99 protein-coding genes and 1 tRNA gene are annotated in these 107,270 nt (G+C 60.1%); 59 read left to right on the top strand and 41 right to left on the bottom strand.

The window, feature by feature from the left end; translation table 11 throughout:
- Positions 1–136 precede the first annotated feature (136 nt).
- The 4 genes from QLG10_RS19805 to QLG10_RS19790 form a co-directional block, all read right to left on the bottom strand.
- The gene (locus QLG10_RS19805) at positions 137–2,983 is read right to left on the bottom strand and encodes a valine--tRNA ligase (protein WP_110752770.1); all 2,847 of its coding nucleotides are present in this window, start codon (positions 2,981–2,983) and stop codon (positions 137–139) included.
- 223 nt (positions 2,984–3,206) lie between these two features.
- A complete protein-coding gene (locus QLG10_RS19800) occupies positions 3,207–3,596 on the bottom strand; it encodes a DNA polymerase III subunit chi (protein ID WP_110752772.1) in 390 nt (129 codons plus the stop codon).
- Between the two features lie 8 nt (positions 3,597–3,604).
- The gene (locus QLG10_RS19795; protein WP_188264098.1) at positions 3,605–4,033 is read right to left on the bottom strand and encodes a DNA polymerase III subunit chi; all 429 of its coding nucleotides are present in this window, start codon (positions 4,031–4,033) and stop codon (positions 3,605–3,607) included.
- Between the two features lie 60 nt (positions 4,034–4,093).
- Positions 4,094–5,584 (bottom strand): leucyl aminopeptidase, encoded by a 1,491-nt coding sequence (locus QLG10_RS19790; RefSeq protein WP_033039432.1) that lies wholly within the window; start codon positions 5,582–5,584, stop codon positions 4,094–4,096.
- Positions 5,585–5,990: 406 nt separating this feature from the next.
- Here QLG10_RS19790 and lptF point away from each other — a divergent pair, with 406 nt between their 5' ends.
- The 8 genes from lptF to pdxJ all read left to right on the top strand — a co-directional run bounded on the left by lptF (position 5,991) and on the right by pdxJ (position 14,397).
- Positions 5,991–7,109 carry an LPS export ABC transporter permease LptF gene (gene lptF / locus QLG10_RS19785; protein ID WP_188264097.1) on the top strand — a complete coding sequence of 373 codons (1,119 nt, stop codon included), beginning with the start codon at positions 5,991–5,993 and terminating at the stop codon, positions 7,107–7,109.
- Positions 7,102–8,163, top strand: a complete 1,062-nt coding sequence (lptG, locus tag QLG10_RS19780; RefSeq protein ID WP_110752780.1) for an LPS export ABC transporter permease LptG — start codon at positions 7,102–7,104, stop codon at positions 8,161–8,163. The genes lptF and lptG overlap by 8 nt, the downstream gene beginning before the upstream one ends.
- 171 nt (positions 8,164–8,334) lie before the next feature.
- Complete coding sequence (gene lepA, locus QLG10_RS19775) at positions 8,335–10,134, top strand: translation elongation factor 4 (RefSeq protein WP_020799456.1); 1,800 nt, start codon at positions 8,335–8,337, stop codon at positions 10,132–10,134.
- Positions 10,135–10,139: 5 nt separating this feature from the next.
- On the top strand, positions 10,140–10,994 hold the full coding sequence (gene lepB, locus QLG10_RS19770; RefSeq protein ID WP_110752782.1) for a signal peptidase I: 855 nt from the start codon (positions 10,140–10,142) through the stop codon (positions 10,992–10,994).
- 184 nt (positions 10,995–11,178) lie between these two features.
- On the top strand, positions 11,179–11,868 hold the full coding sequence (gene rnc, locus QLG10_RS19765) for a ribonuclease III (RefSeq protein WP_018927089.1): 690 nt from the start codon (positions 11,179–11,181) through the stop codon (positions 11,866–11,868).
- A complete protein-coding gene (gene era / locus QLG10_RS19760; protein WP_020799458.1) occupies positions 11,861–12,763 on the top strand; it encodes a GTPase Era in 903 nt (300 codons plus the stop codon). The genes rnc and era overlap by 8 nt, the downstream gene beginning before the upstream one ends.
- A gap of 154 nt (positions 12,764–12,917) precedes the next feature.
- Positions 12,918–13,601, top strand: a complete 684-nt coding sequence (gene recO, locus QLG10_RS19755; protein WP_020799459.1) for a DNA repair protein RecO — start codon at positions 12,918–12,920, stop codon at positions 13,599–13,601.
- Between the two features lie 49 nt (positions 13,602–13,650).
- Entirely contained in the window at positions 13,651–14,397 is a 747-nt protein-coding gene (gene pdxJ / locus QLG10_RS19750; RefSeq protein ID WP_110752786.1) for a pyridoxine 5'-phosphate synthase, read from the top strand.
- 124 nt (positions 14,398–14,521) lie between these two features.
- On the opposite strand, the gene mltF is transcribed toward pdxJ, so the two are convergent.
- Complete coding sequence (gene mltF / locus QLG10_RS19745) at positions 14,522–15,982, bottom strand: membrane-bound lytic murein transglycosylase MltF (RefSeq protein WP_188264095.1); 1,461 nt, start codon at positions 15,980–15,982, stop codon at positions 14,522–14,524.
- Between the two features lie 285 nt (positions 15,983–16,267).
- Here mltF and purL point away from each other — a divergent pair, with 285 nt between their 5' ends.
- Positions 16,268–20,164: a phosphoribosylformylglycinamidine synthase gene (purL, locus tag QLG10_RS19740; protein WP_110752790.1), complete on the top strand. Its 3,897-nt coding sequence runs from the start codon at positions 16,268–16,270 to the stop codon at positions 20,162–20,164.
- A 5-nt stretch (positions 20,165–20,169) separates the two neighbouring features.
- Positions 20,170–20,481, top strand: a complete 312-nt coding sequence (locus QLG10_RS19735; protein WP_110752792.1) for a YqfO family protein — start codon at positions 20,170–20,172, stop codon at positions 20,479–20,481.
- Between the two features lie 119 nt (positions 20,482–20,600).
- On the opposite strand, the gene QLG10_RS19730 is transcribed toward QLG10_RS19735, so the two are convergent.
- The 3 genes from QLG10_RS19730 to QLG10_RS19720 all read right to left on the bottom strand — a co-directional run bounded on the left by QLG10_RS19730 (position 20,601) and on the right by QLG10_RS19720 (position 22,383).
- A complete protein-coding gene (locus QLG10_RS19730; RefSeq protein ID WP_020799465.1) occupies positions 20,601–21,197 on the bottom strand; it encodes a Fe-Mn family superoxide dismutase in 597 nt (198 codons plus the stop codon).
- Positions 21,198–21,373: 176 nt separating this feature from the next.
- Entirely contained in the window at positions 21,374–21,976 is a 603-nt protein-coding gene (locus tag QLG10_RS19725) for a LysE/ArgO family amino acid transporter (RefSeq protein WP_110752794.1), read from the bottom strand.
- A 5-nt stretch (positions 21,977–21,981) separates the two neighbouring features.
- A complete protein-coding gene (locus QLG10_RS19720) occupies positions 21,982–22,383 on the bottom strand; it encodes an ACT domain-containing protein (protein WP_110752796.1) in 402 nt (133 codons plus the stop codon).
- Between the two features lie 94 nt (positions 22,384–22,477).
- On the opposite strand from QLG10_RS19720, the gene QLG10_RS19715 reads away from it, so the two are divergent.
- The 4 genes from QLG10_RS19715 (at position 22,478) to QLG10_RS19700 (ending at position 26,360) form a co-directional block, all read left to right on the top strand.
- Positions 22,478–23,371, top strand: a complete 894-nt coding sequence (locus QLG10_RS19715; protein WP_110752798.1) for a LysR family transcriptional regulator ArgP — start codon at positions 22,478–22,480, stop codon at positions 23,369–23,371.
- 56 nt (positions 23,372–23,427) lie between these two features.
- Positions 23,428–24,420: an NAD(P)-dependent oxidoreductase gene (locus QLG10_RS19710; protein WP_110752801.1), complete on the top strand. Its 993-nt coding sequence runs from the start codon at positions 23,428–23,430 to the stop codon at positions 24,418–24,420.
- Between the two features lie 108 nt (positions 24,421–24,528).
- Positions 24,529–25,401, top strand: a complete 873-nt coding sequence (locus tag QLG10_RS19705) for an ATPase (RefSeq protein ID WP_282487876.1) — start codon at positions 24,529–24,531, stop codon at positions 25,399–25,401.
- Between the two features lie 110 nt (positions 25,402–25,511).
- Positions 25,512–26,360, top strand: a complete 849-nt coding sequence (locus QLG10_RS19700) for a cache domain-containing protein (protein WP_033043449.1) — start codon at positions 25,512–25,514, stop codon at positions 26,358–26,360.
- A gap of 134 nt (positions 26,361–26,494) precedes the next feature.
- Here the strand turns inward: QLG10_RS19700 and QLG10_RS19695 are convergent, their stop codons facing one another.
- Positions 26,495–28,012 (bottom strand): MDR family MFS transporter, encoded by a 1,518-nt coding sequence (locus QLG10_RS19695; RefSeq protein WP_110752807.1) that lies wholly within the window; start codon positions 28,010–28,012, stop codon positions 26,495–26,497.
- 372 nt (positions 28,013–28,384) lie between these two features.
- On the opposite strand from QLG10_RS19695, the gene QLG10_RS19690 reads away from it, so the two are divergent.
- Positions 28,385–29,281 (top strand): helix-turn-helix domain-containing protein, encoded by an 897-nt coding sequence (locus QLG10_RS19690; RefSeq protein WP_248679027.1) that lies wholly within the window; start codon positions 28,385–28,387, stop codon positions 29,279–29,281.
- Between the two features lie 8 nt (positions 29,282–29,289).
- Here the strand turns inward: QLG10_RS19690 and QLG10_RS19685 are convergent, their stop codons facing one another.
- Both QLG10_RS19685 and QLG10_RS19680 read right to left on the bottom strand, forming a co-directional pair.
- Positions 29,290–29,466 carry a hypothetical protein gene (locus QLG10_RS19685; protein WP_020799474.1) on the bottom strand — a complete coding sequence of 59 codons (177 nt, stop codon included), beginning with the start codon at positions 29,464–29,466 and terminating at the stop codon, positions 29,290–29,292.
- A gap of 147 nt (positions 29,467–29,613) precedes the next feature.
- Positions 29,614–30,519, bottom strand: coding sequence for a LysR family transcriptional regulator (locus QLG10_RS19680; RefSeq protein WP_218278487.1), 906 nt, complete (start codon positions 30,517–30,519; stop codon positions 29,614–29,616).
- A gap of 118 nt (positions 30,520–30,637) precedes the next feature.
- Here QLG10_RS19680 and QLG10_RS19675 point away from each other — a divergent pair, with 118 nt between their 5' ends.
- On the top strand, positions 30,638–31,516 hold the full coding sequence (locus QLG10_RS19675) for an MBL fold metallo-hydrolase (protein ID WP_110752816.1): 879 nt from the start codon (positions 30,638–30,640) through the stop codon (positions 31,514–31,516).
- A 112-nt stretch (positions 31,517–31,628) separates the two neighbouring features.
- Here QLG10_RS19675 and QLG10_RS19670 read toward each other — a convergent pair whose 3' ends face one another.
- A complete protein-coding gene (locus QLG10_RS19670) occupies positions 31,629–32,510 on the bottom strand; it encodes a LysR substrate-binding domain-containing protein (RefSeq protein WP_020799477.1) in 882 nt (293 codons plus the stop codon).
- Between the two features lie 159 nt (positions 32,511–32,669).
- Here QLG10_RS19670 and QLG10_RS19665 point away from each other — a divergent pair, with 159 nt between their 5' ends.
- The 6 genes from QLG10_RS19665 (at position 32,670) to QLG10_RS19640 (ending at position 40,093) form a co-directional block, all read left to right on the top strand.
- Positions 32,670–34,307: a 5-guanidino-2-oxopentanoate decarboxylase gene (locus tag QLG10_RS19665; RefSeq protein WP_110752818.1), complete on the top strand. Its 1,638-nt coding sequence runs from the start codon at positions 32,670–32,672 to the stop codon at positions 34,305–34,307.
- On the top strand, positions 34,304–35,764 hold the full coding sequence (locus QLG10_RS19660; protein ID WP_282487875.1) for an aldehyde dehydrogenase family protein: 1,461 nt from the start codon (positions 34,304–34,306) through the stop codon (positions 35,762–35,764). Before QLG10_RS19665 ends, QLG10_RS19660 begins: the two co-directional genes overlap by 4 nt.
- A gap of 225 nt (positions 35,765–35,989) precedes the next feature.
- Positions 35,990–37,093: an extracellular solute-binding protein gene (locus tag QLG10_RS19655; protein ID WP_020799480.1), complete on the top strand. Its 1,104-nt coding sequence runs from the start codon at positions 35,990–35,992 to the stop codon at positions 37,091–37,093.
- 172 nt (positions 37,094–37,265) lie between these two features.
- On the top strand, positions 37,266–38,174 hold the full coding sequence (locus QLG10_RS19650; protein ID WP_033041993.1) for an ABC transporter permease: 909 nt from the start codon (positions 37,266–37,268) through the stop codon (positions 38,172–38,174).
- A complete protein-coding gene (locus QLG10_RS19645) occupies positions 38,171–39,019 on the top strand; it encodes an ABC transporter permease (RefSeq protein ID WP_282487874.1) in 849 nt (282 codons plus the stop codon). Before QLG10_RS19650 ends, QLG10_RS19645 begins: the two co-directional genes overlap by 4 nt.
- An 18-nt stretch (positions 39,020–39,037) precedes the next feature.
- Positions 39,038–40,093, top strand: coding sequence for an ABC transporter ATP-binding protein (locus QLG10_RS19640; protein WP_110752824.1), 1,056 nt, complete (start codon positions 39,038–39,040; stop codon positions 40,091–40,093).
- A gap of 135 nt (positions 40,094–40,228) precedes the next feature.
- Here QLG10_RS19640 and QLG10_RS19635 read toward each other — a convergent pair whose 3' ends face one another.
- Entirely contained in the window at positions 40,229–41,170 is a 942-nt protein-coding gene (locus QLG10_RS19635) for an AraC family transcriptional regulator (protein WP_110752826.1), read from the bottom strand.
- A gap of 406 nt (positions 41,171–41,576) precedes the next feature.
- Here QLG10_RS19635 and QLG10_RS19630 point away from each other — a divergent pair, with 406 nt between their 5' ends.
- Both QLG10_RS19630 and QLG10_RS19625 read left to right on the top strand, forming a co-directional pair.
- Positions 41,577–41,930, top strand: coding sequence for a putative quinol monooxygenase (locus QLG10_RS19630; protein ID WP_110752828.1), 354 nt, complete (start codon positions 41,577–41,579; stop codon positions 41,928–41,930).
- 41 nt (positions 41,931–41,971) lie between these two features.
- Positions 41,972–42,202 carry a hypothetical protein gene (locus QLG10_RS19625; RefSeq protein ID WP_282487873.1) on the top strand — a complete coding sequence of 77 codons (231 nt, stop codon included), beginning with the start codon at positions 41,972–41,974 and terminating at the stop codon, positions 42,200–42,202.
- Here the strand turns inward: QLG10_RS19625 and QLG10_RS19620 are convergent, their stop codons facing one another.
- The 6 genes from QLG10_RS19620 to QLG10_RS19595 all read right to left on the bottom strand — a co-directional run bounded on the left by QLG10_RS19620 (position 42,203) and on the right by QLG10_RS19595 (position 50,016).
- On the bottom strand, positions 42,203–42,832 hold the full coding sequence (locus tag QLG10_RS19620; RefSeq protein ID WP_282487872.1) for a flavin reductase family protein: 630 nt from the start codon (positions 42,830–42,832) through the stop codon (positions 42,203–42,205). It abuts the gene before it with no gap.
- A gap of 158 nt (positions 42,833–42,990) precedes the next feature.
- On the bottom strand, positions 42,991–43,284 hold the full coding sequence (locus QLG10_RS19615) for a hypothetical protein (protein WP_282487871.1): 294 nt from the start codon (positions 43,282–43,284) through the stop codon (positions 42,991–42,993).
- A 324-nt stretch (positions 43,285–43,608) separates the two neighbouring features.
- Entirely contained in the window at positions 43,609–44,928 is a 1,320-nt protein-coding gene (locus QLG10_RS19610; protein WP_179055223.1) for an MFS transporter, read from the bottom strand.
- A 282-nt stretch (positions 44,929–45,210) separates the two neighbouring features.
- Positions 45,211–46,542, bottom strand: a complete 1,332-nt coding sequence (locus QLG10_RS19605; RefSeq protein WP_188265302.1) for a sigma-54 dependent transcriptional regulator — start codon at positions 46,540–46,542, stop codon at positions 45,211–45,213.
- Entirely contained in the window at positions 46,527–48,302 is a 1,776-nt protein-coding gene (locus QLG10_RS19600) for an ATP-binding protein (RefSeq protein WP_248679036.1), read from the bottom strand. Before QLG10_RS19600 ends, QLG10_RS19605 begins: the two co-directional genes overlap by 16 nt.
- 190 nt (positions 48,303–48,492) lie before the next feature.
- Positions 48,493–50,016 (bottom strand): fumarate hydratase, encoded by a 1,524-nt coding sequence (locus QLG10_RS19595; protein ID WP_008061943.1) that lies wholly within the window; start codon positions 50,014–50,016, stop codon positions 48,493–48,495.
- 396 nt (positions 50,017–50,412) lie between these two features.
- Between QLG10_RS19595 and QLG10_RS19590 the strand changes: the two genes are divergently transcribed.
- Positions 50,413–51,519 (top strand): GGDEF domain-containing protein, encoded by a 1,107-nt coding sequence (locus QLG10_RS19590; RefSeq protein WP_282487870.1) that lies wholly within the window; start codon positions 50,413–50,415, stop codon positions 51,517–51,519.
- The gene (locus tag QLG10_RS19585) at positions 51,512–52,447 is read left to right on the top strand and encodes an iron-sulfur-binding ferredoxin reductase (protein WP_248679037.1); all 936 of its coding nucleotides are present in this window, start codon (positions 51,512–51,514) and stop codon (positions 52,445–52,447) included. Before QLG10_RS19590 ends, QLG10_RS19585 begins: the two co-directional genes overlap by 8 nt.
- A 179-nt stretch (positions 52,448–52,626) precedes the next feature.
- Here the strand turns inward: QLG10_RS19585 and pyk are convergent, their stop codons facing one another.
- Positions 52,627–54,078: a pyruvate kinase gene (gene pyk / locus QLG10_RS19580; protein ID WP_020797866.1), complete on the bottom strand. Its 1,452-nt coding sequence runs from the start codon at positions 54,076–54,078 to the stop codon at positions 52,627–52,629.
- Between the two features lie 172 nt (positions 54,079–54,250).
- Between pyk and QLG10_RS19575 the strand changes: the two genes are divergently transcribed.
- Entirely contained in the window at positions 54,251–54,625 is a 375-nt protein-coding gene (locus QLG10_RS19575; protein ID WP_282487869.1) for a tetratricopeptide repeat protein, read from the top strand.
- Between the two features lie 238 nt (positions 54,626–54,863).
- Entirely contained in the window at positions 54,864–55,223 is a 360-nt protein-coding gene (locus QLG10_RS19570; protein ID WP_110752848.1) for a PilZ domain-containing protein, read from the top strand.
- Between the two features lie 28 nt (positions 55,224–55,251).
- On the opposite strand, the gene QLG10_RS19565 is transcribed toward QLG10_RS19570, so the two are convergent.
- From QLG10_RS19565 to QLG10_RS19540, 6 genes are read right to left on the bottom strand one after another with little or no spacing between them, the layout of a single operon-like run.
- Entirely contained in the window at positions 55,252–56,583 is a 1,332-nt protein-coding gene (locus QLG10_RS19565) for a DUF58 domain-containing protein (RefSeq protein ID WP_282487868.1), read from the bottom strand.
- The gene (locus QLG10_RS19560) at positions 56,580–57,581 is read right to left on the bottom strand and encodes a MoxR family ATPase (protein WP_110752852.1); all 1,002 of its coding nucleotides are present in this window, start codon (positions 57,579–57,581) and stop codon (positions 56,580–56,582) included. The genes QLG10_RS19565 and QLG10_RS19560 overlap by 4 nt, the downstream gene beginning before the upstream one ends.
- The gene (locus tag QLG10_RS19555; RefSeq protein ID WP_110752914.1) at positions 57,578–58,708 is read right to left on the bottom strand and encodes a DUF4350 domain-containing protein; all 1,131 of its coding nucleotides are present in this window, start codon (positions 58,706–58,708) and stop codon (positions 57,578–57,580) included. The genes QLG10_RS19560 and QLG10_RS19555 overlap by 4 nt, the downstream gene beginning before the upstream one ends.
- Positions 58,709–58,737: 29 nt before the next feature.
- Positions 58,738–60,285 carry a DUF4129 domain-containing protein gene (locus QLG10_RS19550; RefSeq protein ID WP_110752854.1) on the bottom strand — a complete coding sequence of 516 codons (1,548 nt, stop codon included), beginning with the start codon at positions 60,283–60,285 and terminating at the stop codon, positions 58,738–58,740.
- Positions 60,272–61,249 carry a stage II sporulation protein M gene (locus QLG10_RS19545; protein ID WP_110752856.1) on the bottom strand — a complete coding sequence of 326 codons (978 nt, stop codon included), beginning with the start codon at positions 61,247–61,249 and terminating at the stop codon, positions 60,272–60,274. The genes QLG10_RS19550 and QLG10_RS19545 overlap by 14 nt, the downstream gene beginning before the upstream one ends.
- Positions 61,246–61,971, bottom strand: a complete 726-nt coding sequence (locus tag QLG10_RS19540) for an RDD family protein (RefSeq protein WP_110752858.1) — start codon at positions 61,969–61,971, stop codon at positions 61,246–61,248. The genes QLG10_RS19545 and QLG10_RS19540 overlap by 4 nt, the downstream gene beginning before the upstream one ends.
- A 184-nt stretch (positions 61,972–62,155) precedes the next feature.
- On the opposite strand from QLG10_RS19540, the gene sbcB reads away from it, so the two are divergent.
- Positions 62,156–63,586 (top strand): exodeoxyribonuclease I, encoded by a 1,431-nt coding sequence (gene sbcB / locus QLG10_RS19535; RefSeq protein WP_188265297.1) that lies wholly within the window; start codon positions 62,156–62,158, stop codon positions 63,584–63,586.
- Between the two features lie 97 nt (positions 63,587–63,683).
- On the opposite strand, the gene mvaT is transcribed toward sbcB, so the two are convergent.
- Positions 63,684–64,061, bottom strand: a complete 378-nt coding sequence (mvaT, locus tag QLG10_RS19530; protein WP_008058684.1) for a histone-like nucleoid-structuring protein MvaT — start codon at positions 64,059–64,061, stop codon at positions 63,684–63,686.
- A 328-nt stretch (positions 64,062–64,389) separates the two neighbouring features.
- On the opposite strand from mvaT, the gene purU reads away from it, so the two are divergent.
- On the top strand, positions 64,390–65,238 hold the full coding sequence (purU, locus tag QLG10_RS19525) for a formyltetrahydrofolate deformylase (RefSeq protein WP_020797876.1): 849 nt from the start codon (positions 64,390–64,392) through the stop codon (positions 65,236–65,238).
- Between the two features lie 85 nt (positions 65,239–65,323).
- Positions 65,324–65,503 (top strand): hypothetical protein, encoded by a 180-nt coding sequence (locus QLG10_RS19520; protein WP_110752861.1) that lies wholly within the window; start codon positions 65,324–65,326, stop codon positions 65,501–65,503.
- Here the strand turns inward: QLG10_RS19520 and QLG10_RS19515 are convergent.
- The 4 genes from QLG10_RS19515 to QLG10_RS19500 form a co-directional block, all read right to left on the bottom strand.
- Positions 65,481–66,476 carry a lysylphosphatidylglycerol synthase transmembrane domain-containing protein gene (locus QLG10_RS19515; RefSeq protein ID WP_110752863.1) on the bottom strand — a complete coding sequence of 332 codons (996 nt, stop codon included), beginning with the start codon at positions 66,474–66,476 and terminating at the stop codon, positions 65,481–65,483. The genes QLG10_RS19520 and QLG10_RS19515 overlap by 23 nt on opposite strands.
- Positions 66,473–67,249, bottom strand: coding sequence for a polysaccharide deacetylase family protein (locus QLG10_RS19510; protein WP_110752865.1), 777 nt, complete (start codon positions 67,247–67,249; stop codon positions 66,473–66,475). Before QLG10_RS19510 ends, QLG10_RS19515 begins: the two co-directional genes overlap by 4 nt.
- Complete coding sequence (locus QLG10_RS19505) at positions 67,242–68,363, bottom strand: glycosyltransferase family 1 protein (protein ID WP_248679187.1); 1,122 nt, start codon at positions 68,361–68,363, stop codon at positions 67,242–67,244. Before QLG10_RS19505 ends, QLG10_RS19510 begins: the two co-directional genes overlap by 8 nt.
- Positions 68,364–68,526: 163 nt before the next feature.
- Positions 68,527–70,416, bottom strand: coding sequence for a methyl-accepting chemotaxis protein (locus tag QLG10_RS19500; RefSeq protein WP_282487867.1), 1,890 nt, complete (start codon positions 70,414–70,416; stop codon positions 68,527–68,529).
- Positions 70,417–70,605: 189 nt separating this feature from the next.
- On the opposite strand from QLG10_RS19500, the gene QLG10_RS19495 reads away from it, so the two are divergent.
- Positions 70,606–72,093, top strand: coding sequence for a helicase HerA-like domain-containing protein (locus QLG10_RS19495; protein WP_110752915.1), 1,488 nt, complete (start codon positions 70,606–70,608; stop codon positions 72,091–72,093).
- Between the two features lie 102 nt (positions 72,094–72,195).
- Here the strand turns inward: QLG10_RS19495 and QLG10_RS19490 are convergent, their stop codons facing one another.
- Positions 72,196–72,651, bottom strand: a complete 456-nt coding sequence (locus tag QLG10_RS19490; RefSeq protein WP_110752871.1) for a DciA family protein — start codon at positions 72,649–72,651, stop codon at positions 72,196–72,198.
- Between the two features lie 307 nt (positions 72,652–72,958).
- On the opposite strand from QLG10_RS19490, the gene secA reads away from it, so the two are divergent.
- The 4 genes from secA (at position 72,959) to QLG10_RS19470 (ending at position 78,739) form a co-directional block, all read left to right on the top strand.
- Positions 72,959–75,694, top strand: a complete 2,736-nt coding sequence (secA, locus tag QLG10_RS19485; RefSeq protein WP_282487866.1) for a preprotein translocase subunit SecA — start codon at positions 72,959–72,961, stop codon at positions 75,692–75,694.
- A gap of 121 nt (positions 75,695–75,815) precedes the next feature.
- On the top strand, positions 75,816–77,033 hold the full coding sequence (gene argJ, locus QLG10_RS19480) for a bifunctional glutamate N-acetyltransferase/amino-acid acetyltransferase ArgJ (protein WP_020797885.1): 1,218 nt from the start codon (positions 75,816–75,818) through the stop codon (positions 77,031–77,033).
- 132 nt (positions 77,034–77,165) lie between these two features.
- Positions 77,166–77,798 carry a glutathione S-transferase family protein gene (locus tag QLG10_RS19475; protein WP_282487865.1) on the top strand — a complete coding sequence of 211 codons (633 nt, stop codon included), beginning with the start codon at positions 77,166–77,168 and terminating at the stop codon, positions 77,796–77,798.
- A complete protein-coding gene (locus QLG10_RS19470) occupies positions 77,795–78,739 on the top strand; it encodes a Nudix family hydrolase (protein WP_110752916.1) in 945 nt (314 codons plus the stop codon). Before QLG10_RS19475 ends, QLG10_RS19470 begins: the two co-directional genes overlap by 4 nt.
- A 114-nt stretch (positions 78,740–78,853) precedes the next feature.
- On the opposite strand, the gene QLG10_RS19465 is transcribed toward QLG10_RS19470, so the two are convergent.
- The 3 genes from QLG10_RS19465 to QLG10_RS19455 are packed head-to-tail and all read right to left on the bottom strand — an operon-like array spanning position 78,854 to position 82,437.
- Positions 78,854–79,435 (bottom strand): cob(I)yrinic acid a,c-diamide adenosyltransferase, encoded by a 582-nt coding sequence (locus QLG10_RS19465; RefSeq protein ID WP_110752875.1) that lies wholly within the window; start codon positions 79,433–79,435, stop codon positions 78,854–78,856.
- Positions 79,436–79,437: 2 nt separating this feature from the next.
- Positions 79,438–81,474, bottom strand: a complete 2,037-nt coding sequence (locus QLG10_RS19460) for a HAMP domain-containing sensor histidine kinase (protein ID WP_110752877.1) — start codon at positions 81,472–81,474, stop codon at positions 79,438–79,440.
- A gap of 45 nt (positions 81,475–81,519) precedes the next feature.
- On the bottom strand, positions 81,520–82,437 hold the full coding sequence (locus tag QLG10_RS19455; protein WP_282487864.1) for a putative 2-dehydropantoate 2-reductase: 918 nt from the start codon (positions 82,435–82,437) through the stop codon (positions 81,520–81,522).
- 142 nt (positions 82,438–82,579) lie between these two features.
- Between QLG10_RS19455 and QLG10_RS19450 the strand changes: the two genes are divergently transcribed.
- Complete coding sequence (locus QLG10_RS19450; RefSeq protein WP_007977344.1) at positions 82,580–83,065, top strand: YajQ family cyclic di-GMP-binding protein; 486 nt, start codon at positions 82,580–82,582, stop codon at positions 83,063–83,065.
- Between the two features lie 141 nt (positions 83,066–83,206).
- On the top strand, positions 83,207–84,049 hold the full coding sequence (locus QLG10_RS19445; RefSeq protein WP_110752881.1) for a mechanosensitive ion channel family protein: 843 nt from the start codon (positions 83,207–83,209) through the stop codon (positions 84,047–84,049).
- Between the two features lie 208 nt (positions 84,050–84,257).
- On the opposite strand, the gene QLG10_RS19440 is transcribed toward QLG10_RS19445, so the two are convergent.
- Entirely contained in the window at positions 84,258–85,586 is a 1,329-nt protein-coding gene (locus QLG10_RS19440) for an OprD family porin (protein ID WP_110752883.1), read from the bottom strand.
- A gap of 906 nt (positions 85,587–86,492) precedes the next feature.
- Between QLG10_RS19440 and QLG10_RS19435 the strand changes: the two genes are divergently transcribed.
- Together QLG10_RS19435 and QLG10_RS19430 are read left to right on the top strand one after the other, a co-directional pair.
- A complete protein-coding gene (locus tag QLG10_RS19435) occupies positions 86,493–86,918 on the top strand; it encodes an HIT domain-containing protein (protein ID WP_020798466.1) in 426 nt (141 codons plus the stop codon).
- Positions 86,919–86,921: 3 nt separating this feature from the next.
- Entirely contained in the window at positions 86,922–87,128 is a 207-nt protein-coding gene (locus QLG10_RS19430; protein WP_110752885.1) for a SlyX family protein, read from the top strand.
- 71 nt (positions 87,129–87,199) lie between these two features.
- Here the strand turns inward: QLG10_RS19430 and QLG10_RS19425 are convergent, their stop codons facing one another.
- Positions 87,200–87,802 (bottom strand): cold-shock protein, encoded by a 603-nt coding sequence (locus QLG10_RS19425; protein WP_020798465.1) that lies wholly within the window; start codon positions 87,800–87,802, stop codon positions 87,200–87,202.
- 306 nt (positions 87,803–88,108) lie between these two features.
- Between QLG10_RS19425 and QLG10_RS19420 the strand changes: the two genes are divergently transcribed.
- From QLG10_RS19420 to nadA, 19 genes are all read left to right on the top strand, one after another.
- Positions 88,109–88,579, top strand: coding sequence for a Dps family protein (locus tag QLG10_RS19420; protein WP_020798464.1), 471 nt, complete (start codon positions 88,109–88,111; stop codon positions 88,577–88,579).
- A gap of 248 nt (positions 88,580–88,827) precedes the next feature.
- The gene (locus tag QLG10_RS19415) at positions 88,828–89,166 is read left to right on the top strand and encodes a ribbon-helix-helix domain-containing protein (protein WP_110752887.1); all 339 of its coding nucleotides are present in this window, start codon (positions 88,828–88,830) and stop codon (positions 89,164–89,166) included.
- Positions 89,167–89,302: 136 nt separating this feature from the next.
- Positions 89,303–89,524, top strand: a complete 222-nt coding sequence (locus QLG10_RS19410) for a zinc ribbon domain-containing protein (protein ID WP_007977333.1) — start codon at positions 89,303–89,305, stop codon at positions 89,522–89,524.
- 109 nt (positions 89,525–89,633) lie between these two features.
- Entirely contained in the window at positions 89,634–91,409 is a 1,776-nt protein-coding gene (aspS, locus tag QLG10_RS19405) for an aspartate--tRNA ligase (RefSeq protein WP_020798462.1), read from the top strand.
- Between the two features lie 128 nt (positions 91,410–91,537).
- Positions 91,538–92,284 (top strand): YebC/PmpR family DNA-binding transcriptional regulator, encoded by a 747-nt coding sequence (locus tag QLG10_RS19400; RefSeq protein ID WP_110752889.1) that lies wholly within the window; start codon positions 91,538–91,540, stop codon positions 92,282–92,284.
- A gap of 158 nt (positions 92,285–92,442) precedes the next feature.
- Positions 92,443–92,967 (top strand): crossover junction endodeoxyribonuclease RuvC, encoded by a 525-nt coding sequence (ruvC, locus tag QLG10_RS19395; RefSeq protein ID WP_110752891.1) that lies wholly within the window; start codon positions 92,443–92,445, stop codon positions 92,965–92,967.
- A 114-nt stretch (positions 92,968–93,081) separates the two neighbouring features.
- Entirely contained in the window at positions 93,082–93,690 is a 609-nt protein-coding gene (ruvA, locus tag QLG10_RS19390) for a Holliday junction branch migration protein RuvA (protein WP_110752893.1), read from the top strand.
- Entirely contained in the window at positions 93,691–94,752 is a 1,062-nt protein-coding gene (gene ruvB, locus QLG10_RS19385) for a Holliday junction branch migration DNA helicase RuvB (RefSeq protein WP_110752895.1), read from the top strand.
- Positions 94,753–94,879: 127 nt separating this feature from the next.
- Positions 94,880–95,347, top strand: a complete 468-nt coding sequence (ybgC, locus tag QLG10_RS19380) for a tol-pal system-associated acyl-CoA thioesterase (protein ID WP_110752897.1) — start codon at positions 94,880–94,882, stop codon at positions 95,345–95,347.
- On the top strand, positions 95,337–96,032 hold the full coding sequence (gene tolQ, locus QLG10_RS19375; protein WP_007995636.1) for a protein TolQ: 696 nt from the start codon (positions 95,337–95,339) through the stop codon (positions 96,030–96,032). Before ybgC ends, tolQ begins: the two co-directional genes overlap by 11 nt.
- A gap of 23 nt (positions 96,033–96,055) precedes the next feature.
- Positions 96,056–96,508 carry a protein TolR gene (gene tolR / locus QLG10_RS19370; RefSeq protein ID WP_162276380.1) on the top strand — a complete coding sequence of 151 codons (453 nt, stop codon included), beginning with the start codon at positions 96,056–96,058 and terminating at the stop codon, positions 96,506–96,508.
- Positions 96,508–97,605, top strand: a complete 1,098-nt coding sequence (gene tolA, locus QLG10_RS19365; RefSeq protein ID WP_188265291.1) for a cell envelope integrity protein TolA — start codon at positions 96,508–96,510, stop codon at positions 97,603–97,605. The genes tolR and tolA overlap by 1 nt, the downstream gene beginning before the upstream one ends.
- A gap of 17 nt (positions 97,606–97,622) precedes the next feature.
- The gene (gene tolB, locus QLG10_RS19360; RefSeq protein ID WP_173667181.1) at positions 97,623–98,903 is read left to right on the top strand and encodes a Tol-Pal system beta propeller repeat protein TolB; all 1,281 of its coding nucleotides are present in this window, start codon (positions 97,623–97,625) and stop codon (positions 98,901–98,903) included.
- A gap of 52 nt (positions 98,904–98,955) precedes the next feature.
- Entirely contained in the window at positions 98,956–99,453 is a 498-nt protein-coding gene (gene pal / locus QLG10_RS19355; protein WP_003178634.1) for a peptidoglycan-associated lipoprotein Pal, read from the top strand.
- 6 nt (positions 99,454–99,459) lie between these two features.
- The gene (ybgF, locus tag QLG10_RS19350) at positions 99,460–100,305 is read left to right on the top strand and encodes a tol-pal system protein YbgF (protein ID WP_110752901.1); all 846 of its coding nucleotides are present in this window, start codon (positions 99,460–99,462) and stop codon (positions 100,303–100,305) included.
- Between the two features lie 167 nt (positions 100,306–100,472).
- Positions 100,473–101,120, top strand: a complete 648-nt coding sequence (queE, locus tag QLG10_RS19345) for a 7-carboxy-7-deazaguanine synthase QueE (RefSeq protein ID WP_007995628.1) — start codon at positions 100,473–100,475, stop codon at positions 101,118–101,120.
- Between the two features lies 1 nt (position 101,121).
- A complete protein-coding gene (queC, locus tag QLG10_RS19340) occupies positions 101,122–101,814 on the top strand; it encodes a 7-cyano-7-deazaguanine synthase QueC (RefSeq protein ID WP_110752903.1) in 693 nt (230 codons plus the stop codon).
- A gap of 63 nt (positions 101,815–101,877) precedes the next feature.
- A tRNA-Lys gene (locus tag QLG10_RS19335) sits at positions 101,878–101,953 on the top strand.
- Positions 101,954–102,222: 269 nt separating this feature from the next.
- The gene (nadA, locus tag QLG10_RS19330) at positions 102,223–103,281 is read left to right on the top strand and encodes a quinolinate synthase NadA (RefSeq protein ID WP_188265289.1); all 1,059 of its coding nucleotides are present in this window, start codon (positions 102,223–102,225) and stop codon (positions 103,279–103,281) included.
- A gap of 135 nt (positions 103,282–103,416) precedes the next feature.
- Here nadA and QLG10_RS19325 read toward each other — a convergent pair whose 3' ends face one another.
- From QLG10_RS19325 to QLG10_RS19310, 4 genes are all read right to left on the bottom strand, one after another.
- Complete coding sequence (locus QLG10_RS19325) at positions 103,417–103,905, bottom strand: RDD family protein (RefSeq protein ID WP_188265288.1); 489 nt, start codon at positions 103,903–103,905, stop codon at positions 103,417–103,419.
- Between the two features lie 94 nt (positions 103,906–103,999).
- On the bottom strand, positions 104,000–104,212 hold the full coding sequence (locus QLG10_RS19320) for a cold-shock protein (RefSeq protein WP_007977299.1): 213 nt from the start codon (positions 104,210–104,212) through the stop codon (positions 104,000–104,002).
- Positions 104,213–104,615: 403 nt separating this feature from the next.
- Positions 104,616–105,740: a glycine cleavage system aminomethyltransferase GcvT gene (gene gcvT, locus QLG10_RS19315; protein WP_110752908.1), complete on the bottom strand. Its 1,125-nt coding sequence runs from the start codon at positions 105,738–105,740 to the stop codon at positions 104,616–104,618.
- A 35-nt stretch (positions 105,741–105,775) separates the two neighbouring features.
- Positions 105,776–107,152: an L-serine ammonia-lyase gene (locus QLG10_RS19310; protein WP_110752910.1), complete on the bottom strand. Its 1,377-nt coding sequence runs from the start codon at positions 107,150–107,152 to the stop codon at positions 105,776–105,778.
- Between the last annotated feature and the right edge of the window lie 118 nt (positions 107,153–107,270).

The raw sequence follows: 107,270 nt of genomic DNA, 5'->3' as shown, positions 1-107,270 counted from the left end.
GGCTGCGATCTTTTGATCTTGTTTTTTAAAAGCAAGATCAAAAGATCGCAGCCTGCGGCAGCTCCTACAGGGGGATTTGCGGTGGACATAAAAAAGGGAGGCCACTTGGGCCTCCCTTTTTTATTGCGATTTGCCGTTACAGACTGGCAATCCGCGCATGCTGCTCGGCCAGCTTGCCCAGAGCCTGTTCGGCTTCGGCCAGTTTGGCGCGTTCCTTGTCGATGACTTCGGCCGGAGCCTTGTCAACGAACCCGGCGTTGGACAGCTTGCCGCCGACGCGCTGCACTTCGCCTTGCAGACGCTGGATTTCCTTGTCCAGGCGCGCAAGCTCGGCACCTTTGTCGATCAGGCCAGCCATTGGCACCAGCACTTCCATCTCGCCGACCAGGGCGGTGGCGGACAGCGGTGCCTCTTCGCCAGCAGCCAGCACGGTGATCGATTCCAGACGTGCCAGCTTCTTCAGCAGGGCTTCATTCTCGGTCAGGCGACGCTGGTCTTGTGCACTGACGTTCTTCAGGAACAGCGGCAGCGGTTTGCCCGGGCCGATGTTCATCTCGCCACGGATATTACGCGTGCCGAGCATCAGGCCCTTGAGCCATTCGATGTCGTCTTCGGCGGCCTGGTCGATGCGCGCTTCATTGGCCACTGGCCAAGGTTGCAGCATGATCGTCTTGCCTTCGATGCCGGCCAGCGGTGCGACGCGCTGCCAGATTTCTTCGGTGATGAACGGCATGAACGGGTGCGCCAGGCGCAAGGCAACTTCGAGCACGCGAACCAGGGTGCGACGGGTGCCGCGCTGGCGTTCGACCGGGGCGTTTTCGTCCCACAGCACAGGCTTGGACAGTTCCAGGTACCAGTCGCAGTACTGGTTCCAGATGAACTCGTACAAGGCTTGCGCGGCCAGGTCGAAACGGAACTGGTCGAGCTGGCGGGTGACTTCGGCTTCGGTGCGTTGCAGCTGCGAAATGATCCAGCGATCAGCCAGCGAGAGCTCGTAGGCTTCGCCGTTCTGGCCGCAGTCTTCGCCCTTGTCCAGCACGTAGCGCGCTGCGTTCCAGATCTTGTTGCAGAAGTTGCGATAGCCTTCGACGCGACCCATGTCGAACTTGATGTCGCGACCGGTGGACGCCAGCGAGCAGAAGGTGAAGCGCAGGGCGTCGGTGCCGTAGCTGGCGATACCCTCGGCGAACTCTTCACGGGTCTGCTTCTCGATCTTCTTCGCCAGTTTCGGCTGCATCATGCCGGAGGTGCGTTTCTGCACCAGCTCTTCCAGCTCGATACCGTCGATGATGTCCAGTGGGTCCAGGACGTTGCCCTTGGACTTGGACATCTTCTGGCCTTGGCCATCACGCACCAGGCCGTGCACGTACACGGTCTTGAACGGCACCTGCGGCGTGCCGTCTTCGTTCTTCACCAAATGCATGGTGAGCATGATCATCCGGGCAACCCAGAAGAAAATGATGTCGAAGCCGGTGACCAGGACGTCGGTGGAGTGGAATTTCTTCAGGAATTCGGTCTGTTCCGGCCAGCCGAGCGTGGAGAAGGTCCACAGGCCCGAGCTGAACCAGGTGTCGAGTACGTCGTTGTCCTGTTGCAGCGCGACGTCAGGGCCGAGGTTGTGCTTGGCGCGTACTTCGGCTTCGTCGCGACCGACGTAGACTTTGCCCGACTCGTCGTACCAGGCGGGAATCCGGTGGCCCCACCACAGCTGACGGCTGATGCACCAGTCCTGGATGTCACGCATCCACGAGAAGTACATGTTTTCGTACTGTTTCGGCACGAACTGGATGCGACCGTCCTCGACGGCGGCAATCGCAGGTTCGGCCAACGGCTTGGTGGACACATACCACTGGTCGGTCAGCCACGGCTCGATGATGGTGCCGGAACGGTCGCCTTTCGGTACTTTCAGGGCGTGATCGTCAACGCTGACCAGCAGGCCCGCGGCCTCGAACGCCGCAACGATCTGTTTACGCGCTTCGAAACGGTCCAGGCCGGCATACTCAGCCGGGATCTTGCCGTCGATCGTTTCGTTCAAGGTGCCATCGAGGTTGAACGCCTGGACGGCTGGCAAGACATGAGCGTTCTTGTCGAAGATGTTCAGCAGCGGCAGGTTGTGGCGCTTGCCGACTTCGTAGTCATTGAAATCGTGGGCCGGGGTGATTTTCACGCAGCCGGTGCCGAATTCAGGGTCGCAGTAATCGTCGGCGATGATCGGGATGCGGCGGCCGACCAGCGGCAGCTCGACAAATTTACCAATCAGGGCTTTGTAGCGCTCATCGTTCGGGTTAACCGCGACGGCGGAGTCGCCGAGCATGGTTTCCGGGCGGGTGGTCGCGACGATCAGGAACGGGTTGCCTTCAGCGGTCTTGGCGCCATCGGCCAACGGGTACTTCAGGTTCCACAGGAAACCTTTTTCGTCGTGGTTTTCCACTTCAAGGTCGGAAATCGCCGTGTGCAGCTTGGTGTCCCAGTTGACCAGGCGCTTACCGCGATAGATCAGGCCGTCTTCGTGCAAGCGCACGAACGCTTCCTTCACGGCTTCCGAGAGACCGTCGTCCATGGTGAAGCGCTCGCGGCTCCAGTCCACGGACGAACCTAGACGACGGATCTGACGGCTGATATTGCCGCCGGACTGATCCTTCCATTCCCAGACTTTCTCGAGGAATTTGTCGCGGCCCAGGTCGTGGCGATTCTGGCCCTGGGCTTCGAGTTGACGCTCCACCAGCATTTGCGTGGCGATACCGGCGTGGTCGGTACCCGGTTGCCACAGGGTGTTGCGACCCTGCATGCGGCGGAAACGGATCAGGGCGTCCATGATCGCGTTGTTGAAGCCGTGTCCCATGTGCAGGCTGCCGGTGACGTTCGGCGGCGGGATCATGATGGTGTAGGACTCGCCCGCGCCTTGCGGGGCGAAGTAATTCTCTGACTCCCAGGTGTTGTACCAGGAAGTTTCAATGGCGTGCGGCTGGTAGGTCTTATCCATGCGCGGCGGGACCCTATTGGCATTTGTTCAGGAAAAGCCGGCAAGTATAGCGGGGCATGGGGCGCAGGGCGAGCAGGGGCGGACGGCACGCAGCATCAAATACGGCGCAAATCCATTGTGGGAGCGGGCTTGCTCGCGAAGGCGTCGTATCAGTCAGCATAAATGTTGAATGTCAGACCGCTTTCGCGAGCAAGCCCGCTCCCACAGGGGGGCAGTGTATGGCTCAGTCGTTGTACTGGCTCAGCAACCGATCCATGCGCGCGCTGAGGCGGCGTTTGATTTCGGTTTCGATGTGCGGCGCGAAGTCGTCGATCACGTCTTGCATGATCAATTGCGCAGCGGCGCGCAGTTCGCTGTCGAGGTAGAGCAGGGCGTCGGCGTTCTGATTGGCGCTCGGCGCGGGTTCGGCAGCAGGTTTGGGGGGTGTTGGTGCGACGGCCGGCGCGGGTTCGCGGACGGTGTCGAACAACATCGGGATCTGTTCCTGGTCACCTTCCTCGACCGTGTCAGTCAGCAGCGGTGGTTGCAGGTTGTCATCGCCGAGCAGTTGGCGGATCGACTCGAGGTCGTCCAGCAGGTGCGCGGATTGTTGCAGCGGTTTTGGAGTGTCCATCGGAATGCTCAGAGTCGCTGTAAACGGTGATCTTGCAGAGGATAGCCCTGTTCGCGGTAGAAACGGAAACTCTCCCGCGCAGCCGTGCGTATGACCGGATCTTCGACCACCACTTCCGCCACGCGGGCGAAACGCTGGGCAAAGGCCGGTACTTTCAGGTCGAGATTGACCAGCAGGTCCTGATGCGAACCGCAGTCATCGCCAACGCCCAGCACGATCAGGCTGTCCGGTTCATTTTCGGCGGGGCCGTGGGGCACGAAGCTTTCACCCTTGAATGTCCACAGGCGCGCATCGAGATCGTCACGCTGGGCCGCATCGCTGCAATGCAGGTAGACGCGATGGCCCATGCGCCAGGCTTTTTCCGTGAGCTTGCAGGCGAAGTCCAGCCGCGCCGAAGGATCGGCGCTGGGCAGGATGTAAAAGTCGACTTTGGTCATTGCGGTTCCTGAGCCCGGGTCGACGTCGCCCAGAAGTGACGTCGCCCCGGGTCATTGGTTTCAGGCTTTGGCGCGGTCCAGCAGGTATTGGGTCAGCAGCGGAACCGGACGGCCGGTGGCGCCCTTGTCCTTGCCGCCGCTGGTCCAGGCGGTGCCGGCGATGTCCAGGTGCGCCCAGTTCAGGTTCTTGGTGAAGCGCGACAGGAAGCAAGCCGCGGTGATGGTGCCGGCTTTCGGGCCGCCGATGTTGGCGATGTCGGCGAACGGGCTGTCCAGCTGCTCCTGGTACTCATCGAACAGCGGCAGTTGCCAGGCGCGGTCGTCCGCAGCCTTGCCGGCGCTGAGCAGTTGGTCGATCAATTGCTCGTTGTTGCCCAGCAGGCCCGAGGTGTGAGAGCCCAGTGCAACCACGCAGGCGCCGGTCAGGGTGGCGATGTCGATCACCGCTTGCGGCTTGAATCGCTCGGAGTAGGTCAGGGCGTCGCACAGCACCAGACGGCCTTCGGCGTCGGTATTGAGGATTTCCACGGTCTGGCCACTCATGGTGGTAACGATGTCGCCCGGGCGCGAAGCGTTGCCGCTGGGCATGTTCTCGGCGCAAGCCAGGATGCACACCAGGTTGATCGGCAGTTTCAGTTCGAGCACGGCACGCACGGTGCCGAACACGCTGGCGGCGCCGCCCATGTCGTACTTCATTTCATCCATGCCGGCACCCGGCTTGAGGCTGATGCCGCCGGTGTCGAACGTGATGCCCTTACCGACCAGGGCGTAGGGCTTCTCGGACTTCTTGCCACCGTTATATTGCATGACGATCAGGCGTGGCGGTTGGGCGCTGCCCTGGCCGACGGCGTAGAACGAGCCCATGCCCAGGGCCTTGATCTTTTTCTCGTCGAGGACTTCGACTTTCAGGTCCTTGAATTGCTTGCCGAGGTTTTTCGCTTGCTCGCCGAGGAAGGTCGGGTGGCAGATGTTCGGCGGCAGGTTGCCCAGGTCACGGGTAAACGCCATGCCGTTGGCGATGGCGGTGGCGTGGGTCACGGCGCGTTGCACTTCAGCCTCGGCGGCCTTGATGGTCACCAGGGTGATTTTCTTCAGCGCGCGCGGCTCGGCTTTCTGGCTCTTGAACTGGTCGAACTGGTATTCGCCGTCCACCAGGGTTTCGGCCAGCAGGCGGGTCTTGCCATAGCTGTCGCGGCCCTTGACCACGATTTCGTCCAGGGCCAGCACGGCGTCGCTGCCACCCAGGCCTTTGAGCGTGTTGAGGATGCCGGCAACGATTTTGCGGAACGGGCGGTCACCCAGTTCTTCGTCCTTGCCCACGCCGACCAGCAAAACGCGTTCGGCTTTCAGGTTCGGCAAGCTGTGCAGCAACAGGCTCTGGCCAACCTTGCCGGCCAGGTCGCCGCGCTTGAGTACGGCACTGATGGCGCCAGCGCTGAGTTCGTCGAGCTGTTTGGCAACGGCGCCGAGCTTGCGGCCCTCGCCGACGGCAACCACCAGCGTGGCGGTTTTCAACGTTTGCGGGTTGACGCTTTTTACAACCAGTTCCATGTCCGGATCCCTGAATTGATGGTCAATAGCAAGCGCTGGACAAGGTATGGGCAGCGCTTGCTTATAAATAGAAAGGCGCCAGGATCGACCGGCGACGAAGGCGGCAGTTTGAACCTCGCCAGCGGCGCCTGACAACCCTCGGTTGTAGATTGTGGGAGCAGCCGGTCGACGCTCGACTGCTCGCGAAGAACCTGAGGCCGTCGCGGGGTGTCAGACTCCCCGCGTTATCGTTGACGACCATCGCGAGCGAGGTCGCTCCTACATTCCTGCTCGAGCATTGCGCAGTGACAGGCGCACCCAATCACAGGATAATGCGCAATCTTTTTTTCGGCGGCCCTGCCTTGCGGGCTGTCTGACGTGTTTGCTTGTTTGGCCGCCATAGCCTGACAACCCTGGAGTGTCTGGTTTGATCGTCTTTCGTTATCTATCCCGCGAAGTCCTGTTGACCTTGAGTGCCGTCAGTGCGGTGCTGCTGGTCATCATCATGAGTGGACGCTTCATCAAGTACCTCGCGCAGGCCGCTTCGGGTCAACTGGACCCGGGCTCACTGTTCCTCATCATGGGTTTTCGCCTGCCGGGATTCCTGCAATTGATCCTGCCGCTGGGCCTGTTTCTCGGGATACTGCTGGCCTATGGCCGCCTGTACCTTGAGAGCGAGATGACCGTGCTGTCGGCCACGGGCATGAGCCAGCAACGCCTGTTTCGCATGACCCTGTTTCCGGCCACCCTGGTTGCGCTGGTCGTTGCCTGGTTGAGCCTGAGCCTGGCGCCACAAGGCGCCAATCAGTTCCAGCTGCTGCTGAACAAGCAGGACGCCCTGACCGAGTTCGACACCCTGGAGCCTGGCCGTTTCCAGGCCCTGCGCGATGGCACGCGGGTGACCTATACCGAGCAGTTGTCTGATGACCGCATCCATCTGGCGGGGGTCTTCATCTCGCAAAAGAACCTCGGTTCCGACAACAAGGATCGCGGGATCTCCGTGCTGGTGGCGGAAAAAGGCCGTCAGGAAATTCGCCCCGACGGCAACCGCTACCTGATCCTCGATAATGGCTACCGCTATGACGGCAGTCCGGGGCAGGCCGATTACCGGGCGATCAAGTACGACGAATACGGCGTGCTGCTGCCCAAGCCGGACGTCAGCGACGAAGTGACCGACCGTGACGCGATGCCCACGAGCTCCTTGCTGGGTAGCGAAGACCTGCGTTCGCGTACCGAGCTGCAATGGCGCCTGTCCCTGCCGTTGCTGGTGTTCATCGTCACCTTGATGGCGGTGCCATTGTCGCGGGTCAACCCGCGCCAGGGACGTTTCCTCAAGTTGTTGCCGGCAATCCTTCTTTATATGGCCTACCTGACTATCCTGATTGCCGCTCGCGGTGCGCTTGAAAAGGGCAAGATCCCACCGGCGCTGGGCTTGTGGTGGGTGCATGGGATATTCCTGGCCATTGGCCTGGGTCTGCTCTACTGGGAGCCTTTGCGCTTGAAGATGGCGAGTCGTCGCAGCGCGCTGGAGGTGGCCCGTGGTTAAGCTCGACCGTTACATCGGTAGCAGTGTGTTCATGGCGATCCTGGCGGTATTGGGGATTATTCTCGGCCTGGCCACGTTGTTTGCGTTCATCGACGAGATGGGCGATGCCAGTGATACCTATACATTGCTCGACGTCCTGAGCTACGTGCTGCTGACGGCACCACGCCGGCTCTACGACATGCTGCCGATGGCCGCCTTGATCGGTTGCCTGATCGGTCTCGGCAGCCTGGCCAGCAACAGTGAACTGACCATCATGCGTGCGGCTGGCGTGTCCATCGGGCGGATCGTCTGGGCGGTCATGAAGCCGATGCTGGTGCTGATGGTGGTGGGAGTGCTGATTGGCGAATACGTCGCGCCGGCGACTGAAAGCACCGCCCAGGCCAACCGCTCGCTGGCCCAGGGCAGTGGCGATGCGCAAAGCGCCAAACACGGTTTGTGGCATCGCCAGGGTGACGAATTCATCCACGTCAACTCCGTGCAACCCAATGGCCTGCTGTACGGCGTGACCCGCTACCACTTCGACAAGGAGCGGCACATGCTGTCGGCGAGCTTCGCCAAGCGCGCCGAGTTCGACAAGGATCACTGGCAGTTGTCCGACGTCACCACCACGGTGTTCCACGAAAGGAGCACCGAAGTGGTGAACGCCCCGGTCGAACGCTGGGATGTGGCATTGAGCCCACAGTTGCTGAGTACCGTGGTCATGGCGCCGGAATCGCTGTCGATCTCGGGGCTGTGGGGCTATATCCACTATCTGGCTGACCAGGGGCTGAACAATGGCCGTTACTGGCTGGCATTTTGGGTCAAGGTGTTGCAGCCGCTGGTTACCGCTGCCCTGGTGCTGATGGCGATCTCCTTCATCTTTGGTCCGCTGCGCTCGGTGACCCTCGGTCAGCGGGTATTTACCGGTGTGCTGGTCGGTTTCACCTTCCGCATTGCCCAGGATTTGCTGGGGCCTTCAAGCCTGGTCTTCGGTTTTTCGCCACTGTTTGCGGTGCTCGTGCCAGCCGGTGTCTGTGCCCTGGCGGGGCTGTGGTTGTTGCGTCGCGCCGGTTGATGGCGACTTGTTCATCGCTTCGCAGCTGATAAAAAACGCCCCTGTCACGAGACCGGGGCGTTTTTGTACGGGCCGTCTGGCCTGCAAACGTGACGCTTGCGCCGTGGATCAGGTACAATTCCCGGCTATTTTTCGGCGGGCTATGCCTGCAGCCTTTTTGAGTGTTGATCCGTGAGTGATTTGAGTCATATCCGCAATTTCTCCATCATCGCCCACATTGACCATGGCAAGTCGACGCTGGCCGATCGCTTCATCCAGATGTGCGGCGGCCTGGCCGAGCGTGAAATGGAAGCCCAGGTACTGGATTCCATGGATCTTGAGCGCGAGCGCGGGATCACCATCAAGGCGCACAGCGTCACCCTGTACTACAAGGCTCGTGATGGCGTCACTTACCAACTGAACTTCATCGATACCCCAGGTCACGTTGACTTCACCTATGAGGTGAGCCGTTCGCTGGCCGCCTGTGAAGGCGCGCTGCTGGTGGTCGATGCCGGTCAAGGCGTTGAAGCGCAGTCGGTTGCCAACTGCTACACGGCGATCGAACAGGGCCTGGAAGTGATGCCGGTGCTGAACAAGATCGACCTGCCACAGGCCGATCCGGACCGCGTAAAAGAAGAAATCGAAAAAATCATCGGCATCGATGCCACCGACGCGGTTACTTGCTCTGCCAAGACCGGCCTGGGCGTCGATGAGGTGTTGGAGCGTCTGGTTACTACCATTCCTGCACCCACCGGCAACATAGAAGATCCGCTGCAAGCGTTGATCATCGACTCCTGGTTCGACAACTACCTGGGCGTCGTGTCCCTGGTGCGCGTGCGTCACGGCCGCGTGAAGAAGGGTGACAAGATCCTGGTCAAGTCCACCGGCAAGATCCACCTGGTGGACAGCGTCGGTGTATTCAACCCGAAACACACCCCTACCGCTGACCTGAAGGCCGGTGAAGTGGGCTTCATCATCGCCAGCATCAAGGACATTCACGGAGCCCCCGTGGGCGACACCCTGACCTTGAGTTCGACGCCGGACGTCGATGTGCTGCCAGGTTTCAAGCGCATCCAGCCGCAGGTCTACGCCGGCCTGTTCCCGGTCAGCTCCGACGACTTTGAAGACTTCCGTGAGGCCCTGCAAAAGCTCACCCTGAACGATTCGTCGCTGCAGTACACCCCGGAAAGCTCCGACGCCCTGGGCTTCGGCTTCCGTTGCGGGTTCCTCGGCATGCTGCACATGGAAATCATCCAGGAGCGCCTGGAGCGCGAGTATGACCTGGACCTGATCACCACGGCGCCGACGGTAATCTTCGAGCTGCTGCTCAAGACCGGCGAGACGATCTACGTCGATAACCCGTCGAAGTTGCCGGACCTGTCTTCCATCGAGGACATGCGCGAGCCGATCGTGCGTGCCAATATCCTTGTGCCGCAAGAGCACTTGGGTAACGTCATTACGTTGTGCATCGAAAAGCGTGGTGTGCAGGTCGACATGCTGTTCCTGGGCTCCCAGGTACAAGTGACCTACGACTTGCCCATGAACGAAGTGGTCCTGGACTTCTTCGATCGCCTGAAATCCACCAGTCGCGGCTATGCTTCGCTGGATTACCATTTCGATCGTTACCAATCGGCTAGTCTGGTGAAACTGGACGTGCTGATCAACGGCGACAAGGTCGACGCGCTGGCGTTGATCGTGCACCGTGACAATGCGCACTACAAAGGTCGCCAGTTGACCGAGAAGATGAAAGAACTGATTCCGCGGCAGATGTTCGACGTGGCAATCCAGGCCGCCATTGGCGGGCAGATTGTGGCGCGTACAACCGTCAAGGCGCTCAGAAAGAACGTATTGGCCAAATGCTACGGCGGTGACGTCAGCCGTAAGAAAAAGCTGCTGGAAAAGCAAAAGGCCGGTAAAAAACGCATGAAGCAGGTCGGCAACGTGGAAATTCCGCAAGAAGCCTTCCTTGCCGTGCTCAGGTTGGATAGTTAGGTCCTATGTCACTAAATTTCCCGCTGTTGCTGGTCATCGCCGTATTCGTCTGCGGCCTGTTGGCGTTGCTTGATCTGTTGATCCTGGCGCCGCGTCGGCGTGCCGCCATCGCCTCCTATCAGGGCAGCGTCAGCCAGCCTGATGGGGTGGTGATCGAGAAACTGGGCAAGGAACCGTTGCTGGTCGAATACGGCAAGTCGTTCTTCCCGGTGCTGTTCATCGTGCTGGTGCTGCGTTCGTTCCTGGTGGAACCGTTCCAGATCCCGTCGGGCTCGATGAAACCGACCCTGGACGTCGGCGACTTCATTCTGGTGAGCAAGTTTTCCTACGGGATTCGCTTGCCGGTGATCGACAAGAAAGTCATCGAAGTCGGTGAGCCACAGCGTGGCGATGTGATGGTGTTCCGCTATCCGAGCGATCCGAACGTCAACTACATCAAGCGTGTAGTGGGGTTGCCGGGCGATACGGTGCGGTACACCGCTGACAAGCGTCTGTTCGTCAACGGTGAGTCGATTGCCGAAAAGCTGGTCGGCTCCGAGCCGGGCACGCTGGGCAGTGCCGAGCTCTACAAGGAAAAACTCGGTGTCGCCGAGCACCTGATCCGCAAGGAAATGAGTCGCTATCGCGCAACACCGGACCGTACATGGACAGTGCCTGCCGGGCACTACTTCATGATGGGCGACAACCGCGACAACTCCAACGACAGTCGCTACTGGGATGATCCAGCCATTCCCAAGGATCTGCTGGGCATGGTTCCCGACAAGAATATCGTCGGCAAGGCCTTCGCGGTCTGGATGAGCTGGCCGGAACCCAAACTCAGTCACCTGCCGAATTTCTCGCGGGTTGGCCTGATCCAGTAATCAAGCACGGCGCTGTTGAACACAGCGCCGAATGCATTTCTGGAGTCGGTACAATCGGCGACAGAGGCATGAAAACAACGATATTCAGGACGTTATTTTTGAACACAGCGTTAATTGTCCCAGGCCTGCGCCGACTCCCGGCGATGGCGGTGGAATCCAACCACGAACTCAGCGTGGGTAAACCGTGAGCGTCTCCTTAAGCCGTCTCGAGCGTCAGCTCGGCTATACCTTCAAGGATCAGGAACTGATGGTCCTGGCCCTGACCCACCGCAGTTTTGCCGGGCGTAACAACGAACGCCTGGAATTCCTCGGTGATGCCATCCTCAACTTCGTTGCTGGCGAGGCGCTGTTCGATCGCTTCCCGCTGGCCCGCGAGGGCCAGTTGTCGCGTTTGCGCGCACGCCTGGTCAAGGGTGAGACCCTGGCCGTACTGGCCCGTGGTTTCGATCTGGGCGAGTACCTGCGCCTGGGCTCCGGCGAACTGAAAAGCGGCGGTTTTCGTCGCGAGTCGATTCTGGCCGATGCCCTGGAAGCGCTGATTGGCGCGATCTACCTGGACGCCGGCATGGAAGTGGCGCGCGAGCGCGTGCTGGCCTGGCTGGCTGGGGAGTTCGAAGGCCTGACGCTGGTCGACACCAACAAAGATCCAAAAACCCGCCTGCAGGAATTCCTGCAGTCCCGTGGTTGCGAGCTGCCGCGTTACGAAGTGGTGGATATCCAGGGTGAACCCCATTGCCGGACGTTCTTCGTCGAATGTGAAATCATCCTATTGAATGAAAAAAGCCGAGGTCAGGGTGTGAGCCGTCGCATTGCCGAACAGGTAGCGGCCGCTGCAGCACTGATTGCCCTGGGTGTGGAGAATGGCAATGACTGATACAAACGCAACGCGCTGTGGCTATGTTGCCATCGTCGGCCGTCCGAACGTGGGCAAGTCCACGCTGCTCAACCACATCCTCGGCCAAAAGCTGGCGATCACCTCGCGCAAGCCGCAAACCACCCGTCACAACATGCTCGGCATCAAGACCGAGGGTGATGTGCAGGCGATCTACGTCGATACGCCCGGTATGCACAAGGGCGGCGAAAAGGCCTTGAACCGCTACATGAACAAGACTGCCTCGGCGGCATTGAAAGACGTCGACGTGGTGATCTTCGTGGTGGATCGCACCAAGTGGACCGACGAAGACCAGATGGTCCTCGAGCGCGTGCAATATGTCACCGGCCCGCTGATCGTTGCGCTGAACAAGACCGATCGCATCGAAGACAAGGCCGAGCTGATGCCGCACCTGAGCTGGTTGCAGGAGCAGTTGCCGAACGCACAGATCATCCCGATTTCGGCGCAGCACGGACACAACCTCGACGCGCTGGAAAAAGTCATCGCTGATCATCTGCCGGAGAACGATCACTTCTTCCCGGAAGACCAGATTACCGACCGCAGCAGCCGTTTCCTCGCCGCCGAGCTGGTACGCGAAAAAATCATGCGCCAGTTGGGCGCCGAGCTGCCGTACCAGATCACCGTCGAAATCGAAGAGTTCAAGCAGCAGGGCAAGACCCTGCATATCCATGCCTTGATCCTCGTGGAGCGTGATGGCCAGAAGAAAATCATCATTGGCGACAAGGGCGAGCGCATCAAGCGCATCGGCACTGAGGCGCGCAAGGACATGGAGCTGTTGTTCGACTCCAAGATCATGCTCAACCTGTGGGTCAAGGTGAAGGGCGGCTGGTCCGACGACGAGCGTGCCCTGCGTTCGCTGGGCTACGGCGACCTGTAAGACTGCATAACGATCCACTGTGGGAGCGAGCCTGCTCGCGAAGAGGATGTAACATTCAGCATTGATGTTGACTGTTCCACCGCTTTCGCGAGCAGGCTCGCTCCCACATTGGTTTTGGGTTGTCAGCAAATCGCGATCCATCATTGAGAGCTCCATGTCCCAACCCATCCCCCAACCCGCCTACGTCCTCCATTCCCGTGCCTACCGCGAAAACAGCGCCCTGGTGGACTTCCTCACGCCGCAAGGTCGGCTGCGGGCGGTATTGCGCAGTGCACGGGGCAAGGCCGGGACGCTGGCGCGGCCGTTCGTGCCGCTGGAGGTCGAGTTTCGCGGGCGTGGAGAGCTGAAGAATGTCGGGCGCATGGAGAGCGCCGGCATCGCCACCTGGCTCAACGGTGAGGCACTGTTCAGCGGTCTTTATCTCAATGAGCTGTTAATTCGCCTGCTACCCGCCGAAGACCCTTTCCCTTCGGTGTTCGATCACTATGCCGCGACCTTGCTCGCCCTGGCCGAAGGTCGGGCCCTTGAGCCGTTACTGCGGTCGTTCGAATGGCGCTTGCTGGATGATCTGGGCTACGGCTTTTCATTGACTACCGATATCCACGACGAACCCGTTGCGCCAGACGGTCTCTACCGTTTGCAGGTGGATGCGGGGCTGGAGCGGGTCTATCTGCTGCAGCCCGGTTTGTTCAACGGCGCCGAATTGCTGGCCATGGCTGAGGCCGACTGGAGTGCGCCGGGTGCATTGTCAGCGGCCAAGCGTTTGATGCGCCAGGCACTGGCTGTTCACTTGGGCGGTCGTCCACTGGTCAGTCGCGAGCTGTTTCGCAAGCCGTAGTCTCCCCGTATGCTGTGCACCGAACTTTTTCTCTTTCTGGAGCGCTTCCGTGACCACCAGCACCCGCATTCTTCTTGGCGTGAATATCGACCACGTTGCCACCCTGCGTCAGGCCCGGGGCACGCGCTACCCGGATCCGGTAAAGGCGGCACTGGATGCGGAAGAGGCGGGCGCGGATGGCATCACCGTGCACCTGCGCGAAGACCGCCGGCACATCCAGGAGCGCGACGTGCTGGTGCTCAAGGACGTGCTGCAAACCCGCATGAACTTCGAAATGGGCGTCACTGAAGAAATGATGCAGTTCGCCGAGCGCATCCGTCCGGCGCATATCTGCCTGGTGCCGGAAACCCGCCAGGAGCTGACCACCGAAGGTGGGCTGGACGTGGCGGGGCAGGAGGCGCGGATCAAGGCTGCTGTGGAGCGCCTGTCGAGGATTGGCTCTGAAGTGTCGCTGTTCATCGATGCCGACGAACGGCAAATCGAAGCATCGCGTCGCGTCGGTGCGCCAGCCATCGAACTGCACACCGGTCGTTATGCCGATGCCGAGACGCCGACCGAAGTGGCTGAAGAGCTCAAGCGCGTCGCCGACGGCGTAGCGTTCGGCCTGGCGCAGGGCCTGATCGTCAATGCCGGCCACGGTCTGCACTATCACAACGTCGAGGCGGTGGCCGCGATCAAGGGCATCAACGAACTGAACATCGGCCATGCGCTGGTGGCCCATGCGCTGTTCGTGGGCTTCAAGTCGGCTGTGTCCGAGATGAAGGCGTTGATCCTGGCGGCTGCCGCCAAGTCTTAAAAACAACACAAAACCAATGTGGGAGCGGGCTTGCTCGCGAATGCGGTTCAACATTCAACATCTTGGTTGACTGTCACACCGCGTTCGCGAGCAAGCCCGCTCCCACATTTGATTGAGATGGCTGTTAGAGGGGGGCAGGCTCCTGGGCCGGCTTGGTCTTGTCGATCCCCGGCACATGCAGGTTGCCCTCGGCGACCTGATCGCCTTCAAGCTGCGGCTGCGTTACCCAGGTCAGGATGTCGTAGTAGCGACGGATGTTCGCCACGAAATGCACCGGCTCGCCGCCACGGGCGTAGCCGTAACGGGTTTTGCTGTACCACTTCTTCTCGGACAGGCGCGGCAGGATTTTTTTCACGTCCAGCCATTTGTCTGGATTCAACCCTTCCTTGGCCGCCAGCTTGCGGGCGTCATCAAGGTGACCACTGCCGACGTTGTAGGCGGCCAGGGCAAACCAGGTGCGATCCGGTTCCTGGATCGACTCGTCGAGCTGGTCCTTCATGTAGGCCAGGTACTTGGCGCCGCCCATGATGCTCTGCTTGGGATCGAGGCGGTTGGACACGCCCATGGCTTGCGCAGTGTTCTGGGTCAGCATCATCAGGCCGCGCACACCGGTCTTGGACGTCACGGCCGGTTGCCACAGGGATTCCTGATAACCGATCGCCGCCAGCAGGCGCCAGTCGACCTGTTCTTTCTTGGCGTAAGCCTTGAAGTGCGGTTCGTACTTGGGCAGACGCTGCTGCAAGTGCTGGGCGAACGTGGTCGCGCCCATGTAGCCGAGTACATCGACATGCCCGTAATAACGGTCCTTGAGGCGTTGCAGGGTGCCGTTTTTCTTGACCTTGTCCAGATACTCGTTGATCTCGTTGAGCAGGCTGTTGTCGTCGCCCGGCGCCACGGCCCAGCTCTGGTTGCTGGCGTCACCCAGGTCGAAGGCAACGCGGATGTTGGTGAAATACACCTGGTTCATCGCGACTTCGTTGGAGTCGACCAGCGTCAGATCGATCTGACCTTCGTCGACCATGCGCAGGAGATCCACGACCTCGACCGCGTCGGATTCTTCGTATTCGATACCGGGAAATTTCTGTTTCAGCTGTGCGAGCTGCTCGGCATGGGTGCTGCCCTTGAGCACCATGATCTTCTTGCCGACCAGGTCCTTCGCGTCGGTAGGGCGCGACTTGCCGTTGCGGTAGATGACCTGTGGGGTGACTTCCAGGTAGGGGTGGGAGAACCGCACCTGTTTTTTGCGTGCTTCGCTGCTGACCAGGCCGGCCGCCGCCAGGACCGGGCCATTGGGCTTGCCCACCTGATTGAACAGGTCGTCGAGGTTGTCGGCCGTCTCGATCTTGAGATCGACCCCCAGATCGTCGGCGAAGCGCTTCACCAGCTCGTATTCGAAGCCGGTTTCACCGTTGCGATCCTGAAAGTAGGTGGCGGGGCTGTTACGGGTAACCACCCGCAGCACACCATCCTCCTTTACGCGCTCCAGCGTGTTGGGTTTATCAACACAGCCACTGAGCATCAGGAAGAGTCCGGTTGCGATCAGCCATTTGGCGTACCGCGGACGCAAAGCCGTTGGGGAAAACATTTGCGCAGTATACGCAAAGGACCACGAGCGCCATATCTCGACAGCAACGGGGTAGTCTGCTAGAGATCGCAAAAGCGGGCAAAACCCCGCTGGAACGGGCCTTTTCAGCATTTTGATACAGTTAAAATAAGCTGTCGTTACCCGCCTGGTTAACCTGACTTTCGGGGCAGAAACACAGATCGGCACTCGAGTGCAACCGTGCGTAGCGTTTCGGGTGCTGTCGCTGGCTGTTTAGGCTAGAATGCACGGCCTCAAAGCACACCCCTTCCCGAGGCTGTCCCGAAGATGTTGATCCTGCGCGGCGCTCCTGCCCTTTCTGCCTTTCGCCACAGCAAGCTCCTTGAGCAACTGAGCCAGAAGGTTCCGGCTGTCAGTGGCCTGTATGCTGAATTCGCTCACTTCGCCGAAGTTACCGGCGACCTGACCGGCGACGAACAGCAGGTGCTTGCGCGCCTTCTGAAGTACGGTCCAAGCGTTCCGGTCCAGGAGCCGACCGGTCGTCTGTTCCTGGTGTTGCCACGTTTCGGCACCATCTCGCCCTGGTCGAGCAAGGCCAGCGACATCGCTCGCAACTGCGGCCTGACCAAGATCCAGCGTATCGAGCGCGGCATTGCCTTCTATGTGGCTGGCCAGTTCAGCGACGCTGAAGCCCAGTTGATCGCCGACGCACTGCACGACCGCATGACCCAGATCGTCCTGGGCAATCTCGAACAGGCTGCCGGTCTGTTCAGCCACGCCGAACCCAAGCCCCTGACCGCGATCGACGTGTTGGGTGGCGGCCGCGCCGCGCTGGAAAAAGCCAACACCGAACTGGGCCTGGCCCTGGCGGAAGACGAAATCGACTACCTGGTCAACGCCTTCGTCGGCTTGAAGCGCAACCCGCACGACATCGAACTGATGATGTTCGCCCAGGCGAACTCCGAGCACTGCCGTCACAAGATCTTCAACGCCAGTTGGGACATCGACGGCGAAAGCCAGGAAAAAAGCCTCTTCGGCATGATCAAGAACACCTACGTGATGCACAGCGAGGGCGTTCTGTCGGCTTACAAGGACAACGCTTCGGTGATCGTCGGCTCCGTGGCCGGGCGTTTCTTCCCGGACCCCGAAACCCGCCAGTACGGCGCGGTGCAGGAGCCGGTGCACATCCTGATGAAGGTTGAAACCCATAACCACCCGACCGCCATTGCCCCGTTCCCGGGCGCATCGACCGGTTCCGGTGGCGAGATTCGTGACGAAGGCGCGACCGGTCGTGGCGCCAAGCCAAAAGCGGGCCTGACCGGTTTCACCGTGTCCAACCTGCAGATCCCGGGCTTCGAACAGCCTTGGGAAGTGCCGTACGGCAAGCCCGAGCGCATCGTTACCGCGCTGGACATCATGATCGAAGGCCCGCTGGGCGGCGCTGCGTTCAACAACGAGTTCGGTCGTCCGGCACTGACCGGCTACTTCCGTACCTTCGAACAGTCGATCAGCACCCCGCACGGTGATGAAGTGCGCGGTTACCATAAGCCGATCATGCTGGCTGGCGGCATGGGCAACATCCGTGAAGAACACGTCAAGAAAGGCGAGATCGTGGTCGGCTCCAAGCTGATCGTGCTCGGCGGCCCGGCGATGTTGATCGGCCTGGGCGGCGGCGCGGCTTCTTCCATGGCCACCGGCACCAGCTCGGCAGACCTGGACTTCGCCTCCGTGCAGCGTGAAAACCCTGAGATGGAGCGTCGCTGCCAGGAAGTCATCGACCGTTGCTGGCAACTGGGCGACAAGAACCCGATCAGCTTCATCCACGACGTGGGTGCGGGCGGCCTGTCCAACGCCTTCCCGGAACTGGTCAACGACGGCGACCGTGGTGGCCGTTTCGAACTGCGCAACATTCCCAACGACGAACCGGGCATGGCCCCGCACGAAATCTGGAGTAACGAATCCCAGGAACGCTACGTGCTGGCAGTCGGCCCGGCCGACTTCGATCGCTTCAAGGCGATCTGCGAACGTGAGCGTTGCCCGTTTGCCGTCGTCGGCGAAGCCACGGCCGAGCCGCAGCTGACCGTCACCGACAGCCACTTCGGCAACAGCCCGGTGGACATGCCGCTCGAAGTGCTGTTGGGCAAAGCCCCGCGCATGCACCGTTCGGTAGTGCGTGAAAACGAGCTGGGCGACGATTTCGATCCGTCGACCCTGGACATCGGCAACTGCGTCGAGCGCGTCTTGCATCACCCGGCCGTCGCGAGCAAGAGCTTCCTGATCACCATCGGCGACCGCACCATCACCGGGCTCGTGGCCCGTGACCAGATGGTCGGCCCATGGCAGGTGCCGGTGGCCGACGTTGCCGTCACCGCCACCAGCTTCGACGTCTACACCGGTGAAGCCATGGCCATGGGCGAGCGCACTCCGCTGGCACTGCTGGACGCTCCGGCGTCGGGCCGCATGGCCATCGGCGAAACCCTGACCAACATCGCCGCTTCGCGCATCGCCAAGATCTCCGACATCAAGCTGTCGGCGAACTGGATGTCCGCCGCCGGTCACCCGGGTGAAGACGCACGCCTGTACGACACCGTGAAAGCGGTCGGCATGGAATTGTGCCCTGAGCTGGGCATCACCATTCCAGTGGGCAAGGACTCGATGTCCATGGCCACTCGCTGGAACGATGAAGGCGTGGACAAGGCCGTGACCTCGCCAATGTCCCTGATCGTGACCGGTTTCGCGCCAGTGACTGACATCCGTCAGACCCTGACCCCGCAACTGCGCATGGACAAGGGCACCACCGACCTGATCCTGATCGACCTGGGCCGTGGCCAGAACCGCATGGGGGCCTCGATCCTCGCCCAGGTGCATGGCAAGCTCGGCAAGCAGGCTCCGGACGTCGATGACGCCGAAGACCTGAAAGCCTTCTTCGCAGTGATCCAGGGCCTCAACGCCGACGGTCACCTGCTGGCTTACCACGACCGTTCCGACGGTGGTCTGCTGACCAGCGTGGTGGAAATGGCCTTCGCCGGCCATTGCGGCCTGAGCCTGAACCTCGACGGCCTGGCAGAAACGTCCGCTGACATCGCCGCGATCCTGTTCAACGAAGAACTGGGCGCCGTGATCCAGGTTCGCCAGGACGCTACTGCCGACATCCTTGCGCAATTCAGCGCTGCCGGCCTTGGCGAGTGCGTGTCGGTGATCGGCCAGCCGATCAACAATGGCCAGATCAACATCACCTTCAACGGTGACACCGTGTTCGAAGGCCAGCGTCGTCTGCTGCAACGCCAGTGGGCCGAGACCAGCTACCAGATCCAGCGTCTGCGTGACAACGCCGACTGCGCCGATCAAGAGTTCGACGTGCTGCTGGAAGAAGACAACCCGGGCCTGAGCGTCAAGCTCAGCTACGACGTCAACCAGGACATCGCCGCGCCTTACATCAAGAAAGGCATCCGCCCACAGGTTGCCGTGCTGCGTGAGCAGGGCGTCAACGGTCAGGTGGAAATGGCCGCCGCGTTCGATCGCGCCGGTTTCAACGCGATCGACGTGCACATGAGCGACATCCTGGCCGGTCGTGTCGACCTGAACGAGTTCAAGGGCCTGGTTGCCTGCGGCGGCTTCTCCTACGGTGACGTACTCGGCGCCGGTGAAGGCTGGGCCAAGTCGGCGCTGTTCAACAGCCGCGCCCGCGATGCGTTCCAGGGTTTCTTCGAGCGTAACGACAGCTTCACCCTCGGTGTGTGCAACGGTTGCCAGATGATGTCCAACCTGCACGAGCTGATCCCGGGCAGTGAGTTCTGGCCGCACTTCGTGCGTAACCGTTCCGAGCAGTTCGAAGCGCGCGTGGCGATGGTGCAGATCCAGGAGTCGAACTCGATCTTCCTGCAGGGCATGGCCGGTTCGCGCATGCCGATCGCCATCGCCCACGGTGAAGGCCATGCCGAGTTCGCCAGCGAAGAAGCGTTGCTGGAAGCTGATCTGTCCGGTTGCGTGGCGATGCGTTTCGTCGACAACCATGGCAAGGTCACCGAAACCTACCCGGCCAACCCGAACGGCTCGCCGCGCGGGATCACCGGTTTGACCAGTCGCGACGGGCGCGTGACCATCATGATGCCGCACCCGGAGCGTGTGTTCCGTGCCGTGCAGAACTCGTGGCGTTCGGAAGACTGGAACGAAGACGCGCCTTGGATGCGTATGTTCCGTAATGCGCGTGTGTGGGTGAACTGATAGCTGTGTACAAGCTCGCTTTCTTCGTTCCCGACAGCCATGTCGACGTGGTCAAAAGTGCCGTATTCGCCGCCGGTGGCGGGCGGATCGGCACTTACGATCACTGTGCCTGGCAGGTGTTGGGCCAGGGCCAGTTTCGTCCACTGGACGGCAGTCAGCCGTTCATTGGCGAGGCGGGGCAGGTCCAGCGGGTCGAGGAATGGAAGGTCGAGCTGGTGGTGGCCGATGAGTTGATTGGCTCGGTGGTGGCGGCTCTTAAACAGAGTCACCCCTACGAGACGCCGGCGTACGAAGTGTGGCGGTTGGAGGATTTCTGATCCTTTGGTCGCTGCCATAAAAAACCCGCTGATTCGTCAGCGGGTTTTTTATGGCTCGCATTTTTCTTCGGGCGTAAAAAAACCCGGCATGAAAGCCGGGTTTCTCAGGAGCGTCGAGCTTAAGCGGTGAAGGTTTTGCCTTCGAACTGCTCAGCCACGAACTTCCAGTTAACCAGGTTCCAGAACGCCTCAACGTACTTCGGACGCAGGTTGCGGTAGTCGATGTAGTAAGCGTGTTCCCAAACGTCGCAGGTCAGCAGCGGGGTGTCGCCGTTGGTCAGCGGGTTGCCGGCACCGATGGTGCTGGCCAGGCCCAGGGAGCCGTCAGCCTTTTTCACCAGCCAGCCCCAACCGGAACCGAACGTGCCGATGGAAGTCTTGCTGAACTCTTCCTTGAACTTGTCGAACGAACCGAAGGCTGCGTTGATGGCGTCAGCCAGCGCGCCGGTTGGTTGACCGCCAGCGTTTGGCGCCAGGCAGTTCCAGTAGAAAGTGTGGTTCCACACTTGAGCGGCGTTGTTGAAGATGCCGCCCGAGGAAGTCTTGACGATTTCTTCCAGGGTCTTGCCTTCGAACTCGGTGCCTGGCACCAGGTTGTTCAGGTTCACGACATAGGTGTTGTGGTGCTTGTCGTGGTGATATTCCAAGGTTTCCTTGGAGATGTGCGGCTGCAGGGCATCGTGTGCGTACGGCAGAGGCGGCAATTCGAAAGCCATGATAATTCTCCTAATCAGGTCTGTTGCGGTGAGCGCAAGGCCGATCACGGGCGGCCAAACAAGCGCCGGGGAGTTTGTACTCTTTGCGGCGCAGGGATCGGATCATAGCACCGGGGGTGCGGCATAACCACGCAACAACTGTGTGGAATAGAGGTTCCAGAGCCATTTGGAATAAATCAGCCGGCAGTGATCAACTGCAGTGCTACGGCAAACATCATCACCGCCACCAACAGGTCAAGGATACGCCAGGTGCCTGGCCGTGCCAGCCACGGCGCCAGCCATGCGGCGCCGAGCGCCAGGGTGAAGAACCACAACAATGAGGCGCTCGCCGCACCCACCACGTACGCGCCGGGTTCGGTCTGTTGAGCGCCGAGGGAGCCGATCAGCAAGACAGTGTCCAGATAGACATGCGGATTAAGCAGCGTCACCGCCAGTGCACTGAGCATCACTGCGCGCAACGAGCGAACGGTCTGGTTTTCGCCCTGCTGCAGGCTCTGCCGGGAACAGGCCCGGCGCAACGCCTGACTGCCATACCACAACAGAAACGCCGCGCCGCCCCAACGGGCAATGGCCAACAGGGTCGGGTTCTGTGCCAGCACCGTCGCCAGGCCAAATACACCGGCGGCCACCAACAAGGCATCGCAGGCCACGCAGAGTGCCGCCACCGGCAGGTGGTGTTCGCGGCGCAGGCTTTGCGCCAGTACAAACGCATTTTGCGTGCCGATCGCCATGATCAGGCCGAAGGCCACCAGCAGGCCGTTGATATAGCTTTGCCACATGTTCCTTACTCCGCGTTGGCTGCCAGGTCGCGCAATACCTGCAAGGCGCGCTCGGCGTCGGCCTGGCCGACAAACAAATGGTCGTGGTAGTAACCGGCGATCACATTGCAGCTGATCCCGGCCTGGCCCAGGGCCGTGGCGAACGCCGCGGTGAGGCCGACGGCTTCAAGGGCCGAATGCACGTTCAGGGTGATCCACGCGGCGACATAGTCGAAGCTCAAGCCCGCCTGCTCGGCGCGGCAGCGTTCGACAATCACGGTCAGGCCTTCCTGCTCGCGAAAACTGCCGATGATTTCCAGGCCCGCGGGCAATTGGCCGTTGGCCAGGGTGCAGAACACGTACTCGCCAGCATTGAGGTGCGGGCTCATGCTGCGCAGTAGCGTTGCCAGTGAAGTTTCGCCAGCCATGTGGAGGATCCTTGTGCGAGTTCGTGCTGGCTATTTTCCAGCAGTCACCTGTATAAGAAAAACCAATATTGCTGATCGCTCATTAGGAAAACTGATGTTCGACTATAAATTGCTTTCTGCCCTGGCTGCGGTGGTCGAGCAGGCCGGTTTTGAACGGGCAGCCCAGGTGTTGGGTTTGTCGCAATCGGCTATCTCCCAGCGCATCAAATTGCTTGAGGCGCGGGTCGGCCAGCCGGTACTGGTGAGGGGCACGCCGCCGTCGCCGACCGAGATCGGCCGGCGTTTACTCAACCATGTGCAGCAGGTACGTCTGCTTGAGCGGGATTTGCAAACGCTGGTGCCGACGCTTGACGACGAGGGCCTGCCGGAACGCCTGCGGATCGCCCTGAATGCCGACAGTCTCGCGACCTGGTGGGCCCAGGCGGTGGGGGAATTTTGCGCGCAACACCACCTGTTGATGGATCTGGTGGTCGAGGACCAGACCGTCGGCCTCAAGCGCATGCGCGCAGGCGAGGTCGCAGCGTGCCTGTGTGCCAGTGAGCGCCCGGTAGCCGGTGCGCGCAGCGTATTGCTCGGGGCGATGCGTTACCGTGCATTGGCCAGCCCGGCCTTCATTGCGCGGCACTTTCCCCAAGGCGTGCGCGCCAATCAGTTGGCCCGGACTCCTGCGCTGGTGTTCGGCCCGGACGACTTCCTGCAGCATCGCTACCTGGCATCCCTGGGCGTCGATGGCGGTTTCGAACACCATCTCTGCCCATCGTCTGAAGGCTTTATCCGCCTCACCGAGGCCGGGCTTGGCTGGGGCCTGGTGCCGGAACTTCAGGTGCGCGAACAACTGGAGCGCGGCATTTTGCTGGAGCTTTTGCCAGATAAACCGATCGACGTGCCGCTGTACTGGCATCATTGGCGTAATGGCGGTCAGTTGCTGGGGCTGCTGACCGAGCAATTGGTGCAGGTGTCCAGGCAGTGGTTGGTGCCGTTGGGCTGACAGGCAGCGTCAAGACCTCACGCAATACGCAAAAAACGAAATATTCGGAGCACTACATGAAGATTCTGGTCACCGGCGCAAGCGGCTTCATTGGCGGGCGCTTTGCGCGTTTCGCCCTGGAGCAGGGACTGGACGTGCGGGTCACCGGTCGCCGGGCCGAAAGCGTCGAACATCTGGTGCGCCGTGGCGCCGAGTTTATCCAGGGCGACTTGTGCGACCCGCTGCTGGCACGCGACCTGTGCTCCGGGGTCGAGGCCGTGGTGCATTGCGCCGGCGCCGTTGGCCTGTGGGGGCGTTATCAGGATTTTCACCTGGGCAACGTCCAGGTCACCGAAAACGTGGTTGAGGCCTGCCTGAAGCAGCGGGTTCGGCGCCTGGTGCACTTGTCGTCGCCATCGATCTATTTCGATGGTCGCGATCATCTGGGATTGACCGAAGAGCAGGTGCCTAAACGCTTCAAGCACCCGTACGCCGCAACCAAGTACCTGGCCGAGCAAAAAGTTTTCGGCGCCCAGGAGTTTGGCCTCGAAACCCTGGCGCTGCGCCCGCGTTTCGTGACCGGGGCCGGTGACATGAGCATCTTCCCGCGGTTGCTCAAGATGCAGCGCAAGGGGCGCCTGGCGATCATTGGCAACGGTTTGAACAAGGTCGACTTCACCAGCGTGCACAACCTCAATGAAGCGTTGCTCAGCAGTTTGCTGGCCACTGGTTCAGCCCTGGGCAAGGTGTACAACATCAGCAACGGCGCGCCGATCCCGTTGTGGGACGTGGTCAATTACGTCATGCGTAAAATGGAAGTCCCACAAGTCACGCGCTACCGTTCCTACAGCCTGGGCTACAGCGTCGCGGCGCTCAATGAGGGGTTCTGCAAGTTGTGGCCGGGACGTCCCGAACCCACCCTGTCGCGACTGGGCATGCAGGTCATGAAGAAAAATTTCACCCTGGATATCAGCCGAGCCCGGCATTATCTGGACTACGACCCCAAGGTCAGTCTCTGGACCGCGCTCGATGAATTCTGCGCCTGGTGGAAAGCCCAGGAGATCCGCTGAAATCGGCATCACTGAACCGAGGTCGGGGTTCAGGGTCAATCGTTGCGGCCGTGGGGGGTTATACTGCGCCGCATCCAGCCAACACCCTGTTTCACAAAGGTTGACTCAATGTCCATGCGTAACGATGCCAACGATGACTTCGACGATGTACCGAGCCTGCGTGCAGACATCCTCGATGACGATGATTTCCCGAAGAGCGCCCGCACCACCGTGCATTCGCGCACGCCGCCAGTGGTCAAGGTCAAGGCGGCGAGCACCGGCCCGTTGTGGGCACTGGTCGGCGCCCTGTTCTTTGCCTTCGCGGGCCTTGCCTGGTGGAGCTTCCAGCAGATATCGCTGATGGAGCAACAGTTGGTGGCGACCCAGGAAAGCTTTGCGCGAATCAGTGAAGAAGCGGCGGGGCGCCTGCAGGATATTTCCGGCAAGGTGGTCGCCAGCCAGACTAACGTCAGTACCGACAGCGAAGCGCTGAAGCTGCAAATCCGGCAGTTGCAAAATCAGCTGCAGGATCAGGGCAAGCAACAACAGGGCGTCGCCGGCCAAGCCTCGGACCTGGACAAGCGCCTGGCGCAGATGACCGCGCAGACCAGCGACCTGGACAAACGGCTGACCCAGATGGCCGCCCAGGACACCGAGCAGCAAAAGGCCAATGCGCAAGTGCAGGAGCAGGTCAAAGCCTTGGGTAGTGAACTGGCCACGCTGAAAAATACCCCGGCGGATACCGAAAAATTCGACGCGCAACTGAAGAGCCTGGGCGCCGACATCACAGCGCTGAAGAAACAGGGCAATCCGAACGCCGCCATCGACCGCCTGGAACAGGACATCGTGGTCCTCAAAAGCCAGCAGGATAACCGTCCGAGTGCCCCTCAAGGCGCAAGCACTGCTGAGTTCGATGCCTTCCGCAGCCAGGTCACCCGGACCATCAACAGCCTGCAAGCGCAGATCCAGAACCTGCAACAGCAGGTGCGCGCTCGCCAGTAAGCCCTGCCTCATTCCCGGTTCGCCGGGAATGATCCCACCTTCGCTGAATGTCCCTGCATGCGCCATTGCCGTCTACGCTCTTGAAACATCAAGAGAATGGGGGACGTGCCATGGGAGTTGTGCAAAAGTTGGCCTGTTTGGGAGGCATGCTGTTGATGTGCCTGGGCCAGGTTCAAGCTGCCGAAACGGAAAAGGCCGACAGTCAGGCCGCCATCGCTTTGCTGGAAAAAGCCTTGGCCTACTACCACGACAATGGCGACAAGGCATTCGCCGCCTTCAGCCGTCAGGGCGAGTTTGTCGACCAGGACCGGTATGTCTTCGTGGTCGATACCAAGGGGGTGATGCTCGCCAGCGGCGGGCCCTCGGCGGCGCTGATTGGGCGGGATGTATCGGATGTGCTCGGGCCGGATCTGCAGAAGGCCTTCAAGGATGCGCTCAAAGTGCCCGAGGGCAATGGCATCCAGCAAGCGGAGTACCGTTGGCAAAACTGGTCCGACGGCAAGGTCGAGCGCAAGCATGTCTACTATCAGCGAGTCGGCCAGCGAATCCTCGCGGTCGGTTACTACCTGCCACGGGCTTCGGCGGAGCAAGCCATGGCCTTGCTGAACAAGGCGGCGGCCGACCTGGCCAAGGACGAGAAGGGCACCCTGAAAGCTATCAACTCGCTGAAGGGCGGTTACCTGCAGGATGACCTGTATGTCTTCGTCGTCGACCTCGATACCCGGCGCTACGTCGCCCATGGCACCAACTTGCGATTGATCAACACCGATTTCAGCAAGATCAATGATCCGGATGGCAAGCCGGTGGGGGAGCCGATGCTGGCGCTGATCGCGAAACAGGATTACGGCGAGTATGAATACCGCTGGAAAAACCCGGTGACCGGTAAGGTCGAGAACAAGCATGCCTATCTGAAAAAGGTCGGGCATTTCCTGGTGGCGGTGGGGTATTACAGCCCTTGAATGGTATTGCCTGAGGCACCGCATTCGCGAGCAGGCTCGCTCCCACATTGAATCTCCAGTGATCACACATTTTGTGTAGTCTGGAAAACATTGTGGGAGCGAGCCTGCTCGCGAATGCGGGCGACTCGGTCTCTCTACCGGACCTTGTCCTCGCGCCCGCGGAGCACCCTGTTCGGCATGGCGATCGCCGCCGCCAGCCCCAGCAGCGACACCGCAGCACTCACCATCAGCAAATGCCGGAACGTCAGCAGCAGTTCAGCGCGCAGGGCATCCTGCGCGTCACCCTGCGCGGCGTTCAGGCCATCCAGCAAGACATTCCCCGAGTGACCCTCGGCCAACAGCGAAGAGCCGGCCAGGTGGGCGAAGCTCGAATCCTGCAACAACGCCAGCAACAGTGCCGACATCAGTGCCACGCCCACCGCTCCGCCCAATGAACGGAACAGGTTGGTGGTGCTCGTGGCAACGCCGATGTCTCGCTGTTGCACCGAGTTCTGCGTGCCGACCAGGGAGGTCGGAAACTGCATGCCCGAGGCGATCCCGCAGAACAGCATGAACAGGCTACTGAGCAAAAAGGCCTGGGGCGGGCTGAACGCCATGCCGAGAATCGACCACGGCATGAGCAGGGCGCCGGTCAGGATCATCGGTTTGTAACGCCCGGTCACGGAAGTCCGGCGGCCGGCGAAATACGCACCGATCGGCAATCCCATGGCCAGCGGCAGCAGGTGCAGGGCAGCGCTGTCGGCACCGGCACCGGTGACACTCTGGAAGCGCAGGGGCATCAGCACGATCAACGAGATGGCCTGGAAACTGGTGAAGAAAATCGTGCACCAGCACAGGATCGCATTGCGGTTGGTGAACAGGTGCATCGGCAGCAATGGCTCCGATGCCCGTCGTTCATGCAGCACGAACAGGCCCAGCACCGCTGCCGCACAAGCCAGCAATCCCAATACTTCGGTACTGCGCCAGGAGTGCCCCTGGCCGAATTGGGTGATGCCCAGCAGCAACGCCGTCAGCCCGATGATCATCAACAGGGTACCGAGGTAATCGATCACCGGTTTGCGTTGCGGAATCGGCAAGCCGACCAGCGTGCGATTGGCCACCAGCCATGCTCCCACGCCCAGCGGCAAATTGATCAGGAAGACCCAACGCCAGGACAGGTATTCGGTCATGTACCCGCCCAGCACCGGGCCGGCGACGCTGGCCACCGCATACATGCTGCTGAAATAGCCCTGATAACGGCCGCGCTCACGGGGCGGCACGATATCGCCGATGATTGCCTGGCTGACGGAGATCATTCCACCCGCTCCGATCCCCTGGAGAATTCGCGCCAGCACCAGTTGCTCCATGCTCTGGGCCATGCCACAGAACAGCGACGCCAGGGTGAACAACCCCATGCCAAACAGCATCAATTTGCGCCTGCCGTACAGATCGCCCAGCTTGCCGTAGATCGGCACTGCCACTGTCATTGCCACCATGTAGCCGGAAATCACCCAGGCCAGCAAACTGACGTCCTTGAACTGCGCGGAAATGGCCGGCATCGACACGGCAACGATGGTCTGGTCCAGCGCACCGAGGAAAATCGCCAGCATCAGCGCGATCAGCACGCTGCGGATGGCCGGTTTGGGCAATTCAGGCTGGTGGAGTGTGGTCACGAATAAACCTGCGGCAGTGAATGACCCGCCAGTCAAGGCGAGCGGGATGCTCGCCAGTGTAAGTCGATAGGAGGCTATTCGATAGCCTCATATGGAAGGCCTGGCCGATCAATTTGCAAACCGTCGAACTGACGAGCGGCTATCAGGTCGCGGATGACTCCTGTCTGGCCGTAGACCATCACCGTTTTGCAACAGGTCAGCCCTTGCAGATCCCACGCGGCGGGGGGCGGTGATTGATTTTTATGGATCGAGTGCTTGCAATTTCCCCTTGCGGGTCGGTCAATTGAAGGTGAAAACTGAGCGGGTAGCTGTACATTCTGCCAATCGGTGCGATTATCGCCCGTCGTCCATTCCGAAACCTGGATTGAAGTGATGAACAAGCCTGACCTGCCTTCGATTCCGGTGTTCAAGCTCTACGGTGAAAGCCTGGATTGGCCGACCCCGGACTTGCTGCACTGTGAAACCATTTCCAAACGCAGTCGCGAACACCAATGGGAAATCAAACCCCACCGCCACGCCGATTTATGTCAGTTGCTCTTCGTGTTCAAAGGTCAGGCAGAGCTTGAAATCGAAGGCAAACGTTCGCAACTGACTGAGCCGGCGATCCAGATCCTGCCGCCGTTGTCGGTGCATGGTTTTCGGTTCAGCGAAGACGTCGAGGGGTTCGTGGTCACCCTCGCGGCACCACTTATCGCGCATCTTCAGGCGCAATTGGGGCATTCGGTAAATGCCCTGGCCCAGGCCGAGAGCTACCCGGCAGGCCCCGACGCCGCGTACCTCAACAGTCTGTTCGGCGCGTTGCAGACCGAATACACCGGCCACCAACCGGCGCGGGAAATGCTCATGCATTCGCTGGTCAGCGTGATCATGGTGTGGGTCAGCCGCCAGGTGATCCAGCGCCGGTCAGCGGGTCAACGACCGCAGCGGGCGCGGGAATACCTCAATGGCTACATCCAGTTGGTGGAAGAAACCTACCGCCAGCACGTCAAGGTTGAAGACCTGGCCCATCGGCTGGGGATTTCGGTCTCTCACCTCAATGGCACCTGCCGCGAGCTGGCGGGGCAACCGGCGTTGCAGATCATGCACGAACGGCAGTTGTTGGAGGCCAAGCGCCTGCTGACCTACACCAGCATGACCATCTATGAAATGTCCGACGTGTTGGGGTTCTCTGATCCGACCAATTTCACGCGCCTGTTCCGACGACGCGTGGGCATCTCGCCAAAGGCGTTCCGCGACCGCTTGAAGGCCGATCAGGACAAAGAAGGCTGATCCGCTCCTTAGCGCAGTGCGTTAAGGGTGGCGTTGTGTGGGATGCAGCGCTCGAAGTTGCAACTGGCAGCCTCCCGGGGCAAGTTGCGTAGCTGCTCGACACGCCACGCAGCAGCGCCATACAACCCGAGCGTGACCGCGCAGGTGATGAAGATGGCGAGGTACCTTCTTGTTTTGATGTTCATGGCGTAGACCTCTGAACGAATACCCTTCGGTATTAACTTGAGCATAGGTCAGATGCGTAGGAGCTGCCGGAGGCTGCGATCTTTTGATCTTGATTTTCAGCGGCGTCGAGAAGATCCATATCAAAAGATCGCAGCCTACGGCAGCTCCTACAGGCCAGTATCCCACTCCGGATCTTCGGGGAACCTCTCCACCAGAAAATCCACCAGGCAACGCAGCGCCGACGGCATGTGCTTGCGTGAGGCATACACGGCGTACACGTTCATCTGCCTTGGCTCGGCCCGGGGCAGCAGGCGCACCAGCTCACCGCTGTGGATGTGTACGCCGGCCTGATAAGTGGGAAGCATGGCCACGCCGGCCCCGGCCAGGGTGGCGCGAAGCAGTGTGCTGGCTTCGTTGGCGCTGATGTTGCCTTGCACGGGCACCGCCACCTGTTCGCCACCCTGTTCAAAGTGCCACAGGTTTTTGCCGAAGTACGAGTGGGTCAGGCAATTGTGCAGGCTCAAGTCCTCGATCCGCCGGGGTGCAGGGTGTTCACGCAGATAGGCGGGGGCGGCGCAGATCACTGATCGGCAGACGGTAAGTCGACGGGCGATCAGGTTCGGGTCCAGGTCATTGCTGGTGCGAATGGCCAGGTCGATGCGCTCGTCCACCAGGTTCACCGTGCGGTCAAGCATCTGCATGTCGATGCTGACACCCGGGTAGCGCTTGACGAATGCTGCCATGGCATCGGCCAATTGCGCCTGGCCGAACGAGGTGCTGACGCTGATTCGCAGCAGGCCGCGGGGTGTATCGTCCGGCACGCTGACGGCAGCTTGCATGTCCGTGGACAGGTCGAGCATCTGCCGGCAGCGGGGCAGTATTTCGCTACCGGCGGCGGTCAGGCTCAACTTGCGCGTGGTGCGGTGCATCAGGCGTGCGCCAACCCAGTTTTCCAGTTCCGCCAGATAACGCGAAACCACCGGCCGTGACAGCTCCAGATGATCGGCGGCGGCCGACTGGCTGCCAAGATCGATCACCGTGACGAACACCCTCATTGCTTGTAGACGATCCATGATTTGCCCGGTTTCAGAAACAAACTATGTTAAAGCATCGCATTTTTTGTACTGAAGCAGGCAACTAAGCTCTGCTCCCATATCGGCCTTCCCTGGCCTGCAAGCAACGGAGCAACAGATGATCGGTTTCACCACACTTAAACGCGTTTTGCTGGCGACCGCTGTCCTCGGCTTCGCCGCCCACGCAGCCGCGTCGACATTGACACTGGATGTCTATAACCCCGGCGGTAAAGCGATATTCCCGGTGACCTCGGTACTGGTCAGCGGCGAGAAAGAGGCCATCCTGGTGGACGCCCAGTTCGGCAAGTCCCAGGCCGCGCAAGTGGTGGAAAAAATCCGCGCCAGTGGCAAGCAACTGACCACTATCTACATCAGCCACGGCGACCCGGATTACTACTTCGGCCTCGATACCCTGACGGCTGCATTCCCCAATGCAAAAGTGCTCGCTTCGCCGCCGACCGTTGATCACATCAAGCAAACCATCGACGGCAAACTGGCGTTCTGGGGGCCGAAATTGGGAGCTGACGCGCCCGCCAAAACGATCGTGCCGGATGTGCTCAAGGGCGACAGCCTGATGCTCGAAGGGCAGAAACTGCAGGTGATCGGCCTTGAGGGCAAGCAACCGGATCGCAGCTTCGTGTGGATTCCGTCGATCAAGGCCGTGGTCGGTGGTGTGGTCGTGGCAGAAAACATCCACGTCTGGATGGCCGATACCCAGACCGCGCAGTCCCATGCCGATTGGCTGGCTACCCTGCATTCGATCGAAAACCTGAAGCCGAACACCGTCGTGCCGGGCCATTACCTCGGCGATAGCGCCCGCTCCCTGGCCGCCGTGCAGTTCACCGCCGAATACATCAAGGCCTTCGACGAAGAAACCGCCAAGGCCAAGGATTCGGCGGCACTGATCGCAGCAATGAAAAAACGCTTCCCGGCACTGGGGGAGGAAAGCTCGTTGGAGCTGAGCGCCAAGGTCGCCAAGGGCGAGATGAAGTGGTAAATCCGCCAATGGGACGCAGAGCGTCCCGGGCTGCATTCCCACGCAGAGCGTGGGAACGATCATACGAGTACACACCTGCAGGAGCGAGCATGTTCGCTCCTGCAGGTTTCGATTACCGCGATTGCGCCTGTTCCACCAGCCAACCCATCAACTCGCGCAACTTCGGAGAAGGTGCGGGTTTTTCCGGGAAAACCAGGTAATACGCCAGCCCGGTTTTCACCTTCAATTCAAAGGGCATGACCAGCCTCCCGGCACTCAGGTCATCGCCAATCAACGACCAGTCACCGATCGCCACCCCCGTGCCTTGGGACGCCATCGACATGGCCAGGTCCAGCGTTTCGAAATGCTGGCCCTTGCTCACGTTGCTCAAGCGAATATCCGCCGTGGCCAGCCAGGCCTTCCAGTCCCGTTCATCCCGGGTCGGGTGGAGCAACATGTGTTGCTCCAGGTCCTTCGGCGATTGGAGCGGCACCGAACCTTCGAGCAATGGCTGGGAACACACCGGCGTCAGTTGCTCATCGAAGAGTTTTTGCGACAGCAGTGAGCTGTCCGGCGGCGCGCCATACATCACCGCGGCATCGAACTGCTCGCGATGAAAATCCACGCCGTGCTTGACCGTGGTGGTGAGCTCCACCGGCACGTCCGGGCGTTCCCTTTGCCATTGCAACAGGCGTGGCAGCAACCAGCGCATGACGCAGGTCGGAGCCTTTAGCTGCAGGGTTTCGCGCTTCTCGCCGATCTGTTCGACCGCTTCGTCGATCAAGCCGAAAATCTGCTGGACCCGTGGCAGCCATTCCCGTCCTTCGGCGGTCAGGTCCAGGCCTCGAGCCTGACGTATAAATAATTCGTAACCCAGGAAATCTTCCAGCCCGGCGATCTGCCGACTCACCGCGCCCTGGGTGATAAATAGCTGTTCAGCAGCACGGGTGAAATTGCAGCACTGCGCGGTAATCAGGAATGTGTGCAGCGCCGGCAGGGGAGGCAGTCGTTTCATCGGGATCCAAGGTATGACGTGAGGACATGGCTAGTATGACTTTTTATCCATTGTTGCGGCTATGTGTCGCCCGTTCCAATGAGGCCATCCCTGGACCTGCGAACCCATCATAAACATTGCGCAGGCCCGGCGTCTCAAACGAACAAGAAGGGCAATGACATGGCGACGTGTGGCGAAGTATTGGTCAAGTTACTCGAAGGTTACGGAGTCGAGCAGGTGTTCGGCATTCCCGGGGTTCATACCGTGGAGCTGTATCGCGGGCTGGCCCGTTCGAGCATCAACCACGTCACCCCGCGTCACGAGCAGGGCGCCGGCTTCATGGCTGACGGCTATGCCCGCACCAGCGGCAAGCCGGGTGTGTGCTTCATCATCACCGGTCCGGGCATGACCAACATCACCACGGCAATGGGCCAGGCTTATGCCGACTCGATCCCGATGCTGGTGATCTCCAGCGTACAGACCCGCAACCAACTGGGCGGCGGTCGCGGCAAGCTCCACGAACTGCCGAACCAGAGCGCACTGGTCGGCGGCGTGGCGGCGTTCTCCCATACCCTGATGTCGGCGTCCGAATTGCCGGACGTGCTGGCCCGTGCCTTCGCGCTGTTCCAGGCCGGTCGCCCGCGCCCGGTGCACATCGAAATTCCATTGGACGTACTGGTTGAAGAAGCCGATGACCTGCTCGCCAGCATCCCGGTAAACATCGACCGCGCCGGTGCCGCACCGTCCGCCGTGAGCCGCATGACCGAGCTGCTGGCCGGTGCCAGGCGTCCGTTGATCCTCGCCGGTGGTGGCGCCATCGATGCCGCCGCCGAATTGACCGAGCTGGCCGAATTGCTGGACGCGCCCGTGGCGCTGACCATCAATGCCAAGGGCATGCTGCGCTCCGCTCACCCGTTGCTGATCGGCTCGACCCAGAGCCTGGTTGCCACGCGCGCACTGGTCGCCGAGGCCGACGTGGTGCTGGCCATCGGTACCGAGCTGGCCGAGACCGACTACGACGTGACCTTCGCCGGTGGTTTCGAGATTCCTGGCAAGCTGCTGCGCGTCGACATCGATCCGGACCAGACCGTACGCAACTACCCGCCACACGTGGCCTTGGTCGCCGACTCGCGCAACGCCGCCCAGGCCTTGCTCAGCGCGCTGTCACACAAGCCACTGGCCGAGCGCCGCAACGATTGGGGCCAGGTGCGCGCCGCCCGTTTGCGCGAAGAGCTGGCCGCCACCTGGGACGCGCCGACCCTGGCCCAGAGCCGCTTCCTGGAAACCGTTCTGCACGAACTGCCGAACGCGGTATTCGTCGGTGATTCGACCCAACCGGTGTACACCGGCAACCTGACCTTCAACCCGGAACGCCCGCGTCGCTGGTTCAACTCCTCCACCGGTTACGGCACCCTCGGTTACGCCTTACCGGCGGCGATTGGCGCCTGGTTGGGCGGCACCGTCGAAGGCGGCGCACGTCCTCCAGTGGTGTGCCTGATCGGCGACGGCGGCCTGCAGTTTACCCTGCCGGAACTGGCCAGCGCCGTTGAAGCGCGCACCCCGGTGATCGTGCTGCTGTGGAATAACCAGGGTTACGAAGAGATCAAGAAGTACATGGTCAACCGTGCCATCGAGCCGGTGGGCGTGGACATCTACACCCCGGACTTCATCGGTGTAGCCAAGGCATTGGGTTGTGCCGCCGAGGCAGTCAATGCTGTTGAACAATTGCGTACGGCATTGCGTGTTGCCACCGATCGCCAGGGCCCGACCCTGATTGAAATCGATCAGGCCGCGTGGACGAAGGCGGTGTCGAAATGAGTGTTTCCACGACTTTTCCGACGACTTTGGATGGCCTTTTCATCGACGGTAAATGGTCGGCGGGCAAGGAACACTTGCGCGTGATCAACCCGGCGACCGAAGCGTTGTTGACCACGGTGAATGGCGGCGATGAGCGCGCCGTCGATCAGGCGGTCAGCGCAGCGACCAAAGCCTTTGCCGACTGGTCGAAGACCACCGGCGCCGAACGTGGCGCGATCCTGCGCAAAATCGCCGCGGGTGTGCAGGCCGGTCGCGACCAGTTGATGCACTTGCAGTCGAGCAACAACGGCAAGCCATTGTTCGAAGCTGCCATCGACGTTGATGACGTGATCGCCACGTTCGAATATTACGCCGGCCTGGCTGAAGGTCTGGACGCGAAACAGGACAGCCCGGTAGAGCTGCCGACCGACGATTTCAGTGCGCGCCTGCGCCGTGAACCTTGCGGTGTGGTCGGCCTGATCGTGCCGTGGAACTTCCCGATGGTCACCACTGCGTGGAAACTCGCCCCGGCCCTGGCCGCCGGTTGCTGCGTGGTGCTCAAGCCCTCGGAAGTGACGCCGCTGCCGGAGCTGGAACTGGCGAGGATCATTGCCCAGGCCGGCCTGCCTGCCGGTGTGTTCAACCTGGTGTGCGGCACTGGCCTGGCCGTTGGCGCACCGTTGTCGGCAGACCCGCGCATCGCCAAGGTGTCGTTCACCGGCAGCAATGCGGTCGGTGTGCAGGTCATGCAGCGGGCAGCGGAAACCGTCAAGGGCGTGAGCCTGGAACTGGGCGGCAAATCTTCCTTGCTGGTGCTGGCCGATGCCGATCTCGACCTGGCGGTGAAAGTGGCCTGCGGTGGCGGTTTCTTCAACGCCGGTCAGATGTGCTCCGCGACCAGCCGCGTGCTGGTTGCCGATGAGCTGGCCGATGAATTCCTCGGTCGTGTGAAGGTCCGCGCCGAAGCCATTCGTGTGGCCGACCCGTTCGACCCGAACGTGGAGATGGGCACGTTGGTCAATCAGGCGCAGTACCAGCGCGTGCTCGGCCATATCGATCGCGGTTTGAGCGCTGGCGCCAAACTGGTTTGCGGCGGCAATCGTCCTGCAGACCTGCCGCGCGGATATTTTTTGCAGCCGACCGTTTTCACTGACGTGCCCCTGGACAGTGCGCTGTGGTGCGAAGAGATTTTCGGCCCGGTGATTTGCGTGCGTCGTTTCGCCTCTGAGGCTGAGGCGATTGCCCTGGCCAACGACAGCCAGTTTGGTCTGGTCGCCAGCGTGGTTACGCGTAACGCAGAAACGGCGGATCGCGTCGCCAATGCTTTGCAGGCGGGGCTCGTGTGGATAAATGCGCCGCAAGTGATATTCCCGCAGACCGCCTGGGGCGGCTACAAGCAAAGCAGTATCGGCCGCGAATTGGGGCCGTGGGGCTTGCAGGCTTTCCAGGAAATCAAGCACGTGATTCGCGCCGTCTGATGCCTCTCCTGTAGGAGCGAGCATGCTCGCTCCTACAGGAGAGGCATGCGCCGGCGTCATGGCTTCAATGAATTTTTATCGATAGTCAGGTGTTTTACACGACCTCAGGATGAACCCGCTGGCTCAGTAAAGCCCCCGAACATACGAGGGGTAAACGCTGAACCGGCCGCGCGGATGCAACAGTTTCGACCTGCCTTATACCTACAAAAACAAAGGGAGTCCGTAATGGGCGAGCATGATCTGAACAGACGTCAATTCATCAAGACCGTGGGCGTAGCCTCGGTTGCCGCGGCGGCCATGAGCCTGCCGTTCGTCAAGGCCAACGCCAGCGACACCCGCTTTCAAGGCAAGACCCTGCGTTTGCTGACCTGGTCCGACGACACCGGCCTGGCCGCACTGCGCAACATCGCCGCGACCTTCGAAGACAAGTACGGCTGCAAGGTCATCGCCGACCGCACCGGCAGTACCTCGGAAATGGTCGCCAAACTCAAGGCCGGCGGTGATCGTCCGCAGTACGACATCATCACCCTGGCCGGCGTCGGTGCCGAAGGCCTGGCCGCCGCCAACCTGCTGGAAAAGCCGGACCTCAACCGTATCCCCAACCTGGTCGACGTACCGGAGAAATACCGCACCGGCGCCAATGGCCACGGTATCGGCTACCTGCTCTGGTGCAACAGCCTGGTCTACAGCACGCGCACCATCAAGCAGGCGCCGGACAGCTACGCCGCCCTGTGGGACGCCGACCTGTCGCCGAACATCTTCCTGCCGCCGCCGAACTGGACCGAGGCCATGGACCTGATCATCATCGCGGCCAAACTGGCCGGTGGTGACGAGCACAACATCGAGCCGGGCTTCAAGAAACTCGCCGAGCTCAAGGACCGTGTGGTGACCCTGGGCGAGAACCCGAACCAGATTGCCGAGCTGTTCCGCACCGGCTCCCTGGATATGGGCGGCCTGTACGCCCCGGCGTTTTTCCCGAAACAGATCCGCGATCCGAACTACGGTCTGGGCGCCACCTTCGGCATGAAGGAAGGTTTCTACACCGACCTGATGCTCTCGGTGATGCCGAAGAATCGTCCGGGCGATACCGACCTGACCTACGCCTTCATCAACCACTCCCTGGACCCACTGGTGCAAGGCAAGATGGCTGAAGACATCTACAACGGCCCGGTCAACGCCAAGGCGATCATCTCCGCCGAAGCGCGCAAGAGCCCGTACATTCTCACGCCGGAGCAAATTGCCGAGAAGGCGATCATGCATGACAACGCCTTCCTGGCCACCGTGCATGACCAATGGATTCGTCGTTACACGGAAATCTTTTCTTCCTGATCCGGAACACCACAAATCCAATGTGGGAGCGGGCTTGCTCGCGAATGCGTCGGCACATCCAACATCAATGTGACTGACACACCGCTTTCGCGAGCAAGCCCGCTCCCACAGGGTTCCCGGTGGTTTCGAGACATGTGTTTGACAGCTGCTTTCCATTGACGAGACTTTTGCTATGGAACACCAACCTTTGACCCATTCGGTCAGTGTCGCTGAGCCGCGCCCGAACCGGGGTGTTTCGCCGACGGCCCGTGCCTGGTTTTTCCTCACGCCGTCGATGCTGTTTCTTGGCGTACTGATTGCCGCCAGCCTGCTGGTGCTGCGCATGAGCGTGGGCACCAAAGGCGCGGAATGGTCCGGGTTCAGCCTGGCCAGCTACGCCCAATTGCTCGAACCCTACTACCTCAAATCGCTGATGCTGACCCTGCGCCTGGCGCTGATCAGCGCGGTGATCGCGGTGATACTGGCGATCCCGGTGGCCTACACCATGTCACGCCTGACTTCGCCCTTTGTGCGCCGGATCTTCCTCGCCGCGGTGCTGTTGCCGTTGCTCGTCAACCTGCTGCTGCAAAGCTACGGCTGGCTGGTGATTCTCGGTCCCGGTGGCATGCTCAACCAGGCGCTGATGGGCCTGGGCCTGATCAAACGCCCGATCATGCTGTTGTACAACCAGAACGGGGTACTGATGGGCCTGGTGCAAACCGCCTTCCCGCTGGCCGTGCTGCCGATTGCCAGCGCGATGCGCGGCGTTGCCCGCAGCTACGAAGAAGCGGCTGCCACCCTTGGCGCCAGTCGTTTCCAGGTGTTCCGCCAGGTGGTCCTGCCAATGAGCCTGCCCGGGATCATCACCGGTGCGACCCTGGTGTTCGCCTACAACGCCAGCAGCTTTGTGGTGCCGTTGCTGTTGGGTGGCCGGCGCGTGCCGATGCTGGCGGTGATGGTGCATGACCAGATCGCCCCGCTGATGAACTGGCCCGCCGCGTCCGCTGCCGGTGTGGTGCTGATCGTCACCACCCTGGCGATCATGACCTTGTCCGAATTCATCACTGGCCGTCGTCGGCGCATGCTGGAGGCTTCCCAATGAGCACCCTGACCAAGAAGCGTTATGGGCTGTTGCCCGGCGAGACCGGCAAGTTTGCCGGCGTCCTTTCGGGCTTCATCCTGCTGCTGGCGGTATTGCCGATCCTGACCATGATCGTGATGTCGTTCAGCGGCGCGTCGAACCTCGACTTCCCGCCCAGCAGCTATAGCCTGCAATGGTACAAGGCGGCCTGGCACACCTTCGTGTCGCCGGACGCCAGCGATGTGCTGAGCCTGGGCAAGGCCATGACCACCAGCCTGATGGTGTCCTGCCTGACCATGGTCTTCGCGACTCTCATCGCGGTGCCGGCGGCCTATGCCCTGACCCGTTGCGAGTTCCGTGGCAAGGCCGTGGCGCTGCAATTGATGTCGCTGCCCCTGGTGTTCCCGATGGTGGTGTTGGGCCTGGCGTTGCTGCTGGTGTTCGACAGCCTGCCGTTCCAGATGACCACCTCGCGGCTGGTGATTGCCCACGTGATCCTGGCTCTGCCGTTCGTGGTGAAGAACTGCACGGCAGCCATGCTCTCGATCGGCAGCGAAGTCGAGGAGGCCGCGCAAATGCTTGGCGCTTCACCGCTGCGGGCGATCGTCGACGTGGTGGTGCCGTTGATGAAGTCGGGGATCCTGGCGGGCATGCTGCTGGCATTCATCGTCTCGTTCAACGAGTTCACCGTGACCTATTTCCTCTACACCATCGATGTGATGACCGTGCCGATCTGGATGTACAGCCGCACCGTGTCGTCGCTCGATCCAACCGTATTTTCGTTTGCCGTGCTGATCGTGCTGATCGACTTCGTCCTGATCTGGGCGCTGGAGAAGCTGGTCGGTGAAGGTGGCGTTTCGTTCTGATTTCTTGAGGTGATTCTTATGTCTGGTCTGATTCTGGAAAACGTCGAGAAACATTACGGCTCGGCCTGCGCGGTAAAAGATGTGAACCTGCATTTACCCGAGGGCAAGCTGGTGTGTTTCCTGGGCCCGTCCGGTTGCGGCAAAACCACCTTGCTGCGCATGATCGCCGGCCTGGAAACCCTGAGCGGCGGCGAGATTCGCCTGGACGGCGAGGACATCGGCCATACTCCGGCACACTTGCGTAATTTCGGCATGGTGTTCCAGTCCCTCGCGCTGTTCCCGCACATGACCGTGGGGGAAAACATCGCCTATCCACTGAAACTGCGCGGGGTCAGCAAGGCTGATCAGCAGGCGCGGGTAGTGGAGTTGCTGGAGTTGATTCAGCTGCAAGCGATGATCGATCGCCCGGTAGCGAAACTCTCCGGCGGCCAACGGCAACGCGTGGCGATTGCCCGGGCGATTGCCAACCACCCGAAAATCCTGTTGCTCGACGAGCCGCTGTCGGCGCTGGACGCCAAGCTGCGTGAGTCGATGCAGGTGGAGATCCGTCAGTTACAACAGCGTCTGAACATCACCACCATCATGGTCACCCACGATCAGCGCGAAGCCATGACCATGGCTGATATCGTCGTCGTGTTGGGCGAGCATCGGGTGCAGCAGGTGGGTACGCCGATCGAGATCTATCGTCACCCGGCCAACGAATTCGTCGCGGACTTCATCGGCTCGGGCAACATCTTCCCGGCCACGGCGCTGGGCGACGGCAAGGTCAGCCTGCCAGGCGGCGATGCGTTGCAGGTGCCCATCTGCAGCAGCATTGTGGTGGGTGAAAAGGTGAAAATGCTGATTCGCCCGGAAGACTTGCAACTGTCGGCGCCGCAAGCCACGGCGGGTAACCGCTTGCTGGGCAAGGTGACTTTCGTGCGGGATATCGGCGCGACCATCGAGACCACGGTCGAGTGTTCGGGGGTGTCGTTTACCGCACTGAGCACGCCGTGCCAGGGGTTTGGCTTGAGCGTTGGGCATCCGGTGTCGGTGACCTTGCCGGCGGAGGCTTGCCGCGTACTCGGCGCCTGACTGTACTGGCCTCTTCGCGAGCAGGCTCGCTCCCACAGTGGATCTTCTGTGAACACAGCATTTGTAAACTGCAAAGATCAAATGTGGGAGCGAGCCCGCTCGCGAAAGGGCCGGCACACCCCACACAAATCTCAGCTAGACACTCAAGCGCAACCGCGCCAGGTCCCGCAATGGCGGCGCGCCGAACAACCGGCTGTACTCCCGGCTGAATTGCGAAGGGCTTTCATAGCCGACCCGATAACCCGCCGCCGAAGCCTCCAGCCCTTCGGCCAGCATCAAGCGCCGGGCCTCCTGCAGGCGTAGCTGCTTTTGATACTGCAACGGACTCATTGCCGTCATCGCCTTGAAGCGGTGATGCAACGTCGACACGCTCAAGTTCACTTCTTTGGCCAGGTCATCGATACGCAGCGGCTGCTCATAGTTGCTGTTGAGCCACTTGATTGCCTGGCTGATTCGATGACTCTGACTGTTGGCAATGGCAATTTCATACAGCCGATGCCCCTGCTTGCTGCGTAACAACCGGTAGAGAATTTCCCGACGAATCAGCGGCGCGAGCATGGTGATGTCTTTCGGCGTGTCGAGCAATCGCGCCAGGCGTAGCACGGCGTCGAGCATTGCACTGTCGAGCTGTTCGACATACAACCCGCGCCCGGTTGGCCTGGCGGGTACGCCAAGGGGACCGGCATCGGCGATCAGCGCGGTGATTTCCGCGGGGTCTATGTCCAGGCGCAAGGCCAGGATCGGCTCCTCGCTCGAGACATTGACCACCCGCCCGCTCAGCGGCATCGAGACCGAGACCACCAGGTAGTTCAGTGGGTCGTAATTGAAGTACTCGTTCGCCAGCTGAACTTCTTTGCGCCCCTGGGCCATGATGCACAGCGCCGGTTGCGCCAGCACCGGGGCAAATTCGTGGGACTGGCTGTGGCGCGACATGAACAGCGAGCCGATGGCGGTGGCATAACTGCCATCTTCGGCGGTGTTGCGCCGGATGATCGCCGCTAGTTCAGCGCGCTGCTTTTCCATATCGGTGTCCAACGGGGCTTGCGGCGGGTGTGAAGAGTGATCGAGAGACGACATGCAAGGCATCCTCGGCAAGGCATGGGTGATGGGGCAGAGCATATGTTTGTGCAAGCAACAGCGGTAGACACATCCTGCCAGATGCTTGCCTGATTCTGCACGGGGTGGCTTCTGTTTGTGCACATACTCAGCGCTGGGCAGTTTGCCGAACCCCTGTGGGAGCGAGCCTGCTCGCGATAAACCCGAGAGCGCCGTGGGGTATCAGGTTTCCAGCGTTATCGTTGACGACCATCGCGAGCAAGCTTGCTCCTACACAGGCCATTACCGGCTTGCCCGCTCAGTTTCGCAGGATTGTGCAACGCGCCGGCAGGAATCGACTAACGACACAGGCACATCGCCCTTTAACCTTGGATCCTGTCGCAGCCCGTCCCGCTGGCTGCCTCGCGACTCCCCGGGAGGGTTGAACATGTCAAAGCAGATCCCCGTCAGTCATATGGCCTTTGTCCGGGCACGCCCGGGACGTTCTCAAGAGCTGGGTCTGCGCCTGAGCGCGCTGATCGAGCCGTCGCGCGCCGCACCAGGCTGCCTGAGCTTCGCCTTGCAGCACTCTCAATGCGATCCGCAGTTATGGCTGGTGTCCGGTTTTTGGGCCAACCAGCAAGCCATGACCGCGTACTTCAGCACGCCGGCCATGGAGGTTTTTGCCGAGCTGGTGCAGGAACTGGTGGTCGACAGCCTGGATTTTCACACCTTCAAGGACGTGTCGGCGGCGCAGGCGTTGCGACAGTCCGGGGCAGCGGTACACAAACTGGCCGGTTGAGGGTTTAATGGCAGCATTCTCAACTAGCCAGGATGCGCGACATGGCACGCAAAGCCTTTGAAACCTTCGAAGCTGTATCGGCCGTAGTCCCCCGCGAAGGCGGGTATTACGCGGCAATCGCCACCAAAGCCATCGGCGGCTCCGGTGCGCCTCGTTTCAACAAACTGCTGGAAGAACAGACTTTCAAGACCGCCAAGGAAGCGGACGAAGCTGCAGCCCTGCAACTGACCCACCTCAAGGGGGTCAGTGAAGACGGCGGGCTGGTCTGGTAATTACCTCACCGCCCCCGGGCGATACATCTTGAACAATGCCTCAGGCCCCAGCTGGAAATAATCCGCCGGCCCGCCGCCGCGCAGAATCGGTTCTGCCGCGGCGGTGTCGTACACCCCATCCTTCAATAGCCACTTGGCGATATGCACGGCGACGACTTCGCCGAGAATCAGCCAGCTCGGCACCACATTTCCGTCCGCCCGCTGCAACTGAATAATCTGGGTGACCTTGCATTCGAAAGACACCGGGCTTTCGGCGACCCGTGGCACCCGAATGACTTTCGAGGCGACGGTTGTCAGGCCTGCCAGCTCGAACTCGTTGACTTGCGGCCCGACCATGGCGCTGCTCTGGTTCATCTGTTCCGCCAACGGCCGGGTGGCCAGGTTCCAGGCGAATTCACCGGTCTGCTCGATGTTGTTCAGGCTGTCTTTGCGCCCGACGCTGGAAAAACCAATGATCGGCGGGATGTAGTTGAAGGCGTTGAAAAAGCTGTAAGGCGCCAGGTTCAAGCGGCCTTCGCCATCCTGTGAAGAAATCCAGCCAATGGGCCGCGGGCCGACGATGGCGTTGAACGGATCGTGGGGCAGACCGTGGCCGTTGGCGGGTTCGTAATAGTGGATGTCGTCGGGCATGGAGCACGTACCTTGGCTGCTATCGATGTGCGGCAATAGTGCAAGGCCGAGCCACTGATTGCCAGTCAGATGAAGAACCCTGTGCAAGCCCGGGGATTATTGCTGCTCCAGAAATGACAAGCCCGGCCGAAGCCGGGCTGTACTGCCGCTTGCATGAATCAGCTGATGGAAGCGCCGCCAGTACGGTCATAACCATCTTCGGCGACCGTGGCGCCGCCAGTGCGGTCGTAGCCATCTTCGGCGACAGTGGCACCGCCAGTACGGTCGTAGCCATCTTCAGCGACGGTGGCTGAGCCTGTGCGGTCATAACCATCGGCGGCGACGGTGGCGGATCCAGTGCGGTCATAGCCATCGGCGGCAACTGCGGAGCCCGTGCGGTCATAACCATCGGCAGCAAAGGTGTTGGCGGCCAGTACGGACAAGGCGATGGCGAGGAACAGTTGGGTTTTCATCTTCATTTCTCCAGGTTCTTTGGCGTTTTCTGTCTTGGGCATGGGTTTCATGCTACGCCGATTAAATTGATTGAAAAGCGCAAATAAATGCTAAAAAGGATCGATTAATTGGATGTTAGCGCCGTCACGCATTCCTACTTCAAGGACTTGAATGGGCGAATCGCCGTCAATCGATCAGGCACGATCAGGATGGAAGCTGGGCATTAACTCGTGATTAATCTCACGGACCCAGCGCATGACGGAATTTTCATGGGGCACGCAGTGCCCACAAAAAAGGGGGCAGACCCCGACGGTCTGCCCCCTTTGGTTATCACGCGTGCGGCGTTAGTCGGTGACGATCCGCGAGTGCTTGCGGGTGTCCTTCATGGTGACGTACACCAGCAACGACACGGCAATGCACGCGGTGACATACCAGTAGTAACCGGTTTCCATGCCGATGCTCTTGAACCACAGCGCGATGTATTCAGCGGTGCCGCCGAAGATCGACACGGTCAGGGCATACGGCAGGCCCACGCCCAGGGCGCGGATTTCGGTCGGGAACAGTTCGGCTTTGACCACCGCGTTGATCGAGGTGTAGCCGCTGACGATGATCAGTGCCGCCATGATCAGGAAGAACGCGCCCCACCAGGTCGTGATGGTGTGCAGGGTGGTGAGGATCGGCACGGTGAAAATCGTGCCCAGTACGCCAAAGGCGATCAGGATCGGACGTCGGCCGATCTTGTCCGACAGGCCACCGATGATTGGCTGCAGGCACATGAACAGGAACAGCGTGGCGGCAGAGATGGTGGTGGAGTCGGAAATGCTCATGCCGACGGTATTCACCAGGTATTTCTGCATGTAGGTGGTGTAGGTGTAGAACGCCAGGGTACCGCCCATGGTCAGGCCAACCACGGTCATCAGCTCTTTCGGATGGCGCATCAAGGTGCGCATCGCGCTTTCCTTGGCCTTTTCTTTCTTGGTGAACGACTCGGTTTCTTCCATGCCACGGCGCAGGTACAGCGCGACCACGGCACACAGCGCGCCGATGGCGAACGGGATGCGCCAGCCCCAGGCGTACAGCTCTTCGGTGGTCAGTACATTTTGCAGGATGATCAGTACGCCCAGTGCTATGAGCTGACCGGAGATCAGGGTCACGTACTGGAAGCTGGAGTAGAAACCGCGACGTTCCTTGGTCGCCATCTCGCTCAGGTAAGTGGCGGAGGTGCCGTACTCGCCACCGACCGACAGGCCTTGAAGCAAGCGGGCGAACACCAGCAGGATTGGCGCACCGATACCGATGATTTCATAGCCCGGGCTCAGCGCAATCAGCAGTGAACCGAAGCACATCAGGTACACCGAGGCCATCAGGGCTTTCTTGCGTCCGACTTTGTCGGCGTACAGGCCCATCAGCCACCCGCCGATCGGACGCATCAGGAAGCCCACGGCGAAAATCGCAGCGGTGTTCAGCAGTTGTGCGGTGGTGTCGCCTTTGGGGAAAAAGGTCTTGGCGAAATACAGGGAGAAAGCCGCGTAGACATACCAGTCATACCACTCGACCATGTTGCCGACAGAACCGCTGAAGATCGATTTGATACGGCTGGAGGTGGTTCGTTCTTTTGCCGGCACGGCGGCCGACCCACGGGGCAGGGTATTGGAGTTATCCATTGAAGGATCCTTCGTTTAATTATTTTTTGTGGAGCGCGCGTAAACGCAGCCTGCGGGGGCTATAGCAGGAGCTGTGCCAACGGGGAGGGGGCCGGTTTAGAGGGGGATTGAGGTTTGAGTGAGCGGAAATCCGCTTATTCTGGAGAGGGTGTGAGCGAAAAACCGCTTAACGCTTTGATCGTTCCCATGCTCCGCGTGGGAATGCAGCCAGGGACGCTCTGCGTCCCAAAAGCCGAACGCGGAGCGTCCGCTGAGGCATTCCCACGCAGAGCGTGGGAACGATCATTCACCGAGAAACATCTCCCGGTTCAACCCATGCCGCTGCATCTTTTCATTGAACGTGCGGCGCGGCAGCTGCAGTTCTTCAAGCACCGCCTTCACATCACCCTTGTGCCGGGTCAATGCTGCGCGCAGGCACTGCGCTTCAAACGCTTCCTGCTGCGCTGCCAGTGACTGCCCCGGCTCGATGCCCGCTGGCGCAGGCTCGCCAAGCCCCAACACCTGGCGCTCGGCGACGTTTGCCAGTTCGCGCACATTGCCTGGCCAGTCGTGGCTCAACAGATGGCTCAACTGCGGCCCGCTCAACGGCGCAAAGGTTCGCCCCAGTCGCTCTGCAGCACTTTGGGCAAACGCCTCGTACAACAACGGAATGTCTTCGCGACGGTCACGCAGCGGTGGCAGGCGCAATTCGGCGACGTTCAAACGGTAAGCCAGGTCCTCGCGAAAACGTCCGGCCCGTGCTTCGTCGAGCAAGTCCGGCTTGGTCGCGGCGATGATGCGCAAATCCACGCGAATACTCTGGTTCGAGCCCAAGCGCTCAAGCTTCTGCTCCTGTAGCACCCGCAGCAATTTCACTTGCTGCGCCAGGGGCATGCTTTCGATTTCATCGAGAAACAACGTGCCGCCATCGGCGTATTCGAGTTTGCCGATGCGCTTGCCCTGGGCACCGGTGAACGCGCCGCTTTCGTGACCGAACAGCTCGGCCTCGAACAGTTGTTCGGGAATGGCTGCACAATTCAAGGCGACGAAGGGTTTATCGGCGCGCGGCCCGAAATCGTGCAGGCAGCGAGCAACCAGTTCTTTGCCGCTACCGGTTTCACCGCGGATCAATACGTTGACCGGCAACGCCGCCAAATCCAGAACCTGGCGACGTAGCGTCTGCAAGCCACGGGACACACCCAGCAGCGTCGCGTCGAGTTTGGCGCGGTTGTCGGCCTGCTCGTGCAAGGCGCGGTTTTCCAGCACCAGCCGGCGCTTGTCCAGCGCGCGGTGCAGACTGCCAAGCAGGGTTTGCGGGCTGAAGGGCTTTTCCAGGAAGTCGTAAGCGCCATCGCGCATCGCATCGACAGCCATCGGCACGTCGCCATGGCCGGTCAGCAAAATCACTGGCAAGTCGGCATCGCGGCGCTGAACTTCAGCCAGCAGTTCCAGCCCGGACATGCCGGGCATGCGCACGTCGCTGAGGATCACTCCGGGGTAATGCGCGGGCAGTTGCGCCAGGCATTCGTCGGCGCGACTGAACAGTTGCACCTGGAAACCCGACAGGCCCAACCACTGCTCGACGGCGCTGCGGATGCTGCTTTCGTCGTCGACCACCATCACTGAATTGAGCATGTGCCAGGAGCCTCCGGATCGATGGGCAAGGTGAGTGTGAACACCGCGCCGTTGTCGTGATTATCGGCGCTCAGGCGTCCGCCCGATTCGTGAACGATGGCAAAGGATACGGCCAGACCGATACCCAAGCCATCACCCACCGGTTTGGTGGTGAAAAAGGGATCGAAGACTTTCGACAGGTTTTCTTCGGCGATGCCGCCGCCGTTGTCGATGACGCTCAGGCGCCACAGTTGTTCGTCGGCTTCCAGGCGGATTTCCAGGCGTTTGCAGGGTTTGTCCTGCATCGCATCCAGGGCGTTTCGTAGCAGATTGATCAACACTTGCTCCAGGCGAATTGCGTCGCCGCGCACCCATGCCGGGCGCGTCAGGTGCAGTACGGTGCTGACCTGTTCGTCGCGCAGACGAGTGTCGAGCAGCTCAAGCGATTGGTCCACCACCGCCGCCAGGTCCAGGCGTTCGCGCAAACCGCTGGGGCTTTTGCGGGCAAAGGTTTTCAGGTGGCCGGTGAGGGCGGCCATGCGCGTCAGCATGTCATCCACCGGCTTGAGAGCCTTGTAGGCGTCGTCGACCCGGCCGTGGTCGAGCAACAGTCGCAGCGTTGCCAGCTGCATGCGCTGGGCGGTCAGTGGTTGATTGATTTCATGGGCCAGCGCTGCCGACATCTGGCCGAGGGCCGCGAGCTTGGCCGATTGCACCAGACCCTCCTGGGCGGTGCGCAGGTCGCGGGTGCGTTCTTCCACCAGCTGTTCGAGCTCTTCGCGACTACGCTGGCGCATTTTTGCCAGGCGCCAGCGCTGATTGAGGAACAGCAGCAGAAACACCAGTGTCAGCCACAGGCCGGCTGCGGCGAGGGCGGCGTTGCGACTGTCTTCGAACGCCACTTGCGGACGACGCAGCAGGTGCAGCGTCCAGCCCTCGGCGGCCAGCGGCAGGGATTCCCACAGGTAATCCGTCTTGCCGTCCGGACCGTCGACCCGCGCCAGTTCGCTGTTGTCGTCGAAGTGGCGCAACGATTGATAGTCGAGCAGCGTCAGCGGTTGCTTGTCGTATTGGCGGGTGGCCTTGAGCTCGGCCAGGTCGCTGTCACTCAACGGTTTCAATTGGCGATAGCGCCAACCCGGCTGATTGGCGATGAAGATGATGCCGCGTGCATCGCTGACCAGCAGCGTGTCGCTGCCCTGGCGCCATTCGCGTTCCAGCTCGGGAAATTCGAGCTTCACCACCATGGCCCCGAGAAACTGCCCGTCGTCGTTGGTCACGGCACTGGAGAGGAAGTAGCCCGGTATCCCGCTGGTCACCCCCACGGCATAAAAACGCCCGGTGCCCTGGGTTCGGGTCTGGTTGAAGTAAGGGCGAAAGCCATAATTGTGGCCGACGTAACTGCTGGGCAAGCGCCAGTTGCTTGCTGCCACGGCGAGTCCGGTGCGATCGAGCAGTTCCAGGGTCGAGGACTCGGCGGCGCCATTGATCTTTTCCAGCTTGCGGTTCAGCACGTCCTGTTGATCAGGGCTGACCGGGCCTTTGAGCGCGTCACGCAGCTGCGGGTCCAGCGCCAGCACCGAGGGCAGGGCGCGGTAGCGTTCGATCAGGGTGTGCAGGGACGTGGCATACAGCGCCAATTGCTGATTGGCACGGGCGGCGTCTTCAACCAGGGACTGGCGCACGGTGTGGCGCATGGCCAGGGTGGCAGCGATGGCGGCACCGGCGATGATCAGCACGGTGTACAGCGCCAGGCGCAGGGATCGGGAAGTCGGCAGCATGCAGTGGACAACAGGAAAAAATGAGGGGGAGCACCATACCATGTGGAGGGCAGTCATCTCTCGCCGGTACCGATGCGCTGGCGCTGGTTTTACCGTGATGGTCGATCCCAGGAGTTTCAGTTTGTTACCAGCCAAAAAAAAACCGGCGGGTCGTTGCCGACCGGCCGGTTTTTTTGGGTTTCAGTGCAGCTTACTGCACTTCCACCGCCAGGCTTTCACTGATCTTTTGCTGCCAGATGGCAGGACCGGTGATGTGTACCGACTCGCCCTTGCTGTCGACTGCGACAGTCACTGGCATGTCTTTCACGTCGAACTCGTAGATCGCTTCCATACCCAGCTCGGCGAATGCCACCACGCGGGATTTCTTGATCGCTTGCGCCACCAGGTAAGCCGCGCCGCCCACTGCCATCAGGTAAACGGCTTTGTGGTCCTTGATCGCGTCGATTGCGGTCGGGCCGCGCTCGGATTTGCCGATCATGCCCAGCAGGCCGGTTTGTTCGAGGATCTGACGGGTGAACTTGTCCATGCGCGTGGCGGTGGTCGGGCCAGCCGGGCCTACCACTTCTTCGCGCACCGGGTCGACCGGGCCGACGTAATAGATGAAGCGACCCTTCAGGTCCACCGGCAGGGTTTCACCCTTGTTCAGCATCTCGACCATGCGCTTGTGCGCAGCGTCGCGACCGGTGAGCATCTTGCCGTTGAGCAGGACGGTTTCGCCCGGCTTCCAGCTCTGCACTTCTTCCGGGGTCAGGGTGTCGAGGTTGACGCGACGGGCCGACGGACCCGCTTCCCAGACGATTTCCGGGTAGGCGTCCAAAGGTGGCGCTTCCAGGGATGCCGGGCCGGAACCGTCGAGCACGAAGTGCGCGTGACGGGTAGCGGCGCAGTTCGGGATCATGCACACCGGCAACGAGGCGGCGTGGGTCGGGTAATCCATGATCTTCACGTCGAGCACGGTGGTCAGGCCACCGAGGCCCTGGGCGCCGATGCCCAACTGGTTGACCTTCTCGAACAGCTCCAGGCGCATTTCTTCGATGCGGTTCTGCGGGCCGCGGGCCTTCAGTTCGTGAATGTCGATGGATTCCATCAACACTTCCTTGGCCATCACCGCGGCTTTCTCGGCGGTGCCGCCGATGCCGATGCCGAGCATGCCCGGTGGGCACCAGCCGGCACCCATGGTCGGAACGGTCTTGAGCACCCAGTCGACGATCGAGTCGGACGGGTTGAGCATGGCCATTTTCGACTTGTTCTCGGAACCGCCGCCCTTGGCTGCCACGTCCACTTCCACGGTGTTACCCGGAACGATGGAGTAGTGGATGACGGCCGGGGTGTTGTCCTTGGTGTTTTTACGAGCGCCCGCCGGGTCGGCGAGGATCGAGGCACGCAGGACGTTTTCCGGCAGGTTGTAAGCCCGGCGCACGCCTTCGTTGATCATGTCGTCCAGGCCCATGGTGGCGCCATCCCAACGTACGTCCATGCCTACGCGAACGAAAACAGTGACGATGCCGGTGTCCTGGCAGATCGGGCGGTGGCCGGTGGCGCACATCCGCGAGTTGATCAGGATCTGCGCCATGGAGTCACGGGCCGCTGGCGATTCTTCGCGCAGGTAGGCTTCGTGCATCGCCTGGATGAAATCCACGGGGTGGTAATAGGAAATGAACTGCAGGGCGTCGGCAACGCTCTGAATCAGGTCGTCTTGCTTGATCACGGTCATGAGTCGCGCTCCTCTAAAAGACGGGAACATTCAATAAGGTGCTTGCAGCTTGGGTACTTCGGTCGGTTGCAAGCACCTTTCAAGGCACGCCGGGCATGCTGGCGCGACGCTAAAAAGGCGCGGCAGTATACCGCGCATCAAAGGCAGGTACACGCGCCGGCGGTCAAACCTTGGTCTGATTGTCGTGCCCGATCCCCGTAGGAGCTGCCGAAGGCTGCGATCTTTTGATTTTGTTTTTAAGATCAAGATCAAAAGATCGCAGCCTGCGGCAGCTCCTACAGTGAAATTGTGTCACCCGAAAATTGAATGGTTATTTATCGGCCGCACCACTAAAGTGACATTCGGTCTGTAGAGTAGGACGCTCTGTCAGTCTCCTTTAATAGGGTGAGTCAACGATTGACCCATAACGCCATCCAGCGCCTGTTGCTCAAACGTTTTGCCCTCGCAGCCGGCACCTACGCCCTGGCCCTGCTACTGCTGTGGCTGGCGTTTTTTACCGGCCACTACGATGAGTCGCTAGCCAACGTTGCCGTCGGCAGTGGGCTGGTGGTCATCAGCCAGGCAGCGTTGTTCGTGGTGTTTTACAGCGGCTGCAACCTGCGGTTTTCCGACCCCAGCCTGACCGAGACGCAGGTGCTGCTGGGGCTGGGTTGGCAAACCTGGCTGATTGCCAATCTGGATGAGGCTCGTGGCGCGTTTCTGGTGTTCTACGTGCTGATTCTGTTGTTCGGGCTGTTTCATCTGTCGCGCCGTGCATTTGCGCGCTGTGCGTTGCTGGTCTTTTTCAGTTTCAGCGCGATCACGCTGTGGGAGGGTTACCACTTTCAGCTGGCCGACCCGGCGCTGGCCGTATTGCAGGTATGCGTACTGTTCATCGTGCTGGTCTGGCTTGAGCTGTACGCCCGATACGTCCAGGCCTCCCGCCTGCGCATGCGTCAACGCCGCTTCGCCTTGCAGGCGCACCAGGACACGCTGCGCGGGATGATGCGCCAGCTCGAGGACCTGGTCGCCACCGACGAGTTGACCGGACTGTTCAATCGCCGGCATTTCCTGCGCCTGGCTTCACGCGAACTCAAGGCCATGGACGCCAGCGTCGTGCATGGCCTGGCGCTGATCGACCTCGATCACTTCAAGCGCATCAACGATATTCACGGCCATGCGGCTGGCGATCAGGTATTGCAGGCATTTGCCGGCGTGGCGTCGGCCTGCCTGCGCGACGGTGATGTCCTGGCGCGCTACGGCGGAGAAGAGTTTGTGGTGTTGCTGCCTGATTGCGATGCCGGGCGATTGACCGCTTGTTGCGAGCGGCTGCGCCTCGCCTTTATCGATGTCGAGCTGATCGGCTTGAAGGTCGGCAGTCTCAGCCTGTCCGCCGGCATGACCCTGCTGTTACCGGGTGATGATCTTGACGAGGCTTTGCAGCGGGCTGACCAGGCGCTTTATCGGGCCAAACGTGACGGCCGCAACCGTTGCGCGGCGGCATGGGAAAACGTCGATGCCTGAGTTGCGCGTTGGTAACCGCCAATGGTCGGTGGCAGCTGGCAGTAATCTGCTTGATGCCCTGAATCAGAACGGCGTGTCGGTGCCTTACAGCTGTCGTGCCGGCAGTTGCCATGCGTGCCTGGTGCAATGCGTGCAAGGGCTGCCGAGCGACAGCCGGCCCGATGCCTTGAGTGCGCTGCAGCGCCAGCAAGGCTGGCGGCTGGCATGCCAGTGCCAGGTGGTCGAGGATCTGCAAGTGCACACCTTCGACCCGCAGCAGGATGGCAGCCCGGCCGAAGTCGCGGCCGTCGATTGGTTGAGTGCCAGCGTGTTGCGCTTGCGCCTCAACCCGCAGCGTCCATTGCGCTATAGCGCAGGTCAGCATCTGGTGTTGTGGGCCGGTAATGTGGCGCGACCGTATTCCCTCGCCAGCCTGCCGGAGGAAGACCGCTTCCTGGAGTTCCACCTCGATTGTCGCCTGCCAGGTGAATTCAGTGACGCGGCGCGTCAGCTGAGCATTGGTGATCCAGTCCGCCTCGGCGAGTTGCGCGGCGGGGCATTGCATTACGACCCGGATTGGCATGCCCGGCCGTTGTGGCTAATGGCCGCTGGCACCGGCCTGGGGCCGTTGTTTGGCGTGTTGCGCGAAGCGTTGCGTCAGAATCATCAGGGCGCCATCCGTGTCATTCACCTGGCCCATGATGCCAATGAGCATTACCTGGCCAAACCCCTGCAAGCCATGGCCGCCAGTCGTCCGAACCTCAGTGTCGAGTTCTGGACCCCAGCCGGGTTGCCAGCGGCATTGGCGCAAATGCGCCTTGTCTCTCGGCAAACCCTGGCCCTGGTTTGTGGAGCCCCCGACAGCGTTGACGCCTTCGCCCGGCGCCTGTACCTGGCAGGACTGCCGCGTAATCAACTGCTGGCTGATGTGTTCCTGCCCCGTGGTTGAGAGGCTACAGCTCAAGGCAATGGCGGCATTGAACCCAAAAAAGATCGCAACCTGCGGCAGCTCCTACAATGGAATGCATTCCCTGTAGGAGCTGCCGCAGGTTGCGATCTTTTGATCTTTAAAACAAAAAAGCCCCGCCATTCACATGGCGGGGCTTTCGTTTCTCAGCGAGCGGTCACTCAGACCATCGGATCGCCAACGTGCAGGATCTTCATGCCGTTGGTGCCACCGGTGGTGTGGTAGCTGTCGCCCTTGGTCAGGATGACCCAGTCGCCTTTCTGCACGACGCCGCGCTTGACCAGCTCGTCGATCGCCTTCTGGCTGACTTCGTTCGGTGCCAGCGAAGCCGGATCGAATGGAATGGTGTATACGCCACGGAACAGCGCCGCGCGGGCCTGGGCCTCACGGTGTGGAGTGAACGCATAGATCGGCACCGAGGAACGGATGCGCGACATGATCAGCGGGGTGTAGCCACTTTCGGTCAGGGCGATGATCGCCTTCACGCCCGGGAAGTGGTTGGCGGTGTACATGGTGGCCAGGGCGATGCTCTCGTCGCAGCGCTGGAACTCCTTGCCAATGCGGTGGCTGGAGGTCTTGCTGGTTGGGTGCTTTTCAGCGCCGACGCAGATTCGCGCCATTGCTTGCACAGCTTCCAGCGGGTACAGGCCGGCGGCACTTTCGGCCGATAGCATCACGGCGTCGGTGTAGTCGAGCACAGCGTTGGCTACGTCGGACACTTCGGCGCGGGTCGGCATCGGGTTCTGGATCATCGACTCCATCATCTGGGTCGCTACGATCACGGCCTTGTTGTGGCGACGCGCGTGCAGAATGATTTTCTTCTGGATGCCCACCAGTTCGGCGTCGCCGATTTCCACGCCCAGGTCACCACGGGCCACCATTACGGCGTCGGAGGCATTGATCAGGCCGTCGAGGGTTTCGTCGTCGGCTACGGCTTCGGCACGTTCGATCTTCGCCACCAGCCAGGCGGTACCGCCGGCTTCGTCGCGCAGTTGACGGGCGTATTCCATGTCGGCGGCGTCGCGCGGGAAGGACACGGCGAGGTAATCGACCTGCATTTCGGCAGCGAGCTTGATGTCTGCCTTGTCTTTCTCGGTCAGGGCCGGTGCCGTCAGGCCACCACCGCGACGGTTGATGCCTTTATGGTCCGACAGCGGGCCGCCGATGGTCACGGTGCAGTTCAGTTCGGTAGCGGTGGCGGTGTCGACACGCATCACCACGCGGCCGTCGTCGAGCAGCAGCTCGTCACCTACACCGCAGTCCTTGACCAGGTCCGGGTAGTCGATGCCAACCACTTGCTGGTTGCCTTCGGTCAGGGGATGGCTGGTGGAGAAGGTGAATTGATCACCGATCTTCAGCTCGATCTTCTTGTTGGCGAATTTGGCGATACGGATTTTCGGGCCTTGCAGGTCACCCAGCAGGGCAACGAAGCGGCCGTGCTTGGCAGCGAGGTCACGCACCAGCTTCGCGCGAGCCTTGTGCTCGTCGGGGGTGCCGTGGGAGAAGTTCAGGCGGGCTACGTCCAGGCCAGCCAGGATCAGCTGTTCGAGAACTTCCGGCGAGTTACTGGCCGGGCCAAGGGTGGCGACGATTTTGGTACGACGGACGGACATGCAAAGACTCCTGAGTTCAAGCGCTGAGTGAGGCTACTATGCTCTTGGGGTGTAGTCATTGTTCATGTGCACTACTTATTCGTTTGATTCTTTGAATGAACACTTTTGCTGACCTGCCACCTGAAGATTTTCGTCCACGGGTCGATACAGAGCTCAAGTCAGGAGAACTCCCATGCGATTCGTGCTCATAGCCGTCCTTGCCCTCAGTGTCGTGGGCTGCACCCGTTGGTCGATGAACCACCATTTGAACCTTGCCTATAGCGCCTATGACCGTGGCAATTGCGAGCAAGTAACGCTCGAGCTGTCCAAAGTTGAACGCGCCAGCCGCGCGCGTCCTTATGTATGGCCAGAAGTGTCAATGTTGCGCGGATTGTGCCTGGAACGGCAAAAACTGTTTGTCGATGCGGCGCAAACCTACCAGTTCATCATTGCTTCGTATCCGCAAAGTGAATACGCGTATCGTGCCCAGGCTCGCCTGGAAACCTTGCAAGCACTCAATCACTACCCGCTGCGAAGTGCGGCGACGGTACGTCCAACCCGCTTCTGATTACGCTTCTCATCTGGTGGCTGGCTCGCCGGCGACGGTGAGCTATAGTCGAATAGATCGGTTTGGAGCCTTGTCTGCAAACCGACGTAACACCTGTGATCGGCAGGAGTAAGCGGCAGCGGTTCATGGACTGTCGCACCAGGATCGGGGAGAGCGTGCCCATCGCCTGTCTATCAGGCCGGCCCGTTCCGAAGCATTAGTGCGGCCCTGCTTAAGGGCCTGGCATAGCGAATTCAGCATGTTCACTGACCGCCGGATCGAGCGGCATCAACTGCCGTATTTTCTGAAAGTGTTCAACCGCATTACCGACAAGCCCGTTGGCTATCTTGGCAACGTCTCCGAAGACGGGCTGATGCTTATCAGTCAATTGCCGATGATGATCGGCGTGGATTTCGATTTGCGCCTGAAAATCCCCGCGAGCAGCGGGTGCATGCAGGTCATCGATCTGCGGGCGTGTTGCCTGTGGTGCCATGAAGACGCAACTCCTCACTACTATGACGCCGGGTTCAGCCTGCAACGGGCACCCCCGGAGTATGGGCAACTGGTGGAGGCATTGAGGCAGTACTTCAGTTTTCAGCCCTTGCCGGCGTCTGCCTGATGCCGCATGGGTTGCGCTTGGAGCGTTGTTAAATTGTCCCTGCTTTTTTCCAGCTCAAGTACCGGGTGACCAACTCGGGGCCCAACGCCTCGGGTTGCCCATCCACTACCGGTACTCCGTGGGCGATCAAGCGCTCATGGAGTGCTGCGCGCGAATTCAGGTATTCGACCGTCCCGCAATAGGCCAACGCCTCTGACAAGGTTTGAACCGGCAATAGTCGCGTCGTATCCAGGACGTTCTCACGCAAGCTTGCGACCAACACCTGGTGCTGCTTGCTCAAGCGCTTGACGGCAGTCAGCAGTTCATCATCGTCTTCATCGCGCAGGTTGGTGACCAGCAGCACCAGCGCCCGCCGTTTCTGCCGGGACAGCAGTTGGCTGGCAGCGGCTTGATAATCGGCGCTGCGTTGAGTGCTGTTCAGATCGTAGACCGAGTTGAGCAGCACGTTGAGCTGGCCAGCGCCTTTCACCGGGGCGAGGAAGCGCGGATGATCACTGGCAAAGGTGCAGAGGCCTACCGCATCCCCTTGGCGCAGCGCGACGTAGCTCAACAACAGGCAGGCATTGAGCGCATGATCGAAATGCGCCAGCTCGCCGTCCTGGCTGCGCATGCGTCGACCGCAATCGAGCATTAAGATGATCTGTTGGTCACGCTCGTCCTGGTACTCCCGGGCAATGGGTGTGCGTTGGCGGGCAGTGGCTTTCCAGTCGATCTGGCGCAGGCTGTCACCCTCGCGAAATTCCCTTAGCTGATGAAACTCCAGGCCCAGGCCACGTCGTTGGCGCTGGCGAACCCCGAGTTGGCTGAGCCAGTTGTCCACCGCCAACAGTTGGCCGCCGTAGAGTCGGGCGAAGTCGGGATAGACCCGGGTGCTGTCAATCACGCTCAGCAGGCGTTTGCCGTGCCATAGCCCCAATGGACTGGGCAGGCTGATTTCGCAGTTCTCGAAGCTGAAGTGGCCGCGCTTGAGCGGGCGCAGGCGATAGTCGACGCCGCTGTGCTGGCCGGGTTGAAGTTTCACCGACAGCGGCAGGTTCTCGAAGCTCAGGCCGTCGGGTACGTGGTCGTAGAGCTGGATGTTCAGTGGCAGGGAAAAGTCGTGCTCGACTTGCAGTCGCACGACACTCCAACGGCCGAGGGCCAGGCTGCCGGGCAGTTGACGTTGTGCGCGGGGCGACGGCAGGCGCTTGAGACGGATGGCGTCGATTATTGCCAGGGCCAAGAGAGCCAGGAGCAAGCCCCAGCTGATCGAGAACAGCGTTGATGGAACGGCGATGTCCAATGCGTGCAATGTGCCCAGAATGAGACCGATGCCCAGCAAGGTCGCAAGCCAGGCCAGTAGCAGGCGCGAGGGTTTCACAGCCTTGGCGCCGGTACTTGATCGAGCAGTTGCCGCAACACCTGATCGACGTCCAGCCCTTCGATATCCAGTTCCGGCGCTATGCGCACACGATGGCGCAGAACGGCCAGGGCGCAGCCTTTTATGTCGTCAGGGATCACAAACTCGCCACCGCGCAACAATGCCCGTGCCCTTGCGCAGCGCACCAGCGCAATGGACGCCCGAGGCCCGGCACCGAGGGTCAGGCCGGGCCAACTGCGGGTGGTGCGGGCAAGGCGTACGGCATAGTCGAGGACCTGGTCGTCCAGCGGCAAATCGCTGGCAATGCGCTGCAAGGCCAGGACCTCCCTGGCTTGCAGCACCGTGCGCAGCGGTTGCACATCGAGCATGTCGGCCCGGGTCGAGCGGCTGACCTGGCGCACCATGTCCAACTCCTGCTCCGCGTCGGGGTAGTCCATGCGCACCTTGAGCATGAAGCGATCGAGTTCGGCTTCCGGCAACGGGTAAGTGCCTTCCTGTTCGATGGGGTTTTGCGTGGCGAGCACCATGAATGGCTGCGCGATGGGCAGGGCGCGGCCTTCGAGGGTGACTTGGCGTTCCTGCATGGCTTCGAGCAGCGCGGCCTGGGTTTTTGCCGGGGCACGGTTGATCTCGTCGGCGAGCAACAGGTTGGTGAACAACGGTCCCTTGCGCAGCTTGAATTGCTCGGTCTGCAAGTCGTACACCGCATGCCCGGTGACATCGCTTGGCATCAGGTCCGGCGTGAACTGGATACGCGCGAATTCGCCGCCGAAACAACGTGCCAGCGCCCTGACCAACAGCGTCTTGCCCAGCCCCGGCACGCCTTCGAGCAATACATGGCCGCCAGCAAGCAGGGCGGTGAGAACGTCGTCGATGACGGTGTCCTGGCCGATCACGGCTTTTTGCAATTCATGGCGCACCGCCTGGGCCAACTGGCAGGCACGCTGGCGTTGCCGGATGGCGTGGTCGATTGCATCGGGCTCGATCGGTTGACTCATAACGCATTCCTCAAGGTTTGCAGGTGGGCGACCTGGCGGCTGAATTCAGCACTGGAAAACCGCTGTTTTGACCGCGGGCCCATGGCTTGGCTGATTGCGTCTGCGGGCTGGCCGCTCAGACGGGCGAGCACCCGCCATTGTTCGGCGACATCGAGTTGTTCATAGCCAGGATGACGATGTCTCACGCGGCGCAGTATGTCTTGCTGCAAGGCCTGCAACAGGCTGTCCTGGCCACTGTGTCGCAACATGAAATCGGCGCTGGCGCGCAGGTGTTCCTGCAATTGGCGGCGAGCTTTGGCTTGCGGTTGCAACAGTGGCCCATGGCGCACGCCGAAGTGCCAGCAACCCAGGCCGATCAGGGCGGCCAAGGCGACCAACGCCTGGGGGAAATGGCGCAGCAGCAGTGTCAGCAGGCTGTCGTGCTCGGTATTGAACAGCAGGGTCACTCCGGTATCGGCGGTCAGGTACCAGAGCAGCCAGGCGTTGTCGTATTGATCGATGGCCGGGGTTTTCCACAGGTCGGCGTCGGTCACCACAATGATCGAGCCAAGCCCGTGGTTCAGTTGCATCATATGGGTTGCCTTGGCACTGTTGGCCCAGGCCTGGGCGAGGTTTTTCGGGTCTTCGAGATGGAACGTGGTATCGAAGCCGGCGTAGGCCGGTGCGTCTTCATCATCCAGATAGAGTTTGGTCAGTTGTGGGTAGGGATCATCCGGAGTGTCGGGCGGTGGGTCCTTGAGGTCTTTGCTCAGCGACTGTTGCAGTTGCACCCGATCCAGCAACAGGTCATTGCTTTGCCCGGTCTTTTCATCCCACAGCGACTGGGCAACGAACAGCAGGCGCCCGCCAGCTTGGGTCCAGGCCAGCACCTGATCGATCTGCCTGGGCGTCATGTTGTAGCGATCGCCTAGCAACAACAGGCTGTGATGCTGCGGCGCGAGGGTTGGCAGGATATCGAGGCTGTTGGCATGGCTGACATTCAGGCCCTGCTTGCGCAAGAAAAGCTCGGCGGCCAGGTACGGATTGGCCAGGGCTTCAGGCGCCGGGCCATGGTCGATTTCGGCCGGATAGGGCGTTGCCTTCAGGTACAGATAAATCATCAACACGGCCAGCAGGACAGCCGTCATCGTGCTGATGAATGGCCAGGCGCGCCGGTTCAATGGGGGATTCCCGAGTCAAATACGCCACGCCAGCCGTTACACAGTTCGCGCTGTACATGCGCGGGTGGCAATTGGTGCCCATAGGCCATGTTTTGCCAGTGCACGGTCAGGTCTTTGCTGAAGGCCAGCAGGGCCGGTTGCTGTAGTTTTTCGATGCGTTCAAGCACCTGGCCTTCGGTGTCGGCGGCTTTGAGTGGCATGTCGAAATCGTGCAAGAGGCGGCTGAGCAGGGCGCGATAGAGCAAGCCAAGCGCTGCACGCGGGTTGTTCTGCCAGAGGCTTTCGGCACTGGAGGCGATGTCGCAGGGCAGGGTCTCGCGGCTGAGGTCAAGGCCAAATACCTGAGGGGCAGGCGGGTGGGGGGCTTTTTTAGCGGGACGCGGTCGACGGCTGACGAATGCCTGCAACCCCTCACGGTAGTACCAGATCAAGCCCCCGATGGCGGTGATCACGGCTGCCCACAGCACAACTTCGATCAGCGTGGCCAACGCGCCGAAGTCGCGGTTATCAATCATCTGGAGCAGCGCCTTTAACCATTGGGGTGTGTGGTCTTCATTCGCGCCTTGGTCCGCGGCCTGGTTTTCGCCAAATCGATAGCGGGTGACGGTTTCCCTGTTCTTGAACGGAGGCTGGTCGAGGATGGCCTTGATGCTGTCCCTGGACCCCTGGCTGGTCAGTGGTTGCTGCAGCAAGCGCGGACTGTCGGGCGTCGCAAGCGCCGACTCGGACGCCATGGCGGTGGGGGTGATCGGCAGCAGCAAGGTCGCCGCCAGTAACAGGGCAAGGGTTGCTTCGCTCAAACGACGGGACAGGCTGCGAAACACCAGCTCGATATCCCAGGCTTCGAGCGCGGTGCGTCGGTTCAGGTACAGGCTGAAGCCTGCGGCCACGTAGACCGGTTCCCAAACCACCAGCACAAGGACGTAGAAACCATTGGACAGGTGCTCCAGCCAGCGCCAGTCCTGCGTTGCGGCGCTGACCAGCGACTGCCAGCTCCAGTCCAGGGCGACCTGTTGTGGCAGCAGCAGATAAAACAGCACCATCAAACCGATCCATAACGCGCCTTCCAGGTGCGCACCCATCACGGTCAGCCAACGTGCCGCGCTGGCGTCACGTTGCAACAACACTTGCAACCGCTGTTGGCGCGCATCACCGCTCAGGCCTTCGAGCTGTAACACGGGCAGCGTGAAGCTGCGACTCAGGCTCAGGCGTCGCCAGGTCAGGCTGGCCAGCAGTTGTGGCTTGAGCAACCGTGGCCACTGGTAAAGTGCCTGCTTGAGGGTGGGCGTGTCTGCAAAAATGGCTTTGGAAAGGATGTACAACGGCAAGCGTTCAAACGCCGGTTTCAGCCACCAGAAGATGAACACGGCCAAGGTCGGCGAATCCCACAGCAACCAGGTGAGCAGCGCGAAAACCGGCAAGGTGACAATCGCCCAACTGCTCATCAGCAGGCGCCGGTGGCGCTGGCTCAACAGCACGCCCAGGTCAATGGCTTCCCAGGTCGGTCTTGGGCGAATGACCACAGTGGTGTCACTCAGGCGCATGGTGCGTCCGTCCGGCGAATATCAAGTAAATCGCCACCAGCACCCAGAGGGCCGCACCGACCAGGTATTTGGTCAGGGGGGCCGGTGTCGTCATCGACGACCAGTAGGCTTCTATAAAGGCCGCAATCAGCAGAAACAACATGACGCCGCAAATCAGCAGAACACTCTTGCGGGCCGCCAGGCGCAAGGCTTCGGCGCGGGGCAGGCGGCCTGGTGCAATCAACGCCCAACCCAATTGCAGGCCGGCGGCACCCGCCAGGGCAATGGCCGTCAACTCAAAGGCACCGTGACCGACCACGAACGACCAGAAGCTTTGCCCGTAGCCGATATGCGTCAGGTGTCCGGCGACCGCGCCGATCATCAAGCCGTTGAAGAACAGGAAAAACGCGCTGCCCAGGCCGAACAGCAATCCGCTGGCGTAGGTCTGAAAGGCGATCCCGATGTTGTGCATGATGTAGTAGCCGAACATCGCCCAGTCTTCACTGGCCGCACGCTCCATGGAGCGTCCCAGGTGACCGGCATCGGGGTCGTACATGCTTTGCATGTCGCTGACCTGATCGGCCGGAATCAGGTTGTAGACCAGTTCCGGAAACAGATAAACCAGCCCTGCAATTGCGAACAGGCTGCCGAAAAACATCAGGCTGGCAGCGAGCACGAAGCGCCATTGTTCACGTACCAGCCGGGGGAAGCCCGCCAGGATGAAACCCAGTGCATGGGCTCCAAAATGGCTGCGATGTCGATACAGCTGCTGATGCCCACGCAACACTTGTTGCTGCAATGCGTCATTCAGGAAACTGCTGTAACCGCGCTCGCGGGCCAGCGCCAGGTGTTGGCAGATGCGCCGATAATCGGCCAGAAAATTGTCGGCCCCTTTGGCTTTGCTGTCCTGCTCCAGCTTGTCCAGCAGCAGGGAGAACTGCTCCCATTCAGCCATGTGCCGATGTTCGAAAAGGCTTTGTTTCATGTCGGACCCAACAAGCCGTGTGCAATGCCGTTGAGTTCGGCCACGGCGCAGGGAGCCGGAACCTGCAAGGGGCGCGCGAGGATCGAGGCCAGCTCATTGACCCTGGCATCGGACAGTCCGGCCTGACGTTCGGCAAAACCGAGGATGGCACGTTGCTCGGTCAGTGTCAGGGCAAAAGGAGGACGACGGGGTTGCGAGGGTGGGAGTTGGGGACGGGTAAGCGGCTGCTCGCGGTAGACCACCAGCGTGCCGGCGGCCAGGTCACCGAGGCGCTTGAAATTGGGGTGTTGCAGGCAACTGATAGCGCCGAGAAAGTAGCCAAACGGCAACATGTCGACAAATCGCAGCAGGTTGCGCAACAGTGACGTTGACCAGTCTATAGGCGTGCCATCGTCCTGAATGACCCGCAGGCCCATCCATTGTTTGCCCGGTGAGCGCCCCTGGTTGAAGACTTCGAACAGCACCATGTACCACCAGCTCACGCCGAAGAGCAGGATCGAACCCAGTCCCGCACCGAGTTTCCCGAGCATTGCCAGGGCGATGAACATCAGGCCCAGGATCAACCCGCGTATCGCCAGGTCGATGGAAAACGCCAGTGCGCGCACCATCAAGCCGGCCGGTCGCAGCGGCAAGTCTATGCCTTCGGGCGTTTCCACCTGATACCGCGTGTCCAGTGGTGGTGGCAGCGTTGCTTTCCGTGGCAGTGCTGTGGTGTCGAGCATGGGCAACCTGATGGTGTGGCCTGATCGGTTTGTCTCTTCACCGGATGCTAGCAGCCTCGCCGGAAAAAACGACATAACTATGTATTGCATATTACGTGGCCAGGGGTGATTCAATGGCACGATTGCTGGCCGGAGCGGGACGGGAACGCCTAGACTTCGCCAATCTTCAGTTCAGGAATAGCCCGTGACCTCCATCTTCTGGTACGACTACGAAACGACGGGTATCAATCCCCGTTGCGACCGCCCGCTGCAAATGGCGGGGTTGCGTACTGACTTCGAGCTCAATGAAATCGACGAGCCTGTCAATCTCTTTTGCCGGCCCAGCGACGATATCCTGCCGCATCCCGCGGCTTGCGCAATCACCGGCATCACGCCCGCCCAACTGGCCGAGGACGGGTTGAGCGAAGCCGACTTCATGACCCGGGTGCATGCCCAACTGGCGGCGCCGGGTACTTGCGGCGCCGGGTACAACACCTTGCGTTTCGACGATGAGATGACTCGCTACAGCCTGTACCGCAATTTTTTCGACCCCTATGCGCGGGAATGGCAGGGTGGTAACAGTCGCTGGGACCTGATCGATGTCGTTCGCGCAGCCTATGCGTTACGCCCCGATGGCCTTGTCTGGCCGACAGACGAAGAAGGGCGAGTGACACTCAAGCTCGAACGGCTGACCGCCGCTAACGGGATCGATCATGGCAGCGCCCACGAAGCGCTGTCGGACGTTCGCGCCACGATTGCCCTGGCGCGCCTGATCCGGGAAAAACAGCCAAAGTTGTATGACTGGTTGTTTCAGCTTCGCAGTAAGCAAAAGGTTCTGGACCAGGTGCGCTTGCTGCAACCGATGGTGCATGTTTCAGGGCGCTTTTCTGCTGCGCGCAACTATGTCGGCGTAGTGTTGCCCTTGGCCTGGCACCCACGCAATAAGAACGCACTGATTGTTTGCGACCTGCACCTCGACCCGCAGGGTTTGCTCGATCTCGATGCCGAAACCTTGCGCCAGCGTTTGTATACCCGCCGCGACGAGCTGGCAGAAGGTGAATTACCCGTACCGCTCAAGCTTATCCACATCAATAAATGCCCCGTGGTCGCGCCGTTATCGGTTCTTCGACCCGCAGATCAGCTGCGCTTGGGGATGGATGTTGCGCTCTATCAGCAACGTGCACTGCGGCTAAGTGACGCGCAGCAGGATTGGCAAGCTAAAGTTCTGGCGATTTATGCCCGGGAAGATTTTTCCTCGAGCGAGGATCCTGAGCAACAGTTATACGACGGATTTATCGGGGACCGTGATCGGCGTTTATGCGAGCAAGTCAGAACAGCCGACCCGCTGCAATTGGCGCAACAGCAATGGCCTTTCGATGATGAACGTTTACCGGAGCTATTGTTTCGATATCGAGCACGTAACTTTCCCGATACCTTGAATCTCGACGAGCAAGAACGCTGGCGAATATTCTGTCAGAAACGTCTATCAGTGCCTGAATGGGGCGCGCCAAATACCCTGGATAGTTTTACAGAGGCGGCAGCCCAGTTGGCCCTTACAGCTACATCGTTGCAGCAGGCGGTTCTCAATGATTGGCGGGAATATGTTCAGGGTCTTCGCAATCGTTTGAATCTTTGAAATCGAAAATGCCCCGGGGCTAAACTCCGGGCATAAAAAAACGCCAGCGTATGCTGGCGTTTTTTTGTCGCAATTGATCCGCGACAAGCGCGTGAGCTTAGCCCAGCAGGGTAGCCCAGCCTTCAACCACGTCACCGCCCCACTTGGCTTTCCACTCTTTCAGTGTTTTGTGGTTGCCACCTTTGGTCTCGATGACTTCGCCGTTGTGCGGGTTTTTGTATTGTTTAACTTTGCGAGCACGCTTGGTGCCAGTAGTTTTTACTGCACCGCCACGTGGCGCTTTGGTTTTGGCTTCTGGATCCAGCAGCGCGATGATGTCGCGCAGGGACTTGGAATATTCGCCCATCAGGGTGCGCAGTTTGCCTTCGAATTCCAGCTCGGTCTGCAGTTTGTCGTCTTGGGACAGATTCTTCAAACGGGCTTGCAGCTCTTTGATAGCTTCTTCGGTGGCGCGATATTCGTTGATCAAGGACATGATTACTACCTTATGTAGGGCGCTGGATGGCAGGTGACAGTGCGGCAATAATAGTCAGGCTGTTTCATCAAGTAAACATTAAACCTGAGTTTATTTAATTAAATTCCAGTGAGTTCAGCGCACATTGGAGGCGCACTTAAATAATGCGCCGCCTGTGCTACAGATATTTACAAATCAGTGCTGGTCGATGGCCAATTAGGGGCGTTCGCCTGGTGCTATGCGAACGTTGGCGCAGGCCGTTGGGGAAGGCGGCGTGTCATCAATACTGCAGTTTTGCTGCACAATCGCTAGAATGCCCGCCTTTGCGAAGTTCTGGAGTTTCCCCCTCATGCGCACTTTTCGGCTGGTGATTTCTTGCCCGGACCGCGTCGGCATCGTTGCCAAAGTCAGTAACTTTCTGGCGTCACATAACGGCTGGATCACTGAAGCGAGCCACCACTCGGACAATCTCAGTGGTTGGTTCTTCATGCGTCACGAAATTCGTGCCGACTCGCTGCCTTTCGGGATCGAAGCCTTGCGCGAAGCCTTTGCGCCGATTGCCGAAGAGTTCTCGATGGACTGGCGTATTACCGATACCGAGCAGAAGAAGCGCGTCGTGTTGATGGCCAGCCGCGAGTCTCACTGCCTCGCCGACTTGCTGCATCGCTGGCACAGCGATGAACTGGATTGTGAAATCGCCTGCGTGATTTCCAACCACGACGACCTGCGCAGCATGGTCGAATGGCACGGCATTCCCTACTACCACGTACCGGTTAATCCCCAGGACAAGGAGCCGGCATTTGCCGAGGTCTCGCGCCTGGTCAAGCAGCATGATGCCGAAGTGGTCGTATTGGCCCGCTACATGCAAATCCTGCCGCCTGAGCTGTGCCGTGAATATGCGCACAAGGTCATCAACATCCACCACAGCTTCCTGCCGTCGTTCGTCGGTGCCAAGCCGTACCACCAGGCTTCCCTGCGCGGGGTAAAGCTGATCGGCGCTACTTGCCACTATGTGACTGAAGAGCTGGACGCCGGCCCGATCATCGAGCAGGACGTGGTGCGTGTCAGCCACAGCGACAGCATCGAAGACATGGTGCGCTTCGGTCGAGATGTCGAGAAAATGGTGCTGGCCCGTGGCCTGCGTTACCACCTGGAAGACCGGGTACTGGTACACGGCAACAAAACCGTGGTGTTCTGACCGCTGCACGACAGGGTTGAAATTCGAAGGGCCTGGGCGTTCAATCGCACAGGCCCTTCGCCGTTTCTGCACCGAGGACATGAGCATGGCCGATCCACTGGATAAAGCCACCTGCAAGGCACCCGCCACCTTGGGTGAGGGTTGCTTGAGTCGGTACGACCCCGATGAACTGAGCCCTGAAGATGGCACGGAGTTTTCGGGGGCTGCCGAGTTGTGGGAGGCGTTGCAGCTAGAGCCTGGGCCTACGGATACACATTCTTCATGAGCTTCTTGAGCAATGGTCGGCCCAGCATCAGTAAAAACACCGGTCCACCCACCAGCAAATAAAAGTAATAGGTCACTGCCCGCCAGATCAGAATGGCGGCCGCCGCCGTGGATTTACCCACCATGGGCGCCAACAGTGCCGCTGACGTCAGTTCAGCCGCCCCCGCACCGCCTGGCAACAGGCTGAACTGCCCCGCACTCAATGAAACCATCTGGATCAGGAAGCTCCAGGCCCACTGCAAGTCCGCGCCGAGCCCGCGCAGCGCCAGGTACAACACGCTGTAACGCAAGATCCAATGCACGCACGTCAAGCCAAACACGGTGATCAATGTCTGCGGGGGTAACTTCAGGGTGTCGGTAAACGCCGCCAGGAAGTGCAGGAGTTTGCGTGCCCAACGCATGCGGGTCGAGGGCTCGACGTTGAGGCGTGCCAGCAGTCGGCCCCCCATACGGATTACCAGGCGGTGATAGCGCGCCACCACCACGCAACTGACCAGCCCACCCAACATCGACAGGGCACTGATGAGCAGCAACCACGCCATGTGCTGGCTGAGATGCTGGAACAGGGCGTAAATCAGAATGCCGGTCAATGCGCAGAGAAAAAACAATAGATCGCTCAATTGGTCCATGGCAAACACGGCGCTGCCCTTGGCCGGTCGCACGCCATTGCGCGCCAGCAAGGCCATGATGGTCAGTGGCCCGCCGCTGCCACCCGGCGTGGCGCAATAGGCAAATTCGGCGGCCATCACCACGCCAAGGCTCTTGACCGGGCTGACCTTGTCGCGCTGATCGCCCAGCAACAGGCGCAAACGCAGGGTATTGACCACCCAACACAGCAAGATCATGCCGAGCATGACCAGCAAACTGCTCAGTGGGAAGTCATTGAGCCGTGACCAGGTTTCGCTGCCGCCCAGGAGCCAGGGAATCAGTAACGCGGCGAGTAGACCGATGCACAGCAGGATCGAGCGGCTCATGCCGCACGCCCCATGCGCTGGCTCTGCAGGGCCAGCCAACGGGTCTTGGTCATGGGTACGCGGCCCTCATCGATCAGGCGCTTGAGGGTTTGCAGCCAGTATGTACGCGAGAACTCATGACGCATGTCCACCGGGTGCAGGCCCAGTCGTATTACCGGCGCCGTTCGCCAGCGCTGTTCGAGTTGCTGGCTGACCAGTTTCGATACGCCGCGCCGCCAGGCACTGCGCGCACTCCAAACCAGTCCGGGGGCATCGATTGCAGTGAAATCAGGCAGGCGAAACAGATGCCGGGCGTCACTGGTGTAATCCAGCGGTAATTGGCGCAAGGCCTGGCGCGTGCCTTCGCTCATCAACCAGGCGGGAGCGACGAAACCCTGGAGCGGCCAATCGTATCGCTGGAACATTTCAATGCCGGCGTGCAAGCGGTTGAGAGCGGCTTCGCGAGACAAACTGTAGAACTCGCCTTCGTGGGTGTAGATCCGGCGCATGAACCAGTCGCGGGGGTTGCTCGCCTTCGGCGCGTCATCGCAGTGAAAATAACCATGCAGCACCAGTTCATCGCCGCGCTCGAGCCGTGCGCCGAGCTGGCGACAAAATTGCGGTTGGGCTCGCAAGTCGAACTGTTTGTGGAAGTCCGGCACAACAAGCCAGGTGATCGGCACGCTGCCAAGCGCATCGACGGCGTCGATAAAGGGCTGGTAATCGGCCCAGGTCGGTGGCGCGACATCGTGCAGTACCAGCAGCAGGCTCGGGGCGCTCATAGGTTCAACCATTGGCCGCTCGCGGCCATTGGCTGCCGAGGACGGCGTGATAATGGCCGAGCAGGCTGTTGACCACCGCGTCCCAAGCGTAATACCGCTCGACATGGCGTCGGGCTTGCTGGCCGAGGGCTACGCTGCCCTGGCTGAACAGTTCGCGCACGGCGTTGGCCATGGCCAACGGATCGTTGGGGGCGCACAAGACGCCACATTGATCGGTGATGATTTCCTCAAAGGCGCCCGCAGCCACCGCCACCACGGGGATACCGCAGGCCATGGCTTCGAGGGTCACCAGGCCAAAGGTTTCCTGATCACCGGCATGCAGCAACGCGTCGGCACTGGCCATCAGGCGGGCGACTTGGGTGGCAGGGCGGAACCCGTCGATGACCGTGACGTTTCCCGGCACAGAGGTCGGCATCGACGAACCGACCAGCAGCAAGTGATAGCGTCGGCCCAGGCGCTTCATGCATTCGAGCAGCACCGGCAGGTTTTTCTCCTTGGAACCGCGCCCCGCGAAGATCAATAGATGAGTGTTTTCGTCCAGGCCCAGCTCGGCCCGAAGGTCGCTGTCCCGTGCATCGGGATGAAACACCTGGAGATCGACCCCCAGGGGCTGCACGAACACGTTCTTCACGCCAAGGCCGGTCAGTTTATCGGCCATGACCCTGCTCGGTGCCAGTACCCGGTCGAAGTTTCCGTAGAGCTTGCTGACATAGGCCTCGACGTTTGGCGTGACCCAATTGCCCATTCGATTGCGGGCCAGCAGTGGCAGGTCGGAGTGATAAAAGCCGATGACGGGCACATCCAGTTGGCGACGGGCGTCCAGGGCCGCCCAGGCGGTGAGGTAGGGGTCGCCGACTTCAATCAACTCGGGCTGCAGATCCTGCAGGACGTTGCGCCAGGGCGCGAGACGCAGAGGGAAGCGATAACCTTTGCCGAAAGGCAGGGCGGGAGCCGGAACCGTATAAATGCCATCCTGTTCGCTGAGAACGGCCCCCGGTATCAACACGCTGTGGCGGATACCGGGCCTGGTGCACAGGCGATGATGCTTGGCATCCAGATAAGTGCGTACGCCACCGCTGGCAGGGGCGTAGAACATGGTTATGTCAGCGATATGCACGATGAACATTCCTCCGGTCCGTTGTTCTCCTTGGTTGACCTTAATGAAGAATAGATGTTCGGTCAGGATTTGGCGGGGATGGGGAGGGGAGGGTGTATGGAGGGATTGGTGTCAGGGTATTTCTCTTCGCGGGCGAGCCGGATCGCCGCCCGCGAAGAGGCCAGTCAAAACGCTAGATGCGGAAGCTGCCCACTAGCTGCTTCAATCGCGCGGCCTGCTGCTCAAGGTCCGTACATGCACGCAACGTTGACTGCAGGTTTTCTACACCTTCCTGGTTCAGGGTGTTGATTTCGGTGATGTCGACATTGATCGACTCGACCACGGCAGTCTGTTCCTCAGTGGCGGTTGCCACCGACTGGTTCATGCCGTCGATTTCACCGATGCGTTGCGTCACGCTGCTCAGGCGCTCGCCGGCCAGGTTGGCAATTTCCACGCTGTCCTGACTGTGGCGCTGACTGTCGCTCATCGTGCTAACCGACTCGCGGGCGCCGACTTGCAGCTCTTCGATCATGGTCTGAACCTGCTGCGCCGATTCCTGGGTGCGATGCGCCAGGTTTCGCACTTCATCGGCCACCACGGCAAATCCACGCCCGGCTTCACCGGCCCGTGCCGCTTCAATGGCGGCGTTGAGCGCCAGCAGGTTGGTTTGCTGGGAAATGCTGGTGATGACCTCAAGAATCTGACCAATGTTCACGGTTTTGCTGTTGAGCGATTCGATGTTGCTGCTCGAGGCGCTGAGCATGTTCGACAGTTGGTTCATGGCGGCAATGCTGCGGTCCACCACTTGCTGGCCGTCTTCGGCCAGGTTGCGGGCATCGCTGGCCTGGCTCGACGCTTGCGCGGCATTGCGGGCGATTTCCTGGGCGGCGGCACCGAGCTGGTTGATCGCCGCTGCCACACTGTTGGTGCGCGACGCCTGCTGGTCGGAGTTGTACATCGACGAGTTCGAGGCGGCGACCACACGTAATGCCACTTCATTAACCTGGCCCGTGGCCGAGGACACTTCGCGGATCGATCCGTGGATACGTTCCACGAAGCGGTTGAACGCGGTGCCGAGGTTACCGAACTCGTCGTTGTTCTGGATCACCAGGCGTTTGGTCAGGTCGCCTTCGCCGTCGGCGATGTCGGCCATGGCCCGGGTCATCACGTGCAGCGGCTGAATCAACAGGCGGATCAGCATGCCCAGCAGGGCGATGATGATGGCGACGGCGATCACCGTGGCAATCACCGCTGAGGTGCGGAATTCGCTGAGCATCGAGAAGGCCTTGTCCTTGTCCACCGACAGGCCGATGTACCAATTGACCGACGGCAGGCCCTTGATCGGGGTAAAGGTGACGATGCGGGTCTTGCCGTCGACCACGATTTCACTGAAGTCGCGGCTGATGCGCGGGGTATTTTGCGGGTATGCCTCGCCCAGGGACTTCATGACCAGGGCTTTGTCCGGGTGGACCAGGATCTTGCCGTCGGCGCTGACCAGAAATGCGTAGCCCATGCCGTCGAAATCCCGGGCGCTGAGGGTATCGATCAAGGTTTGCAGGCTGAGGTCGCCGCCCACTACGCCCACGCCTTGCCCGGCTTTCGTCGAGGCCATGGCCAGGGAAATGATCGTTTGTCCGGTCGCCGCATCGACATAGGGTTCGGTCAGGGTCGGCGTGCTGCTGTTTTGCGCACCCTTGTACCAAGGGCGAACCCTGGGGTCGAAACCGTCCGGCATCTTCGCATCCGGACGGATGGTGAAGTGCCCGGTAGCGTCGCCCAGGTAGGACGCCATGAACGTCGACGTCAGAGCTTTCTGTTCCAGCAGGGCGGCGACGTTGGCTTGTTCCGGGTTGATGGCAATGTTTTGCGAGAGGTTCTCGATCAGCAGGATACGGCCGGTCAGCCAGGTCTGGATATTGCTGGCGGTGACGTCGCCCATCTCGTTGAGATAGTTGTCCAGGTCTTCGCGGATGGCATTGCGCTGTAAATAATCGTTATACAGGGTGAATGAGGCGAAAGTCGCAATGACGATAAGGGCGGCGGCAAGCAGGATTTTGTGGCTGAAGCGTAGATTTTTGTTCATGGCTTGGGGTTCCGCTAAGGTCTTAATGCCCAGCGCGTGCTTTTATAAAGGAACGCACGATGGGCAATGTTGAAAGCAAGTGATATTTCCGTCGCTCCTTAAGGGAAATGTCCGACAGATTTGTGTCTGTCTGCTTTGTCGATATTTCTATCGGCCGTGTAGGACCAAAGATTAACCATGGGTGACCAAATGCCTGATTCATTGCAACTTGTTATCGGCGCCGATCTTGCGGGGCAGCCGATCGCCCAGGCCATGCGCCTGGCGAACCGCCACGGATTGATCGCAGGCGCTACCGGGACCGGCAAGACCGTCACGTTGCAACGTCTGGCCGAAGCCTTCAGCGATGCCGGCGTGGCGGTCTTTGCCGCCGACATTAAGGGTGACCTGTGCGGCCTGGGTGCTGCCGGCAACCCCCAGGGCAAGATCGCCGAGCGCATTGCCGGCATGCCCTGGCTGAGCCACAAGCCTGCGGCCTATCCGGTGACCTTGTGGGACATTCACGGTCAGTCCGGTCATCCTTTGCGCACGACATTGAGTGAAATGGGGCCGTTACTCCTCGGCAGCCTGCTGGAATTGACCGACAGCCAGCAGTCGGCGCTGTATGCCGCGTTCAAGGTGGCCGACCGCGAAGGCTTGTTGTTGCTGGATTTGAAGGATCTCAAGGCGCTGCTCAATCACCTCAAGGACCACCCCGAACTGCTGGGGGATGACGCTGCGCTGATGACCACCGGCTCCAGCCAGGCCCTGCTACGACGCCTGGCAACCCTGGAACAGCAGGGCGCTGAGGCGCTGTTTGGTGAGCCGGCGCTGCAACTGGAGGATATTCTGCAACCGACCGCCGATGGCCGCGGGCGCATCCACCTGCTCGATGCCAGTCGTCTGGTGCATGAAGCCCCCAAGGTCTACGCAACGTTCCTGCTGTGGCTGCTGGCCGAACTGTTCGAGCAACTGCCAGAACGTGGCGACGCGGACAAACCGTTGCTGGCGCTGTTTTTCGACGAGGCACATTTGTTGTTCGCTGGCACGCCCAAGGCGCTGCAGGATCGACTGGAGCAAGTGGTGCGGCTGATTCGATCCAAAGGGGTGGGGGTGTATTTCGTCACCCAGTCACCGGGCGATTTGCCCGATGACGTGTTGGCCCAGTTGGGCCTGCGCATCCAGCACGGCTTGCGCGCGTTCACCGCCAAGGAGCAGAAATCACTGCGAGCGGTGGCCGATGGCTTCCGACCGAACCCGGCGTTCGACGCCCTGTCGGTGCTGACCGAGCTGGGCATCGGCGAGGCACTGGTGGGCACCTTGCAGGACAAGGGCACGCCGGAAATGGTCCAGCGCGTGCTGGTGGCTCCACCGCAATCACGCATCGGGCCGCTGACGGAAACGGAGCGCACGCTGCTGATAGCCGGTTCGCCGTGCAAGGGGCGGTATGACAAGCCGATCGATCGTGAATCAGCCTATGAAATACTGATGGGGCGCAAGGGGCTGGCCCCCGAACCTGAGGCTGCGCCGGCAAAACCGGCGGCGCAGGAGCCGAGTTTCACCGAGCAAGCCGGAGAGTTTCTCGGCACGGCCGCAGGGCAGGCATTGAAATCAGCGATGCGACAGGCGGCTAATCAGCTGGGACGGCAATTGGTGCGCGGGTTGATGGGGTCATTGTTGGGCGGCAGCAAACGCCGCTAACTGTGGGAGCGAGCCTGCTCGCGAATCCGATGTTACATTCAACATTTATGTTGACTGAAGCACCGCTTTCGCGAGCAGGCTCGCTCCCACAGGGGTTTTATGTCATGCCTTGGACTTGGCGTGCGCCGCCAAGCGCTCCAGCGCCGCCCGCAGATTCGGATCGCTGATGCCGTCGGCCGTGGCCTGGATGGTCGCGGCCGCATCATTGGATAAATCCATGGTATGCCCGGTCGCCCCTTGTTGTACGGTAGGCGGCTGGACCTTGAACAGGATTCGCGTGAGGCTGGCGAACTCATCGAACATCTGCAGTTGCCGCTGCAGGCGTTTTTGCTGGTAGCGCAGGCGGGTGGCCCAATGACCATCGGTGACAATGAGCAACAAGCTGCCTTCGCGCCAGGACGCCACGTGGCAATGCGCGCGTGCGGCGGGTTGCAGCTGGCTCTCGAGCAAGCGTTGCAAATGACCCAGGCGTTGAGCATGGCCTAGAATGGCCTTGAGTGGCTTGGCTTCGCGAAGCAGGACGGCGGGTGCTCTGGCCGTAAGAGGGCGAAATGCCATGATCAGACACCTGAAGTAACAGAGCCGCCATGGTAGCAGAAAGCACCGGATGCGCCCGACCCATTGCTTTGCGCGCGCTTTACCCATTAAATCAACCAGTAACTTCTGCCGTGAATGGCTTGAAGTTCAGCGATTTGCCCTTATTTTAAATGAGCCCCGTCACAACGCTGTGCCAGCATCGTGGAGTAACGCCACTTTCCTCACCACCGTTTCCGGGTAGAATGCTCGTTCGCATGCGGCCATGAGGGCTGCTCGGGCGACTCACGGGGCCGCCCTCCATCCCTTTAGTGTGGAAGATCCTGCCGATATGTTTGCGCCTTTGTTAAAAAAACTTTTTGGAAGCAAGAACGAGCGTGAAGTCAAACGCATGCTCAAGACGGTGCAACTCGTCAATGCCTTCGAAGAGCGAATGGTGGCCCTTTCGGACGATCAATTGCGTGCCAAGACAGACGAGTTCAAGGCCCGCTTCGCCAAAGGGGAAACCCTCGACCAGCTTCTGCCGGAAGCCTTCGCGGTTGCCCGTGAAGCCGGCAAGCGCGTCATGGGGATGCGTCACTTCGATGTCCAGCTGATCGGTGGCATGACCTTGCATGAAGGCAAGATCGCCGAGATGCGTACCGGTGAAGGCAAGACCCTGGTGGCAACGCTGGGTGTTTACCTCAACGCATTGTCCGGCAAGGGCGTGCACGTTGTGACGGTGAACGACTACCTGGCCCGTCGTGACGCCAACTGGATGCGCCCGCTCTACGAATTCCTCGGATTGACGGTCGGCGTGGTCACGCCATTCCAGCCGCCGGAAGAGAAGCGCCTGGCCTATGCCGCCGACATCACCTATGGCACCAACAACGAGTTCGGTTTCGATTACCTGCGCGACAACATGGCGTTCAGCATGGAAGAAAAATTCCAGCGCGAACTCAATTTTGCCGTAATCGACGAAGTCGACTCCATCCTCATCGACGAAGCCCGCACCCCGCTGATCATTTCCGGTCAGGCCGAGGACAGCTCCAAGCTGTATATCGAGATCAACAAACTGATCCCGCAGTTGGAGCTGCACGTCGAAGAAGTCGAAGGCGAAGTTACCAATGCCGGTCACTACACCGTTGACGAGAAGACCCGCCAGGTCGAGCTCAACGAAGCCGGTCACCAGTTCGTCGAAGACGCGCTCACCCGCCTTGGCCTGCTGGCGGAAGGCGAGAGCCTGTATTCGGCGCACAACCTGGCCCTGCTGACCCACGTTTATGCCGGTCTGCGTGCGCACAAACTGTTCCATCGCAACGTTGAATACATCGTGCAGGACGGCCAGGTCGTACTGGTTGACGAACACACCGGTCGCACCATGCCCGGTCGCCGTCTGTCCGAAGGCCTGCACCAGGCCATCGAAGCCAAGGAAAACCTGAACATCCAGGCCGAAAGCCAGACGCTGGCCTCGACCACCTTCCAGAACTACTTCCGTCTGTACAACAAACTGTCCGGCATGACCGGTACGGCCGACACCGAAGCGTTCGAGTTCCATCAGATCTATGGCTTGCAGGTCATCGTCATTCCGACGAACAAGCCGCTGGCCCGTAAAGACTACAACGACCTGGTGTTCCTGACCGCCGACGAGAAATATGCGGCAATCGTCACGGACATCAAGGAAAGCATGGCCGCGGGCCGTCCGGTGCTGGTGGGTACTGCGACCATCGAAACCTCCGAGCGCATGTCCGACCTGCTCAACAAGGAAGGCATCGAGCACAAGGTCCTGAACGCCAAGTTCCACGAAAAAGAAGCCGAGATCATCGCCCAGGCCGGTCGCCCGGGTGCACTGACCATCGCCACCAACATGGCCGGTCGCGGTACCGACATCCTGTTGGGCGGCAACTGGGAAGTGGAAGTGGCCTCGCTGGAAAATCCGACCCCTGAGCAGATTGCCCAGATCAAGGCGGACTGGCAGAAACGTCACCAGCAAGTGCTCGAGTCGGGTGGTTTGCAGGTGATCGCGTCCGAGCGTCACGAATCGCGCCGTATCGACAACCAATTGCGTGGTCGTGCCGGTCGTCAGGGTGACGCCGGTTCCAGTCGTTTCTACCTGTCGCTGGAAGACAGCCTGATGCGCATCTTCGCCTCTGATCGGGTGAAGAACTTCATGAAGGCCCTGGGCATGCAGCCTGGCGAAGCGATTGAGCACCGCATGGTGACCAACGCCATCGAAAAGGCCCAGCGCAAGGTTGAAGGTCGCAACTTCGATATTCGCAAGCAACTGCTGGAGTTCGACGACGTCAACAACGAACAGCGTAAAGTGATCTATCACATGCGTAACACGTTGCTGGCTGCCGACAACATCGGTGAAACCATTGCCGACTTCCGCCAGGACGTACTCAACGCTACCGTCAGCGCGCACATTCCACCGCAATCGCTGCCAGAGCAGTGGGACGTGGCGGGTCTGGAAGCGGCCCTGGAAAGCGATTTCGGTGTGAAGCTGCCGATCCAGCAGTGGCTCGACGAAGACGATCACCTGTACGAGGAAACCCTGCGCGAGAAGCTGATGCAGGAGCTGATCGCCGCGTACAACGAGAAAGAAGACCAGGCGGGCGCGGAAGCGCTGCGCACCTTCGAGAAGCAAATCGTCCTGCGCGTGCTGGATGACCTGTGGAAAGACCACCTGTCGACCATGGATCACCTGCGTCACGGCATCCACTTGCGCGGTTATGCGCAGAAGAACCCGAAGCAAGAGTACAAGCGCGAGTCGTTCACGCTGTTCTCCGAACTGCTGGATTCGATCAAGCGCGACTCGATCCGTGTGTTGTCACACGTTCAGGTGCGTCGCGAAGATCCGGCCGAGGAAGAGGCGCGCCTGCGCCAGGAAGCCGAGGCGCTGGCGGCGCGCATGCAGTTCCTGCATGAAGAGGCCCCGAGCCTGGAGCAGCCGGAGCAGTTGGGTGAAGAGGTCGATGTGGCCCTTGCCACCGCCCCGGTTCGCAACGAGCAGAAGCTGGGCCGTAACGAACTGTGCTACTGCGGTTCGGGCAAGAAGTTCAAGCATTGCCACGGGCAGATCCAGTAACCCCCGTTTCATACGCTGAAATACCCGCGCCGCGACCGGCTCATGCCGTCGCGGCGTTTTGCCATTTTTACCATCGCTTTTGCTGAAGCGGTGCAGACATCATCTATAAAGGAGCGCATTCATGGCTGTTGGTCTTGGTCCTTTGCCAACGTTGCACCCGGTTGCCGGTTTTGAACTCGGTATCGCCTCGGCCGGTATCAAGCGCCCGGGGCGCAAGGATGTGGTGGTCATGCGTTGTGCCGAAGGCTCGACAGTGGCGGGTGTATTCACCTTGAACGCCTTTTGCGCCGCCCCGGTGATCCTGGCCAAGCAGCGCGTGCAAGGTCCGGTGCGTTACCTGCTGACCAATACTGGCAATGCCAACGCCGGTACCGGTGAGCCGGGCCTGGCCGCGGCCGAGCGCACCTGCGCCAAGCTGGCAGAGTTGACCGGCGTAGACGCCAGCCTGGTGCTGCCGTATTCCACTGGTGTGATCGGCGAGCCGCTGCCGGTCGAGAAAATCGAGGGGGCACTGCAAGCCGCCCTCGACGATCTGTCGGAGAACAACTGGGAAGCTGCCGCCACTGGCATCATGACCACCGATACCCTGCCCAAGGGTGCCAGCCGCCAGTTCCAGCACGACGGCGTGACCATCACCGTCACCGGTATCAGCAAGGGCGCGGGCATGATTCGCCCGAACATGGCGACCATGCTCGGCTATATCGCCACCGACGCCAAGGTTGCTCGTGACGTGCTGCAAAACCTGATGCTGGACGGCGCCAACAAGTCGTTCAACCGCATCACCATCGACGGCGACACCTCGACCAACGACTGCTGCATGCTGATCGCCACCGGTCAGGCGGCGTTGCCGGAAATCACCCGTGCCGAAGGCGAGCTGTTCGCCAAGCTCAAGCAGGCGGTATTTGAGGTGTGCATGGAAGTGGCCCAGGCGATCGTTCGCGACGGCGAAGGCGCGACCAAATTCGTTACCGTTGAAGTCAATGGCGGCGGCACTCACCAGGAATGCCTGGACGTTGGCTACACCGTGGCCCACTCGCCATTGATCAAGACGGCGCTGTTCGCTTCCGACCCGAACTGGGGCCGCATCCTCGCGGCTGTTGGTCGTGCCGGCGTGCCGAACCTGGACGTGAGCAAGATTGATGTGTTCCTCGGTGAAGTGTGCATCGCCAGCCGTGGCGCCCGCGCTGCGACCTACACCGAAGCCCAGGGCGCAGCGGTGATGCAGCAGGAAGAAATCACTATTCGTATCGAATTGGGTCGTGGTGATTGCAGCGAAACCATCTGGACCACCGACCTGTCCCACGAGTACGTGAAGATCAACGCCGAGTACCGTACGTAACGGTGCAAAACCTGTAGGAGCCGGCTTGCTGGCGAAGGCATCCTCTGCGGTGATAGATGTGTCGAGGCCGCTACCGTTTTTGCTGGCAAGCCAGCTCCTACAGGACTCCTTTATGCTTGAGGACTCTTGAACATGAGCCTGCACCTGATCATCGGCGACAAACTGCTTTCCTCCTGGTCCCTGCGTGGCGCCCTGGCCCTCGATCTGACCGGCGCCTCCTACACCGAAGAACTGATCAAGCTGAACCAGCCGGACACCCGTGAGCGTCTGCTCAAGCATTCGCCCACCGGCAAAGTCCCGTTGCTCAAGACCGCGCACGGCACCATCGCCGACTCCCTGGCGATTGCCGAATACCTGGCGGAACAGTTCCCCGACGCGGGCCTGTGGCCCAAAGATACCGCCGCCCGTGCCCAGGCGCGTTCGGCGTGCGCGCAAATGCACAGCGGGTTCTTCGCCATGCGCGGCAACATGCCATTCGACCTGAGTCATGACGCGCCGCTGTCGCCGGTTCCGGCGGATGTGCAGGCAGACATCGAGCGCATGTCGGCGTTGTGGGCTGAATGCCGTTCTGTCGCGACCGAGCCTGGGCCCTACCTGTTCGGTCGCATAAGCCTGGCCGACGTGTTTTTTGCACCGATTGCCGTGCGCCTGCGTACCTATCAGGTCAAGCTGTCGGCAGTCGACGAAGCTTATGTTGAAACCCTCTACCAATGGCCAGCGTTCAAGGCTTGGCAGAAGGCCGGCCTGGAGGAGATCAAGTGGTGAAACGAGTACACGTAGCAGCCGCCGTTATCCGTGATGGCAGCGGCAAGATCCTCATCGCCCGTCGTGCCGATACTCAGCACCAGGGCGGCCTGTGGGAATTTCCCGGCGGCAAGGTCGAGGCCGACGAGTCGGTCGAAAGCGCCTTGGCCCGTGAGCTGCAGGAAGAGCTGGGTATCGTGGTCGGCGCGGCGCGCCCGCTGATCAAGGTCCGTCACGATTACCCGGACAAACAGGTGTTGCTGGATGTCTGGGAAGTCTCGGCGTTCACCGGTGAGCCTCACGGCGCCGAAGGTCAGCCACTGGCCTGGGTGACGGCGCGTGACCTGTCGGGTTACGAGTTTCCTGAGGCCAACCGTCCAATCGTGGCGGCCGCGCGCTTGCCCGAGCAATACCTGATCACGCCTGAAGACCTGGAAACCCCGGCCCTGTTGCGAGGGATCCAGAAAGCCATCGCAGGCGGCATCAAGTTGATCCAGTTGCGCGCCCCCAACGGTTACGACCCCAAGTACCGCGATCTGGCTGTGGACGCCGTCGGGCTGTGTGCCGGCAAGGCGCAGCTGATGATCAAGGGGCCGTTCGAGTGGCTGGGAGATTTCCCCTCCGCGGGCTGGCACATCACCTCGGCCCAACTGCGCAAGTACGCGGCCGCGGGTCGGCCGCTGCCGGCATCGCGCTGGTTAGCGGCGTCCTGCCATAACGCTGAAGAGCTGGCGCTGGCCGAGGAGATGGGTGTGGATTTCGTGACCCTGTCGCCGGTGCAGCCGACCTTGACGCATCCGGACGCTCTACCGCTTGGCTGGGAGCAGGCTTCGAGCTTGATCGAGGGTTTCAGCAGGCCGGTGTTTCTGCTGGGTGGGGTTGGCCCGGCGGAAGTCGAGAAAGCTTGGGCGGCAGGTGCGCAGGGCGTGGCGGGGATTCGGGCGTTCTGGCCTGAGACTTGATTCTCTGGTGTAGCCATTGACCCCTTCGCGAGCAGGCTCGCTCCCACAGTTGACCGCGTACTCGGTCAACTGTGGGAGCGGGCTTGCTCGCGAAGGCGGTTTGGCAGGCGCAGCTTAAACTTCAGGTTTCACCGCCGGCTGCCACAAAATCTCGGCAACCCCCTGACGCCGGGCAATCAATCTTGCCACCACAAACAACAAATCCGACAGCCGATTGATATAAGCCAATCCCACCCCGCCCAAAGGCTCAACAGCATTCAAATGCTGGCAGCGGCGCTCGGCACTGCGAGCCAGGCTTCTGCACACATGCGCCTGGGCGATCAGCATCGACCCGCCCGGCAGAATGAAATTCTCCAGCGGCCCAAGCTCTTCATTCCATACATCGATTGCCGCTTCCAGTCGTTCGATTTCCGCGGCGTTCAGCGCCTGATACTCCGGCATGGCCAGTTCACCGCCGAGGTCAAACAACCGGTGCTGGCAGGGCGCCAATACCTCGATCACTTCCTTCAAGCCCGGATGCAGGGCAACTTCTGCCGCCAGTCCAGCCAGTAACACTCCGACCTGACTGTTGAGCGTATCCACCTCGCCAATAGCCTCGATCCGTGGGTGGTCCTTGGGCACACGGCGACCGTCGCCCAGGCCGGTTTCGCCTTTGTCGCCGGTGCGGGTGTAAATCTTCGACAAGCGAAAGCCCATGGTTACCTCGTTAACTGGTTGAGTTCTTGAGAGACGAGCGGGGTGCTCGCCAATGGCAGGCGCAGGGTAAAGCAGGTGCCCTGGCCTTGGGTCGATTGCACTTCCATCTGGCCCTTGTGGTTGTTGGTGATGATGAAATACGAGACCGACAGGCCAAGGCCGGTACCCTGACCGATTTCCTTGGTGGTGAAAAACGGTTCGAAGATGCGCTTGCGCACGCTTTCGCTCATGCCGATGCCGTTGTCTTCGACCTGGATCTCTGCCCACGGCGGATTCAGCTTGGTGCGCAGGATGATGCGCCCTGGTTCGCTGTCGTCTTCACGTTGGTGAATGGCTTGAGCGGCGTTTTTCAGCAGGTTGAGCAGCACCTGTTCCAGCTCGTTGGCGGTACCGGGCACTGGCCCCAGCGCCGGGTCGAACTGGCGAATGATCGCCTGGCCCTTGAAGTCGAAACCAATTGCCAGGTCGAAGTCGTTTCCGGCGATTTCCACCGCCTGGTCGATCAGCGCTGGCAGATCGCACGGGGCCATTTGGCGGGTACTGCGCCGACTGAAGCTGAGCATGTGCGTGACGATCTTAGCCGCCCGGGCGCCGGCCTGCTGGATGCCGTCGAGCAGTTGTGGCACTTCGCGTGCTTGCAGGTACTGGTTGACGGTCGACAGCTCGACACCGATCTGCTCGGCCTGTTCCAGGTTCTTGGGCAGTTCAGGGGACAGCCGGCGGCGGATATTCTGCACGTTGTGCAGGATCGCACCGAGCGGGTTGTTGATTTCGTGGGCCATGCCGGCGGCGAGGCCACCGACGGAGAGCATTTTCTCTGACTGCACCATCATTTCTTCAAGGGACAGGCGCTGGGTAATGTCGTCGATGCGGATCACCACGCCACGTCCGGCACCGCCCATCAACGGATAGAAGGTCAGGGCGTAGTGGCGGGGTTCATCGTCCTTGACCCAGGTCACGCGCTCGATCTTGGCCACCGTGTGCTGCTCGACGGTTTGCTTGAGCTGCGGCAGGAAGGGCTTGAGCGGTTCGAAGGCGAGGAAGATCGGCTGGTTCAAGGCTTCGTCCAGGCGTGTACCGGACAGGGCGCTGGCTTCCTGGTTCCACTGCGTTACGTAAAGCTGTTCGTCGAGGGCGATCAGCGCCGATGGCATGGAGTCGATGATGCTGTTGAGGTAATTCTGGAAACCCGTGAGTTTTTTCTCGATCTTGCTCCGTACCTGGACTTCGAGTTCCAGCTTGCGATTGGTGTGGCGGGTTTCTTCGGCCAGTCCCTGGGCCTGGTCATACGCGGCCTGAGAGTCATCACGGGCACGCTTGAGTTGCTGTTCCCGGGCCTCGATTCGCGAGAGCATGGTGTTGAACGCCTCGGCCAGGCTGCCGATTTCATCGTGATTGCCCCGGGAGGCGCGCAGGGCATAGTTCTCTTCCCGGGTCACTTGGCGGGAGAGCTCCTCCAACTGATGAATCGGCCGGGTAATCAGGCGTTTGATCTGTCGCGCGATGACCAGCCACAGCAGCACACTGAAAATCAGGATCCCCAGGCTGGCGGTCAGGGTCCCGGTATAGAACGCCATCGGCAGCTCGCTACTGGCCACCAGCAGCAGGTGGCCGGGTGCGGTGCCGGGGCGGGGCAGGGTGATGACCTGGTTACTGCGAAACTCGGTGACTTGCCAGGATTCGATGTTGCGGTAATGCTTGGGCAGGCTCAGGTGATCGCCATGTTGCAATTGCGCCAGGCGCTCGCCCTTGCCGTCATACAGGGCTGCAGCGCGCAATGGTGAATAGCTGTCGAGCTCATCGAGCAGGCGTTGGGCGCTTTGCGGTGATTGCAGTGCCTCAGACACCAGGCTCGGGTTGGAGACCAGTCGGCCGATGGTCTGCAGGGCCTGGGGCGCCATGCTTTCCTGGGAAATGTAGTAAGCGGCGCTGATAAAGGTCAGGTTCGCAACCAGCAGTACAGTGGTCAACAGCACCAGCAGGGCGGCCAGCAGTTTCTGGCCGACAGGGAGGTTTTCAAGACGCTGGCGCAATGGCATCAGGTTTATCGCTGCAAGGGAACAAGTGGCCAGCGTAGCCGCTGCTCAGTCGCTGGGCAATCCAAGGCTGAGCAGGCGCGCGATCAACTTGGACTCCAGTTGATTGAGGTGTGGCAAGTTCAGTTGATGCCGCGCCGCGACTTTACAGGCATGGCCCAGCAGGTAGCTGATTTCGGTGCGGCGCCGGTTGCTGACGTCCTGGTACATCGAGGAGTAGTTGGCAGCGGTCGCGTGGATCACCCGTTCAACCTCCTGTTGCAGGTTTTCGGCGGCTGCTGGCTGGCCGCACCGCTCAAGCAGCTCGATGAGTTCACCGCACAGGGTGGCGACCTCACAGTGGTGCTCCTGCAACCCCCCGTTGCGACAATCGTGCAGCACCGTCAACGGATTGATCGCGCAGTTGAGCGCCAGTTTGCGCCACAACCGGGTGAGAATCTCGGTGCTCCACTCATGGGGAATGCCCGCGGTGTCGAGGTCGTCCAGCCAGATCGGGGCGACGGGATGGCCGGCATCCCCCAGCCAGGTAAACCCGTGCCCGGCAAAGACTACACGCCAGTCACCGTCGCGAAAGGCGCCTTCAGTGCTTGACGCATAAATGCAGCGCGCCTGGGGGACTTGCGCCGCCACGGCGTCCTGGCTGCCCAGGCCGTTCTGCAGCAGGATCAGCTCGGCGCCGGGCGCCAGTCGGGGTGCCAGCTGTGCCACGGCCAGCTCCGCATCGTAGGCTTTGCAGGCGACCAGTAGTCGATTAATCGGCGCGAGGCTGTCGGCCGTTTCGGCACTTACCGGGTATAGCTGTGCCTGGCCATGTTCGACCAGCGTCAACCCGCCTGCCGCCTCGTACGCCCGCAGCCGGGCTGCGTCACGCAGTATCAGGCGCACCGGCACTGCCGCCCGGGCCAGGCGAGTGGCCCACAACGTGCCGAGGCTACCGGCGCCTAGAACATGCCAGGTGGTGGACATCAGCTTTTTGCTCTGTTTGAGGCGCGCATGGGTGGCTCGCAGTGAATGATCGGAAAGACCCGTTATAATCAGCGCGGATTTTAACCGCAAGCCAGGCGTGCTCCATCTTGATCGAGCGCGCCCTATTTATTGGAGAGATTACATGCCGTCGTTCGACGTGGTATCCGAACTGGACAAACACGAAGTCACCAACGCGGTCGAGAACGCCGTCAAGGAACTCGATCGTCGCTATGACCTGAAAGGCAAAGGCAGCTTCGAGTTCAAGGAAAAGGACCTGACCGTCAACCTGACCGCTGAAGCGGATTTCCAGCTCGAGGCGATGATTGAGATCCTCAAGCTGGCCCTGGTCAAGCGCAAGATCGATGTGCAGTGCCTTGAGGTCAAGGATGCGTTTGCATCGGGCAAGCTGATGAAACAGGAAGCTGTGCTCAAGGAAGGCATCGACAAAGAGCTGGCGAAGAAAATCGTCGCTCACGTCAAGGACGCCAAGCTGAAGGTGCAGGCCGCCATCCAGGGTGAGCAGGTGCGCATCACCGGCAAGAAGCGTGACGACCTGCAGGAAGCCATTGCAGTGCTGCGAGCCAAGGAATTCGGCATGCCGCTGCAGTTCAACAACTTCCGCGACTGACGTGCAAGGCGGGAACCTCCAGGCGTTTTCGGCGTCCGAGGGCCAAGCAACGGCAGAAACGATCGATCCGCACAGGGTTCGGTCTTTCTGCCGCTTTATTTTTCGCGTGCCGGGTAGCCGGAAAAATGCAGGAGAAAGCAGATGGACTTAAATGCTGAAGTAGACAATCTGGTCAGGGTGTCCCAATCCTGGATCCCGATGATCATGGAATATGGCAGCCGTGTGCTGCTGGCAGTGATTACCCTGGCGATCGGCTGGTGGTTGATCAACAAGGTCACGCACAAGCTCGGAGGCCTGATAGCCCTGCGTAACGCTGACCTTGCGCTGCAAGGCTTTATCAGCAGCCTGGCGAACATCATTCTGAAGATCCTGCTGGTCGTCAGCGTGGCGTCGATGATTGGTGTGGAAACCACTTCGTTCGTGGCGGCGATCGGTGCGGCTGGCCTGGCCATTGGCCTGGCGTTGCAGGGCAGCCTGGCGAACTTCGCCGGCGGCGTGCTGATCCTGCTGTTCCGTCCTTTCCGTATCGGTGACTGGATCGAAGCCCAAGGCGTAGCGGGTACTGTCGACAGCATCCAGATCTTCCACACCGTGCTGCGCACCGGCGATAACAAGACCATCATCGTGCCTAACGGCAATCTGTCGAACGGCATCATCACCAACACCAACCGTCAACCGACCCGCAAAGTGGTGTTCGATGTGGGTGTCGATTACGAAGCGGACTTGCAGAAGGCCCGTGAAGTCTTGCTGGAGTTGGCCAAGGACCCGCGCGTGTTGGACGACCCGGCACCGCAGGCAGTCATTTCGACCCTGGGTGACAGTTCAATCACCGTTTCCCTGCGTGTCTGGGTGAAAACAGCGGATTACTGGGACGTGATGTTCATGTTTAACGAACAGTCCCGTGACCGATTGAAAACGGCGGGTATTGACATTCCATTTCCACAGCGTGTAGTTCGAGTGGTTCAGGAAGCGGCCGTACAGTAAGCCTCTTTTGTTAGCGGATACATAAACCCGAGAGATTAAAAGTCTCTCGGGTTTTTTTGTGACTATTGATCAGTTCATTGAAAAAAGTATTAACGTTATGCGAGGAAGTTGCTTGCTGTAGTGTTTGGCATATGGCAGGCATAAAAAAACCGCCCACCTGAAAAGGTGGGCGGTTCTTGATCTACGCAGTTGCCTACTTACACCCTGATTACAGGATGCTCAGTGGGTACTCGATGATCAGACGGGTGTCGTAGACGTCAGACGAGTAGCCGCTGTACGCGCCGTTCGAGCGGTAGTTGGCGAAACGTGCACGGAACGACAGGTCTTTTGCTGGACCTTCCTGTACGACGTACTTGGACTCCAGGTTCCACTCGTTTTCCTTACCTTCACCCAGACCATTGGTCTTGATGTTGTCACCCATTACGTAACGGGTCATGAAGCTCAGGCCAGGAACGCCGTATTGCGCCATGTTCAGGTCGTAGCGAGCTTGGTAGGATTTCTCCTCGCGGCCCACGAAGTCGGAGATCTGAATGGAGTTGGATACGAAGATGGTGCTGTTGCCGTCAACGCCGTAGTAGTAAGCGTTGTCGCCGCTCGACTGCTGGTAGGCCAGGGTGAATTTGTGAGCGCCCAGGCTGTAGGCAGCCGCCAGGGACCACAGGTTGTTGTCCACACCCAGGGTGCCGTCGCCGATTGCGTCAACCAGGTCGCCACGCTTGTCGCCCTTGGTTTTGTAACCGTTGAGGTCGAAGTTCAGCGACTGTTCGTCGTTGATCGGCACGGTCAGGTTCATGTTGACGTAGTACTTCTTGAAGTACTCTTCAGCATCCGACGCAGCCACGGCAGCGGTGAAGTTATCGGTGAAGGCGTAGCTGGCACCGAAGATGTTGATGCCGTCGCTCAGGCCCTTGGAGTGGAAACCGTCTTCATCTGGCAGGCCGCCGATGCTGTCACGGGCCATACCGGTTTGTTTGCTCAGTGCGGTGAAGCGACCGGCGCTCACTTCCAGGCCTTTGATTTCCTTGGAAGTGATCAGGGTACCGGTAGCCACTTCCGGCAGCATACGGCTGTCGTCAGTCGCGAACACTGGGCTGGCAACGAACTGCTGGCCGTATTTCAGGACGGTGTCGGACAGACGCAGTTTCACTGCACCGCCAAGCTTGCCCTGGGATTTTTCCGGGTTGCCGTCGCTGTCGTTAGCGAACAGGCCGTTACCACGACGTCCCGAACCGCCGTCCAGTTTCACTGCGCCCATGGCCATGGCGTCGAGGCCGAAACCAACAGTACCTTGAGTGAAGCCCGACTCGTAAGTGAGCAGCTGGCTCAGACCGGAGTCCTGACGATAGCCGGAGGTGCCGCTCGATGGGTTGCTCGCGCCGTTCTTGTAGTCGCGGTTCATGTACTCAAAACGGGTTTTGAGTTTCAGGCTTTGGTCGCCGAAGAAACCCTTGGACTCGTCCTGGGACGACGCCACTGCGAACTGCGAGGTACCAGCTGCAACAGCCAGTGCGATCATGCTCCACTTCATCACGCGCATCGTGATTTGCTCCTTTGGTTTTTAGAAGAGTACTGCCGCTCCACCTGTTTTATTATCTGGGCGGCTCTTTCTTTTTGTGTCGGCGCAAACTTATATCACGCCGACAATGTTGGCGATACTTGCGCATCTATCCTTTCAGCTTCTTTACGACCCTGTCGTAAACGGCTAGCTAGATGTCGCAAATTTACAGCCCCGATGCAACCGGACTGACAACTTTAATGCTGTTTTTCTGGACTGGCGCATCGATAAAAAGAGTCCCTGGTGAAACGTTTGAATCTCCATCGGGCTACCCTGCCACTGTTTTTTTGGGTCTCAAGGCTGGCCGCTTCCCGCGGTGCCTTATAGACGATGTGGGTATCAATGCAACAAGCGTGCACAAATCAGAACTCCATCGATGTTTTTTTCTGTCTAGCTGCTTGAAGCGGTAAAAACCTCATAAAACCGGGGGGCTCATGCTGCTTTACTTCAGGCTTGACGCAGGGGTGGGCATCGTGTTTGACCTCCATGTCTGGCCGCGTGACATTCAAAAGCGTTACCGGTTCACCCCGCCAGTGAGTAAATGGCGGATATGCGAAGCACTCAGCGTAGACGTACTGTGCGGTTTTGGTGCAAAAAATTTCAATCACTGTGCTGATTCAAACAGTCGGCAGTTTTTATGCGGCGTGAGCGGGCGGTGATTTGTTGGTCACTTTCGCGTTTTTTGCGGTGCGTTGGTTCTGTATTGGTGCGGTTTCGCAGGAAATGTGTCAACTCGGGGCGCGCATGTGCCATTTCTAGATCCTTGGGCGGCGTAGGCGGTGGTTCGGTGTGAAGCTGGCAGGGTATGCTGCCGTCCAGTGGCTTGGCGTACGATCTTTCTGGAAGGGCGCTAAGCTGAAGAATGATGACCTGGCGGGAGTAAGTGCAGTGTTCGCTTTAGATCCACGACTTCAACAAGACACGCTACCGATTGGCGATTTCCCGCTTTGTCGGTTGCTGTTGTCCAATGATTCGAACTATCCCTGGTTCATCCTCGTGCCACGCAGGGACGATATCAGCGAGATATTTCAGTTAAGTGTCGCCGATCAGCAGCAACTGTGGCAGGAAACGACCTCGTTGGCTGAGTTGCTCAAGGACTCGTTCGATGCCGACAAACTGAACGTCGCTGCCTTGGGCAACGTGGTCAGTCAGTTGCACATGCATGTGATCGTGCGCAAGCATGAAGACGCGGCCTGGCCGGCACCTATCTGGGGCAAGCACCCGGCCAAACCTTACAGTGCAGAGCAGGTCGAGGCGATTCGCGAACGGCTGCGTCTGGTGTTGACCGATGATTTCAAGTTTGAGGAGGGTTGAATCATGAACCTCGAAGAGCGCGTCACCGACCTTGAAAGCCGCCTGGCGTTTCAGGATGACACCCTCCAGGCATTGAATGATGTCCTGGTGGCGCAGCAGCGGGTTGTCGAGCGCCTGCAGCTGCAAATGGCCGCGCTCCTCAAGCGGCAAGAGGAAATGGTCGGCCAGTTCGAGTCTTTCGAAGAAGAAGCGCCACCGCCGCATTATTAAGTAGTAGCGCCGGCAGAAACGCAGGCATAAAAAAACCGCGAACTCGTTCGCGGTTTTTTTGTTGCCGTTGATCAGCGTCGCGGCAGGGCGGCGATGACGTCTTCGGCTTGCAGGCCTTTGTCACGATTCATGACGGAGAACTCGACGCGCTGGCCTTCGACCAGAACGCGATGGCCTTCACCGCGAATGGCCCGGAAATGCACGAAAATATCATCGCCGGAGTCGCGTGAAATAAAGCCGAAGCCTTTGGATGTATTGAACCACTTGACGGTACCGGTATCGCGGTTGCTCATGTCATAGCTAGGCGAAGCGGCGGCCGGTGACGATTTGTAGAAGCTGATGGCCAGGTGCAGGGCAACAGCGATCAGGGCTGCAACCAGGCTGAACAGCACGGCAGGCTGACCGGCAATGACCGAAATCTCCGCGATCAGCGTCAGGGTTTGCAGGACGACAGCCAGCACCAGCAGGGCGCTGACCAGGTTCTGCAATTGATGGCGCGGGCCTTTGTTCCAGTAAGGGATAACTGGAGCAAGTGTCAGGTTGAGCAGGCCAAAAAAGGCCAGGTACAGCGCCTCGGGTTGTTGCAGGTAAGGCAGGGCTTCAGATCGCAGGCTAGGGAAGAAGGACAGCAGCAAGGCCGCTGCGCCTATCAGCAGGTGGACGATTTTCAACATTTTGATTAACTCACGTTAAGACAGCTCACAAGGAAGAGCTGATGGCGCACGGTTCGCTTCGGAATAAATAAGAGGCGTTGGACACGTGCCCGGTATCAGCCTATGCGCAGCGCCCGAAAAAATAGGCACTGACGACACGCGGTCTATTTAACAGCAAAGCTGCAGGCTACTCAAATCAAGGAGTCCAGCGGTGCATCGCGGCCCTTGCTGTCGCCCGACGAGGCTTGCGGGCTGCAGCCTGGCGACAGGCTTGCTAGAGTGGTCCTGCACCTGTTGGATGAACTTCATCACCTTTAGGGGAAAAACATGGCAATCGATATCGGTATCAGTGAAGAAGATCGCAAGTCCATCGTCGACGGACTTTCTCGTCTGCTGTCGGACACCTATGTGCTTTACCTGAAAACCCATAACTTCCATTGGAACGTCACCGGCCCGATGTTTCGCACCCTGCATTTGATGTTCGAGGAGCAATATAACGAGTTGGCCTTGGCGGTCGATTCGATTGCCGAGCGAATTCGCGCGCTCGGGTTCCCGGCCCCGGGCGCCTATTCTGTTTATGCGCGCTTGTCTTCCATCAAGGAGGAAGAGGGGGTGCCGGCCGCCGAAGACATGATCAGGCAACTGGTGGCGGGCCAGGAGGCTGTCACGCGCACCGCCCGAGGGATCTTCCCGTTGCTCGAAAAAGTCAGCGACGAGCCTACGGCTGACCTGCTGACCCAACGCATGCAGGTCCACGAGAAAACCGCGTGGATGCTGCGCGCTCTCTTGGATCAATGATGCGCCGATGGCATCGTTGTTCGCGCGCTCCTTTTCGTCAGAATGGCACCTAGTTGCTTGAGCGAATCTTCGCTCGTTTCTGTAGGAAAAGTGCCGGACTAGGACGCTCTCCCTCATCCGCCTTCCGTTGTTGGCTTATCCTACGCGGATGGTCATAAAGTCATCTGGCTATAACTTTGCCCTGGCGTTTTTATAAGCACTCACATTGCTTTTATAGAAACCGCAAATGGCAAAGGAGTGTCAGCGATATGGAATATGAAGGCGGAAGAGGTGAGGGAAGGGGCGGGCTGACCAAGGATATAGCGGTCGATCCATTTGTCAGTGAGTTCGATATGGGGTTGGCCCGGCCGTTGTCCCGATCGGTGCGATTGAATGGCTTTGCCACCTGTTTGCGGCTTGAGCAGGTGTATTGGGATATTTTAGCCGACATGGCCAGGGTCAATAGCTGTTCGGTCAGCGCGTTGCTGTCCCATGTCGATCGCCAGGTGCATTTGCGTCATGGCGGGGTGAGAAATTTCAGCGGGCTGGTGCGGGTGGTCTGTGTTGTCCACAGTCGCAAGGAGGGGCGTTGCCCGGGTCTGGCTTGAACCTGATGTATCAAGGAGCAGCGTGTCGATCTGTGCAGTCTTACGGCTGCACAGGCTGCATTTAATGGATATAATCCCGCTCTTTGCCGCAAAACCCAGCGTGCGCGGTAGCAATCTGATCGCCGAGACAACCCCCATGCCGATGTACGATTACCAATGTGCTTCCTGTGGTCATCAGTTGGAAGCCATTCAAAAGATCAGCGATGCACCGTTGGTCGACTGCCCTGCGTGCCAGGCGCCAGAGCTTAAAAAGATGCTGTCCATGCCAGGCTTCCGCCTCAGCGGCACAGGCTGGTACGAGACCGATTTCAAGACCGGTTCCAAGAAGAACCTGGCCGGCGGCGACAAAGCTGACTAGGTTTCAGGGCCTGAGTTGAACCACACGCGCGAGCTCTTGCGTCATCCGCCAGCGGATCGGCGCAGGAGTTCCAAACGAATGTCGAATTACGAGAAGTGAAACCACTACCATGATGCGCAGCCATTATTGCGGCCAACTGAACGAAAGCCTGGACGGCCAGGAAATTACCCTTTGCGGATGGGTCCATCGTCGCCGTGACCACGGTGGGGTGATTTTCCTCGATATCCGTGATCGTGATGGTCTGGCCCAGGTGGTGTTCGATCCGGACCGCGCTGAAACCTTCGCCGCCGCCGATCGCGTGCGCAGCGAGTACGTCGTGAAGATCACCGGCAAGGTTCGCCTGCGTCCGGCCGGTGCCACCAACGCCAACATGGCGTCGGGCATGATCGAAGTCCTGGGCTATGAGCTGGAAGTGCTGAACGAGTCGGAAACCCCGCCGTTTCCGCTGAACGAGTTTTCCGACGTCGGCGAAGAAACCCGCCTGCGCTATCGCTTCCTGGATCTGCGTCGTCCGGAAATGGCCGAGAAGCTGCGCTTGCGTTCGCGCATGACCACCAGCATCCGTCGCTTCCTGGACGAGAACGGTTTCCTCGACGTCGAAACGCCGATCCTGACCCGCGCCACTCCTGAAGGCGCGCGTGATTACCTGGTGCCAAGCCGTACCCACGCCGGTTCGTTCTTTGCCCTGCCGCAATCGCCACAGCTGTTCAAGCAGCTGCTGATGGTGGCTGGCTTCGACCGCTACTACCAGATCGCCAAGTGCTTCCGTGACGAAGACCTGCGTGCCGACCGTCAGCCGGAATTCACCCAGATCGACATCGAGACCAGTTTCCTCGATGAAAAAGAGATCATGGGCCTGACCGAGCAGATGATCCGCAACCTGTTCAAGGAAGTGCTGGGTCTGGAATTCGGCGAGTTCCCGCACATGACTTTCGAAGAAGCCATGCGCCGCTACGGTTCCGACAAGCCAGACCTGCGTAACCCGCTGGAACTGGTGGACGTTGCCGACCAGCTCAAGGAAGTCGATTTCAAGGTGTTCAGCGGCCCGGCCAACGACCCTAAATGCCGCATCGCCGCTCTGCGCGTGCCAGGCGGGGCGAGCATGCCGCGCAAGCAGATCGACGATTACACCAAGTTTGTCGGCATCTACGGTGCCAAGGGCCTGGCGTACATCAAGGTCAACGAGCGCGCCAAAGGCGTCGAAGGCCTGCAATCGCCAATCGTGAAGAACATTCCTGAAGCCAACCTCAACGTGATCCTCGATCGCGTTGGTGCGGTCGATGGCGATATCGTGTTCTTCGGTGCCGATAAAGCCAAGATCGTCAGCGAGGCCCTGGGTGCCCTGCGCATCAAGCTCGGCCACGACCTGGAACTGCTGACTTGCAAGTGGGCGCCAATGTGGGTTGTCGACTTCCCGATGTTCGAAGAGAACGACGACGGCAGCTTCACCGCGTTGCACCACCCGTTCACCGCGCCGAAGTGCACCCCGGCAGAGCTGGAAGCCAACCCGGCTGGCGCACTGTCCCGTGCCTACGACATGGTATTGAACGGTACCGAGCTCGGTGGCGGTTCGATCCGTATTCACCGCAAAGAGATGCAGCAGTCGGTGTTCCGTCTGCTGGGTATCAACGAAGCGGAACAGGAAGAGAAGTTCGGCTTCCTGCTCGACGCCCTGAAATACGGCGCGCCGCCGCACGGTGGCCTGGCCTTCGGCCTGGACCGCCTGGTGATGTTGATGACCGGTGCCCAGTCGATCCGTGAAGTGATCGCCTTCCCGAAAACCCAGAGCGCGGCGGACGTCATGACTCAGGCGCCGGGTCAGGTTGATGCCAAGGCATTGCGCGAACTGCACATTCGTCTGCGCGAAACGCCCAAGGCAGAGTAAGGTTCACCTGAAGGGCGCATCTGCGGATGCGCCCTTTGTGCATATGTAGAGCAATCCAAGATTTTTGTTTGCCGGCCGAAGCGATGCAGCGGGGCGGGCAATGTGTCAAAGAGAATTCGGAGCGAGTTATGGCAGGTCATTCCAAGTGGGCGAACATCAAGCACCGCAAAGAACGTCAGGATGCCAAGAGAGGCAAGATCTTCACCAAGTGGATTCGTGAGCTGACCGTCGCGGCCCGCCAGGGTGGTGGCGATCCAGGCTCCAACCCGCGCCTGCGCCTGGCGCTGGACAAGGCCCTGGGTGCGAACATGAGCCGCGACATCATTGATCGCGCCATTGCTCGTGGCGCTGGCGCGACCGAAGCCGACAACGTCGAGGAACTGACCTACGAAGGTTACGGTCCCGGCGGCGTGGCGGTGATGGTCGAGTGCATGACGGACAACCGCAACCGGACCGCGGCGGCTGTTCGCCATGCGTTCAGCAAGTGCGGCGGCAACCTCGGCACTGACGGTTCCGTGGCCTATCTTTTCGAGCGCAAGGGGCAAATCAGCTTTGCGCCAGGCGTCGATGAAGAGGCCTTGACCGAAGCTGCGCTGGAAGCCGATGCCGATGACGTGGTCAGCAACGAAGACGGCTCTATCGATGTGTTCACCTCGTTCACCGGATTCTATGCGGTGCGTAATGCGCTGGAAGCGGCGGGATTCAAAGGTGATGACGCAGAAATCGTCATGTTGCCAACCACCAGTGCCGAACTGGATCTGGAAGGCGCGGAAAAAATTCTCAAGCTGATCGATATGCTTGAGGACCTGGATGACGTGCAGAACGTCTACTCCAATGCGGACATCCCGGAGTCGGTCGCCGCACAGCTCGGTTAACGGCGACCAGGATTCAATGTGGGAGCGGGCTTGCTCGCGAAAGCGGATTTTCAGGCAACATAGTTGCTGAATGTGAAGCCGTATTCGCGGGCAAGCCCGCTCCCACATTTGTTATTCGTTGTATTGAAAAAAGTGTTCTTTCCTAAGCTGCAGGCGTTATGACTTTAATTCTTGGTATCGACCCCGGTTCGCGCATTACCGGTTATGGTGTGGTGCGCGATACCGGCCGTGGCTGTGAGTACGTGGCTTCCGGTTGCATCCGCACCGGCGCCGGCGAGTTGCACGAGCGCCTGCAGATCGTTTATCGCGGTGTACGGGAAATCATTCAGACCTACTGTCCGGTGACCATGGGCATCGAAAAGGTATTCATGGCCCGTAACGCCGATTCCGCCCTGAAGCTGGGGCAGGCCCGTGGCGCGGCCATCGTGGCCGGCGCGGAAGAAAACCTGGAAATTGCCGAATACACGGCCACCCAGGTCAAGCAGGCTGTGGTCGGTACCGGCGCAGCCAACAAAGAGCAGGTGCAGATGATGGTCATGCACATGCTGAAGCTGACCAGTAAACCGCAAATCGACGCCTCCGACGCATTGGCCATTGCCATTTGCCATGCGCACACCCGCTCCAGCCTGTTGCCCCATGGCCTGGGCGCGGCACGCAGTCGTGGCGGGCGCTTGCGTCTCTGATAGCATCAGCAATCATTTTTCTGGAATAAGGGGCATGCGCCTGGGTTGTCGGCGCAAAACCCTTGTTCTGTCAGCCGCTGTCGCAGGGCTGGTCAACGCTCAAGGATCTGTAACGTGATTGGACGCTTGCGCGGCACACTGGCTGAAAAACAGCCGCCGCACCTGATTCTGGATGTAAACGGCCTGGGGTATGAGCTGGAAGTGCCCATGACCACGCTTTATCGCCTGCCGTCGGTCGGTGAGCCGCTCACGCTGCACACCCATCTGGTCGTGCGCGAAGACGCGCAGTTACTCTATGGCTTCGTCGGCAAGCGTGAGCGAGACTTTTTCCGCGAACTGATCCGTCTCAATGGTGTAGGGCCAAAACTGGCCCTGGCCTTGATGTCGAGCCTGGAAGTCGACGAGCTGGTGCGTTGCGTGCAGTCCCAGGATACCTCGGCGCTGACCAAGGTGCCGGGCGTGGGCAAGAAAACCGCCGAGCGCCTGCTGGTGGAGCTCAAGGATCGCTTCAAGGCCTGGGAAACCGTACCGGCCATGTTTGCCCTGGTACCTAACCAGCCGGATGCACCTGTGCCGGTCAATACCGCCGAAAACGACGCGGTCAGCGCGCTGATCTCCCTGGGTTACAAGCCGCAGGAAGCCAGCAAGGCGATTTCCGCCATCAAGGAGAAAGGCTTGAGCAGCGAAGACCTGATTCGTCGCGCCCTGAAGGGAATGATCTAAGTGATTGAAGCTGATCGTCTGATCGCCGCCACGGGTGCCCCCCGTGATCGCGAGGAAGTCCAGGACCGCGCGATTCGTCCCGTCAGCCTGGCCGAATACATCGGCCAGCCGACCGTTCGCGAGCAAATGGAACTGTTCATCCAGGCCGCCCGAGGGCGTAGCGAGTCCCTTGACCACACCTTGATCTTCGGTCCGCCGGGCCTGGGCAAGACTACCCTGGCCAATATCATCGCCCAGGAAATGGGCGTGTCGATCAAGAGCACGTCGGGGCCGGTCCTCGAGCGTCCGGGCGACCTGGCGGCGCTGCTGACCAACCTTGAGCCACACGATGTGCTGTTCATCGATGAAATCCATCGTTTGTCGCCGATTGTCGAGGAAGTGCTGTACCCGGCGATGGAGGATTTCCAGCTCGATATCATGATTGGTGAAGGCCCTGCCGCGCGGTCGATCAAGCTTGATTTGCCGCCGTTCACGCTGGTCGGTGCGACCACGCGGGCGGGGATGCTGACCAACCCGCTGCGTGACCGTTTCGGCATCGTCCAGCGCCTGGAGTTCTATAGCAACGCCGACCTGTCGACGATTGTCAGCCGTTCGGCGAGCATCCTTGGCTTGCCACTGGATCCGGAAGGCGCCTTTGAAATCGCTCGGCGTGCCCGCGGTACCCCGCGGATCGCCAACCGCTTGCTGCGCCGGGTGCGGGACTTCGCAGAAGTTCGTGCCAAGGGCCATATCACCAAGCCAATCGCCGACCTGGCCCTGAACCTGCTGGATGTCGACGAGCGTGGCTTCGATCACCAGGACCGGCGCCTGTTGCTGACCATGATCGAGAAGTTCGATGGCGGGCCGGTCGGGGTGGACAGCCTGGCCGCGGCCATCAGCGAAGAGCGCCACACCATTGAAGACGTGCTGGAGCCCTACCTGATCCAGCAGGGCTACATCATGCGTACCCCGCGGGGCAGGGTAGTGACGCGACATGCGTACCTGCACTTCGGCTTAAACATTCCGTCACGATTGGGCGAGATGCCCGTGGTAGACGAGTTTCCTGATGCCGTGGACGATTAATTAACATTGCGAGCTGATTTTTTCGGGCATTGTGTGGTCCCAGGACCGTACTTTTGCGCGAAAGCCGCAGAACATTGAAAAACAGTTGCCTGGCCGGATTGGCAACCCGAGGAGTAAGCACTAGAGTATGCGCGCGCAAAACGGGCTTGAGCCTTTCGCACATCGTTGTCGCGTTTATTACGAGGACACCGATGCGGGCGGCATCGTGTATTACGTCAATTACCTCAAGTTTATGGAACGGGCTCGAACCGAGCGACTGCGAGAGCTGGGCTTTGCCCAATCTACGCTTGCCGGGGAGGACCTGTTGTTCGTCGTGCATTCCAGCGAAGCGCGCTACCACGCGCCGGCGCGACTGGACGACGAGCTGCTGGTAAGCGCTGAAGTAGTCGAATTGAACCGTGCCAGCCTGCGCTTCAAACAGCAGGTCAGGCGGGCCACCGATGATGTATTGCTCTGTGAAGGGCAGTTTCTGGTGGCCTGTGTGCGCACTGAAAGTTTAAAACCCCGGGCCATTCCCGAAGCTCTACGAGCGGCCTTTGCCGCCGTGAGCGGCGCGGGTACACACTCAAAGCAGGAGATAAAGCGTGGAAGCTAACGTCGTCGACCATTCCTCCATGTGGAGCCTGGTCAGCAATGCCAGTATCGTGGTGCAACTGGTAATGCTGACCCTGGTAGCCGCATCGGTGACCTCATGGATCATGATCTTTCAGCGCAGCAACCTGCTGCGCGCCGGTCGACGCGCCCTGGAGAGCTTCGAAGAGCGCTTCTGGTCGGGTATCGACCTGTCCAAACTCTACCGCCAGGCGGGTAGCAACCCGGACCCGGATTCCGGCGTCGAGCAGATCTTCCGTGCCGGCTTCAAGGAATTCTCCCGTCTGCGCCAACAGCCAGGCGTTGACCCGGAAGCGGTCATGGAAGGCGTGGCCCGTGCCATGCGCGTTGCCATTTCCCGCGAAGAAGAGAAGCTCGAGCAGAGCCTGCCGTTCCTCGCCACTGTCGGTTCCGTGAGCCCGTATATCGGTCTGTTCGGTACCGTCTGGGGCATCATGAACTCCTTCCGTGGCCTGGCGACTGCCCAGCAAGCCACCCTGGCCACCGTGGCACCGGGTATCGCCGAAGCCCTGATCGCCACTGCGATCGGTCTGTTCGCCGCCATTCCAGCCGTTATCGCTTACAACCGTTTTGCTGCCCGCAGCGAAACCTTGCTGGGCCGTTACTACACCTTCGCCGACGAATTCCAGGCGATCCTGCACCGCAAAGTGCACACCAGCGAAGAATAAGCAGGTAATTCCCAATGGCTTTAATCGCTCGAGCTCGCAAAAAGCGCAAGCCGGTCGCCGAGATGAACGTGGTGCCCTACATCGACGTGATGTTGGTGCTGCTGGTCATCTTCATGGTGACCGCGCCAATGCTCAATCAGGGCGTGAAAGTTGATCTGCCGAAGGTTTCCAGCGAAGCCTTGCCGCAGGACAACAACACCCAGGTCCTGACCATTTCGATCAAGGCTGACAAGACCTACTACTGGAACCTTGGCAGCGAAGTCGATACAGAGAAGCAACAAGACCGCGCCATGACCCTGCCGCAGATGACTGACGCGGTGACCAAGATCATTCGCGTGGGCAACGAAGGCGGCAAGCGTACCCAGGTCTTCATTCGTGGCGACAAGAGCGTCGACTACGGGTCTGTCATGGGCGCGATGGGCGGGTTGCAGAAAGCCGGCGTCGGTAATGTTGGCTTGATTACCGAGGCGCCCTGATGCAGCAACAGCGAGAGCCGTCCGCCTCGGAAAGCTACTTCTGGCCTAGTGTCTGGGCGATTGGCTTGCACGTGCTGGTGTTCGGCATGCTGTTTGTCAGTTTTGCCTTCACTCCGGAGTTGCCGCCGGCCAAGCCGATTGTCCAGGCGACCCTGTACCAGCTGAAATCGAAAAGTCAGGCAACCACCCAGACCAATCAGAAGATTGCGGGTGAGGCGAAGAAATCTGCCGCGCGCCAGACCGAAGTCGAGCAGTTGGAGCAGAAGAAGGTCGAACAGGAAGCGGTGAAGGCTGCGGAACAAAAGAAAGAAGAAGCGGCTCAAAAGGCCGAGGAAGCCAAGAAGGCCGACGAGTCGAAGAAAGCTGAAGAGGCGAAGAAGGCTGACGAGGCCAAGAAGGCCGACGAAGCCAAGAAAGCCGATGAAGCGAAGAAGACCGCCGAAGCCAAGAAGGCAGAAGAGAAACAATTGGCTGATATAGCCAAGAAGAAAGCGGAAGAAGAAGCCAAGAAGGCTGCTGAAGAAGAGGCCAAGAAAGCGGCCGCTGAAGAAGCGAAGAAAAAGGTCGTCGAAGACGCGAAGAAGAAAGCCGCTGAAGACGCCAAGAAGAAAGCTGAAGCTGAAGAGGCGAAGAAGAAAGTCGCCGAAGAAGCGAAGAAGAAAGCTGCTGCCGATGCTGCGAAGAAGAAATCGCAGGATGCGGCGCGTAAATCCGCTGAAGACAAGAAGGCCCAGGCCTTGGCAGATTTGCTTTCCGACACGCCTCAGCGTCAGCAGGCCTTGGCGGATGAGCAGGGCGACGAAGTCGCCGGCAGCTTCGATGATCTGATTCGATTGCGTGCAGCGGAAGGCTGGGCTCGTCCACCTTCGGCCCGCAAAGGCATGACGGTTCAGCTGCAAATCGGCATGTTGCCGGACGGTACGGTGACTTCGGTCAAGGTGCTCAAGTCCAGTGGCGACGGTCCGTTTGACGCTTCAGCCGTAGCGGCAGTGAAGAATATTGGACGTTTGACAGAAATGCAGGGAATGAAGCCGAGCGATTTTGCTCCGTATCGTTCATTCAAGATGACATTCACACCTGAGGATCTAGCCCCGTGAGAAACCTCCTTCGAGGAATGCTCGTCGTGATCTGCTGCATGGCAGGGATCGCGATGGCAGATGAGAAAAACATTCTGGTCACCAGCGGCAGCGATCGGGCTACTCCGATTGCAGTCGTGCCGTTCGGCAACCAGGGCGGCAGCGTGCTGCCGGACGACATGGCGGAAATCATCGGTAACGACCTGCGCAACTCGGGTTACTACTCGCCGATTCCAAAACAGAACATGATCAGCCAGCCAAGCCAGGCGAGCGAAATCATCTTCCGTGACTTCAAGGCGCTGGGCGCCCAGTACGTCATGGTCGGCAGCATTGCGCCAGCAGGCGGTCGCCTGCAGGTTCAATACGCCTTGTTCAACGTCGCCACCGAGCAACAAGTGCTAACCGGCAGCGTGTCGGGCAGCGTCGATCAGTTGCGCGACATGTCGCACTACATCGCCGACCAGTCGTTCGAAAAGCTCACCGGTATCAAGGGTGCGTTCTCGACTCGCCTGCTGTACGTGACGGCCGAGCGCTTCTCCGAAAAGAACACCCGTTACACGCTGCAGCGTTCGGACTATGACGGTGCCCGTGCCGTGACCCTGCTGCAATCGCGCGAGCCGATCCTGTCGCCGCGTTTCGCTCCCGATGGCAAGCGTATCGCCTACGTCTCCTTCGAGCAGAAGCGTCCGCGCATTTTCATGCAGAACATCGACACCGGTCGCCGTGAGCAGATCACCAACTTCGAAGGCCTGAACGGTGCGCCAGCCTGGTCGCCGGATGGCAATCGCCTGGCATTCGTGTTGTCCAAGGACGGTAATCCGGACATCTACGTGATGAACCTGGGCTCGCGCCAGATCAGTCGCGTCACCAACGGCCAGGGCATCAACACCGAACCGTTCTGGGGCAAGGATGGTTCGACCATCTACTTCACCTCCGACCGTGGCGGCAAGCCGCAGATCTACAAGACCAGCGTGGGCGGCGGTGGTGCCGAGCGCGTGACTTTCGTCGGTAACTACAACGCCAACCCTAAACTGTCGGCCGATGAAAAGACCCTGGTGATGATCCATCGTCAGGAAGGTTTCACCAATTTCAAGGTGGCGGCCCAGGATTTGCAACGCGGTAGCGTAAAAATCCTCACTGATAGCACTCTGGACGAGTCGCCCACTGTTGCGCCCAACGGCACCATGGTAATCTACGCCACCCGCCAGCAGGGCCGGGGAGTCTTGATGCTCGTGTCTATCAATGGACGCGTGAGGCTCCCGCTTCCTACCGCTCAAGGCGAAGTCAGAGAACCTTCCTGGTCCCCTTACCTGAACTGACGCGGCGCTATACGTTGTACTTAACACACTGGGGTTCATTAGGAGTTTCACGATGGAAATGCTGAAGTTTGGTAAATTTGCTGCGCTGGCACTGGCCATGGCTGTAGCTGTAGGTTGCTCGTCCAAAGGCGGCGACAATGCCGGTGAAGGCGCGGTAGATCCAAACGCTGGTTACGGCGCAAACACTGGTGCAGTTGACGGCTCCCTGAGCGAAGAAGCTGCACTGCGCGCTATCACCACTTTCTACTTCGAATACGACAGTTCGGACCTGAAGCCAGAAGCCATGCGCGCTCTGGACGTTCACGCCAAAGACCTGAAAGCAAACGGCGCTCGCGTTGTTCTGGAAGGCAACACCGACGAACGTGGTACTCGTGAGTACAACATGGCACTGGGCGAGCGTCGTGCGAAAGCCGTTCAGCGCTACCTGGTACTGCAAGGTGTTTCCCCAGCTCAGCTGGAACTGGTTTCCTACGGCGAAGAGCGTCCAGTTGCTACCGGCAACGACGAGCAGTCCTGGGCTCAAAACCGTCGCGTCGAACTGCGTAAGTAATTCGTCATGCGAACGTGCCGTCGTGCTGTAACTGTCCTGGCTCTCAGTCTCGCGCCGCTTGCGGCGTGGGCTGCGGTTCCTGTGGTCGAAAACGATTCCGGCTATAACAATAGCGGGACCAGTTATCCGCCTGCAGGTTACGGTACGAACGGCGCCTATGCCGGGGGAGGGGTTTCGGCCCCTGTCTCGGCACAGGGCGAGCTGTTCAACCAACTGCAATCAATGCAGCAACAGATCGAGCGCCAGCAAGGTGCGATCGAGGTTCTGCAAAATGATGTAGCGCGCATGAAGCAGGAAAGCCTGGAGCGATACCAGGATCTTGATCGGCGCATAGGAACCGGCGTTGCACCTGCCGCGACTCCTGAAAATTCTTCCACCGGTGGCGATTTGAATGCCCCTGGTGCAGCAGCTGGCGCAGCTGCAGGTGCAGGAGCGGCTGCCGCTCAAGCACCCGCCTCGGGTAGCGAGCCGGCAGATCCGGCGAAGGAAAAGCTCTATTACGACGCTGCCTTCGACCTGATCAAGGCCAAGGACTTCGACAAGGCCAGCCAGGCTTTTGCCGCTTTCCTGCGCAAGTACCCGAACAGCCAGTACGCAGGCAATGCCCAGTACTGGTTGGGCGAAGTGAACCTGGCCAAAGGCGATCTGCAAGGTGCGGGTCAGGCATTTGCCAAGGTTTCGCAGCTGTACCCCAAGCACGCCAAAGTGCCTGACTCGCTGTACAAGCTCGCTGACGTAGAACGCCGCCTGGGTCATCCCGACAAGGTAAAAGGCATTTTGCAACAGGTTGTGTCGCAGTATCCGGGCACTTCCGCCGCTCAGCTGGCCCAGCGTGACTTGCAAAAAATGTAAGGGCTGCTTGACCCGTTTCGAAGAAACCCGCGCTTGTCGCGGGTTTTTTCGTTAGAATTCACGCCCATTTTCTGAAACACGCTTCTTGGGGCCTGCGCATTGCCGGGGTTCCTTGAAGTGCCTGACGGAGGCGGACAGCCTGTTTAGCTGTTACGCCCGTGGCGACTATGCAAGACACATTGAGAATTACCGAAGTTTTCTACTCGTTGCAGGGGGAAACGCGGACTGCTGGCCTGCCCACTGTTTTTGTGCGCCTGACCGGTTGCCCTCTGCGTTGCCAGTACTGCGACAGCGCCTACGCATTCACCGGTGGGACTATTCGCACCCTCGACGATATCCTCGAGCAGGTAGCCGGCTTTCGGCCGCGTTACGTCTGTGTCACAGGTGGCGAGCCCCTGGCCCAGCCCAATGCCATTCCATTGCTCAAGCGCTTGTGCGATGCCGGTTACGAAGTGTCACTGGAAACCAGTGGCTCGATTGATATCTCGGCGGTAGATTCCCGGGTCAGTCGCGTTGTCGACCTGAAAACCCCGGGTTCGAAGGAGGCGCACCGCAATCGCTACGAAAACATCGAGCTGCTGACGCCCAACGATCAGGTGAAGTTTGTCATCTGCTCGCGTGAAGACTATGACTGGTCCGTGTCCAAGTTGATCCAGTACGGTCTGGACCAGCGCGCCGGCGAAGTCCTGTTCTCGCCAAGCCACCACGATCTCAATGCGCGAGACCTGGCGGACTGGGTGGTGGCCGATAACCTGCCAGTGCGTTTGCAGTTGCAGCTGCATAAATATCTTTGGAACGACGAGCCGGGGCGCTGAAATGACTGAACCACTCAACACTGCAGAAAAACGCGCAGTCATCCTGTTGTCCGGCGGCCTTGATTCGGCAACCGTCGTGGCCATGGCGCGTGCCGAAGGCTATAGCTGCTACACCATGAGCTTCGACTACGGCCAGCGCTCTCACGCCGAGTTGTACGCTGCCGAACGCGTTGCCCGCGACCTGGGTGTGATCGAGCACAAGGTCATCGGCCTTAACCTGAACGGCATGGGCGGCTCGGCGCTAACCGACACCAGCATCGATATTCCAGAAGAGTTGGGCGAGGGCATTCCGGTGACCTACGTGCCGGCGCGTAACACGGTATTCCTGTCCTTGGCGTTGGGCTGGGCGGAAGTGCTCGGTGCACGGGATATCTTCATCGGCGTCAACGCGGTGGATTACTCCGGTTACCCGGATTGCCGTCCCGAGTTCATCGAATCATTCGAGCGCATGGCCAATCTGGCGACCAAGGCCGGCGTGGAAGGCAATGGCTTCCGGATTCAGGCGCCGTTGCAAAACCTCAGCAAGGCACAGATCGTCCAGGCCGGTGTAAAGCTTGGCGTGAACTACGGCCTGACCGTTTCCTGCTATCAGGCCGACGATGAGGGCCGTGCCTGCGGCAAGTGCGACAGCTGCCGACTGCGCGCAGAAGGCTTTGCGGCGGCCGGAATCAGCGACCCGACACCTTATTTTTGAATTATTTTAAAATAGGTGTTGAATAGTCCTTAAAAATCAGTATTATACGCGCCACCACACAGCGGGTCGTTAGCTCAGTTGGTAGAGCAGTTGGCTTTTAACCAATTGGTCGTAGGTTCGAATCCCACACGACCCACCATTTTTGGCGGTTTAGAAAATCCGGAAGGCCCACGCAAGTGAGGATTTCCGGGTTTTTTTTTGCCTGCGATTTAACGCCCACCTGTTCCTTGGCTGCACTGCAGGGCGCAGGTCAGAATCATCTTTTGCATCCTGCCGATATTCTGTAGCCTTGCGCAGCTTCAGCGCTGTCCGTGCCTGATCAACTCACTTTCCCGGCGGTACCCTGTTGGGGCCGGAGCCGGGTGTATACTCGACTTTCGCGCGAATGCGCCTGCAGGTCTTGCGAACATGACGCAGATTTCCGAACGCCTTCTGGTTCAAGCCCACCTCGACGCCAAGCAGCCCAAGCCGCTGACCGCCGATGAGGAAGCTTATTATCGTGCCGCCATCGCTGCCGAGCTCAAGGCTCAGGACGCGGTACTGGTGGCGCACTTCTATTGCGATCCGGTGATTCAGGCCCTGGCCGAAGAGACCGGAGGCTGTGTCTCCGACTCGCTGGAGATGGCCCGCTTCGGCAACGCCCACCCGGCCAAGACGGTGGTGGTCGCCGGTGTGAAGTTCATGGGCGAGACAGCCAAGATCCTCAACCCTGAAAAACGCATCCTGATGCCGACCCTGGAAGCGACGTGCTCGCTGGACCTTGGGTGCCCCGTCGATGAGTTTTCCGCGTTCTGTGACCAGCACCCGGAGCGTACGGTGGTGGTCTACGCCAATACTTCGGCGGCGGTCAAAGCCCGCGCGGACTGGGTGGTGACTTCAAGTTGCGCGCTGGAAATCGTCGAAAGCCTGATGGATAACGGTGAAACCATCATCTGGGGGCCGGACAAGCACCTGGGTACTTACATCCAGCGACAGACCGGTGCCGACATGCTGCTATGGGACGGTGCCTGCATCGTTCACGAAGAGTTCAAGTCCAAGCAGCTCGAAGACATGAAGGCGCTGTATCCGGATGCAGCGATCCTGGTACACCCGGAGTCACCGACCTCGGTGATCGAGCTGGCGGATGCCGTCGGGTCCACCAGCCAGTTGATCGCGGCGGCACAGAGCCTGCCGAACAAGACCCTGATCGTCGCTACCGATCGCGGTATCTTCTACAAGATGCAGCAGCTATGCCCGGACAAGGTCTTTATCGAAGCGCCAACGGCCGGTAACGGCGCGGCATGCCGCAGTTGCGCGCATTGCCCCTGGATGGCGATGAATACCCTTGAGCGCACGCTCAAGAGCTTGAAGGAGGGAGCGAACGAGATCTTTGTTGATCCGGCGTTGATTCCGCAGGCGATTCGGCCGCTCAAGCGCATGCTGGACTTTACCCAGGCGGCGCGGATGAAGCTGGCCGGCAACGCCTGAGGTCTATCAGGCAGGTCGCAAAAACTGTGGGAGCGGGCTTGCTCGCGAAGAGGATGTATCAGTCGACATTGATGTTGTCTGACACGACCTCTTCGCGAGCAAGCCCGCTCCCACATTGTTTTGTGGTGACCGAGATTATTTGGTCTTCTTCGGGACTCGCACCAACTGGGTGTTGGAATACATGTCATGCCAGCTGCGCTTCTGCTTGTCGAACAGCGACCAGAAGAAACCCAGGCCTACGCACAGCAGCGACGCGATCGCCACCACAAAGCGCAACAGCGCCTGCCACAGGCTGATGGATGAGCCATCGGCATTCTGTACCCGTACGCACCACACCTGCATCCCCAGGGTCTGGCCTGAATAGGTCCAGAACTTGGCGAAGAAGCCAAACAGTACGAACAGCAAGACCGTCGAGAGCAGCGGGTCACCGTCCAGCGCGCCAGCTTCGGTCAGGGTGCGCATTTTCTCTTCGCCGATGATCGCCATCTGGACCATCTTGTAGACGCCGCTGGTGACGATCAGCAGGGCGGTGCACAGCAGGAAATCATAGAACATTGCTGCCAGGCGACGACCCAGGCCGACGGCGGGAAAGTCGCCCTGGGGTTTGAGCAGGTGTTTCGACATGGCAGCCTCTGGGCGCAAAAGAAGCCATTTTACGGATTTACGCGCACAAAAAAGCCCCTGATGTCAGCATCTGGGGCTTTTTCGTTACAGAAGATTAGGCTTCTGCTTGTACTTCGTCAGCCTGCATGCCTTTCTGGCCTTGCACGGCGATGAAAGTCACTTTCTGGCCTTCTTTCAGGCTCTTGAAACCGTTGCCCTGGATGGCGCGGAAATGCACGAACAGATCCGGACCGCTTTCAGGAGTGATAAAACCAAAACCTTTCTCGTCGTTAAACCACTTGACGGTACCGCTCTGACGTTGGGACATTTCTTATTTCCTTTGACGCAAAAAATTAATGACAGTCTCTTTCTCATGAAAGAGTACTGGGGCTGGTTGCAGGAGAGTAAGAAGACGTCGAACGGGATGTAGCTAACTTGTAGGCTACTGCCCAGGTCACGATTCCAAGCGACCCATGCAAACACAGTGAACAAACTCTACGCCAACTACGGGAGAAAAAACAAGCCCCTTTGGAGGCCCCGGATTTGCTCAGGTTGCTGACACCACTGACAACTAGCGCGGGCTTATGCGTTGACGGTGTTCAAATGTTTTCGATCGTTATAAGCAAAGTTCATAATCGAAGCTTAGAGCCAAACGATGCACTATTTTATGGCGGTTGCGTTACACATTAGTGCAGTGTTAGCGCAACCGCGTTACTTATAGGAACAGTCAATCAACCGCGATAGTAGCGTTGTGGAACAAATGGCATTTTGCTTACAAGCAAAGGCACCTTTTTCCCACGAACGATTGCCCATACTGGCGTATCGATGGCGGTGTAGCCGCTGTCCAGATAACCCATGGCCAAAGGGGCGCCCAGGGTTGGTCCGAAGCCGCCGCTGCAGACGCTGCCGATGATCTCGCCTGCTTCGTTGACGATTTCAGCACCTTCGCGCACAGGTGTGCGTTCCTGCGGCAGCAGGCCAACGCGCTTACGGGTAACACCGGTTTGTTGTTGTGCGAACACACTTTCTGCGCCAGGGAAGCCACCGGCGCGCGCGCCATCGGCACGACGCGGTTTGGAGATGGCCCATAACAGGCTGGCTTCGATCGGGCTGGTGTCGGTATTCATGTCATGGCCGTACAGGCACAGGCCGGCTTCCAGGCGCAGGGAGTCACGTGCGCCGAGGCCAATGGCCGCGACTTCAGGCTCGGCCAGCAAGGCCCGGGCGAGGGCTTCGGCGTTGGCGGCCGGTACCGAGATTTCGAAACCGTCTTCACCGGTGTAACCCGAGCGGCTGACAAAGCAGTCCACACCCAGCAGTTTCACGGGGGCGAACTGCATGAAGGTCATCTTTGCCACTTCTGGCGCCAGACGTGCCAGTACAGTCACCGCGGCAGGACCTTGCAGAGCGAGCAGGGCACGTTCTTCGAACAGGGGCTCGATAGTGCACTGGTCACCGATGTGCTTGCGCAGGTGGGCCAGGTCCTGGTCCTTGCAGGCGGCGTTGACCACCAAAAACAGTTCGTCGTTACCCAGGTTGGCGACCATCAGGTCGTCAAGGATGCCACCGGTCTCGTTGGTGAACATCGCGTAGCGCTGCATGCCCACCGGCAAGTCGACGATGTCCACTGGCACCAGGGTCTCCAGTGCCTTGGCGGCATTGGCGCCGGTCAGGCGAATCTGGCCCATGTGCGAGACATCGAACAAGCCGGCCTGCTCGCGGGTGTGCTGGTGTTCCTTCATCACGCCCAGCGGGTACTGCACTGGCATGTCATAGCCGGCGAACGGCACCATGCGCGCGCCCAATTCGACGTGCAGGGCGTGCAACGGCGTTTTCAACAGTTGTTCGGTGGACATATTCAGCTCCTGGAGAAGTGTGAGATGAGCGCGCATCAGCACTCGATAATGTTGACCGCCAAACCGCCACGGGCGGTTTCCTTGTATTTGCTTTTCATGTCGGCGCCGGTTTGGCGCATGGTGCGGATGACCTTGTCGAGGGACACGAAGTGCTGCCCGTCGCCGCGCATGGCCATGCGCACGGCATTGATGGCCTTGACCGAGCCCATGGCGTTGCGCTCGATGCAAGGCACTTGCACCAGCCCGCCAATCGGGTCGCAGGTCAGCCCGAGGTTATGTTCCATGCCGATTTCCGCGGCGTTTTCCACTTGCTGCACGGTGCCGCCAAGCACCTCGCAAAGGGCGCCCGCCGCCATTGAACAGGCCACGCCGACTTCGCCCTGGCAGCCGACTTCGGCGCCCGAGATCGAAGCATTTTCCTTGTACAGAATGCCAATGGCCGCGGCGGTCAGCAGAAAGCGCACCACCCCGTCATCGTTCGCGCCGGGGATGAAGCGCATGTAGTAATGCAGTACTGCCGGGATGATCCCGGCCGCGCCGTTGGTCGGGGCAGTTACCACGCGTCCGCCGTTGGCGTTTTCTTCGTTGACCGCCAGGGCGTACAAGTTGACCCAGTCCAGTACCGACAGCGGATCGCGCAGCGACGATTCGGGGTTCTTGCACAATTGCCGGTGCAGCGCGGCTGCCCGGCGCTTGACCTTCAGGCCACCGGGCAGGATGCCTTCGTTGCGGCAACCGGCGGCGACGCAGTCCTGCATCACTTGCCAGATCTTCAGCAGGCCGGCGCGGGTTTCCGCTTCCGGGCGCCAGGCACTTTCGTTGGTCAGCATGACCTGGCTGATGGACAAGCCGTAGGTGGTGCAGTGACCGAGCAGGTCCTTGGCGCTTTTGAATGGGAAAGTCAGGGGGGTAGCGTCTTCGACGATGCGGTCGGCGCCGGCGGCGTCTTCATCGACGACAAAACCACCGCCGACCGAATAGTACTCGCGGCTGCGGATTTGCAAGCCCGCGGCGTCGAAGGCGCGAAAGATCATGCCATTGGGGTGATAGGCCAACGGCTTGCGAATCATCGCCAGGTGTTCTTTCTCATTGAACGCAATGCTGTGTTCGCCGAGGAGGTTCAAGCGGCCATTGCCGCGAATTTCGTGCAGGCGAGCGGCGACGGTTTCGGTATCCACGGTGTCCGGGTGTTCGCCTTCCAGGCCGAGCAACACAGCCTTGTCGCTGCCGTGGCCTTTACCGGTGGCGCCGAGTGAGCCGTACAGCTCGACTTTGACGCAAGCGGTCGCGGCGAGCAGCCCTTCACGGCGCAAACCTTCGGCGAAACGTGCGGCAGCGCGCATCGGGCCGACGGTGTGGGAGCTGGAGGGGCCAATGCCAATCTTGAACAGGTCGAACACGCTTAACGACATGGTTGTTCTCCGGTTTCTTGTTATAGGCGTTTCACGGGAGATGCTTTGTGTAGGAGCTGCCGCAGGCTGCGATCTTTTGATCTTGTTTTTTCAAGATCAAGATCAAAAGATCGCAGCC

The organism is Pseudomonas sp. V98_8 (genome assembly GCF_029967975.1).
Taxonomy (GTDB): Bacteria; Pseudomonadota; Gammaproteobacteria; order Pseudomonadales; family Pseudomonadaceae; genus Aquipseudomonas; species Aquipseudomonas umsongensis.
Note: the sequence above shows the minus strand (reverse complement) of the source record. Positions and strands in the feature narration are given on the sequence as shown.

Coding starts and splice junctions, on each gene's coding strand:
- QLG10_RS19805 (WP_110752770.1), bottom strand. CDS start 2,983: ATGGATAAGACCTACCAGCCGCACGCCATTGAAACTTCCTGGTACAAC.
- QLG10_RS19800 (WP_110752772.1), bottom strand. CDS start 3,596: ATGGACACTCCAAAACCGCTGCAACAATCCGCGCACCTGCTGGACGAC.
- QLG10_RS19795 (WP_188264098.1), bottom strand. CDS start 4,033: ATGACCAAAGTCGACTTTTACATCCTGCCCAGCGCCGATCCTTCGGCG.
- QLG10_RS19790 (WP_033039432.1), bottom strand. CDS start 5,584: ATGGAACTGGTTGTAAAAAGCGTCAACCCGCAAACGTTGAAAACCGCC.
- lepB (WP_110752782.1), top strand. CDS start 10,140: ATGTCACTAAATTTCCCGCTGTTGCTGGTCATCGCCGTATTCGTCTGC.
- era (WP_020799458.1), top strand. CDS start 11,861: ATGACTGATACAAACGCAACGCGCTGTGGCTATGTTGCCATCGTCGGC.
- recO (WP_020799459.1), top strand. CDS start 12,918: ATGTCCCAACCCATCCCCCAACCCGCCTACGTCCTCCATTCCCGTGCC.
- mltF (WP_188264095.1), bottom strand. CDS start 15,982: ATGTTTTCCCCAACGGCTTTGCGTCCGCGGTACGCCAAATGGCTGATC.
- purL (WP_110752790.1), top strand. CDS start 16,268: ATGTTGATCCTGCGCGGCGCTCCTGCCCTTTCTGCCTTTCGCCACAGC.
- QLG10_RS19730 (WP_020799465.1), bottom strand. CDS start 21,197: ATGGCTTTCGAATTGCCGCCTCTGCCGTACGCACACGATGCCCTGCAG.
- QLG10_RS19725 (WP_110752794.1), bottom strand. CDS start 21,976: ATGTGGCAAAGCTATATCAACGGCCTGCTGGTGGCCTTCGGCCTGATC.
- QLG10_RS19720 (WP_110752796.1), bottom strand. CDS start 22,383: ATGGCTGGCGAAACTTCACTGGCAACGCTACTGCGCAGCATGAGCCCG.
- QLG10_RS19715 (WP_110752798.1), top strand. CDS start 22,478: ATGTTCGACTATAAATTGCTTTCTGCCCTGGCTGCGGTGGTCGAGCAG.
- QLG10_RS19710 (WP_110752801.1), top strand. CDS start 23,428: ATGAAGATTCTGGTCACCGGCGCAAGCGGCTTCATTGGCGGGCGCTTT.
- QLG10_RS19705 (WP_282487876.1), top strand. CDS start 24,529: ATGTCCATGCGTAACGATGCCAACGATGACTTCGACGATGTACCGAGC.
- QLG10_RS19700 (WP_033043449.1), top strand. CDS start 25,512: ATGGGAGTTGTGCAAAAGTTGGCCTGTTTGGGAGGCATGCTGTTGATG.
- QLG10_RS19690 (WP_248679027.1), top strand. CDS start 28,385: ATGAACAAGCCTGACCTGCCTTCGATTCCGGTGTTCAAGCTCTACGGT.
- QLG10_RS19685 (WP_020799474.1), bottom strand. CDS start 29,466: ATGAACATCAAAACAAGAAGGTACCTCGCCATCTTCATCACCTGCGCG.
- QLG10_RS19680 (WP_218278487.1), bottom strand. CDS start 30,519: ATGGATCGTCTACAAGCAATGAGGGTGTTCGTCACGGTGATCGATCTT.
- QLG10_RS19675 (WP_110752816.1), top strand. CDS start 30,638: ATGATCGGTTTCACCACACTTAAACGCGTTTTGCTGGCGACCGCTGTC.
- QLG10_RS19670 (WP_020799477.1), bottom strand. CDS start 32,510: ATGAAACGACTGCCTCCCCTGCCGGCGCTGCACACATTCCTGATTACC.
- QLG10_RS19665 (WP_110752818.1), top strand. CDS start 32,670: ATGGCGACGTGTGGCGAAGTATTGGTCAAGTTACTCGAAGGTTACGGA.
- QLG10_RS19660 (WP_282487875.1), top strand. CDS start 34,304: ATGAGTGTTTCCACGACTTTTCCGACGACTTTGGATGGCCTTTTCATC.
- QLG10_RS19655 (WP_020799480.1), top strand. CDS start 35,990: ATGGGCGAGCATGATCTGAACAGACGTCAATTCATCAAGACCGTGGGC.
- QLG10_RS19650 (WP_033041993.1), top strand. CDS start 37,266: ATGGAACACCAACCTTTGACCCATTCGGTCAGTGTCGCTGAGCCGCGC.
- QLG10_RS19645 (WP_282487874.1), top strand. CDS start 38,171: ATGAGCACCCTGACCAAGAAGCGTTATGGGCTGTTGCCCGGCGAGACC.
- QLG10_RS19640 (WP_110752824.1), top strand. CDS start 39,038: ATGTCTGGTCTGATTCTGGAAAACGTCGAGAAACATTACGGCTCGGCC.
- QLG10_RS19635 (WP_110752826.1), bottom strand. CDS start 41,170: ATGTCGTCTCTCGATCACTCTTCACACCCGCCGCAAGCCCCGTTGGAC.
- QLG10_RS19630 (WP_110752828.1), top strand. CDS start 41,577: ATGTCAAAGCAGATCCCCGTCAGTCATATGGCCTTTGTCCGGGCACGC.
- QLG10_RS19625 (WP_282487873.1), top strand. CDS start 41,972: ATGGCACGCAAAGCCTTTGAAACCTTCGAAGCTGTATCGGCCGTAGTC.
- QLG10_RS19620 (WP_282487872.1), bottom strand. CDS start 42,832: ATGCCCGACGACATCCACTATTACGAACCCGCCAACGGCCACGGTCTG.
- QLG10_RS19615 (WP_282487871.1), bottom strand. CDS start 43,284: ATGAAAACCCAACTGTTCCTCGCCATCGCCTTGTCCGTACTGGCCGCC.
- QLG10_RS19610 (WP_179055223.1), bottom strand. CDS start 44,928: ATGGATAACTCCAATACCCTGCCCCGTGGGTCGGCCGCCGTGCCGGCA.
- QLG10_RS19605 (WP_188265302.1), bottom strand. CDS start 46,542: ATGCTCAATTCAGTGATGGTGGTCGACGACGAAAGCAGCATCCGCAGC.
- QLG10_RS19600 (WP_248679036.1), bottom strand. CDS start 48,302: ATGCTGCCGACTTCCCGATCCCTGCGCCTGGCGCTGTACACCGTGCTG.
- QLG10_RS19595 (WP_008061943.1), bottom strand. CDS start 50,016: ATGACCGTGATCAAGCAAGACGACCTGATTCAGAGCGTTGCCGACGCC.
- QLG10_RS19585 (WP_248679037.1), top strand. CDS start 51,512: ATGCCTGAGTTGCGCGTTGGTAACCGCCAATGGTCGGTGGCAGCTGGC.
- pyk (WP_020797866.1), bottom strand. CDS start 54,078: ATGTCCGTCCGTCGTACCAAAATCGTCGCCACCCTTGGCCCGGCCAGT.
- QLG10_RS19575 (WP_282487869.1), top strand. CDS start 54,251: ATGCGATTCGTGCTCATAGCCGTCCTTGCCCTCAGTGTCGTGGGCTGC.
- QLG10_RS19570 (WP_110752848.1), top strand. CDS start 54,864: ATGTTCACTGACCGCCGGATCGAGCGGCATCAACTGCCGTATTTTCTG.
- QLG10_RS19560 (WP_110752852.1), bottom strand. CDS start 57,581: ATGAGTCAACCGATCGAGCCCGATGCAATCGACCACGCCATCCGGCAA.
- QLG10_RS19555 (WP_110752914.1), bottom strand. CDS start 58,708: ATGACGGCTGTCCTGCTGGCCGTGTTGATGATTTATCTGTACCTGAAG.
- QLG10_RS19550 (WP_110752854.1), bottom strand. CDS start 60,285: ATGCGCCTGAGTGACACCACTGTGGTCATTCGCCCAAGACCGACCTGG.
- QLG10_RS19545 (WP_110752856.1), bottom strand. CDS start 61,249: ATGAAACAAAGCCTTTTCGAACATCGGCACATGGCTGAATGGGAGCAG.
- QLG10_RS19540 (WP_110752858.1), bottom strand. CDS start 61,971: ATGCTCGACACCACAGCACTGCCACGGAAAGCAACGCTGCCACCACCA.
- mvaT (WP_008058684.1), bottom strand. CDS start 64,061: ATGTCCTTGATCAACGAATATCGCGCCACCGAAGAAGCTATCAAAGAG.
- purU (WP_020797876.1), top strand. CDS start 64,390: ATGCGCACTTTTCGGCTGGTGATTTCTTGCCCGGACCGCGTCGGCATC.
- QLG10_RS19520 (WP_110752861.1), top strand. CDS start 65,324: ATGGCCGATCCACTGGATAAAGCCACCTGCAAGGCACCCGCCACCTTG.
- QLG10_RS19515 (WP_110752863.1), bottom strand. CDS start 66,476: ATGAGCCGCTCGATCCTGCTGTGCATCGGTCTACTCGCCGCGTTACTG.
- QLG10_RS19510 (WP_110752865.1), bottom strand. CDS start 67,249: ATGGTTGAACCTATGAGCGCCCCGAGCCTGCTGCTGGTACTGCACGAT.
- QLG10_RS19505 (WP_248679187.1), bottom strand. CDS start 68,363: ATGTTCATCGTGCATATCGCTGACATAACCATGTTCTACGCCCCTGCC.
- QLG10_RS19500 (WP_282487867.1), bottom strand. CDS start 70,416: ATGAACAAAAATCTACGCTTCAGCCACAAAATCCTGCTTGCCGCCGCC.
- QLG10_RS19495 (WP_110752915.1), top strand. CDS start 70,606: ATGCCTGATTCATTGCAACTTGTTATCGGCGCCGATCTTGCGGGGCAG.
- QLG10_RS19490 (WP_110752871.1), bottom strand. CDS start 72,651: ATGGCATTTCGCCCTCTTACGGCCAGAGCACCCGCCGTCCTGCTTCGC.
- secA (WP_282487866.1), top strand. CDS start 72,959: ATGTTTGCGCCTTTGTTAAAAAAACTTTTTGGAAGCAAGAACGAGCGT.
- argJ (WP_020797885.1), top strand. CDS start 75,816: ATGGCTGTTGGTCTTGGTCCTTTGCCAACGTTGCACCCGGTTGCCGGT.
- QLG10_RS19475 (WP_282487865.1), top strand. CDS start 77,166: ATGAGCCTGCACCTGATCATCGGCGACAAACTGCTTTCCTCCTGGTCC.
- QLG10_RS19465 (WP_110752875.1), bottom strand. CDS start 79,435: ATGGGCTTTCGCTTGTCGAAGATTTACACCCGCACCGGCGACAAAGGC.
- QLG10_RS19460 (WP_110752877.1), bottom strand. CDS start 81,474: ATGCCATTGCGCCAGCGTCTTGAAAACCTCCCTGTCGGCCAGAAACTG.
- QLG10_RS19455 (WP_282487864.1), bottom strand. CDS start 82,437: ATGTCCACCACCTGGCATGTTCTAGGCGCCGGTAGCCTCGGCACGTTG.
- QLG10_RS19450 (WP_007977344.1), top strand. CDS start 82,580: ATGCCGTCGTTCGACGTGGTATCCGAACTGGACAAACACGAAGTCACC.
- QLG10_RS19445 (WP_110752881.1), top strand. CDS start 83,207: ATGGACTTAAATGCTGAAGTAGACAATCTGGTCAGGGTGTCCCAATCC.
- QLG10_RS19440 (WP_110752883.1), bottom strand. CDS start 85,586: ATGCGCGTGATGAAGTGGAGCATGATCGCACTGGCTGTTGCAGCTGGT.
- QLG10_RS19430 (WP_110752885.1), top strand. CDS start 86,922: ATGAACCTCGAAGAGCGCGTCACCGACCTTGAAAGCCGCCTGGCGTTT.
- QLG10_RS19425 (WP_020798465.1), bottom strand. CDS start 87,802: ATGTTGAAAATCGTCCACCTGCTGATAGGCGCAGCGGCCTTGCTGCTG.
- QLG10_RS19420 (WP_020798464.1), top strand. CDS start 88,109: ATGGCAATCGATATCGGTATCAGTGAAGAAGATCGCAAGTCCATCGTC.
- QLG10_RS19415 (WP_110752887.1), top strand. CDS start 88,828: ATGGAATATGAAGGCGGAAGAGGTGAGGGAAGGGGCGGGCTGACCAAG.
- QLG10_RS19410 (WP_007977333.1), top strand. CDS start 89,303: ATGCCGATGTACGATTACCAATGTGCTTCCTGTGGTCATCAGTTGGAA.
- aspS (WP_020798462.1), top strand. CDS start 89,634: ATGATGCGCAGCCATTATTGCGGCCAACTGAACGAAAGCCTGGACGGC.
- QLG10_RS19400 (WP_110752889.1), top strand. CDS start 91,538: ATGGCAGGTCATTCCAAGTGGGCGAACATCAAGCACCGCAAAGAACGT.
- ruvC (WP_110752891.1), top strand. CDS start 92,443: ATGACTTTAATTCTTGGTATCGACCCCGGTTCGCGCATTACCGGTTAT.
- ybgC (WP_110752897.1), top strand. CDS start 94,880: ATGCGCGCGCAAAACGGGCTTGAGCCTTTCGCACATCGTTGTCGCGTT.
- tolA (WP_188265291.1), top strand. CDS start 96,508: ATGCAGCAACAGCGAGAGCCGTCCGCCTCGGAAAGCTACTTCTGGCCT.
- tolB (WP_173667181.1), top strand. CDS start 97,623: ATGCTCGTCGTGATCTGCTGCATGGCAGGGATCGCGATGGCAGATGAG.
- pal (WP_003178634.1), top strand. CDS start 98,956: ATGGAAATGCTGAAGTTTGGTAAATTTGCTGCGCTGGCACTGGCCATG.
- ybgF (WP_110752901.1), top strand. CDS start 99,460: ATGCGAACGTGCCGTCGTGCTGTAACTGTCCTGGCTCTCAGTCTCGCG.
- queE (WP_007995628.1), top strand. CDS start 100,473: ATGCAAGACACATTGAGAATTACCGAAGTTTTCTACTCGTTGCAGGGG.
- queC (WP_110752903.1), top strand. CDS start 101,122: ATGACTGAACCACTCAACACTGCAGAAAAACGCGCAGTCATCCTGTTG.
- nadA (WP_188265289.1), top strand. CDS start 102,223: ATGACGCAGATTTCCGAACGCCTTCTGGTTCAAGCCCACCTCGACGCC.
- QLG10_RS19325 (WP_188265288.1), bottom strand. CDS start 103,905: ATGTCGAAACACCTGCTCAAACCCCAGGGCGACTTTCCCGCCGTCGGC.
- QLG10_RS19320 (WP_007977299.1), bottom strand. CDS start 104,212: ATGTCCCAACGTCAGAGCGGTACCGTCAAGTGGTTTAACGACGAGAAA.
- gcvT (WP_110752908.1), bottom strand. CDS start 105,740: ATGTCCACCGAACAACTGTTGAAAACGCCGTTGCACGCCCTGCACGTC.
- QLG10_RS19310 (WP_110752910.1), bottom strand. CDS start 107,152: ATGTCGTTAAGCGTGTTCGACCTGTTCAAGATTGGCATTGGCCCCTCC.